Here is a 115,343-nt window from a genome sequence, read left to right as displayed (position 1 = left end):
TATTGCCCTTACTAGCCTTGCGCTCGCGGTATTGTTAAGTGGCTGTGTACAAGCGCCGGTGATGCCAAATGATCCCTATTATGCACCCGTTATGCAGCCACAAGAGTTACCTAAGCCGGCCAAAAATGGATCGTTATTTAGCCCCAATTCTTCTATGAGCCTATTCGGCGATCGCAAAGCCAGTCGTGTTGGCGACATCATTACGGTAACACTGCAAGAGCGCACAACGTCGAGTAAGTCTTCAAAAATTGACGTGTTAAAAGACAACGATATCGGAGTCTCCGCTGGTGCCGGTACCGATCAAATTTTTGGTATGAACCCAAGTTTGGGCGATTTGGGCTTGGCAACAAACTTGAGTGCTCAACGGCAGTTTACCGGCGAAGCCGATGCCGACCAGAGCAATCAGTTAACCGGAAATATCAGTGTTACGGTTGTAGATGTATATCCAAATGGAACCTTGGTGGTACGCGGCGAAAAGTGGATTCAATTAAATCGGGGAGACGAATATATTCGCATCAGCGGTTTGGTTCGGCCCGATGACGTCACACCCGATAACACCGTGGTGTCTACCAAAATTGCCAATGCCAGAATCGCCTATTCCGGAACGGGGGAATTTGCAGATTCCCAAAGAGCCGGATGGTTAACGCAGTTCTTTAACCATCCTTTATGGCCATTTTAAGAGTAACGCGCAAGATGAACTCAATAGTGAAGTATGTGCCTAATCGTATCGACTTTTTAGTGTCTTTTGCTGAAAAATATCTAGCTAAAGCCATTTTGTGCTGTTTGCTGTTTGCGGTTGTTATTGGCCCGCCTAATAGTGCACATGCCGATCGTATTAAAGATTTAGCTTCGGTAGCGGGTGTGCGTGCGAATCAGTTAATTGGTTATGGATTAGTGGTGGGCCTCGATGGCTCTGGAGATCAAACCAATCAAACACCTTTTACTACCCAGTCATTTAATTCCATGTTGCGGCAGTTTGGTATCACTATTCCGCCGGGCTCTAATTTTCAGTTAAAAAATGTCGCAGCCGTTGCTGTACATGCGGAGCTGCCCGCGTTCGCCAAGCCCGGTCAAACTATAGATATCACTGTGTCCTCAATTGCCAACGCGAAAAGTTTACGCGGCGGAGTATTGTTGATCACACCGTTGAAAGGTATTGACGGTGAAATTTACGCGGTAGCTCAGGGCAATTTAATAGTCGGCGGTTTCGGCGTAGAGGGGCGAGACGGCTCTCGGGTTACCGTTAATATTCCCAGTGTAGGACGGATTCCGAACGGCGCGTTTGTTGAGCGCGCTGTTGCGAGTAGTTTTGCCGGTGATAGCAAACTCATTTTTAATTTACACGCCCCTGATTTTACCACCTCGAAGCGATTAGCCGATGCCATCAATGAGCTGTTGGGCCCTGGAGTTGCAAAACCTATGGATTCCACTTCGATTGAAGTGCAAGCGCCGCAGGATCCGGCTCATCGAGTAGATTTCTTGGCGTTGTTAGAAAATATCGACGTCACTCCAGGTGAAGCCTCTGCGCGTATTATTATTAATTCTCGCACCGGCACTATTGTGGTGGGTGAACACGTACGAGTATCACCCGTTGCGGTGACTCACGGTTCGCTAACCGTCACCGTACGCGAAGATGTTAGCGTTAGTCAGCCGGGCGCGTTTGGCGGCGGCGATACCGTAGTCGTTCCCGATAGCCAAGTCGAAATTTCTGAAGAGAGCGGGGCGATGTTTAGCTTTAGCCCCGGCCCAACCCTAAACGACATTGTGAGAGCCGTGAATGAAGTCGGTGCCGCACCAGGGGATTTAATGGCTATTTTGGAAGCGCTGAAGCAAGCGGGAGCCTTAAAAGCCGAGATTATGGTGATTTAGATGAGCATTTCAGCACTCTCACCCAGCGCCACGCCATCACTAAGTGTGACCACATCTGGCGAAGATAACTTTAACGATTTAAATAGCCTTAATGCTATCCGAGCAATGGATGATAAGGATGCGGCGCTTAAAAAAGTCGCGCAACAATTTGAATCGATGTTTATTTCTATGATGTTAAAAAATATGCGTGCGGCTAATGCAGTGTTTGAAGAAGGCAATATTCAAAACAGTAATGAGACAAAGTTCTACCGCGATATGTACGATCAGCAGTTGTCATTAAAAATTGCCAACAGCGATGTCGGCGGGATCGGTATTGCCAAATCCATGTACCGACAAATGAAGCAGAACTATGGTGATAGAGATTTACTCGGCGAAGATTTCAACAAGTTACAATCTTTGGCAAACCAGTCCGCCACAACCGAAGCATTATACCAAGGCAACGTTAATCAAATGACCTTGCCTGCTAGTTCGCCACAAAAATCTGTAGCGCTAGCAGACATCCCCGTTTCAGCTGCGTCGGTCTCGTCTAAAGCTGATTTGTCTAAGCCTCGTTTCGCTACAACCGAATCGAGTATTAATAATGAGCCCGCTGAACGTGCGGCGTTAGCGAATAGTCCTGAAGAGTTTGTCGAAAGAGTTGGCCCCTATGTGGAAAAACTCGCAGAAAAAATGGGCTTAGATGCAGATATTATTCTTGCTCAGGCTGCACTCGAGACTGGTTGGGGACGCTCGGTAATTGCACAGCAGGGCGATAGCAGTTTTAATATTTTTAATATCAAGGCTGGATCGTCTTGGAAGGGGGACGTTGTTTCAATGTCCTCCTTGGAGTTTTCCAACAGTACGTTTAAACCTGTTGTTTCCGATTTTCGACGTTATGAAAGTCTTGAAGCCGCTGTTGCTGACTACGGCGCTTTTATTGGCGGTAGCGAACGTTACCAGCCAGCGTTGCAGGCGCAAGATGCAGATGAATATATACAAGCGTTGCATCAGGCAGGCTACGCAACCGACCCAAATTATGCCGATAAAGTATTGTCTGTTTATCAGCGGATTGGCAGCGTCGGCAAACGAGGGGAAGGTTAGATGCACAGGCTAATTGAGGAGGACGCATGAGTTCCGATCTACTCAGTGTAAGTGTATCTGGCCTTAGAGTCGCGCAATCGGCGTTGAGTACTACAGGGCATAATATTACCAATGCCGGTGTCGATGGCTACAGCCGCCAGCGGGTAATCGCGCAAACCAACCCGGCCACGCCAAGTGGTATCGGCTACATTGGTAATGGCGCTAATGTACAAACAATCGAGCGTATTGTTAACAGCTACGTTACCGAGCAGTTGCGCTCGGATACGTCACTGTCCGCAGATCTCGATATTTATCAATACAATGTCAGTCAGCTGGATAATTTGCTGGCCAACGCGTCCACCGGACTTTCATCTGGAATGGAATCGTTTTTTGCGTCGGTACAAAATGGTTTGGATGACCCAACGTCTATACCCGCACGCCAATTAATTTTAAGTGAGTCGCAAAATATAGCCGACAGGTTTAACGCACTCTACAGCCGATTCGAAACCATCGAAGGTGGAATTGATGAGTCATTGCGTTCCTCGGTTTCTCAAGTAAATGCGTTAACAGCGAACATTGCGCAATTAAACCGAAAAATATCCGACTCTCAAGGTTATGGTGAATCAGTTCAGCCAAATGACTTACTCGATCAGCGAGACGAATCACTACGTAAGTTGTCAGAACTGGTAAGCATACAGGTTTACGAACAGAGTTCTGGACAAGTTAATATTGTTATCGGTAGTGGCCAAAATATTGTTGTAGGTAATGAAGCCCGCGAACTTAGTTTACAAGCCAGTGTTACCGATCCAACGCGCGAGGATGTGGTCTTTCAAACGGGATCGAGTAGTCAGGCCATTACTAATCTTCTTACGGGTGGTGAAATTGGTGGGCTACTGCGTTTTCGCGATACCGTTATGAACGACGTTTATAACGAGTTTGGTCGAATCGCCGTGGTTATGGCCGATACCTTTAACGAAGTGCATCAACAGGGAATAAACCTTGATGATGAGTTTGGCGGCTTGTTTTTTAATGATGTTAACGATCCCGATATAGCGGCCGACCGCGTTATTAGCAACTCAACCAATGCCGAACCACAAAATGGTCGAATGCTGCTGAACATTGCCGACTCATCGCAATTGGTCGCCAGTGATTACGAAGTAGATATGGATAACGGCGGGCTGTTTCGTATTACCCGCGTAACCGATGGTGTGGAAGTGGCAACTGGACTATTGCCGGGCAAGCTACCTCATAGTGTTGAATTTGATGGCTTGGAATTAGTCTTTCAAAGTGGCAGTTTTGTACAGGGTGACGAATTTAAATTATTGCCGGTGCGTACCGGTGGTCGCGATTTTTCCTCGGCGCTTGTCGACCCTCAAAGTATTGCCTTTGGCAGCCCGTTGTTAACAGAGTCAAGCCTTGGTAACAGTGGTACGGGTGTTATTGCACCCGGTACCGTAACCAGCTTGATCGATGTCGATGGCAATCCGATTCCGTTGCTGGCGACCGCGGGAGAAATGAATCCGCCGCTTATTGTTCGGTTTAATTCTGCAACTAGCTACGATATTCTCGATAATTCAGACCCAGGCAATCCCCAACAACTTGATCCTCCCATCCGCGATCAACGCTATGTGCCAGGCATTTCCAATAATTTATTCAGCACCGACCCGAACGCTACTCAAGTAAGTTCTGGCGGGGCAATGTTAGGCTTGCCAGAAGGGCGTCAACCAGCGCTGCAAGCGGCCTTAATTCCAGGCTTGGCTACCGCTTCGCCACCATCGTTTGTCGCATCAGATTTTAGTGCCACAAGTAATCAATTCGCATTTGATGTTGTCATTAGTGGTACTCAAAATGCCAGTTCTGATGGAACCTTTCAAGTCACTATATCTGGCCCCGCAATTACCTCGAATGCCATATTGTTAGATGAAATTAATGCTCAGCTAGGCTCGGCCAATGTCGAGGCCTATATAGCCGAGAATAATAACCTTGCTTTTCGCTTAACCACTGCGGGCTACGGCGATATTACCCTGCAGAATTACAATGGCGACCCTGATGGCAACGGTGATGTTGCCCCCGCGGCTCAAGCGAATACCTTACTGGGGTTAAATATTTCCGGCGCTAGCTTTACCACTCAGGGAAATGCCAATGGCGTGAGTGGATCGGGATTTCTAAGTAACGGCTATCCTGCCGAAGCCATTACTATCACCGGCCCTGCTGCAACCGTGGGCGGTAAACCCACCACACAGAATATTTTTACGCGGTTAAATGCCAGCGCTAAAGAAATTGCCAGCGATTTAAATAATGTGCAGGGGGTAGAGGCGAATGCTTTTAACTACCTGGAATTAAGTAATCTTAATCTAACGCGTACCGAGCCGTTACAGCTGAATTTAAATGGGTTTGATTTATTGGAGTACACCACTGACCCCGTGACCGGAAACCCCGTGTTAGATTCGTTAGTACCCGACCCGCAGACCGAAGTAGACGCCTTTAATGATTATCTCGCAACACGCATTAACAATAATAGTCAGCTTAGCAAGATGGGTATCTACGCAGAGGCTGGCGCAAATGCGCTTACCGGCGCTGCAGAGTTTCGCATTCACTCTTCTGAGGGCGACGATTTTCAGATTGGCTTGACCGCGGCAAGCGGCCAGTCGATAGATGTTAGCGACGGTGAGAACCCAAATGTCAGCCTTAATGGTAATGGCGCAGGGGTTGCCGGTACGCTGGTTGTTGGCGGTCGACTGGATGTGGTGTTAGGCGATGATCTTGCGCTTAGCACCTACCCACCAAACAGTATGATTTTTGGTGATACTTCATCCGCAGATTTTGCAAAGCGAAATTATTTGGGTATTCAAGTAGAGATGACGGGTATTCCAGATACCGGCGACAGTTTTAGTTTAGGGTTTAACAGCAATGGCGCTTCGGATAATCGCAATGCTTTGGCGTTGGTGAATTTAGCTCGAGCGGGAACTCTAAATGGTGGTGTTGCTACCTACAGCGAAAGTTACGGTACATTGGTAGAGCGAGTAGGCATAGATACTGCATCTTCTAAAGTGAATGCCGATGCAACAAAATCGGTGCTAGAACAAACCCAGCAGTTGCGTAATTCGGTATCGGCGGTGAACCTCGATGAAGAAGCGGCAAATCTTATCCGCTTTGAACAACTTTATTCGGCCAATACACAAGTTATTTCAGTGGCTAGGGATTTGTTCGACCGCTTAATAAATTCTATCTAGATCATTATTTATAGTACTTTATTAAAGGCTACCCATTAGCCCCTAGCGAAAAATTTTCGCTTAGCCACATTAATACTTAAGTCAAATAGGTGCGACATGCGCATTTCAACATTGCAAATGTTCAATATTGCTAACAAAGGTATGGCCGATGCGAATGAAGCTATGGCCAAGACCCAAGAGCAGCTGTCGACTGGCGTGCGTGTACTTACGCCATCGGAAGATCCCGTCGCGTCCACCAAAATAATGCAGCTCAATACTGAGTTATCCAATATCACTCAGTACCAAAAAAATATTGATTTGGCGAAGAATAATTTAGTAGCACAAGAGACGGCGCTAACCAGTATTAATCATCTTATTCAAAGAATGCAGGAACTGGCGGTACAGGCCGGTAACACGGCAACCTTATCGCCAACCGAATATTCGGCACTGGCTTCCGAAGTCGATGCCCGAACGGATGAATTATTAAATATACTCAACACGCAAAACGCCAATGGCGATTATATTTTTGGCGGCTATAAAAGTAGCGAAGAGCCGTTCTCTGGAACACTATCTAGCGGGTTTCGTTATCAGGGTGATGAAGGCCAGCAGTTTATAAAAGTAGCCAATAACACCACTGTGGCATCAACTGATTCGGGTAAAAGCATCTTTGTAGATCTACAAAGTGCGCACAATACCGTGTCTACCTATGCGAGTAGCGGTAACACCTCTAGCCCACCATTACAGATTAATATTGGTCAGGTTGTCGATCAGGAAGCCTTCGATAAATTTTACCCCAAGGATATGGTGGTAAGTTTTAACGCCGATAGTGCGGTGTTACCTGCCGGTAAGAATTACACGGTAACGGAACGTTCGTCTGGTCGCGTTATTGTTGCAAACCAGCCTTACGTGTCGGGTTCTGACATTGAGCTGAACGGAGTTAAGTTTAAAATAATTGGCAACCCAGTGTCTGGCGAGGCGCCGACGGCGGCAACACGTAGTTTTGGCGCTGATGCGGCGCTAATATTACCCGCTGATTTTACGCCTCCTGCGAATGAAACTTTCACCATGCAAGTAGCTGGGCGCAGCGAAACATTTGTCTTGGATGGGCCTATTGCCAATACTGGTGATTTGTCTGCAGTGCTAAATTCTACGCTTAACGGTAATGCTACTAAGCTTGCGGCCTTAGGCTTAACGGCAACAAATACTGGTATTCAGATGCCTGCGGGCATTGATTTTAGTGTTGCTGGTGGTTCTGCGGCGGTCGATGCCGTATTGGGGCTGGATACAACATTAGGAAGTCGCAGCAGTGATGGTGTTCTGGCCAAGCCGGGCGATAGGGTTTTTATCGATTCGAGTGAAAAACAAGATATTTTAACCACGCTTGCGCGTTTCAGTGAGGGCATGAAGTCCTACGAGGCAACGGAGGAAGGGCGTGCGCTATTAAAAGAGCAGATTGGCAATACGCTTAATAATCTTAAAAATGCACAAACCGGTATTTTAAATACCACCTCTAAGTTAGGTGCGCGTTTTAATACGCTAGATAGCACCGAACAATTACACTTGGATTCTGAACTCGTTATGGCGGAAGTGTTAAGCAAGCTTCGGGATGTAGACTATGCCGAAGCTGCCACTCGACTGTCTGCAGAGTCTATGGTGTTGCAAGCCGCTCAATCGGCATTTGTACGGGTTAGCCAGTTAACATTATTTAGCCGTTTATAGCGGCATCAGTTTTATTTTTCGTATTTATTCTTGTCAGTAATCTCCTCTAGTGGCGACCAAGGTTTCCTCTCTTAGCGGTTGTTTTTTTATCGCGCGCTCGCCAACACTTTAGGTGGAATTACAGTGGTAAATCCCTGTTATTTCTCGATCTTTTTACGCTCTATATTAATTCTTAGGCCTCTCTTAAATCCGTTCATTACATTAATCCTGAGCTGTCGCTGCTTAATATGACAGTCGCTTTCTAGTTTTACTTACCATTGGTTTTGGCCGTCGGAATGCGTTCTCTTTAACGCTTAGAAAAGCGGCAATGTTTCTTCCTTTTGGCTGACAATAATTTGCCGCTTTCATTTAAATTATTTTCGAAGTGACTGAAATATAAGCGTTTTTTAAAGTTGGCATAGGCGTTGCAAATTCTTAGCTAAATTCATCTGCTTTCTTATCGAAGAATTTTTTAAAAGCAGATAGAGAATTATTTAGTGACTCATGTTACAGGAGAATTGTTATGCCCTTAGTCATTAATACCAATGTTGCCGCGTTAAATGCGCAACGGCAGTTAGTAAGCTCTGGCAATGATATGAGTCAGTCGATGGAGCGATTAGCATCCGGCAAGCGAATCAACACCGCAGCCGACGATGCTGCCGGTCTGGCTATTTCAAATCGAATGACGTCGCAAGTTCGCGGGCTGGACCAAGCTATTCGCAATGCCAATGATGGTGTCTCGCTTATTCAAACCGCCGAAGGCGCGCTTGATGAGGTGACCAATATTTTGCAGCGTATTCGTGAACTGGCAATTCAGTCGGCTAACGGAATCTACGCCGATAAAGATCGCGCTACGTTAGATGCCGAAGCGCAGCAACTAAAAGCTGAGATTGATCGAATTGCGGATTCAACATCATTTAACGGTCAGCCATTACTCGATGGCAGTCTTGGCAATGTTGCACTTCAAGTGGGTGCCGAGGCTTACCAGACAATTGATTTATCTATTCCAGGATTTAGCACGTCGTCCTTGGGCGGTGGTTCTGGCGATATTGTCGGTGAGGCTGCGACCGGTACAGGCTTAGCCGCGCTTACCGCTCTGGATGCCGGTAGTTTAATTATCAATGACGTTAGTATTGGTTCTACCACGGGTGGAACCTCATTAAACGACAAAATTTCGGCGATGAACGCAAGCCTCGACGGCAAAGGCGCCGAAGTGTCTACGCTAATTTCTTCCGAGGCTGGCAGTGCTGGTAGCGGTGTGCTTGTGGCGGGAAGCTCCAACCTAGTGTTGACTTTGGTGGACGGCGATGCGGCAACTCAGACCTTTACCATTACTGGCACGAGTAATATGGATGAACTCGTGGCTCGCATTAATAGCGACACTACGGTCGATGCTTCGCTTAACAATGCCGGTAAATTGATTTTGTCTGTTGAGGGGGGGCAAACCTTAACGGTTGCAGATGGCTCCGCTTCGCAGGGTGCTACCGGTATGGATTCGGCAAGTGTTGTGACTAATTTCTCGTTGGTGGTGAACGATACCAGCACAGGTAAGAACGGTGTAAAAGTTGAAGCAGGAACAATCTCTGCGGCGGAACTATTGGCAATCGGCATCGACGTTCAGGATGACGAAGGGAACTTGGTGAGTGCTACACCAACGGATTTCTCTACCATTAACTCCGGCGATTTAATCATCAATGGTGTTTCGGTTGGTACTGTATCGGCGGGCGCTGATGCCGCTACACAAGCCGCCAGTGTAATCTTGGCGATTAATAAAGTGTCTGCCGATACTGGCGTAGTGGCCTACGCCGGCGCGGGAACGGACAATATAGAACTGAGCTCGGTGTCTGGTGCGCAAATTTCGATTAAAGCGGGTAACGGTATTACCGCAGATGAGTTGCAGGCTCGCACGGGGTTCCAAGAGCGCAATGCCGCTGAGGGCGGCGGTTCGGTTTCTGGTATCTCAATCTCTACCGCCGAGGGTGCTCAAAAAGCTATCGCGGTAACAGATGCAGCATTGGAACAAATTAACGCGACGCGATCGGAGTTGGGTGCGGTCAATAACCGGCTCGATTTCACCATGTCTAATTTGTCTAACGTTGCCGAGAAAACCTCTGCTGCTCGTTCGCGAATTGTAGATGCGGATTTCGCCACAGAAACGTCACAGCTAAGTCGTGCGCAAGTACTGCAGCAGGCATCGCAAGCGATGTTGGCACAAGCAAACGCTCAGCCTCAGCAAGTGTTGCAATTGTTACAGGGCTAAACCCTCGGGCTTGACTAACTAGCAGGCCAGTAAGCACACAGCCTTTTGAGTTGCTTTAGCTCAGAAGGCTGTGTGCTTATATTTATTCAATTCTATACAGACGATCTACGCGCTTGCCGGATATTGTTATTTGCGTCAAATAAACACTCTAAAAAATTAATTTCCCTCACGAAAATCGAGTTCGTCAAAAATATAGCGTTTTGATTTGTTTTATAACAAATTCATTCGCTAATTCGCTTTGTGTTAATAAAAAATTCTAGAGATAAAAATAAACTTTTTTAGTTTTTTACTCATAAATACGCCAAGCCGAACCCGGATGTAGATTGTAAGTTATTGAAATAGATAGATAAAATATCCTATCGGTTGTTTCCTTTCCGATTAAATACCTGCCCTAAACTCATACTAAAGTTTATTCAAACTATGCCGAAACCATTGGTATGGAGCGCTAACAGACAATTTTGGCGATCTTAATACTAATGGCCGGGTACTCTTTATAACTGGCATTTTGAAAACATATCAATGGGAGGCTTATCATGCCTTTAGTAGTTAACAGTAATATTGCATCGTTAAACGCTCAGCGTCAGTTGCTACAAACCGGTGCCGATCTTGATAAGGCGAGTGAGCGTCTTGCGTCTGGTAAGCGAATTAACTCAGCAGCGGATGACGCTGCCGGTCTCGCTATCTCTAATCGTCAGACATCTACCATTCGTGGTTTGGACCAAGCGGTTCGAAATGCGAACGACGGTATTTCTTTGATTCAAACCGCTGAAGGCGCTTTGGACGAAACAACTAACATTTTGCAGCGTATGCGCGAACTGTCTATTCAGTCTTCGAACGGTATTTACTCGGATACTGACCGCGCGACCCTAAACGCAGAAGTACAGCAGTTAAAATCTGAAATCGATCGTATTGCAGAAACAACTTCATTCAACGGCCAAAAAATTCTAGATGGCTCGCTGGGTAATGTTGCTTTGCAGGTGGGCTCAGAAGCAAACCAAACAATCGATTTCGGTATTGGCGGGTTTAATTCATCATCACTTGGTGGAGCAGCTGGCGATATCGTTGGTGGTGCAGCTGAAGGTGCGAATGAAACTGCAGCTTTAGGTCAATTTACCACCGTATTCACTGCAGCCGGCGACGTGCAGATTAATGATGTATCTATGTCAGCAATCGACTCTACGGCCGCTACGACTAACACCGTAAATGAAATTCTTGGCGTATTAAACGCAGACTTGGACGGTAAGGGTGTAGAGATTTCTACCCTAGTTTCCATGGAAGCAACCTCGGTAGGTACCGGTGTATTGGTTGCAGGTACTGATACCTTCACAATTACCGTTGAAGACGGCGATTCGAATGATCAGTCATTTGTAATTTCTGATACCAATAGCATGGATGAGTTGATTGCTAAAATTAACTCAGACACCACCGTTACTGCAGGTTTAAGTGATGACGGTAAACTGGTTCTATCTCAGGCCGGCGCCAGCAGTATTACCGTAGCGGATAACACCACTACACCAGCCGATAAGGCGACAGGTTTTGCTGATACACGTACTAACTTCAGCGTAGTATTAACGGATACCTCATCTGAAAAAGCTGGTATTAAGCTTGAAATTACCAATACTACCGCTGGCGAACTTGCCGATTTAGGTTTGAACGCTACTGATGATAACGGCAACTTGCAAAGTGTTGCTCTCACTGGTACTGCTGGTTTAAATGAAGGCGACGTTATCATTAATGGCGTAGAAGTTGGCGCTATTACCGGTGGCTCTACATCCTTGCAAGCCGCTGCAGCAATTGTTGCGATCAACAAGGTATCGGATCAAACAGGTGTTGTTGCCTTTGCTGGTACAGCAACAGACTCGATCGCACTTAAGTCTGCCGATGGTACTCAGTTCTCTATCGAGCGCGGTAATGATCTGAGCGCAGCTAACTTTGAAGCCGGTATTGGCTTTGTAGAGCGCAATGCGGCTTCCGGTGCTGGCTCTATTGCCAGTGTTGATATCTCCACTGCAGCTGGCGCACAGAAGTCCATCGATATTATCGATTCGGCGCTAGAGCAGATCAACACCACCCGAGCCGACATGGGTGCGATTAATAACCGCTTAGACTTTACCGTTTCTAACTTGTCCAACATTTCGGAAAACACTTCGGCTGCACGTTCACGAGTTGTGGATGCAGACTTCGCTTCAGAAACGGCCCAGTTGAGTCGTGCACAGGTTCTCCAGCAGGCGTCTCAGGCGATGTTGGCTCAGGCTAATGCACGTCCACAGCAGGTTCTATCACTTCTACAATAGTTTTAGAGTTAACCTAACTTTAAATTAATTGTAGGGACATCCCGTCGCAGCTCAGCGCTAGGCGGGATGTAAAATGAGGAATAACCCATGATTGAAGTACGAACTACAGTAGCGGCAAGTCAGCCAGTAGCCGTACCTGCTTCATCAAAGGGGGCTGTAGAAGCTCAGCGGTCGAACGGCAACAATTTGCCGGAAGAGGTTAACAAGGTCGCGCCAAAAGAGGCTCCACAAGAGCCAGAAAAGGCAGAGGCTAAGTTAGATGACGCGGTTGCATCGATTAGTAAATATGTGCAGTCCGTGCAGCGTAACCTGCAGTTTTCGGTGGATGAAGAGCTAAATCAAACCGTAGTGAAGGTGGTGGACGGAGGGTCCGGCGAGCTGATTCGACAAATTCCAGAAGAGGCATTTTTAGAATTGGCACGCAAACTGAATGAAGGTGGAGAGCTGCGGTTGGTAAACGCTCAAGGCTAATGTAGCTAGACAGTTGAACTATACTAACCTTAATAAAGGCGCTCCGATTTTTCGGCGCGCCTGATGTCGTTTTGATACAGCCTATTCTTTGATGGAATAGAACGGTGAAATCCGAGCTCAGTAGGCTAGTAAACCTAGTAATCGAAAATCGGTAATTTTGGCGGGTAGTCTCAGTTGTTAATTTGGCTGAGGTATGAATGTTCTGGAACGCAGTATGTTCCAGTAACATCACTGGAGTAGCGTTATGATTGACAACAATATTATTCAGTCCCTCGGTGCGGGTTCCGGCATTGACACCAAAAATTTGGTGACCCAGCTGACCGCAATCGAGCGCTCTGGTCCACAGGGGCGAATTGACTCGACTCGAGAAAAAGCCGAAGCGCAAATTTCTGACTTTGGTTTGCTCAGCAATGCAATGGCAACCTTGCAAGATGCTGCCAAAGTTCTTACCGACCCAGAAGGCATGTTTAGTAAAACAGCCTCCTATACCGATAGTACCGCCTTAGTGCCGGTTGAACTCGATACCGATGTCCAGGCCGGTAGCTATAATTTCGAAGTGAATGCCATCGCGCAATCCCAGTCATTAACATCCGCTGTTTTTACCAATAAAGACGACGCCGTCGGCGAAGGTACTCTGACCTTTAGTTTTGGTAATGTCACGGCTGATGTCGATGGTGTGATTACCGCATTTGCTCAAGACCTAGAAGAAGACTCCGTAGAAATTACCATTGATAGCACCAATAACTCTCTTGAGGGTTTACGCGATGCAATTAATAAAGCCGACTTTGGCGTGCAAGCCGTAATCGTTAATGACGGCGGTGGCTTTCGCCTGCAATTGAACGCTGCGTCTGGCGCGAATAACGAACTTGAAGTGCGCGTCGCCGAAGCCGGTGGTTCGCCAACAAATGCAGACGCCAGTGGGTTATCACGTTTCGCCTTTAATCTAGATGAGCCCGGTGCTTCGCAATTGGTGCAAAACCAAGGTGGGCAAGATGCGGAACTTACCATCAATGGTTTAGCGGTAACACGCGAAAGTAACAACATTGACGATATTGTTCAGGGTTTGAAGTTTGATGTTTTAAAAGCGTCGCCAGGTGAAATTGTTACCATTACCGTGAGTGACGACAAAGCCTTTGCAGAAGACAATATTCGCGCATTTGTGGAGGCGTTTAACCTCTTTTTAGATGCGATTAAACCTGCAGTAGGGCGCTACGAACAAGAAGATGAGGACGGCAAGAAGACAACCGTCACAGGCTCACTCGCCAACGATGCATTAGCAAAGTCGGTGGTATCGCGTATTCGTTCACTGATTAGTGGTGCGGTTCCGGGCTTGGCCGATTCTAATTTTACCTCTCTAGCCGGCATCGGTATTCGCACTGAGCTAAGTGGTAAGTTGAGTATCGACGAAGATAGTTTTAGCGACGCTTTTGCCGACAACTTTTCCGATGTGCAAAAACTGTTTGCGCCACAAACCTCAGGTAGCAGCAGCGATATTAGTATTAACAGTTACAACGATGGCACCATTGCTGGTGAGTATGATGTGGTGATTACCACGCCACCCTCGCGCGGTGCGTATCAAGGCGGTGCTATTGACGCGGGTGTTGTCTTCCCCGATTTTGATAGCAGCGCCAAGGTCTACACGTTTACAGTTGAGGTCGATGGCAAAACTTCCGCTGAGCTTACCCTGCCAGGCGCGACTTATGCCAGTCAGTCTGATCTCGCTGCAGCACTTCAAACACTTATTAATGCCGACGAAACGTTAAGTGCGGCCAGTGCAGACGTCACCGTTAGCTACGACTCCGACAACAACCGTTTTGATCTTATCTCAAATAGCTACGGAACAAACTCTAATGTATCGATTAAGAGCCCAAGTAACGCAATCGCAGATGATTTGGGTCTAGCCGAAGCTACTGGCACGCCGGGTGTCAAAGTTGTGGGTACCGTGAATGGCGTGGCAGGGTTTGGTTCCGCAAATGTGCTATTACCAGCATTAGGTGAACCGGGTGCCGGTTTAGCGATGATTATTGGTGAAAATGCCACCTCTGGTACCGTCAACTTTTCCCGTGGGTTTGCCGGTGAGCTGGCATCGGTATTGGACGAATTTTTACTTAATAACGGCTTGATTGATATTCGCGAAGACAATCTCAATAAAACGATAGATAAAGCCGATGACGATGAGAAAAATTTAGATCGTCGTATGACCGCTTATCAAGACCGTTTGATGAACCAGTTTATTGCTATGGAACGCATAATTAGTGGTCTCAATAGCTCTGGTTCTTTTTTAGACAATTTGATTGAATCTTTACCTTTCACCTCATCAAACAAATAGTGATCTAACCCCATTAAACCGTCAGCCTAAGCGCCGCGCGAGTCGCGGTTAGGCTGACGCCCGCAAATCCCTTTTAGTCCGCCGTTCAACTAGACCATTTCTCGCCTATTGAGTGATCTAGCAATTGGCATATTATCTGCTATATTCCATCAGTGACAATAAATTGACTCCAATGGCTTGTTCTGTGGAAATGGCGGCAAAATGTTTGATAATAAAGTAATTCTTATTACCGGTGGCACAGGTTCATTTGGCAAAAAATATGTCAAAACATTGCTGGATCGTTACTCGCCGAAAAAAATTATTATTTTTTCTCGTGACGAACTAAAGCAATATGAAATGCAACAGGTGTATAACCAGCGATGTATGCGCTATTTTATCGGCGACGTACGTGACCGCGATCGCTTAATGCAGGCCTGTAAAGGTGTGGATTACATCATTCACGCCGCCGCTTTGAAACAGGTGCCCGCGGCCGAATACAATCCTATGGAATGTATTAAAACCAACGTCAACGGGGCCGAAAATGTTATCGCCGCCGCCGTTGCCAACAAGGTTCATCGTATTATTGCTTTGTCTACGGATAAAGCTGCAAACCCCATTAACCTATACGGCGCAACTAAATTGTGTTCCGACAAGTTATTTGTCGCGGCGAATAATACTGTAGGCGAACAAGACACGCGCTTTGCCGTGGTTCGCTACGGCAATGTGGTCTGTTCTCGCGGCTCGGTGATTCCGTTTTTTCAGAAGCTTGTGGCCGAGGGCGCTACGTCGTTACCTATTACCGACGAGCGCATGACGCGCTTTTGGATTACCCTGCAGCAAGGCGTCGATTTTGTACTCAAAAACTTTTCACGTATGTCTGGCGGCGAAATTTTTGTTCCCAAAATTCCGTCGGTGCGAATTGTTGATCTCGCTGCTGCTGTAGCGCCGAAACTTCCGGTACACACTATCGGAATTCGTCCCGGAGAAAAGGTCAAGGAGGTTATGTGCCCTGAAGATGATTCTCACCTCACCTTCGAATTTGATGACCATTTTGTAATTAGCCCCGCCATTCATTTCAACAAAGAAACCCGTGAAGACTATTCGCAAAACAAACTTGGCGAGCAGGGTAAACCTGTTGCAAGTGGGTTTAGCTATAACTCAAGTGAAAATCCAGTATTTCTGTCAATTGACGAAATTAAACGCATGAATAATTTGGAGTAGCCGGTGATTCCCTACGGGCGCCAATTTACGGCAGAAGAAGAGATGGCAGCGCTAACCGAGGTAATGTCCTCCGGTTGGTTAACTCAGGGCAAGCGGGTTCCTGAGTTCGAACAGCAATTAGCGAGTTACTGTGCTGCCAAACACGTTGTTGCTGTTAGCAGTGGTACTGCAGCCTTACATGTTGCATGTTTAGCCTTGGGGCTAGGAGAGGGGGATAGGCTTTGGACCACGCCGATCAGCTTTGTCGCCTCGGCAAATTGTGGTATTTATTGTGGTGCAGATGTCGACTTCGTTGATATCGACCCCCACACTCGTAACTTAAGTGTTAATGCATTAGAGCAAAAATTACGCAAAGCGAAGCGTGAAAAAAAATTGCCAAAAATTTTAGTGGTAGTGCATTTTGCGGGCGTTGTTTGCGATATGAAAGTACTTGCGGTATTGGCCGATGAGTATGGCTTTCATATTATAGAGGATGCCGCCCACGCAATTGGTAGCCGGTTTGACGAATCATCGGTTGGCGATTGCCGCTATAGCGATGCCACGGTATTTAGCTTTCACCCTGTTAAAACCCTGACCACAGGTGAGGGCGGCGCAGTGAGTTGTAACAGCGATACACTCATGAATAAGCTTCGCCTTTTACGTGAACATGGCGTTAGCAAAAACCCCGAAAATTATGTAAGTGATGCTCATGGCCCCTGGTACTACGAGCAAAATAGTCTTGGCTTTAATTATCGAATGACCGATTTGCACGCCGCTATTGGTTCAGAGCAGTTAAAACGTTTACCGAGCTTTATTAAAAAGCGTGAACAGCTTGTGGAGCGATACCGTTCTTTGTTGGCCGATACGAAGGTTAAGCTAGTGCCAGCTCAAGCTGATAACACCATAGCGTGGCATTTGTTTGTAATCGAATTGCCCAGCGATATAAACCGACGTGCGGTGTACGACCATATGATTGCACGGCAGGTTGGTGTCAATGTGCATTACATACCTATTCATTTGCAGCCGTTCTATCGCCAGCGAGGTTTTCGCCCTGGCGACTTCCCCGTCGCGGAAAACTATTATAAAAACGCGTTAACACTGCCACTTTTCACCGAGCTTACTTTTGAGCAGCAGGATTATATCGTCGCTAGTTTGCGCGAGGTGTTGCAATGAGAATTGCTGTCATTCCTGCGCGTGGCGGCAGCAAGCGCATTCCACGAAAAAATATAAAATTATTTTGTGGCAAGCCTATGTTGGCCTATTCCATTGCGGCGGCACGGGATTGTGGTTTGTTCGATAAAGTTATTGTTTCTACCGACGACGATGAAATAGCTGCGATAGCGAAAAATTGTGGCGCAGATGTGCCGTTTATTCGCCCCGCAGAACTTGCCGATGATTACTGTGTTATTGCCGATGTAATCAAACATGCGGTGGAGTGGTGTGATACTGCACTATTGCCGGTTGAAAGTGTGTGTTGTATTTATGCGACGGCTCCGCTTATCGCGGCGAACGACATTGTTCGTGGCTACAATGTATTTAACCAACCGGGCACCCGCTGGGTATTGGCGGTAACCAGCTTTCCATTTCCCATTCAGCGCGCGTTACGAGTGAATACGGACGATTGCTTTGAGATGATCTCGCCCGAAAATCAACTAGTTCGCTCCCAAGATTTGGAAGATTCCTATCATGACGCCGGTCAATTTTTTTGGCAGGGTCGAGCAATGGCGTTACAGCAGCATCGCGACGAAAATTCCGGTAAAAATCGGGTAGTGGTAATTCCACGGTTTCGTGTGCAAGACATTGATACCGAAGAGGATTGGCTTAATACTGAGCTAATGTACCAAGTATTAGAACAGCGGGCACTTGCTACAGCAGAAGCTCATTCATTCCTAATAAATCGCGAGGCCTCGCAAGGTGAATAAGACTTTTTCTATCGCCGGTAGAGAAATATCGGCGGCCGCGGCGCCGTTTGTAATTGCAGAATTATCCGGCAATCATGCGCAAAATTTGGATACGGCTAAAGCCATGATTATGGCTGCAGCCGCAGCCGGAGCCGACGCGATTAAATTGCAAACCTATACCGCCGATACCATAACACTTAACAGTACAAACCCAGAATTTCAAATAAATGAAGCGAGTAGTTTATGGCAGGGTGAAAACTTACATAGCTTGTACCAAAAAGCCCACACGCCCTGGCAATGGCATGCTGAACTTTTTCAGTTAGCGAAAGACCAAGGCTTAATTGCGTTTAGCTCGCCCTTCGATGAAACCAGTGTGGATTTCCTCGAATCGTTGCAGGTCCCATGTTACAAGATCGCCTCTTTCGAGATTAATCACTTTCCACTACTCAAAAAAGTTGCTGCAACCGGTAAGCCGGTGATTATGTCGACCGGCATGTCGAGCAGTGAAGAGATTGAGGAAGCAGTCGCACATTTGCGTGAGAACGGCTGCACAGATATCGCCCTATTAAAATGTACCAGTGCATACCCCGCGTCGGTTGCAGATGCAAACCTAGCAACAATTGCCGATATGAAAATTCGCTTTGGACTTCCGATTGGTTTGTCTGACCACAGTCTTGGTATTGGTGTGGCGATTGTAGCCGCAGCGATGGGGGCCGAAATAATCGAGCGACATTTTGTATTGGACCGAGACTCCAACGCTGTCGATGCGGCGTTTTCGTCAACACCCGCTGAACTTGCACAGCTCGTAAAAGAAGCGTCACAGATAAAATCGGCGATAGGTTCGGTTCACTATGGTCCGAGCCAAGGCGAACAGGACTCACTTAAATACCGACGTTCTATTTATGTTTGTCGGGATATGGAAAAAGGCCAGCTAATAACAAAAGAAGATATTAAAGTCGTAAGGCCCGCACTGGGGATGCACCCAAAATTTTACGATCACGTTTTGGGCAAGCCTCTGCAGCATGCCAAGAAAATAAACACACCCCTTTGTCACGACGATATAAGCGAATGTTAGACTTTGTCTTTAGGCTAGATGCAAATTCACAAATGGGTGCAGGTCATTTTACGCGCTGTTTGGCCGTTATAGAGGCGTTACTGCCTCGTGGCTTTAGTGTCTGTGTTGTTGGCGATATAGATCCTAGTTATCGTGAGCGACTAGCCGATACCTGTGTTGTATTACGCGGAACACAGATTCCCGACTGTAGATGTATTGTTATTGATTGGTACGGAGAATTACCAAGTATTTTCAATAACCTTGTGCCTAAAGTGAATGTAGTACTTTTCGAAGATCTTGACACTCGTAGCAGCACCTATGGTATTGATGCCGATATGCTGGTAATTAATGCCTTTGCTAATCAACAATTAGTGAGCAAAAACTTCCCCGGTAGTAAAGTTATTACCGGCCTCGAGTCGTTACTATTTCGCGAGGAAATTCGAGACTTAAAAGAAGCTGTTAGCGTTAAAGCGTTGCGGCCGCTACACGTCAATGCTGATCTCGCGAAGAATAAGTCTATTCTACTAACCTTGGGAGCCGCTCAAACCGCTGCGCAGGTTAAGTCGGTGCTCACCAAAATCGAGCAAGCCGTCGACGACACGACAAAAATAATTGTCACAGGTAACTACTCTAAGCTATCGACCCGCGCCGAAACCTATTTATTAAATAGCCTACAACAGGATTTTATTAGCTGCGTAGAGAGCGCATGGTTCGTGGTGTGCGGAGCAGGGCAAACACTTATCGAAATGACCTACTGTGGTATCCCTACTTTGGGGCTTGTGTTGGCCAATAATCAAATTAACTGTGCTAAGCAGCTAGAAACATTAGGTGTGCCGATAGTGTTCAATCTTGAAACGTTATCAGATGAGCTTCAGGTATTTATAAAAAAACGTCCTGATGAATATGGCTTTAGTAACGATCTTGGGGTTGTCGGCGCACAGGCTGTTGGCAGCCGCAGCCGTGAGCTTATAGAAAAAATAGCGCTAATGGGTAAAGCCGAGGCGCTAGGTTGATGAATATTCTGATTACTAGCGTCGCCAACAAAATCAATCTTATTAAGTATTTCCGCCGAGCGCTATTTAACGAGGGTGGCGGCAGTATTTTTGGGGTTGATAGCCAAGTCTTGGTTAAGTCGAGACTATTTCTTGACGGCTTTGAAGTTTCTCCATCAAGTGATAGTGCGGATTATTTAAGCTGGATTAAAGCGTTTGTAAAAACCCATAAAATTGCGCTCATTATCCCCAGTCGTGACGGAGAACTTTTAGCGCTGTCGACGATAAAACAATGCTTAAAAGACGACTATGCTTGCCATGTGATGGTGTCTAAATCGTCGGCACTGAATGTGTGTTTGGATAAAGAGCTGTTTTCAATCTGGTGTCAACACAATGGATTTAACACCGCCAAAACCTATCAACCAGATGATGTAACTAAAAAACATCTGCCAGTGTTTGTGAAGCCAAAGCAAGCATCAGGAAGTAAAAATACGCTTGCGATTAAAGATTGGGCCAGTTGGTGTTCGTTGCGTGAGAATCTTGATGGCAGCTATTTGATACAAGATTATATCGATGCGCCGGAATACAGTGTCGATATTTTTATAGATGAAAAGGGTTCTGTATGCAGTGTGGTGCCACGCTTGCGTGAACTTACTCAGCAGGGTGAAAGTGTTTGTGGTCGGGTATGTTTAGATCGAGACATTATCGAATACACCACCAGATTAGTTACTACGCTTGGGCTTTTAGGGCAAATTACCGTACAAGTCTTTAAGCCCGATGGCGTAGCTGATAACTCCCTGAATACGCCGATAATAGTGTCGGAAGTAAATGCCCGTTTCGGAGGTGGTTTTACATTGTCCGTAGAGGCGGGTGCCGATACGCCGCGCTACCTAGTACAGCAACAATTGGGTAAGCCAATTTCTCACCTCGATACAGTTCTACAAAATGGTTTACGCATGCTACGTATCCAGAAAGATATTATCTTTAATGATACAGCTATAAAAACCTATTGTATCGATTTGGATGGAACACTCTGTACCGAGTGCTGTACCTACCAAGAGGCTAAGCCTATGGCGCATATGGTGGCAAAAATTAATGCGCTATATGCCGCAGGTAATAACATTGTGATTGCTACTGCGCGCGGTGCCGCGAGTGGTAAATGTTGGCGTGAACTGACCGAGCAGCAACTTAAGTTGTGGGGGGTAAACTACCACAGCTTGATTATGGGTAAGCCTTACGCAGATTATTACATAGATAATAAAGCCGTCGATGTTTTGGAGTTTTTGTGAGCGATTTGTCTGGCGTTTCGGGTTCACTCAATATTCTCCACGTTTCTACTTTTCTCCAAGGTGGTGCGGGTCGTGTTATTACCGATCTTATGCTGCAACAGCAGCGGCTTGGACATCGAGTTGTCGCGGCGGTTAATGCCCGTTGCTACGAAGGTTATTGTAGCTACGAACACTATTTTTCCGAATTGGAGCAGCAGGGTATTAAGGTTGCGCAACTAGACTCGTTGTTCAAGCGAGATTTAAACCTTAACTTTTCTGCTGCCGTGCAACTCGCGAAAATAATCGACCAGGCTGAAGTCGACATTATCCACAGCCATGCCGCGATTCCTTCGCTCGTATGCCTTATGGCTATCGCAATTATTCAACGCAAAAAAGTTAAACGTAGAATACCCATAGTGCAAACTATGCATGGTTGGGGAGGTAACAAAACCGCAGAGCAAGCCAGGCTAGATTTACAAATAATGAATAGCCTAGATTCAGTTGTGTCGGTATCTGCGGCGGCGGCACAACCGCTAGTTGATTTAGGTTTCGATATTAATCGTATATCGGTAATTGAAAACGGTATTAGTGAACAACCAGTAACACCGGTTGAGCGCGATGTCCCAGTTCTAAAAGCAATAGCCGCGGCGCGACAACGGGGAGACTTTGTTGTTGCTACCATCGGCTCCTTGTGTGAGCGAAAAAATCAAAATTTGCTATTGCAAGCCTGTGCAAACCTAAATAGCCGCGATAAGGAGCAGGTGTATGGCAACAGCATGCCCTCGATATTTTATGTGGCAGTTGGTGAAGTTGACTCGGATTACGGTAGAGCATTTAGCAAAAAATTAGCGGCTTTAAAGTTAGAAACTAATGTTTATATTGCTGGTTGTATACCTCAAGCCGAAGCCTACCTAAGCCATATAGATCTACTGGTATCGCCATCACGTGCGGAGGGCATGCCGATAGCGCTATTGGAAGCGTTTAAAAATAAAACACTTTGCCTTTGTAGTGATATTCCTCAGCACCGTTCAATTGTTGGCGATAATCTACTTGGACTGCTGTTTAAGGATAACGAATGTGGTGATCTAGAAATGGCGCTCGCTCGCGCAACCGTGCTGACGTCTAATGAAAAAGAAAATATTCTTGCGAGCGCAGAGGATGAGTTTCGCCGACGCTTTACGCTTGGTCGCACTTGCGATGATTATTTGTCGCTTTATTCGAAGGTTATGGAAGGGTAGCTATTTATATGGCGGATGTCATACATCAAGCAAACACTAAGCAAACGCGGCCGCGAGGTGGTAAAGCAAAAGTCGTCATGTTTGGCGGTGGCTTAATTGGTCGACAGTTGTTGCCGCTGTATAAGAAAGTGTTCGATTTAGTTGCAATCGCGGATAATGATCCATCAAAAAATGGAAGTTTCCTTGAGGGTGTTCCGATTATATCCGCCGCAGAGATTCCCTCCCTAGAATACGATTACGTGATGATCAGTAGTACTTCACTCGCTGTAATTAGGCGCCAGTTGCTTGAGCTTAACATTCCTAACGAACGCATAAAGGACTATGACGATCAAACCATTAGAATACGCGAGCGCTTCCCTTGGGACGCATTGATATTGCTTGCTGCAACTGGGGTGACGATTGTGGCTGGGTTGATTTTTGCAACCTTTAAAATTATGGAGTTTGTGTAGATATGTGCGGTATCGCAGGGATTTTACAGCCAGGTGGAAGCGTATCTGGGCAGTATAGTACCGAAAGAATTGCCGCCGAGCTGACTAAAATGTCTTCAGAGATTCGGCATCGCGGGCCAGACGATTTTGGCCAGTGGGTTTCCCAAGATGCGCGCTTAGGGCTTGCTCATCGTCGCCTCAGTATTGTCGACCTAAGCCCGCAAGGCCATCAACCTATGCATTCGCGATGCGGGCGTTATAGTCTTAGCTTTAATGGCGAAATCTATAACTATGTGGAAATTCGATCCGAACTCAAGGCTCAGGGTGTTAGCTTTTCGTCCGAATCGGATAGTGAGGTATTGCTAGAGGCTTATAAGTTTTACGGCGATGCCTGCTTACTAAAGTTCGATGGTATGTTTGCCTTTGCGATCTACGATAATTACACCCATGAGCTGTTTATTGCGCGCGATGCCTTCGGCGAAAAGCCACTGTATTACACTTGGTTAAACGGCAATTTTTGCTTTTCCTCTGAATTAAAATCCTTGGCTGTATTAGACGGGTTTCGTCGCGAGTCTAGCGCTGGCATAGTGTCACGCTTCCTTATGTTCCAGTACTGTGTGGATGATGAAACCATCTATCGCGACGCAAAAAAATTACGCCCGGGCCATTGGCTAAAGATTAATGCAAACGGTGAAACAACAATTCATCGTTATTTTGAATTCTTACCGGGTCGCGGTGAACAACACCGCCCTGTTGAAGATGTGGTCGACGAGTTAGAAACCTTATTGGCGACGAATATCAAAAGACGATTACGAGCCGATGTAGACGTAGGCGCATTTCTATCTGGCGGGATCGATTCATCATTGGTTGTGGCCTTGGCAACTAAAAAACTTAATCACAAGCTTCAAGCTTTTACCCTTGGCTTTGAAAACTGGCAAGAATCTGAACATGAAGATGCGCGAGTCATTGCCAAGTATTTAGGCGTTACTCATCATTGCGATATGATTTCTGCCGATCTTTATAGCCGCTATAAAGATATTGGTAAGCTAGTAGACGAGCCAAATGCGGACACCTCACTGTTACCGACGTTATTGTTGAGCGAGCTGGCCCGTACCAAGGTAAAGGTGGTGTTGTCTGGCGATGGCGCAGACGAATTGTTTGGCGGCTATGGTCGCTACTTTACGGCCTTGGCTGCGGCTGAGTGTGACCTCGGTAGCTTGGGTAATCGCTACTACTCCAACCAGATATTGCCCTTTACAGAAACCGAGATAGCCAGAATTTTACCCGCCAGCGATGCTTCTACCCACGCCTATATCCGCGAGTTACGTGAGACCATGAATAGCAGTGGGCTTAGCGCGATTGATCGTATGCGCAAAACCGATATCGAAAATTATTTGCCGGGTGCGGTTTTGGCAAAAGTCGATCGGATGAGTATGCGACATGGCTTGGAAGTTCGAACGCCATTCTTAAGTATTGAGATGGCAAGGTTCGCCGAATCACTTCCCGCAGAAATGCTGGCGAATGGAGAGTCTGGAAAGTTTCTATTAAAGCGTTTAGCACTTCGCTATCTGCCCGAGCATATTGTTAACAAGCCTAAACGCGGGTTTGGTATACCGGGACGGCAGTGGGGCGAACAACAATTATTGGGGTTTTCGGCGCGAGAATTTGGTTGTGATTTGAGTGGGAATACTGCAGCAGAGCAACAAGGCAATGACGCCGCTGAAATTGTAAATGATAAATTCGGCGCGCCGGATCAGGCTTTAAAATACAGCGCCGATGCGCGGCAATGGTGGTTGGACCACGAAAAATTTAATAGCTGGCTTACGGCAGCTAAAGATAACAATAATCTTGAGCCCTATAAGCTATGGAGTTTGCTACACCTCAACAGTTATTTTTTAGAAAATAATGTAGCGCCGCCGCAGTTAGAATCAATAGTACTTTGGAAAAAGTTGGTAAATTGCCAGCATCCTGAGAACGCCCATGTGTTAGTGCTCACCCTTGCGGAAGTCGCGGCGGATGTTCGCCAGCAATATCCGACTATTACATTCGTTTGCCCCTGGCAAAGCGGTGTTTACTGCCGGGATCTAGATTGGCGTGTAGACTTGATTTCGGTTGTTAAGCATGAGCTAGCGAAAAGCACCTTTGTGTTACGCTCGCTAGCGCTGTTGGGGGCCAGTTTGAGTGGTTTACCTTATCAGCAATTGCGCGAACTAAAGCTGACTAAACTTTATGTTCATAAAGATAACCTGCTTTGGAAAGATATTTTCCCCAGTAGCGTTCAGCGAATTGGATCTAGTTCGGAGTATGCGCCGCTACTTTATGATTCCAGTAACGATATTGTCAAATCCTGCACCGGTAAAAATGCGCTGCGAGATCTCACGTTTACACTTAGTTCCGTGTTGCCGTTTAAATTGGCGCCGCCAGTTGAAGACCCATTTTTACTAGAGCGCGGCGGTCGGTTTTCGAAACAAACGCCAGCTCGAGCCTTGTCGCTTTTAACCGAGGCAAAACAGTGGCTGAACAATCGTGCACTCTACGGACGTTTTTATCGGAACCTAAAACATTTTATTAGCCAAGAATATATTCGAGAAAATACCACTGAAAGCGTGATGTTTATACTGCCATCGCTTTTTCACGGCGGCGCAGAACGACAGGCGTGCAACCTTATGGTCGCAATGAAACGCCAAGGTTATGATGTGAAGCTCGCGGTTATTTACCCCTTGGTTGGGGCCGCACGACATTATCTGCCTATGCTGGAAGCTGAGGGGATTGCGCTGCTGTCGGTCGGTGACTATCAAGGGGAAGCGGCACTTGACGAAAATAAACTGTTTTCAGATGCTGCGGCGTGTGCGCAAGTATTAAATTTACGCAGTCAAAATATAGCGCTGGTGCAGCGCGATATAGTGCCGGTCTACAATCTTATCGCACATCACAACCCAGGGTCAGTTGTCTGCTTTTTAGATATTTCGAATTGTCTTGGTGGTGTTGCAGCATTACTTGCCGGTGTACCTAAGGTGCTTACCTCGTTTCGTAACATCCAGCCAACCAGCTTCTCATTCTACGAACCTTGGTATTTCCCCATTTATCAATCTCTGCTTACCGCAGGCCGCCAACGTATGATAATGACTGGAAATTCCAATCGTGGAAATAAAAGTTATGCGAAATGGTTGGGCGTTAGCGACTCGCGTTTTCGATTGTTAAAAAATGGTGTGCAGTTCGAACGCTTTAAAGCGCCAAGCATTACTGAAATCATTTCACTGCGACAGCAGTGGAGTATTAGTGAGTCGACTAAGGTTATTGTTGGCGTGTTTCGCCTGTCTGAAGAAAAGCGACCATTTTTGTTTGTCGATGCGGTGGCAGAGGTTGTACGATCTATTCCTGATTTGCGTGTGCTGATAGTGAGTGACGGCCCATTGTTCGACGTAGTTGCCGATTATTGCGTACAGCTGGGGTTAGGTTCTGTGATTAGCTTAGTCGGCGCGGTAGAAAATGTTGCATCCTTTATTAGTTGCAGCGACGTTGTTTTGCAAACATCTCGTGCAGAGGGAACGTCAAATGTCGTGTTGGAAGCTCAGTACTTGGCAAAGCCTGTGGTCGTTACAGCGGCTGGCGGACAACAAGAAACCCTAATGGACGGCGAAACCGGCTATATCGTTGATGACGATTCCGCTACGGCAATCGCCAACAAAGTGGTCGATCTGTTACAGGATAAAAATCGTGCTCAGGCTATGGGGGATCGCGGAAGGGATTTTGTGAAAAATAATTTTGATTTAATGCAATCAGTGGAGACGCTAACGGGTTTTCTAAGCTAGCCAAGCCATTAAGTGGCGTTTGGCTAGCTTTTTGTTTTTATCGTTTGAAGTTCGTTCTCGTTATTTGTCTAACTTTTTCGGTACGCGTAAACTGTAGGTTTTGCCATTGATACGCGGGTCACTATTGTCGGAGCTGGAATATAATAGGCTATCTTTCCAGTGACAAAAACGTCCTTCGCCAAGGGTGTTGATCGATTCGAATCGTGCATGTGGGAAGCCCAAAAGAAGACCATTCTCATAGACTAATAGTGGCGATTTAAAGTGTTCGCCATCGGTGTCGGCAAATGCACTATATTCTGGCAGGTGAACTTTGTAACCAAAGCCGTCGATAGGCTGTGTAGCGACACTTATATTAATAATGTCGTATTCGTCGGTAATGTGTTGCCCAGCGCTAGGCGAGTCAACCGACCTAAGTAAAAACTCGGTGTTGCCTTCTCCCGTTACTATATCGACAACTATCATGTTGTGTTGTCTATAAAAGTGCTGAGCAATGTCACTGGCTTTAGCAAATTCCATCGGGTAACCGCCTAGCCAATCTCTTACGTCAGTCCAAAATTCCATACCACGACTTTTACTATAATCTTTGATGACGAGTAACGGGTTTTCACCTTTCGCCGCTACTGGCTTTAGCACCTGCTCCCAGGCGTAGTCGTACTCCATTTTTTCGCGCTGCTCTGGGCTTGCTTGATTGTAGGCGCGCTTCGTTTCTATCCAGTATTCCGGCGTAGGGTTTTGATACATCTCATAGGCGTAAAGTGCAATATAGAGTATGCCATCTGTTGCTAGCGGAATGGTTACCTTGTCTAGTGCTTCCCACATGCTGCCGGTGTGGTGCAGTACCCCCCAGGAATATACGATGTCGGCCTTGGGTAGGCTTTGCATGAATGCCTCGTCTAACACAGAACCTTCGGCTTGGCTCCAGTTGCGCGGTTTGCCAGCGTTACGCCAGAGGCTTTTGGTTGCGGCAACGGATTGCGGGTCTACATCGATACTAATGACTTTCTCGGCACCGGCCGCTAGGGCGGCAAGAGAGTGAATGCCACTTCCGCAACCAATATCTAGAAATATTTTACCCTTTAAATTTTCTAGCCTTAAGGTTTTCAAGAGATGCTGTTGTGCAATCGTTACACGCTTGTGGTCGAATGACTCGTCTAAAAATTGTTGCCAGTTCCGGCCAAATTTAAAATTGATATCCATGACGTTATTGTTCTCTCTAATACTGATTATTTAACCGGTGATTGTGCTCAACGTTCGTGTGTGGGTTTTTTTAACGCGGCTAATAACCTGTGAAGTATTCAGGTACACCACGCTTCTTATCGACAAATGATGCAATCAGACTAACCCCAGCGTTGTTGTTGGAAAGGCGTGGCGTCTCGATTTTACGTAAACGTGTATGCAGAAGATAGAACTCGCCTTTTTTGGGGTAGATGACACGGCGCTTAGCCTCATCAATTTCTTCAACTTTTATCTCTTGTGTGTCGGTGACTTCAATTTTATGGCTGCCCGGAATGATCTCTATCCCGCCGGTGTTACTGTCGTGGTCGGTAAGCGCAAACATAAGGTGATAGTAATCGTCTTTGATCCCGTATTCTATCGGGTTGTAAACCCTGTTTCTAAATAGATTATAGGGCGCGCAGCCGCTGGTTCGCGTCTCTATGTGCCAGCGCAAGCCTGAGCCCCACACCAGTGGTTCACAATCACAAGATGTTGCGATCGCATTTATCACATCCGAGGACGATAAAAATTGCTGCACTGGCGGCATATCGTTATGTCTATTTAGGGTTTTCGGATAGGTCGAAATCGTTAAATACGATTTATATATGTTATCGGCAATGATAGAGCTATCAACCTTAAACGGGCCTGTGTAACCGAGGGTATTAAATTCATCTGCGGTATAGGCCGGCTCTGCAAGCGCTACGGTTTGATTTTTCGTGAGGGTCTCCGGAGCAATAATATCGGTAATTCTATTGTCCGATATATCAAAATTATCGTGATCACTCTTAATTGAGTTGGTCGCCGCCTGTAAAAACTTTCTAAATACTTTTACGCCTGTTTTGTAGCGTTGCTGCCGTTGCTGAGTGTTTTTACAGTAGAGTGTGTAGCGGGCGATAATCGCTAAGTAGGCATTAAAGCTACCTTTTAGTAGTAAATAGGTGGTGGTTTGTTTGTCTTTTATTACGCGTAAGCTAGCGTAGATTTTATCTAGATCGTTGTGAATGTTCTCGCTAGAGGTTTTAGCTAAGGTTTTAGTTTTTTTAATGTGATCTAGGGTTTCATGCAACGGAATATTCAGTATCGCATTATCGCTTAGGCTATCTATTGCGTGACAGTGCTTACTTAAATCCGCGAGTATCTTGGTGTTTTTGATACCCGGTAGGGCGTCGATTGTTTTCGCGTGTTGTATAAAAGCACCATCATTTGGGTTGAATGCCTCTATCTCTGGATGCAATCCCATAAGTGATTCCATATTGGTTCGGCAGGTATCAAGAATTACCGTGGTTTCAACCCAATCGCATTTGTTTCCTTTTACGCGCATAGCAGGAGGCTGGGGTGCAGCCGCCTGAGTCGATTCTGGCGATGCGTTTGTATCGCTGGTATTGCTCAACTCGGTTGTTTTATCGGATAGGATGGGGCGATGCGTACCCACATCTACCCAGGGCGGAATAACCTTGTTTTGTTGCTTCTGTTGGTGAGCCCGTTCGATATCTTTATAAAGGCTAAGGTTGGAGTGATGCTGATGCGAGGCCTTCATGCCAAGGTCTGTACCTAGCAAATACACTTCGTGGTAACCCAGTGCTATTGCGTAGGCAAGGGCGCAGTTGCTTACGGTTGGCCCGCAGTAGCTTAGCGGCGGCTCGTCTAACTTTAATAAGTTGCCAATAAGTTCGCCACCAAGGTCATTGGGTTTACGCGCAATCATCACCTCGTCAAATAAGTCGATTACGCTCGGTGGGCAGGTGTTGAGTGTAAGCAACGTAATACCTTTGCGAAATTCGGGGGTTGAACCGAGGGTGATCCATTCTCTAATATTGAGCGTTCGCTCCATTTCGATGTGGTAGTCCGGCTTTATTCCGGCTTTATATAATGAGCCTAAGGCCGTGCCACAGGAAAATATCGCGGCGCCATTACGGTTGTTTTTGAGTTGTTCGATAACCAAGTCGAGTGAAGGGCCATTGCCCACGATATAGGCAGGGCATGCTTGCTTTATGGTTTTGCTTGTCGATAAAAGCTTAACCGATTTTTTTAGGTTAGCGTTGGTGTGCGCGAGACTGACTTGTTCGTCGTCAAAAAACCCAACCCCTGTGGCTAACTGATGAAATCCACTGATTAAGGCGTTTTTAAATTCGCGTATGGGAGCAGTGTTCAAGTGGCAATACAAAAAGGTATTGGTTAGGTTGTGCAAGCCAATTTCATCGGGAAGCAATTTAATCGCGGCAAATGCCGTTTCTGTTGAGGCGGCAATGCAAAAGCGTAGGCTTTTGTTGTTAAAGGATTGTTTGCTGATGATGGCTTCCCAGTCAATCGTGTGTAGCGACGCATAAAAGCTGTCTTTATTGGGTTCGACAATCATCAGGTTAACGATATTGTGTTGCTCGACCAGCTGCTCGGCGTGATACCCCAAGCCTAGCCCTGCAATAATCATAAAACCTATAGGTTGATCTAGGTTTGGCTTGTCCGATGTTTGCGGGTCTGAATTCGCGGGCGCTTGATTTTGGTAGCTGTCGAGTAGCTCGTTGACGAGCGGGGCGTGTATGTAGTTTGGGTTAGCGATGCCTGACTTATTGAAGTTGAGTTGCAAGCAAAAAGGCGAGGCCTTATATTCGGCTAACTGCTGCTCGCAAAATGCCTTGGGGTTAGCTGGATAGATCGCACTATTATTGGTTGCGTTTACTAAGGTTACATGCCCCTCGGGGCTAAAGCTCAGACGCAGTGATTGCGGTTGATAATTGACATATTCCGCAAATATAGCCGGAGCGGCTTTTTGAAATGCCAGCATGTTTTTATGAAATTGTGCATTCATAACTAGCTGGAGTCGTTTTAGCTCTGCTTGGCGCAAAATCTCTGCAATTGGATCGTTTGGCTGTGGTAAATCTGGGTTTGACATATAAGCTGCTCGCGTCGTTATTTTGACGATTTTCAGGTAAGTGTAGTCGTTGGCTCTAGGTTTAGCAGGTTTTATGCCGGACTTTATTTAGGCTCAGGCAGAAGAGTTTTTTTGTTACTAGCGCTAAAGGTTTAATTTTATTCGCCGATAGCGTTACTATGAAGCGATTGCTGTTAAGAACAACTACCGTTAACGATGCGGATATGACTCGGTTGGTTTGATTGTTCAGATTTTGCTGTGCAGCAATAGTGTTATCTTATTACCTAGACTTATTAAGTGAGGTCCCGTGAACGCACAATTCGCAGTAGATTCCTATGCCAAGGTCCACAATACCGCGAGCGCTAATGTTGCCTCTCCACATAAGCTTATCGATATGTTGTATCAAGGCGCTATTGAGCGAGTCGTACAAGCGAAAGGCGCGATTGAATACGGTAATATTGAGCTTCGCGGTAAAAAGATTAATTCCGCCATCTCCATTATTGGTGGTTTGCGGATGAGTTTGGATTCAGAAAAGGGCGGAGACATTGCCGAAAATCTGGATGCTTTGTACGTCTACATTCAGGGTGTTTTGGCGCGTGCACATATTAAAGCCGATTTATCTTTGCTCGACGAATCTTTAAAGCTACTAACTGATATGCGCGACACATGGAAGCAAATTGGCTAAGTTAGTTTGCCCTTTATTTCCCGCGCTTCGCGTTGAAGCGCTGCCAGCCATACACCTCTCTACCTAATTACGTCAAAACCTATAAATTACTTCATCAAACATCGGCCCATTTTGTAAGTGTCGACGCCACTCCGCTTTAATGTATAAATTGGCACCTTACGTGCATTAACCCTCTCGCTAGAACAAACCGGCAAATTTTTGCCATTTTTTATCTGTGTTAAACGAGGAGGTTGCCATGTCTGTGGCACAAACAAACGCTGCGAAAGTATTGCAGCAGCAGGGTAACGAAATATCCCCCCATCAAGTTATAGCGCTTTTGCTAAATGGCGCGATGGAACGAATTTCACAGGCCAAACATTGTGTTGAGTCGGGTAATGAACAAGACAAACTTATCTTGGTTGGTAAAATTATCGGCATTATTAATGGTTTGCGCGCTAGCTTGAACTTAGAGGCTGGCGGCGATATCGCGGTGAACCTTAATACGCTCTACTTATATATGAGCAATCGTTTGGAACAGTGCGATGACCACGACGAAATGATGGCTCTGCAAGAGGTCGGGTCACTGATCGATAATATCAAGCAGGGCTGGGATGGCATTGCCAACGAAGAAATTTTGCATTCAGCTTAATAGATCTCTAAAGGTTTGCTCTCCGTGGCCGTTAGCCTAACTAAGGGAGAGCAAGCTGAATTACTCTAACAAGTAGCTCAGTCGGCGCCCGTCGAGTTAACCTTGTGTCCTTGTTGGAGTTGTTATGTCGTCATTAGTGTCGGTCACTCATGTAGCACTGGTTCGCGCGCGGCGTGAGCTAGATAGGGCGTTCGAAGAAGGTGATTGGGAGAGGGTTAGATACTGGGATGCTCAGCTAGGTCAAAGACTCAATCGAGCCTTCGAGGACGAAGAGCGCGATACTAATGGATTAATTGAAGAGCTTGAGCGTGTGCTAAAACTTTATGCACAGATTGTATCGGCCTTGCCCGAACATGCGATTAGTCTCTCCAACCCTTTAGCTGGACGCGAGTTTTAAATTTACCGCTTTATACACCCGTGAGGAAAAGCTGTGGGTTGCCACATCTTTTTCTCGTTAGTACGTTATCTAACCGTCTTTTACTCCCGCCCCTGTTTTTTTGCGCTCGAATTCAATCGAAAAGCGTCGAACTTCTGTTATTCCTATTTACCGTTAATATTTTAATGTTTTCCGCGTCGGATATTTGACCATTGGCAGTTTGTTGACTATTAATTACTGACGGTTACAGCGTTTTAGTTATAGGTCAGAAATTAGGCGCAAGTTGGACTCGAGCTCCAACCGACTACTGATCAATCAACGCTGCTCGCCAAGGGCAAAGCGTCTTTATAGCGCTTTTATACGAAGTTGGTATCTGTGTGTAGTCGGCGATTGAGCCTAGGCTGCAACCTTTACGGGTAGATGTAATGCTTTACGATAAAAAAATTCTGATAGTTGATGATGATGAGTCGGCTCGCTATAACCTCAAGGTTATCCTCGAATTTTTGGGAGAACAAATCGATACCCTCGACTTCAATGATTGGCACGAGAACCACAATGAACCCAACCCAGATAGCGATTACAGTTTAGTTTTTTTGGGAGAGAGCCGTTCTAAGAAGAGTTTGCTCCCGTATTTACAGCGAATACGACAGTGTTACAGTGCTGTGCCCGTGGTATTACTGGGTGAGTACGAACCCGTAGCCGAAGATTGGGATCCGTTTTTACGCCATATGGTGATTGAGCGACTCGAAACCGCCGCGAGCTATACCCATCTGAATAACGTTATTCACCGCGCACAACGTTTTAACGAGGCACAACAGCGCGCGGTTAATGAAGGCAAGCAGCGCCCCAATCATTTATTCCGCAGCTTAGTTGGCACCAGCCGAGAAATTCAGTCCGTGCGCGCAATGATGTCCCAAGTTGCCGATAAGGACGTTACCGTTTTAATTGAAGGTGAATCGGGCACAGGCAAAGAGGTGGTTGCGCGCAACTTGCACTACCATTCTCCGCGTCGCGACAAGCCTTTCGTCCCGGTAAATTGTGGAGCGATACCAGCCGAGTTATTAGAAAGTGAGTTGTTTGGTCATGAGAAGGGTGCTTTCACCGGTGCTATTAGTGCTCGAGCTGGACGTTTTGAAATGGCAGAAGGCGGTACTTTATTTTTAGACGAAATAGGCGATATGCCACTGCATATGCAGGTTAAGATTTTGCGGGTCCTGCAGGAGAAAACCTTCGAGCGAGTTGGCGGTAACAAAACCTATGAAACCAGCGTTCGCATTATCGCAGCCACTCACCGCAATCTAGAAGAAATGATAACCGCGGGCAGCTTCCGCGAAGACTTGTATTATCGTTTGAATGTCTTTCCTATTGAGATGCCAGCACTACGTGAACGCGCCGAAGATATCCCGCTTTTAATTAACGAATTAATCTCACGTATGGAAAGTGAAAACCGCGGCTCCATACGATTTAACTCTGCGGCGATTATGTCGCTCTGCGATCAACCTTGGGCGGGGAATGTACGAGAGCTCGCCAACTTGGTTGAGCGCATGGCCATTATGCATCCATTTGGCGTGGTTGGCGTGCAAGACTTACCCGGAAAATATCGCAATGCATCGGCAGAAGTAGACGATGAGTTTGATGTGCTGGTGGACGAGTCTCGCAAGCCGACCATGGTTGCCGCTGGCGATATTGCATTGCTACCGGAACATGGCATCGATCTTAAAGAGTACATTGCTGGGCTAGAGCAAAGTCTTATTCAGCAGGCGCTCGATAATAACGGTGGAGTAGTTGCGCGAGCGGCAGAGCAGTTGGCTATTCGTCGTACAACCTTAGTTGAAAAAATGCGTAAGTATGGCCTACAGCGCGGTTGAGTAGTTCATCGCGCGCGCCCTATCTGCTATCATTCTCGGTTCTTTGAAGTCTTATCCCCTCATCCTGTGGGGGTATATTTATTTTAGACGTTTGTGTGGAACCGACTCATGAGCTTATCCCAAAAAGTTTTAGCCGTTAATAACGACCTTCCTATCCGTACGGATAAGCCCGTACACAGTGGTAAGGTGCGTTCCGTGTATTGGTTAACCGAGGCCGACAGCCGCCGTTTGATTGCGGAAAAAAATTACCCCGTTGCCGCTGATGCCCCTCTCGCTATTATGGTTATTAGCGATCGTATCTCTGCTTTTGACTGTATTTGGCACGGTGAGCGCGGTATGAATGGTGTGCCTGGGAAGGGTGCGGCACTGAATGCTATTTCTAACCATTGGTTTAAACTTTTTCGTGAACAAGGGTTGGCTGATAGTCATATTCTCGATATTCCACACCCATTTGTTTGGATTGTCCAGAAAGCTAAACCGGTAATGATTGAAGCTATTTGCCGTCAGTATATTACCGGCTCGATGTGGCGTTCTTACAGTAAGGGCGAACGTGAATTTTGCGGAATACAATTACCGGATGGTTTGCAAAAAGATCAAAAGCTGCCGGAACTGTTAATTACACCGTCGACTAAAGGTATTTTAAAAGGTATTCCCGGCGTGCCCGAGGCGGACGACGTTAATATTACTCGCAAAAATATCGATGATAACTTCGCCGCATTTAATTTCCGTAACCCTGCGGATATTGATTTGTACGAAAAGCTTTTAAAAGAAGGCTTTGACACGATTACTAACGAACTCGCCAAAGCCGATCAGGTGTTTGTTGATACTAAATTTGAATTTGGTTACGTAACCGGTAGTGACGGACAAGAAAAGCTTATCTATATGGACGAAGTCGGTACACCAGATTCTTCCAGAATATGGGATGGGCCGAATTATCGTGAAGGTCGAGTTATTGAAAAGTCGAAAGAGGAGTTTCGTCAGCAACTTCTAAACTATTTCCCTGACCCCGATATTTTGTTGAACAAAGACCGTATGGTGGAGCGTTTAGCGCTGGCAAAAGATAATGCACTGCCGGAGGAAGTTCTGATGCAAGTTTCGGCAACCTATACAGGTATAGCAGAAACAATTACCGGTCAAAAATTAGTACTTTCAGATAACCCGAAAGCGGAAATCTTGAGTATCTTGGCAGATCAATACGGCTTAATTGATTGATCAGCTTCGGTCTATTGTTCCCGTTTAATAAGACTGCTATTAGCGTAGAAGTGTAAAAAATCGGGGTCCTCGTCCATTCGGGAGGGGGCTCCGGAGCAGCCTAAATTAAGCCAAATCTGCGTTTTTTCAGGCTAATTGCTGGTTGGCGGTCGCCTAAAACCTCCTAAAAGTGCGTTTTGCACTATCTAGAGTCATTAAATATTCCTAATTCATATATTGATTTGTTCAATGTAAATGCTCTCGAGCCTAGTAATTGCGTTGCTGTTTGGCGTCAAAATCATTATTTTTGTCCCGATTACCTATTCCTCTTGTCACCGACCCTACGCCAGTGCTGCCGTTGAATTGACAATGAAACGGTGTCTGTACACAATCGAGGCTGTCAGAAGTAGAAGCCGCTTTTGAGTACTTACAGGAAATAATAATAAATACTTTGAGTAAGCCTGTTGTAAAACCCTACTGCTTATTTCTATTACCAGTAGTAATTCCAGTTTTTTGCAGAGCTTTACCCATGCTAAAAACAGTAGAGTCTTTGATGATCCATTAGAGCACTTCAAATCGTTATGAATTTTCCTTAAGAGCCGTTTGATGCTTTTAAGCGTGAACTCCTATCGGATGTTTTTTTGTATGTATTGGTTGTTGTCTGAAGTAGCCAACGGTTACCGCCTCTGATGTCTCCCATTACCCTGTACAAGGTAGGAAATATAATGAGTATGAAAACAATAAAAATGATTGGCGCCGGCGCCATGATGATGGCGGTTTCGGCCGTATCATTTGGTCACGGTTTCGTTGATAGTCCTGGAGCTCGTAACTACTTCTGTGGCGCTGTAACTAAGCCAGACGAAGCGGCTAACGGTACTGGACAATACGCCGTATGTGCCGACGCTTTCGCTGACGATTTTAACGGTGGCTATCAGTACATGAGTGTTTTGAACCACCACGGTGGCCGCAAAGATCTCGGCCCATCAACTACAAATGTTTGTGGTTTTGATAGTGAAACTTGGGACGGCGGTCGCACTCCTTGGGATAACTCTATCGATTGGCCAGTAAACAACATCAGCTCTGGTGACTTAACTTTCTCTTGGGATATCAGCAACGGTCCTCACTTTTCAGATACTTCTGATTTCCGTTACTGGATTACAAAGCCTGGCTTTACTTACCAGATCGGTGTTGATCTGAAGTGGAGCGACTTTGAGGACACAGCTTTCTGTGATCTCCCATACAGCTATTCAAACCCAGGTGCATCGCCCGCTATCTCTAAAGATGAAGGTGCTGCTCACTTCTACACCACCTGTAACGTTCCTGCTCGTTCAGGTCGTCACGTGATCTACGCTGAGTGGGGCCGTTCGGCTTCTACTTTCGAGCGTTTCCACGGTTGTATCGACGTTCAGTTCGGTGGCGGTAACGGTTCAAGCTCTTCAAGCAGCTCAAGCTCATCTAGCTCGTCTAGCAGCAGCTCAAGTTCATCTAGCAGCTCAAGCTCTTCAAGCAGTTCTAGTTCTTCCAGTTCTAGCTCTTCAAGCAGCTCAAGCTCTACTAGTGGCGGCGGTCAGTGTGCCGAGCAGTGTAAGTGGTACCAAGATGACCCACGTCCTGTATGTGCTAACCAAGACAGCGGTTGGGGATATGAGAATGGTCAAAGCTGTATTGGTCGTACTACTTGCGAAAGCCAAAGTGGTTCTGGCGGTATAATCAACAGCTGTGATTCTTCCAGTTCTTCAAGCAGCAGCTCAAGCTCATCTAGCAGCAGTTCTAGTTCTTCAAGCAGCTCAAGCTCATCTAGCAGCAGCTCTAGTTCTTCTTCAAGCAGCTCAAGCTCGTCTAGCAGCAGCTCAAGCTCAAGTTCTTCCGGTAGCACTGGCGGCACTTGTAGCTGGTATGGCTGGAATGTACCTGTATGTTCCAACACTTCTAGTGGTTGGGGTAACGAAAACGGTCAGACATGTGTATCTCAATCGGCTTGTGACGCTCAGTAATTTGAGTTGACGCAATTCGTTTGATCATATGATGATCAGGGCCACGGATGGCCCACTTCATTTTCACAACGGGATTCCCCGTATCTTAGAAAACGTGTTCAATCAGTTATAATTCCATTTCTTTCTCTACCTCCTCGATATTGGGTGTTGTGTTCATGGCCGTTAAAAACCCTAAGTTCATCCCGTTGCTTCTCACTGGTGTTGCAATTTGTATTGCTGCCGCCGTGGGTTACAAATCTCTGAGTGATAAGGCACCGTCTGCCGACGCAGAGGCAATTGAAGCAACTGAGCGTTTTTCCGATGGTCTTGAAGAGGTCTTATCCCAAGCAAAGCAGGCCTTAGCGGACGAAAAGGCTAATGAGCAAGCCGCTAATGTCAGTACCGCAATTTCTACGGCTTATACCGACACTGCTATGAGCGACCGTACAGAGCCACAAACGGAACAAGAGAAGCGGCCTGAAGATCGCACGCCTGAAGAAATTCGAGCCGCTGTTCAAGCTGTTGAGACCGAAGTGTTTGACAATGCCAACCGGCTTTTCGAAGAAGAAGAGGTCGACTTAGATTGGGGGCCCGACTACGAGCAGAGTCTCTCGGATATGTTTGTCGAGTTTGACGGCTTAGATCGCGTTAGTGTTAGCGAAATTCAGTGTCGTTCAACCATGTGCCAAATTATTGTGTTCACCCCGCAAGGTTATGATGCGGACTATTTCACCTCAGTATTTTACGAAGCATTAGGCGCGTATCAAGGTGGTGAACTAAAGACGACCGCAGCGATTGCGCGCAATATGGCGAATGGTATTACCGCTGTTTACGTAAGTCGAAAAAATCATACGCTCAAGTTCTATTAAGTCTGCAGTTCGTTTAGCGGGGATCCAGCTAAGTTCAAGTTACGCCAATTAATGTCAAAACACTTTGCTTGTCGAGCGAAATAGACAAGCGTCAAGAACCCGACTTAATAGCGGTTCGAATCTTTCTCTCATCTCCAAGTTTCTGAAATATAAGCATAAAACCAATTGGCATTGCGATTGCAATGACTCTCCTAAAGTCGCCAACTGCGACAGTTAACCGTCAGGAGATCAACCACGTTGGTTAGAAATGCCTATATGCCTTCTTCGATAGAAACTAAAACTCCAGTAGACGTACCGCCTGCAGCGCTTAATTCCGCGGTCACGTTTTTCAATGAAACCTCGGCGCAGTTAAGCCAGTCCTATCACTTGCTTGAAAATAGGCTCTCGGTGTTAACGAAGGAGCTTGATGAAGTCTCGGCGGAAAAAGAGCAAGAGCATAAAAGGAATGCAGAGCTGGCTACGAGGATGCAGGCATTGCTGGATTTTCTGCCCGGCGGTGTAATTGTTTTGGACTCTAAAGGCATTATCGTTGAGGCTAACCCTGCTGCCGATAGCCTTTTGGAAACCCCCTTGCAGGGGCGTCTTTGGCGCAAGGTTATTGGCGAGTGCTTCGCCCCGCGTAACGATGATGGTTTAGAAGTTTCTACGCGTTCTGGTCGTCGTATTAGTATTGCTACCAGCTCGCTGATGAGTACAGCTGATAGTGCTGCACAGAGTTCTGTCGACGGTCAAATTATTCTGCTTACCGATCAAACCGAGACACGTCGTTTACAGCAGTGCGTCAGTCGCTCAGAGCGATTATCGGCGATGGGCAAAATGGTTTCCGCGCTCGCACATCAAATCCGCACACCACTGTCGACCGCAATTTTATATGCGGGGCATTTGTGTGAATCAAAATTAGAGCCGGCCACGCGCTCACAATTTTCACAAAAGTTATTGAGCCGCTTACAGCACATGGAACGCCAGGTACGCGACATGATGTTATTTGTAAAAAGCGAGTTGCCATTAAATGAGTTGGTTAGTGTTCAAGAGCTCGAAGACAGTTTAAAAGAGGCGGCGGAAGTGCCGCTAAACAGCCAAGACGGCGAAGCCCATTGGCAAAACGACTGTGAAGAGCTAACACTTAGATGTCATCGCGATGCACTTGTAAGCGCTTTAATGAATCTGGTGAATAACGCCCTGCAAGCCAGTGGCGAACCCTACACCTTAATATTGCGGTTTAGGCGAGAAACCAACAGACGCGGCGAACAACTATTAACCATCGCGGTAATTGATCGAGGGCCTGGTATAGAAGCATCTCAGCTCGCCAAGGTTACCGATCTGTTTATGACCACCAAGGCTCAGGGAACCGGTTTGGGATTAGCCGTCGTTCAGTCTGTAGCCAGGGCGCACGGCGGCTATTTTGAAATTCTTTCTGAGCCAGGCCGCGGAACCCTTGCCCGTATTTGTATTCCCATCCATTCCGATAAAATCGAAATCGCTCAGCCGACGTCTGATCAAAGTGGAGAGCACTATGAGTAGTCACGCAACTAGCTTGCAGCAAGCCGCCAGAGTTTTGGTTGTTGAGGATGATACCGACTTGCGCCAAGCCCTTGTCGATACCTTGGCCCTTGAAGGGTTCTCCGTTGAGGACGCGGCCAGTGCTGAACTTGCGCTGGAGCTTTTGGCTGCCGGCGGACAGTTTGAGATGATTGTATCCGATGTCAATATGGGCGCACTGAGTGGCCATGACTTGTTACAGCAGGTAAAACAGAACTATCCACAAATCCCCGTGTTACTTATCACCGCCTATGCGAGCATTGGTGATTCCGTCGATGCAATGCGTAATGGAGCTGCCGATTACCTAGTCAAACCTTTCGAACCGAAGTTGTTAATCGAAACCGTCAATAGGTTTATCGGTCGCGGCGTATTGCGTAGTGATGAACCAATCGCCGAGGCCGCATCGAGCCGCGAGTTGTTGCACTTGGCACAGCGTGTAGCGCAATCGGATTCGACCGTCTTATTAGTCGGTGAGTCAGGCACAGGTAAAGAGGTGTTAGCAAAATATATTCATCAACATTCGCCACGCGCGGGGCAGCCGTTTATTGCAATTAACTGTGCAGCAATTCCAGAAAACATGTTGGAAGCTATGCTGTTTGGTCATGAGAAGGGCGCCTATACCGGAGCCTACCATTCGGCTCCAGGTAAATTCGAACAAGCCAATGGCGGCACTATATTGCTAGACGAAATTTCTGAAATGGATATGAGTTTGCAAGCCAAACTGTTACGCGTTTTACAGGAGCGTGAGGTAGAGCGATTGGGTGGTCGCAAGAGTATCCCGCTAGATGTACGCGTCATAGCCACCTCTAACCGCAATATGCGCGAGCAGGTGATGGCGGGTAAGTTTCGTGAGGATTTGTATTTTCGTTTGAGTGTGTTGCCATTACAGTGGGCACCGCTACGTGATCGTAAAGACGATATTTTACCCTTAGCGGAATCTCTGCTTGCCCGTCACGCCAGCAAACAGCATCGCGCCGGTGTTCGTCTTGGCCGAGACGCCGAGCAGTTAATGTTACATTACCCATGGCCTGGTAATGTCCGCGAGCTGGACAATGTGATGCAGCGCGCGCTTATCTTACAAACTGGGCATACCATTGGTGCCCGCGACTTAGGCTTGGATATTGGCAATCAATACAGTGAGAAGCCTTCACTGATGCAAGCGGTTGCCGACATTACCCAAGCCAGTATATTGGGACAGGTACAAGCTGCCAGTACCGACAGCGGCGCACACCTCCAAACCGACGCCTATTATTCTCAGAGAGGGTCTGACGGGCGTGACAATCTTGCCTATAGTCATACCGGTTCGTTGGCGCCTGCTGCGGGAGATTCAGCTCAAACCGGTGCCCCGCAGTTAGATAAAGATCTAAAAAAACGAGAGTTTGAAATCATTTTACAGACACTACGCCAGGAAAATGGCAGCAAGAAAAACACCGCTGAGCGTTTAGGTATAAGTCCGCGAACTCTGCGTTATAAACTTGCTCGCCTGCGCGATGAAGGCTATAGCCTATCGCCAGCAACGGTGTAGATAATTGCTTTTTGCTATAAGTTTTGCCCAGAACAATGCTCTTAATATCTTTTGGCTATCGATACCAGTTTTACAGATCAAAAAAAGTATTCCCTTTTTAAAAACTTTTGGTATTATCCGCTCAAACGGCGCCAAAAATAGTGAGCTTATATTACACTTTAAGTGAACTAGAAATTTTGCAGTATTTTGGTGAGTGTCATTCATTTGTCATAGAGTAGACGGAGGATATCCCAGTAGCCGGATTCGCTTTCGGCGTGTTGTTCCTAATTCCTTTTTTAATCGCACTGCCTGCGGAGTATTGATTATGGGTGTTGAGGTTATCGATCGTTCTTCTGAACTGAATAACGTTGTACTTGAAGGTGCCATTGAACACGAGCTCGATGGTGAACAGCAATTTAAATCGGACGGTTTATCCCTAGATGCGCGCCGCCGATTGGAAGACAAAATTGAAGAAATGAGACTTCTTCGCGAAACTCAGGAATTTGATTTTGATATCTAAGTAGCAATATTTTTAACGAACTCTATTTCCATACAGCTTTATAGATATTTATGTAAAGCAACTGCATGTAAAGAAAACTAAAAAGCCTAGAAGAGCTTCTTCTTGGCTTTTTAGCTTTCTATTTCTAAGCGATAGCTTGTTTCTGTTTTATTACGCTTTCTTATCTATGGGTTTTACTCCCGCTTCATCCCCTCACTGATTTTATTTTCTCTCAGATAAACAACAACATCCTTGGTCACCCGCGCCGCATCAGCCAACTGTTTGTCCTTGCGGTTTTTTCCTTAGGACTTTTCTAAGTAACTTTTTCTATAACTTACGCTTAATTATTGCCTCGTGATAGTTGCCTGATAATTGTGTTCATAAAAGCGCCTAACGTTTGGCGTGCACGGCTTTGGCGTTTGGCAACATCGCAGCAGTGTATCGGCAAGGTTTCACCTCTTTTAAAGTGCGCGGCAGTTTCTGGCCCACTTTGTGCAAATCTAGTTACCAACGGGTAATCCGGCATAATTTTGACAGGCAGAAGAATTCCAGGCGGACGAAAAAATGACAGATCGAATGGACATCAACCGTTTACTCCTAGAAATGCGTTCACTCAAACAGCAAACCAATGCATTTGGTGCGGGCGGCATGGCCGCAGCCGATCGTGTTAACGGCAACACTGGGCTGCAGCCGGGAGCAAAAGTCAACGGCCCAGCATTTGGCGACTTGCTACAGCAAGCCGTGGGTAAAGTGAACGAGGTTCAACAAACCTCCAGCTCTATGAGCGCCGCTTATATTCAGGGTGATCCAAATGTTGATGTGACTGACGTGATGATTGCATCGCAAAAAGCGGGTGTTGCCTTCGATGCAATGGTGCAGGTCAGAAACAAACTCGTCGAAGCCTATCGAGATGTTATGAACATGCCAATTTAACCATTGGTTAGACTAATCTTGAGCAGTCGCGAGGGCGCAGCTCATCTATACAAAGTTAGCGTACAAAACTACCGGCAACACCTTCCTAAGACTGAGATTATTCGAGAAAAAACATGGCAAATTCTTTAGCGGCAGATGGCGGTACAAGCGACCTGATTGAAGGGTTTAACAACCTGAATATTGTACGGCAAGCGGGCTTGATGATTGGCTTGGCCGCGAGTGTGGCAATTGGCTTTGCGGTAGTACTTTGGAGCCAAGGTGAAGACTACAAGCCGCTCTATGGCAGCTTAGACCGTTTGGACTCTGCCGAAGTGGGCCAGATTTTAGATTTTAATGAAATCCCCTACAAAATTGACGGCGCTTCTGGGGCTTTGCTCGTGCCGATCGATAAAGTACAGAAAGCGCGTATCGTGCTTGCCGAAAATGGCGTGCAGGGCGACAAGACGCTAGGTTATGAATTGCTAGACCAAGAACAGCCACTCGGCACCAGCCAATTTATGGAGGCAACTCGCTACCGCCGTGGTCTTGAAGGCGAATTGGCGCGTACCATATCCAGTATTAGCAGCGTGCGAGCCGCGCGCGTACACCTCGCCATTCCAAAGCGCACCGTGTTTATACGCGACGGCCGCGAGCCCAGTGCATCGGTATTCTTAGAATTATTCCCAGGTCGTCCGATCACGCCTAAGCAGATAACTGGTGTCGCCAACCTTATTGCTGCCAGTATTCCCGAGCTGGATGTGGAAAACGTTACTATCGTTGATCATCGTGGCAACCTCTTATCGGTTGGCGTAGAAGATGAGCGCCTAGTGGTAGCGGCTCAGCATCTGGATTATTCACGCAAAGTAGAAAACGATATTGTTCTCCGTATTCGTCGTTTGCTATCTCCGGTAGTTGGTCAAGCTAATTTCAAAACAGAAGTCTCGGCGGATATCGATTTTACCGAGATTGAAAAAGCAGAGGAAACGTTCAACCCTGATTTACCCGCCGTTCGCAGTGAGTACACCGTAGACGAACAGCGCGTAGGTGCCGGTGGCGCTGGCGGCGTTCCTGGGGCACTAACTAATCAGCCACCCGCCGGAGGGCAGGCGCCTGAAGTGGCCGCTCGCGGTAATGCTGACGCAGGTGGCGGCACACCATCCAATAGCCGATCTCAGGCAACCCGGAATTACGAGCTGGACCGTACCGTTAGTTACACTAAACATGAGAAGGGGCGGTTGCGTCGTTTAACGGTCGCGGTAGTGGTCGATGACAAAAAAGTTGTCGACCCTGCCACAGGTGAAATTAGTTTAAAGCCTTGGACAGAGCTAGAGATCGAACGACTGTCTATACTGGTGAGAGACGCGGTAGGTTTCTCTGCTGTGCGTGGTGATAGTGTCAATATTTTGAATGAACGCTTTATGCCGTTACCTGAGATGGCCGAGCAGAGTGAACCACAGATCTGGGAGCAGGAGATCTTTCGTCAGGCGGCGAAGTATCTTGCTGGGGCAATTATTATTGCCATTCTCGTGGTCGGCCTGTTACGCCCGGTTCTAAAGAGCTTGGCTGGCGCGGGTAACAAATCGAAAGAAAATGATGAGGCGAGAGAAATGGCGGCCTTACAGGCTGCTGGAATCGATTCTTTTGACTCGCTCTCTGATGAGACAGTGACCTTAACTGGCGGTGATGCGCTGGCGTTACCCAATCCGGAGGAGAGTTACGAGCAGCAACTAAACGCTGTTAAAGGCCTTGTCGCCGAAGATGCCGGCCGAGTAGCCCAAGTTATTAAACGTTGGATAAACGAAGAATGAGTGCAGCCCAGAAACCAGTAGGTAAAGATGGCAAGCCCGAGGTCAAATTAAGTCGCGTCGACCAAGCCGCGATTTTATTGATGACCTTAGGGGAAAACAGCGCAGCCGAAATTCTAAAGCACATGGGGCCTAAAGAAGTACAGCGGTTGGGTACGGCAATGGCACAGCTTAATAACGTCCAGCAATATGAAGTTGAAGTGGTGCTGGCAAACTTTATGGAAGAAGTGCGCACCCAAACAGGCTTGGGTATGGGCGCTGACAGCTATATTCGAAATATGCTGGTAACGGCCTTAGGTGAAGATAAAGCCAATGGCTTGATTGACAGAATTCTTTTGGGCGGAAATACCACCGGTTTAGATACCTTAAAGTGGATGGACGCACGCTCGGTCGCCGATATAATTCGCAATGAACACCCGCAAATTCAAGCCATTGTACTGGCTTATTTAGACCCAGATCAGTCCGCTGAAATTATTAACTATTTCCCTGAAAAGGTTCGCTTAGATGTGCTGATGCGGGTTGCGGCGTTGGATACGGTGCAGCCCTCAGCACTGCAGGAACTTAACAATATTCTTGAAAAGCAGTTTTCCGGTAGCGCGGGATCACAAACAAAAGATATGGGTGGTTATAAAACTGCCGCGGAAATCGTTAATAATTTGGATAGTTCCATAGGTAGCGAGTTGATGGATTCTATTCGTGAAGTCGACGAAGACATGGGTACACAAATCGCCGATTTAATGTTTGTTTTTGAAAATCTTCGCGACGTCGACGATCGTGGTATTCAGGCATTATTGCGCGAGGTTTCGTCAGACATATTGATTCTTGCCCTGAAGGGGGCCGAAGAGGTGTTGCAGGAGAAAATATTCGGCAATATGTCTAAACGTGCAGCCGAACTTCTACGCGATGACTTCGAAGCGAAAGGGCCTGTTAAGGTATCGGAAGTGGAGGGCGCACAGAAAGAAATTCTAACCATTGCGCGTCGTTTGGCTGACGCCGGTGAAATTGTATTAGGTGGCGGTGGTGAGGAGATGCTGTAAGTTCAGCTAAACATGATAGATACAAAGAAAGTAGGCGATGGTAAAAAATCGACCGATGCGTCAAAAAATCCAAATCGTATTCCTTCAAACAGCCTAGGCAGCGACGAAGTTGTCAGCGCTTGGCAGCTTCCCCGTATGGGTAATGGCGGAAAAATCGTAAAGAGTGCTGGGCGTGAAGCCGGCGATAAGAAAAAAAATCCTTCAGTAGAATCCATCGAAGATATTTCCAGTAAAGTAAAAGCCAAACCGGTAACCGCGGACGAGCTCCAAAAAATTGTCGAGCAAGCACAGCAAGAAGGCTATGGCGAGGGCTTCAAAGAGGGAATGGAAAAAGGCCTAGCGCAAGGGGAAGAAAAAGGTCGCAAGTTGGGCGAGCAAAAGGCCTATGAAGAAACTAAAGCAAAGTTAGAGAGCGATAGTGGTCGTCTAGCGGCCATCGCAGAGCAATTGTTCGAGCCGATGCAAGCTCAGCAAGAAAGCATAGAAAATATTGTGGTCGAGATGGCTTTGAGCCTCGCGAAGAAAATAATTGCCAGCGAACTAAAACAATCCCCCGACGCGCTTTATACCATTGTTAGCAGTGCGCTCAGCGCTTTACCGCAGGGTTCGGCCAATATTGTTGTGTATCTTAATAGTGAAGATGCGGCATTAGTTGCTGACTATATTCCGGCAGAGGATCGCGACTGGCAGGTAAAGGTTGATGCAACACTTAGTCACGGTAGTTGCAAAATTGAAACTCGAGATAGCTTGGTAGAGTATCGGGTTGAAGAGCGTTTAGAGGAATATATGCAGCGCGTTGCGGACAAAGGCGATGTGAGTGCTGACGCCTTGCCCGAGGTTGAATCTTGGCGCGAAGAAAAAAATTCCGACAGTACCGCTGCCGAAGACCATACCCTTGCCAGCGGCGAATCGGTTGAAGATGACGATGAGACTAGGCTAGCCAATGCCAGCGCAGCAGAAAAAACCAGCGAGGCAGATGATGTCAGCACTGCCGAGGAAACTGATTCACCTATCGACCCGATAGGCACATCGCAACACGATATTGAGCCAAGACAATGACGACTCCACACAACACTGGACCATCGTTACTCGATAGAATGCAAAAGTATCGACAGTATGATTTCGTTTCCTCCAGTGTGAATGCCAGTGGTCGCCTAACCCGAATGGTGGGGCTAACCCTTGAAGCTGTTGGCCTCAATGTGTCGGTTGGTCGCCAGTGTCGGGTAGTGGTGAGCGGCGACAAGGAAATAGAAGCTGAAGTAGTTGGCTTCCACAACGAAAAAACATTTTTAATGCCGGTGCAAAAAGTCGAAGGTTTGCGCCCCGGCGCGCGCGTTATTCCAGTAGAGTCTCACAAAAATTTGGCGATGGGTGACCATTTAAAAGGCCGTATTGTAAATGGCCTTGGTCAACCGTTAGATGGCAAGGGAACCGTAACCGATGATACTAAAGTTGATTTGGAACCCAGCGTCATAAACCCACTGCAGCGCCACCCCATTAGCGAGCCTTTGGATGTTGGTATTCGCGCAATTAACGGCTTATTAACCGTTGGCAAGGGTCAGCGTATTGGTTTGTTTGCTGGTAGTGGTGTTGGTAAAAGTGTACTAATGGGGATGATGACGAGGTTCACCACTGCCGATATTGTAGTGGTAGGTTTGATTGGTGAACGTGGCCGCGAAGTTAAAGAATTTGTCGACCATATTCTCGGCGAAGAAGGTTTAAAAAAAGCCATAGTGGTTGCCGCACCTGCCGATGAAGCGCCACTTATGCGGTTGCGCGCCGCACAATTGTCCACTCGTATCGCCGAACATTTTCGCGATCAAGGCAAAGACGTGCTGTTACTAATGGATTCGCTTACGCGATTCGCACAGGCGCAGCGGGAAATATCGTTGGCAATTGGCGAGCCGCCAGCAACTAAGGGTTATCCTCCGTCGGTGTTTTCGAAAATTCCCGATTTGGTGGAGCGCGCAGGCAATGGTGACGAAGGTGGTGGTTCAATTACCGCGTTCTACACGGTGTTAACTGAAGGCGACGATCTACAGGACCCAGTAGCGGATGCATCACGAGCTATTTTAGATGGTCACATTGTGTTGTCGCGGCAACTCGCGGAGGAGGGAATTTATCCCGCAATTGACGTGGAGGCATCGATAAGTCGCGTAATGCCTAACGTGTCGTCGCCGGCACAAATGCAGCAGGCGCAAAAATTTAAACAGCTGCTCGCGCGCTATAAGGCGAATAAAGATCTTATTGCAATTGGTGCCTACGCACGTGGTAATGATGCCGAAATCGATATGGCAATCGATAAAAAGCCAGAGCTTGTTAATTATGTTTGCCAAAACATTGGAGAAGCTGCGCCCTATTTAGAAAGTTTAGCATCGCTCGAAACGCTAATTTTGCCCACCTTAACGAATCAGTCGTCCACTGCGGGAATACAGCCAAAGCCCAATATGAACAATACCGCACAGCCGCAGGCGACGGCTAGCGGCCCATTAACCGGTAGACACTAGGCGTGGCGCAGTTACGCTCAGCGCGGATGAAGTTGGTGGTTGATCTGGCGCAGCGAGCCGAGGACGAAAGTGCCAATACACTGCAGGTTGTACGCGCTAAATTACAGCAGGAACAAACTAAGCTTGCCGAACTTGAAAATTATTACGGCGAGTATGAAAACCGATTTAGCGTTGAAATGAATACTTGTAGCGTTGCTCAGCTGGTACAAACACGCAGTTTTCTACAGCGGCTTGCAATAGCGTTAGAAGGGCAGAAGCAACAGATCATAGCCGTCGAGCGCACCCTGGAAGCTTGTCGCAACGAGTGGCATAAGCGGCACTTAAAACACAATTCATTAAAAGATTTGGTCGCGCGCTATCGCATCGAAGAAGCACGTGACCGGGATGTGCTCGAACAGAAGATGCTCGACGAATGGGTATCGAGTAGGCCCAGTCAAAATAGCTAAGCGGTTAATTGGTCATCGACAGGCAGCAACGGTAACGCACTGCTCGATCATCTTCCTTCATTAAAATCTCACCTTGTAAACTCAGATGACGGTAGTCACCCTCAGCACTCTTTAATCGCGCGTTGGTTACTAAGGCTTTGTGCTGCCCGAGACTAGAGGTAAGTTCGCGTCGTAAACGCGGCTCATCGTCCGGGTGTACGCGATCAAATATTTCCATCTTGCGGTAAATGTGCCGTTCTAACTCAGTGGTAAACCCCAGTAGTTCAAGTGAACTATCGCTCCAGTGTACATCGCCTTTTTCCAGATCCCATTCGAAACAGGGTAGTTCTTGGTCATTACCTCCACGACCAAAATGGGAGACGTCGGTGTCAGTCTTTTGTAGCTGTTCACGCAGTTGGGCAATTTCTAATTTGTGGCTATAGCCGTAGGTTAGGGTATCCATAAAGCTGGTAAAACTGGTGAAGCTAGCGCCGTGTTGTGTTCTATTTCGCTTGCCATAAATGGACAGCAGGCCCCAGAGTTTGAGCCCGTTAAAGACGGGAAAATGTACCGCCGTATCGGGTTCGTCTGTAAATTTAGAGGTTGCGGCAACGGGTGGGAATAGATCTGGGGAGCAACACATACTCACGTCATTGTTACTGGTAGTAGTTGTAACACCGTGCTCAAATATTTTTTTGATTTGAAGTTGCGCTTCACCGTCGGAGTTTGTCGACAGGCGCGATAGAAACCCGTATTCCATAAATTCGCTAAAGAGCGGAACGACACTCATCAATTCATCTAGCCCAGAATTGACAATTGCTTGGGCGATATCAATACCGCAGTTTAAGAGGGCACTGGTGTAGTCGGTATTTTTTAGAACCTTGAGATAAGGGGGCGGTTGTTCGTCATTGGCAAACAGTGGGCGATCAAAGCTGGTGTGTACTTCTTGCGCTAGCTCGCTTTGCTCTGCTTGATTTGGCAGGCATAGCGTAGGTGCGATGGTGCAATTGCTCGCCGACAGCGAGTTGGACTCGGCCATAGATTCTGCAAGGGTAACGCAGCGTTGCCCAAGAATATCTAAGTTTTGATCGATAAAGGGAGTGCTCGGTGTAAGCACTCGCATCAGTCGAATATTATCAAAAGCAACAATATCGAGTTTCTCCAATTGGTCTGGAGCCGACTCTTCCATGCGTTTGATAAAACCCATTGCGGTGGGCCCAGCACCAAAAATAATACCGCTGGCCGTGTAGTGCTTCGCTAGATATTCATTCGCAGCAGCGAGACCGCCGCTATAGACCGTGTTGTCAGTGCAGATTAGTTGGGCTGTTTTACTCGAAAGCCTTGCGCACTTACTTAACTCGACGAAACGCTCGTAGCGTTTACGTAAATCATATTGGGTGATGTCACCTATATACAGGAGGTCTTTGTGCCCCTGTGTTTGCAGGTAATCGTATGCCAGCTCCACCCCTTGTGCGTTATCACAGGTCACCACGGGTACGTCTAGCGGAAAGTAATCGTGTGCCACAGCGATTACCGCTATCCCCTTAGCTTGAGCGTATTCGATCAGCTTTGGGCTAGCGGCGTTGCGGATAAGAACAATGGCATCGTAACGGTCGAAGCCGACAGGTAACTGATAGTTGCCAAAACTATTGCTGCGTATAGCGGTGAACATATGCCCTTTGAGAGCACAAGCGCGGCGGATATGGTTAATGATTTCGCCCATATAATCACCCTGAAGAAACGGTGTGATTGCAGCAATATGAAGACGTTTGTTCGAGTGACCAAACATGTCAGATCCGATTCGTGGATTAGGTGTGTAAACAGAAGAGGAGTTTAGAAATGGAATTGTCGCAGGCATTGTGTGCTGTGGCTAGCACTATTTATGGCGCATAAAGAATCTGGCCATGAAGGTGCTAAACAGCCCGAGAAACCTCTGGTTGGCACATAAAATACTATTTCAATCCCTCTTTATTACTTTAAACGCACAACTTCTATTTTTAATGCACTTGAGTATTAAAGGAGATCCAGATCCACAGATCTAGAATTGTGTAATGATTTTTTATCGCCAACTTGCACATAACTTTTACTCGCAACTTTAAAAACTATGTCTAGACTTATGAATACGTAATCTTAAGAGTGTTGTTGCCAAAGGAGAAGGCCCATGACCTCCCGAATAGATTTTAGACTTCCAGAAAATATGACCATCGCCACGATTAACAGTCTGCACGAACAGTTTGAAGCACTGGTCGACAAGACGGATTGCGATGCAGTCGTGCTCCAAGGTGATGCGGTGGCTAGAGCCGATACCGCCGGTATTCAATTGTTGGTCGCTTTTATTCATGCCTCGCGGGAACGGAAAATTGCCATTACTTGGGACCACCCTTCAGAGAAACTCTGTTCGGCCGCAGCGTTGCTTGGGCTTGATAAAACGATCGGAATTCATTGATACCAAAACACCGTCTTACCCTATCTACCGGAGTAGATCTCTATGGCAAAAATACTCGCAGTTGATGATTCGTCATCCATGCGACAGATGGTTAGTTTCACTTTAAAAGGTGCAGGTCATAGCGTAATTGAAGCCGCCGATGGCGTCGAAGCCTTAGCTCTCGCCAAGTCTGAGAGCGACGTAGATCTTGTTCTTTCAGATATTAATATGCCGAATATGGATGGCATTACACTAATTAAAGAATTGCGCCAGCTACAGGCCTATAAGTTTACGCCGATATTAATGCTGACCACCGAGTCTGGTGTAGACAAAAAAACTGAAGGTAAAGCGGCGGGAGCAACGGGATGGATCGTTAAACCCTTTAATCCAGAACAGCTACTAGCCACGATTGGTAAGGTGCTTTAATCAGTGCTGTCGCGCTAATGAGTTTGTAATGGAACTGCTCGATAGTGCCGATTTTGCCGTTTTCCAGAAATTGAATTTATTAACTAGCGAAATACTATGAGTATTGATCTTTCCCAATTTCACCAGATTTTCTTTGAAGAAAGCTTCGAAGGTCTGGATGTAATGGAAACCGCGTTAATGGATCTCAATCCAGAGGACCTCGATAGTGAAACCATTAATACAATTTTTAGAGCTGCCCATTCAATAAAAGGTGGTAGTGCGACGTTTGGGTTTACTGCCGTCGCCGAATTTACCCATGATTTAGAAACCATATTGGATCAGGTTCGTGAGCGACAGCGAGCCATCGATAGCGAAGATGTAAATCGCTGTTTGCTGGCGGTCGATTGCATGCGTGAAATGCTCTCTCTTATTCAGGCCGAGCAGCCATCGGAAACGCCTCTGTCAAAATCGTTGAAGCTACAGTTCGCGGAAATGCTAAGTCATAAAAGCCAAGTCTCGAGCGGCAGTTTAGTCAGTGACGAACATCACCCAAGTGAAATGACTTCCAGTGAGCATCTACAACCTACCAAAGCGAATAGAAATAGCCTCCATAACTGGAATATAGAATTTATTCCAAATTTAGAAATGTTGAAAAGTGGCAATGATGCGGTACGTATAATTCGTGAGCTAGAAGGATTGGGGCGGTTGCTTAAAGTCGATTGTACGGCTGACCTTCCGAACCTCTCGTCGCTAGATGCTGAGCGTTGCTATTTGCGTTGGCATATTGAACTGGAGACATCCGCAGCAAGAGGTGCGATTGAAGAAATCTTCGAGTGGGTTGCTGATGACTGTGAACTCTATATTAAACAGGCGGATAGCCTAGACCATTGGCGAATAACATTTCAGCCTGAGAACGGTATTTTACGTACCGGCAATGACCCCGTAAAAATGTTTTCAGCGTTGCAAGATTTTGGCGAGCTAAAGGTGGTGTCGAATCTAGCTGACCTCCCGTCACTAGCGCTAATGGACCATGAATGTTGTTATCTGAAATGGCAGTTGGAGCTGTATTCCAACACCGTAACCGACGCTGATATTCGAGATATTTTTGAATGGGTGGAAGACGAGGCAAAGATTCTTGTTGAAAATCTAACGCTATCCGATCAGACGGATGCCGAAAATTTGAGCGCAGTTGCGTTAGCTAGTAGTTCTGCGCTAAACGACAGCAATGTTGCAAGTGTTGCTGCCCATGAAGGTCAGCTTTCCGCATTAAAAAGTGATACTCAATCCAGTAAGCAACCAAACAAAAAAAGTGCAACAGAATCGAGCTCGATACGAGTTGGTATCGATAAAATTGACAACCTAATCAATATGGTTGGGGAACTGGTTATTACTCAATCTATGCTCGGCCAGTTGGGTGGCGAATTCGATCTTGAGCGACTGCCGCAGCTGTTAGCGGGCTTGGGGCAGTTAGAGCAAAACACCCGTGAGCTGCAAGAAAGTGTTATGCGTATTCGCATGCTGCCAATCAGCTTTACCTTTAGCCGATTTCCTCGAATGGTGCGTGATTTAGGTCAAGCGCTTGGCAAGGAACTGCATTTGGAAATGCATGGTGAAAATACTGAACTTGATAAAACAGTAATGGAAAAAATTGGCGACCCCTTAGTGCATCTTGTTCGCAACGCAATTGATCACGGCATCGAGCTGCCCAGTGAGCGTTTGGCAAAGGGGAAATCTGCCGTTGGTACTATTACCCTTAATGCCTACCATCAAGGTGGCAATGTGGTGATTGAAATTTCAGACGATGGAAAAGGACTAGATAAAGACCTTATTGTGGCCAAGGCCATTGAGAAAAATATTATTACGGAAGTGGAGGCGACGACACTCTCCGATGAGCAGGCTTTTGATTTAATCTTCCAGCCGGGATTTTCGACAGCTCAGCAGGTGAGTGATCTCTCTGGTCGGGGCGTTGGTATGGACGTCGTAAAGCGTAATATACAAGCCTTAAATGGTGCCGTCGAAATAACCTCGCAGCCAGACAAAGGCTCGCAGATAACCATTCGGTTACCCTTAACTTTAGCCATACTTGACGGACAGCTAGTGCGTGTGGGTAACAATACCTATATTTTCCCACTGGTTTCTATTGTCGAGTCGTTGCAATGTAAGCGAGAACTGGTGAGTAAAGTTGGTAACGGTTGTGACGTATTTAAACTGCGAGAAGATTATGTGCCAATTGTTGCTTTATACAAAACGTTTAATTTAGAGCCGGATGCACAAGATCCGGAAAAATCACTGTTAGTTGTAGTCGAATACGATGGCGATAAAGTTGGCGTGGTGGTCGATGAGTTGTTGGCACAGCAACAGGTAGTTATAAAAAGTTTGGAGCAAAATTATAAACGTGTGGAAGGCGTATCTGGAGCCACCATTCTAGGTGATGGAACCGTAGCGCTAATACTAGATGTTAGCGGAATTGTTAAATTGTCCGGAGGCGAATTTGATAGCGCAAAAGCAGCTATTCAGCGACTGCCGGATGTCAATAATCTAACGCAAAAACTCGCAGGTTAGGTTGAGGTAAGGTTATGCAAATACCGTCTAAATCAGATATATCAAATTCGTCCGTACCGCAAAGTGCTCAGGTGATGAATACCACCGACATGAATGCGCACGAGAATGATCAGTATCTAACGTTTATGATGGCGGGCGAGGAGTACGGCGTGGATATTCTTTGCGTTCAAGAAATTCGTGGATGGGATTCGGCAACTCCGATTCCCAACGCTCCTCCGCACGTAAAAGGCGTAATCAATTTGCGCGGAACGATTGTGCCAATCATTGACTTGCGCCAGTGTTTTAATATGCCGGCAATATCCTACACACCTCTCACAGTCGTAATCGTTTTAAAAGTTCAAACTTCTTCTGGCAGCCGAATTATGGGTATTGTTGTCGATGCTGTTTCCGATGTCTATGCTTTGGCCGCTAGCGATATGCGAAGTGTGCCAGATTTGGGGAATGCGGCTAACGTGGAGTTTATACGTAGTCTAGTTAGTGTTAACGACAAAATGATTATTCTCTTGGATATCGATAAGTTGTTAGTGTTGGATCAAGTTCCCGCCTTGGTTGATGGGGCTTTCACCGACAGTTCAATTTCTGGCTAATATGTGGGTAACTATTTCAATAGCTGCTGTTGTTTTATTAGAAAACAATATTCCCACCTTTAGGTAATATTGTTTTACATTTAAATGGATATAGAATTATGGGTACTCTACTTTCACTATTTGGTTTTGGTAAAGGCGAATCTCGACGTGCATTGTCAGATAAATTGGATGCGGTTAATAAAACCCAAGCGGTTATAGAGTTCGATATGGCTGGCAATATTATTACGGCGAATGAAAATTTTCTCGCGGTTATGGGGTATAGGTTAGATGAAGTTGTTGGTCGTCATCATAGTATGTTTGTCGCCCCAGAAGAGAGTGCATCGAACGAGTACCGTAACTTTTGGGGCGATCTAAATCGTGGCCAACATCTGAGTGCTGAATTTAAGCGTGTAGGGAAGAATGCCAAAGAAATTTGGATTCAAGGCTCCTACAATCCACTTGCTGACGCTAATGGGAAATACTACAAGGTTATCAAGTTTGCAAACGACATCACCCAGCAAAAAATGCAAGCGATTGAAAATCAGAGAATAGCCAATTTAGCTAGTGCTCTAAAGCTGTGTCAGGCCAATGTTATGTTGGCTGACAATGAGCTTAATATCGTTTACATGAACGACACGGTAGTTGATATGCTTAAAGCCAACGAGGCGACAATTAAGACTCAGCTGCCATCGTTCAGTGTTGATAAGTTAATCGGCACTAATGTTGATTCCTTTCATGTGAAACCTTCGCATCAACGCGGTGTTCTTAAGGCTCTAAATAGCCCTTTCAAAACGAATATTAAAATTGCCGAGCTAACCTTTGGTTTGATCGCATCGCCTTGGTTGGGGCCAGATGGCGAGCGTCTTGGAACATTAGTCGAATGGGAAGATAAAACTGAGCGTTTAGCCAAAGAGAGCGAATTCAAGCGTGTAGCGGATGAAAACGCGAGAGTAAAATTGGCGCTCGATAGTGTTACGGCAAATGTAATGATTGCCGATACCGACAATAATATTATCTACTTGAATGAAGCCGTAAATAAAATGATGGCAGAAGCTCAAACGGATATTAGAAAAGAATTGACCAGTTTTGATGTAAGTAAAATCAAGGGTGCCAATATCGATATTTTCCACAAAAACCCCGCGCATCAACGTGATTTACTCAAGAACCTTACGGGTACTTACAATGGCAATGCGCGCGTTGGCGGTAGAACCTTCACCGTAATTGCAACACCGATCGTTGTTAGCGGCGAGCGTCTAGGAACCGTTGTTGAGTGGGCGGACCGCACTGCAGAATTGGCAATTGAAGATGAAATAGATCGTTTAGTCGCGGCTGCAGGAGAGGGGGATTTTAGTCAGCAAGTTGATATTCAAGGCAAAGACGGATTTTTTCTCAAGCTTGGTCGCGGCTTAAATGAGTTAGTTAGCACTACTGAGGTTGCCGTAAACGATGTGATACGTATGCTTGGTGCGATGGCACGTGGGGATTTGTCTGAGCGTATCACGCGTAATTATTCGGGCGCCTACGGACAGTTAAAAAATGATGCCAACGCAACGGCGGATAAACTAACCGATGTTATCACGCAAATTCGAACCTCGGCACATACTATTATGACGGCGGCTGACGAAATTGCCCAAGGCAATGCCGATTTAAGCCAGCGTACCGAAGAGCAAGCATCGTCGCTTGAGGAAACGGCATCGAGCATGGAAGAGATGACATCCACCGTACGCCAAAGTGCGGACAATGCAATTAAGGCGAATCAAATGGTATTGGATGCGCAAGTTAAGGCGCGAACAGGCGGCGAAGTTGTCGGTAGGGCCGTGCAGGCGATGGAAGAGATAAATCGTTCCAGTAAAAAAATTAGCGACATTATTGGTGTTATCGACGAGATAGCATTCCAAACCAATCTGTTAGCGCTCAATGCTGCGGTAGAGGCTGCGCGGGCGGGTGAACAGGGCCGAGGCTTTGCGGTGGTTGCCGGAGAGGTACGCAACCTCGCGCAGCGTTCGGCGGCGGCTGCGAAAGATATTAAAGATCTTATTCGAGACAGTGTTGCGGGTATTGAAGATGGCACTGGTTTGGTCAACGATTCCGGTGAAACACTTGCCGAAATTGTCGCCAGTGTTGAGCAGGTAACCGCGATGATCACGGGTATAGCGGAGGCTGCGCGAGAACAGAGCTCGGGTATAGAGCAGGTAAATACCGCCGTAACTCAGATGGATGAAATGACACAACAGAATGCTGCTTTAGTAGAAGAGGCGACAGCGGCGGGTGAGTCCATGGCTGATCAGGCGCGCAATATGAATCAAATAGTGTCCTTCTTTTCTGTACTAGGTGACACGGTTGGCGGTGCTGCGACTACCTATACTAGCGGCGCAGCGTCGAGAGCAACTCTAATCAATACCCCGAAGAAAAGTAGCTCCAAACTGAATTCCAATAAAGCGGCTGGCAGCGATGAGGAATGGGAAGACTTTTAACTACCATTAGATTCTATCTCGGTATTTTCAGCGACGGTATTGATGCTTTAGTGGGGAATGCCGAGGATTCGTTCCGCTTTGCAGCACTAAACGTATTCAGTTGTGTCGATTTTTGAATGGTGTTGTGGGGGTTCTTGAATAGTATTGAGGTGGTTATTGAATAATCCAGCGCAACGTGATTTTGTCGATCGCGAATTTCCAATGACGGATAAGGACTTTGCTAAGATAAAGTCACTTGCATATCAATTGACCGGTATTAGCCTTTCTGATCATAAAAAAAATATGGTTTATGGCCGGTTGTCGCGTAGGCTGCGCAAGTTAAATATTGCTACATTTTCCGATTATTGTGATCGAATTGAGTTTGATCAAGGCAATGAGAGTCTAGAGTTCGTAAATTCTATAACGACCAATCTCACCTCTTTTTTTCGGGAAAACCATCACTTCGAATTCCTTAAAAGTTTTGTATTAGCGGATTTGCAAAGGTGTAATGCGGTTAGTAAAAAAATTCGCATATGGTCTGCGGGTTGTTCTACCGGAGAAGAACCTTATTCTTTGGCAATGGTTTTAAAAAGCACCCTAAATTTACGCGATTGGCAAGCGAAAATTCTCGCGACCGATCTCGATAGTCACGTCTTGGAAAAGGCAACGGCGGGTGTATACGCAGTGGAACGCGCGGAGAATATACCCGAAGTCTATCGCCGCTACCTTTCACTTGATACATCTGACCAGTTTGTTCGAGTGAAGGATTCCATTCGAGCGCTAATTACCTTTAAGCAGTTGAACCTCTTGCATGGCTGGCCAATGAAAGGCCCTTTTGACGTGATATTTTGTCGTAATGTTGTGATCTATTTTGATGTTGAAACCCAGAGGCGTTTGTTCGATCGCTATGCGGAATTGCTAAAAGTGGGTGGCTACCTATTCATAGGCCACTCGGAGAATTTACACAATATTTCTACTCGATTTAAATCGCTCGGCCGTACAGTTTATCAGCGTGTCGAATAGCGCGCTATTGCATACCTCTTTAGTGCCGTTTGCTATGGTTATATAGATTGAGTTTTCTATTGGTTTTATTCATTATTTAAAAGCACGATAGGGGAATTATGATAGATATAAAATGTGAGCTAGTTCGTGGTTGAACTTAGTAAACCCTATATCCCCACTCGGCCGTTGAAAGGGTTTGAACATATAAATCGATATTGGGATCGCGCCTTAGATATTCCCGCTGCAAAAATATTACCTGGTGAATGTTATGTTAGCGATCGGGGGGAGATGGTCGTAACCGTCTTGGGCTCTTGTGTAGCTGCCTGTATTCGCGACAAGGTAATCGGTGTTGGTGGTATGAATCATTTTATGCTGCCAATTCAATCCTCGGAAAAAATGATTAGTCGAAATTCTGCGGTCAATCCTGAATTGTGTTATGGGAACTGGGCTATGGAATACCTTATTAATGCCATTTTAAAGTCCGGCGGACGTAGAGAAAACTTGGAAGTTAAGTTATTTGGTGGCGGTAAGGTTCTCTCTTGCATGACAAAAATTGATATAGGTGCACGTAACATCGAGTTTGTTTTGAACTTTTTAAAGCAGGAGAAATTGCCGGTAGCAGCAATAAATGTGGGTGATACCTGTGCCCGTAAGGTTTTGTATTTCCCTGATACGGGGGCAGTAAAATTGAAGCGATTGCGCTCGCTTGCTAATCAGACAATAGAAAAACGTGAGCAGGCGTATTTTGATTCTATGCGAAAAAATACTTACGCTGGTGATATCGAGATTTTCTAGATCATAAATACTTTTTAATTATCAACTTTGGTAGAGCTGACAAGCGTATGAATGGGTCTCCGGTAAAGGTTCTAATTGTAGATGACTCGGCTTTAGTTCGAGCTGTTCTACAAGAAGTACTTAATGCAGATCCACGTCTTCGCGTTGTCGGCAGTGCGGCAGACCCCTACGAAGCGCGAGAACTCATTAAGCGTTTGCACCCAGATGTGCTAACGCTCGATATTGAAATGCCGAGAATGAACGGCATCGCGTTCTTAAAAAACCTGATGCGTTTACGGCCGTTACCGGTGGTGATGATTTCTACGCTTACCCAGCAGGGTGCTCCACAAACACTCGAGGCGCTCGAGCTAGGCGCAGTTGACTTCGTGGCTAAGCCAATTAACGACGATGCCGGTTCTCTCGATCGTTATAGCGCCGAAATTGTCGAAAAGGTTTATGCCGCCGCTAGCGCAAATATTGCCAGCCAGCCTTACTCTTCGACCATAGATAAAGCTCGCCCGTTACGCTTGACTGTTGCCGAGTATAAAACGCTTAAACCAGACTTTGTCTGTGTGGTTGGCGCATCGACTGGGGGCACAGAGGCGATTAAGGAGCTCGTTGTTCGCTTGCCGGAGAATTCGCCCCCAATTCTAGTTGCTCAGCATATCCCCGCGGAGTTCAGTGCCTCGTTTGCGCGCCGCCTTGATGGGCTATCTGCGGTTAAGGTGGTTGAGGCCTCCGATGGCGAACCAGTGCAGCCTGGCAGCGTTTATATTGCGCCTGGACACTCGCATTTACGTTTGGATCGTTCCACGCACGGATTGGTTTGTCGGCTGGGCAGAGATGCTGAGATTAATCGTCACCGGCCTTCAGTTGAAGCTTTATTTGATTCGCTTGTGACCGTCACAGCACAGGCGAACAAACTAAATCTAGCTACGAATACAAGCGCTAATATCGGAGCGAATGCAATTGCGGTTTTGTTAACCGGTATGGGAAAAGATGGCGCCGAAGCGCTGCTACGCTTACATCGTGCTGGGGTGGTAACTGTGGTACAAGACGAATCTTCGAGTGTGGTCTGGGGGATGCCGGGTGCTGCGGTAAAGCTTGGCGCCGCGAGTAAAGTATTGGCGCTAGATAAAATTAGCCGCTATATCTTAGCGGAAGCTTTTTTCTAGCCCGCTATACAAAATTATCCTTATATTAAAAATGGTCTATCCTCTATATAGATACTTTTAGTTGAGTGTTTTTAAGTGACCATGCGGGCTTTTAAACAAAGTTTTAGCTAGCCTGGCGTTTAATTCATCTTTATGTGTGCTGGGGGAAGCGCGACTTAATTCCTATTTTAGTCGTGCCTAGACCATCTTATTATTTGTAATCTAGAGATATAACTATGAGCATAAATGCAAAGACAACAGGTGATGGAAAATCACTCACAATTGTTATTGATGGGCGCTTTGATGCGTCCTCACTAAATGATTTTCGTCGCTCGTACGAAGATGTTGATGCTGCGGGGCTGGAGTCTATTATTGTCGACTTGCAGAAAGCGATACATCTGGATAGCTCGGCACTGGGGATGTTGCTGGTGCTGCGCGATTTTGCCGGCGGCGAAAAGTCACATATCTCAATTGTAAACTGCAGTCCCGAGGTCAGAAAGATTTTTACCATCTCAAGCTTTGAACAGCTGTTCACAATTCAGTGATAGCTTTAACCCATAGAGTTTGGGAGTAATGGTGACAACGGTTAAAAATTCAGCACTTACAGTGCTTATCGCAGAAGACTCGGCTCCGGATCGCTTAATTCTTGAGTCGATCGTTAAAAAGTCCGGCCATATTCCTGTGGTTGCTGCTGATGGTGCGCAGGCCGTGCAAGCCTTTGAGAAGCACCTTCCCGACATTGTATTGCTGGATGTATTAATGCCCGTTATGGGAGGGGTTGAGGCTGCAAAGATTATTCGCGGTCAAACTCAAGATACGATAGTCCCCATTATTTTCCTTACTTCCCTCAGCGACGATGAATCGCTGGTTGAATGCATAGAAGCGGGTGGCGATGACTTTTTAACTAAGCCCTATAACCGGGTTGTTTTAGAGTCGAAGATTAAGGCGTTAACGCGTGTGCGTGAAATGCATAAAACCATGGTGCGACAGAAGCAGACGATAGAGCTTCACAACCAGCACCTTATCCGCGAGCAGACAGTCGCTAAGCAACTTTACGATAAGATTGCACACTCAGGTTGTCTCGATTTAAACATCATTAAGTATTACATGTCGCCCCAAGCCGTTTTTAACGGCGATGTGTTAGTCGCCGAGGTTGGCCCCGCCGGTAATATGATGATCCTGCTCGGTGACTTTACCGGTCACGGTTTACCAGCTGCGATTGGCTCTATGCCGCTTGCTTCAACCTTCTACGGAATGGTGAGAAAGGGCTTTTCGATGCTGGATATTCTCACTGAAATAAACTCTAAACTTCACGATATTCTACCGATCGGTTTTTTTTGTTGCGCGACCTGTATCGATGTGAATTTAGACAAGCGTCGTTTAAAAGTATGGAGCGGCGGTATGCCGGACTCTATGCTTTATAAGGTTAGTACCAACAGTTACGAAATTATTAAAGCAAAGAATTTACCCTTAGGGGTTCTTTCCGAAAAAGAATTCAAATGTCAGGAGATGCGTTTGCCACTGGAACCTTGTGACCGTTTTTTTATGTGGTCCGACGGTATAGTTGAAGCACGCAACGAAGACGGTGAAATGTTTGGCGACGAACGCCTGCGGCGCTTATTGGAACGAAGGCCCGGATCACCGGGTTTGTTCGACGAAATCATCGGCCAGGTACATAACCATATCGGCACATCGGATAAAGACGATGACATCTCCGTTATCGAACTAGATGTACAGCACATTCCTAAGCGACCAGCAGCTGACGAAACGAAGAAAATTCAAGAAGGGCATTTGCAAGATTGGGCTTTCTCTTTCTACTTGGCGACCACAAGTCTCGAAAAATACGACCCATTACCGCTAATTATTAATCTTATTAACGATGTGCCCGGTCTAAAGGAGCGCAGTTCCACCCTCTATACGGTGTTGGCAGAGTTGTATGCAAATGCGCTTGAGCATGGTGTTTTGGGGTTGTCGTCGGAACTCAAAGCGACTCCTTCAGGGTTCGCTGAATTTTACGATCTTAAGCACGCGCGATTGAGTGCCTTGGATGAAGGCAATATTGAGATAGATCTTCAGCACAAGCTTCACCCAGACGGCGGAGAACTAACGATACGAATCCTCGATTCCGGAGCCGGCTTTGACTTTACTGCTCGTGAGGCAGAGTCAAAGGTCGAGACGACGAGCCCAGGCCAATCGGGCGATTCGTTGAATTTTCACGGCCGCGGTTTTGATTTGCTAGAGAGTATCTGCGATCGTATTGTTGTGCACCCGCCGGGCAACTGTGTGGAAGTGGCGTTTGTGTGGAAGCGCGATGACGTTCTTTGATATCCAGAGGCGATTCCTGGGTACGCCGTCGCCTGTACCGGCATCATCTTACGCTTTATCCAACAAATTTTTGGTAGTCATTATGTTTCAAGGTAGTCGTTATGTCTGATATTTCTTACGATCTCGATCTTACGCTTATAGAAGGCTTACGTGAGCTGCTTGAAGACAAGTTTGCTGAGTTGATTGAGACCTTTAAAACCGACAGTGCGCGTCGCATTGCGCTTATTGCGCGTGCGGTACCAGCACAGGACCTGGATGTGGTTAGCCAAGAGGCGCACGGGTTAAAAGGTAGTTGTCGCAACCTTGGCGCTAACAGCCTAGCCGCTATTTGTGACCAGATGGAGCAGGATGCTAACGCTGGAGACGCTAGCCAAATGGAGCAATTACTTACCGCAATTGAGCAACAATTTGCCGCTATTGCCGCTGTTATGGATGATTTGCTCGAGTACCCAAACAGCGACTAAACGCTGTACCCCAGAACTATCAACGACTTCCCGCCACTATCTAGCTATAGATCTCTTGCTGGCATAGCACTTGCAAATCCCTCTACACATTTATTCAAATTAACGAATCGTGCCTGCCAGCAATGTGTTTTTGCGGCGGCATTGGGTAATGAGGTGCTAATGCGTGCTCCCCTGTTAGATATCGGCAACAGCAACGACGTGAAAGCGTCAAAAACTATCGAACGAACGAAAGCAGCCTCTCTGGATACAAAGCCAGTGGATAGCTCGGCATTTGCAAACTTGGTTGATCGCGAGCGAATGCGGATGACCTCGTCGTTGCAGCTATCAGGCACGGCCGAAAAAACATCTGGGTCTTCAGCTTCACAAGAACCCAGCGAAAAAATAAATCGGAATAGTTCTGCGCGGTCTGAGCAGGGTGGAAGAGCGCCCACGTCGGCCGCGGAAAAACGTCGTTCGGAGTCGTCAGAAAGCGACAGCAAGCCAGCCGAACCGAATGGTTCGGTTAACGCAACGGGTAATGACGCCGTAAAAGCGGCGGAGCAAGGATCACCCAATAGCACCGTTGGGGATGACTCCAGAACAGCGTCGGACCAAACTGATCCCGCTAATCAAGCGGGCGCACAGACAGATTCATCAGCCGATACCGCAACCGATGCAACAGACGAAATTGTTAGCGCAGGAATATCCGTTGAAACGGCAGTGGAAGATCTGCTGCCAGAGTCAATCTCCACAGTGGTAGCCGGTGTTGCTGGCTCCGAGCAGGCAACGGCGGAAACACTGTTGGTGGCGGTTGAGGAGGGGGACGCTGGAATTGTTGCATCTGAGCTGTCGGCCAGCGGCTTAATTACGCCTGTAGCTACAGGTACAATTAACGCCAATATCGCCGCTACTACGGCGGTTGCGGCAAATTCGGCGCAAGCTCCGGCGGCATCAATTTGGTCGGCTACGACCACTGCGCCTGCCACCTATAGCGCGGCCGACACCACTCTAATACCGTCTATTGATCAAGCGATGACGGAAGATAGTACTGCAACAACGCTCAGCTCGAAAAGCCTGCTATCGACAGGAGATTTACAGCTAGGCGCCAAAACTGCCGGTACAGCGCAGATGAATCTATTAGGCTCGTCTGCCGACAGTCTGGAAAGCCTTGAACATTTTAGTCTCGGTGATCTAGATACCGATAAGAGCGCCGTCAAGAAAATGACGGATCTTTCGGGTTTCGGTCTCGGGACGTCACCAACGGCGAATACTCAGGCCAATGCTCGGATGCAAATGCCGGTTACGATCCGCTTTGGGCAGCCCGAATGGGCGGGAATGGTCGCCGAGCGCTCGGCGATGATGGCGGCGCAAAAAATTACTTCTGCAGAATTACGCTTAGACCCTCCAGAGCTAGGGCCGCTGCAAGTTAGAGTAACGGTCAATGCTCATGATCAGGCCAGTGTCAATTTTGTTAGCGCTAACCCGAACGTGCGCGAAGCCTTGGATCAAACGGCGTCGCGACTGCGTGAGTTGCTTGAGCAACAAGGGGTAGACCTTACCGATGTGAATGTTTCCGATCAGTCTTCGCAGCAGCAACACTCCGATGAACATGGCGGCGATGGGCACTCGGACCGCGGTACTCAGCCCAGTCATGAGACTGCCGATGCCGCCAATACGGATGAAATAGTGCATACCGCAAGTTACGGAATTGATCACTACGCATAGACGCCGACTTTGCCGCGAGCACTTCGTTTTGGGTAATGGAAATATCGATTGGTTGAGCGTGCTAGTTGAGTTGGGGCCCCTATAAAAAACACCTACAGACATCGTCTGTAGGTGTTTTTTCATTTCTAATCCGCACATTATTTTTTAATCTACTTAAAAAACTCGGCCGAGGCTCTGGCAATCGACTACCTTTATCTCATGGGTGGTGACAAGAGCTTGGCATATCTCTTGCTCACTAGTGATTTAGGTGTGAATAGAGACGGAAGTTTGACATGGCCGACGACGACCAAAATACAGAGCAACCCGCGGCGGAATCTGGCGGCAAGAAAAAACTCATTTCTTTAATTATTCTCGCCATTGTTGTGGCAGCAATGTCCGTGGGCGGAACCTTAGCGGCACTGAAATTTTTGGCGCCGCCAGCGGCACAAGACAGTGAAGCGACCGCTGAAAGTGATCAGCTACCACCACCAGCTCCGGCGATTTACTACCCCCTTAAACCCAGCATACTTGCCAATTTTGAATATCGTGGTCGACAGCGTTACTTGCAGTTGGATATTACCCTGCTAATGCGTGAAGACGATGTGATTGCAGCAATCGAAACCCATATGCCGATGATTCGCAACGGCCTGAACATGTTAATCAGTGGGCAACTATACGAAGAGTTACAAACAGCCGAAGGCAAAGAAATCTTACGGCAGCAGTGTTTGCAGGAGATTCAGCGTCTACTGCAAAAAGAAATAAACAAACCTGGTATAGAGCAAGTGCTCTTTACCAGTTTTATATTGCAATAACTTGAGGTAGACCGTGCAAGATTTACTCTCCCAAGACGAGATTGACGCGCTCCTACACGGTGTCGATGACGGTGATATTGATACCGAAGGTGATAATGATCCCGGTGGTGTTAAATCCTATGATTTAACTAGCCAAGACAGAATTGTACGCGGGCGTATGCCCACACTGGAAATGATCAACGAGCGTTTTGCGCGCTACACCCGCATCAGTATGTTTAATCTTTTGCGTCGTACGGCAGATGTCTCGGTAGGTGGAATTCAAATCCAAAAGTTTGGTGAGTACGTGCACACCCTGTACGTGCCCACTAGCTTAAATATGGTGAAATTTAGACCCTTGCGCGGTACGGGTTTAGTTATTTTAGATGCAAAGCTCGTCTTTAAATTGGTCGACAATTTTTTTGGTGGCGACGGTCGTCATGCAAAAATTGAAGGTCGAGAATTTACCCCCACCGAATTGCGTGTGGTGCAAATGGTACTTGAGCAAGCATTTGTAGATCTACGTGAAGCTTGGCGAGCGATCAAAGATATTGAGTTTGAATATATTCATTCGGAAGTTAACCCGTCTATGGCGAATATTGTTAGCCCGAGTGAAGTTGTTGTCGTGAGCACCTTTCATGTCGAGCTCGACGGCGGCGGTGGCGAGTTACATATCACCATGCCGTACTCAATGGTTGAGCCAATTCGAGAAGTTCTAGATGCGGGTTTGCAATCCGACACTGATGAGCGCGACGACCGCTGGATTTATGCGTTGCGTGAAGACGTAATGGAAGCGCGGGTTGAGCTGGAGTGTGATGTTGTGCGGCGAGAAATTAGCCTGCGCGATATTGTCGACTTACAGGTAGGCGATATTATTCCAATAACCCTACCGGATTCCCACACAGTCACCGCCAATGGTGTACCCATGTTTCGCGCCCTTATGGGCCAGCGTAACGATAATCTTGCATTAAAAATATTAGGTCATGTTCCCCGCCCAGATATAAAAAGCGGGCAACCGGTAGGAGAGAGTAATGAGTGAAGATGATGTAGATCAGGACAATATGGCCGACGATTGGGCGGCCGCAATGGAAGAGCAAGAGGTCACGGATAATGCCCAGACGATGGAGCTCGACGAGTTTGATCAAATTTCTAAAGGCTCAGCTGGGAATCCTGATCTAGACGTTATTCTTGATATTCCTGTCAATATCTCAATGGAAGTTGGGCGTACGTCAATTACCATTCGCAACCTGCTGCAATTAAATCAAGGTTCGGTTATCGAGCTGGATAGGTTGGCAGGCGAACCGCTCGATGTTCTTGTAAATGGTACGCTAATTGCCCATGGCGAAGTTGTTGTTGTCAACGAGAAATTCGGTATTCGAATGACGGATGTTATCAGTCCGTCAGAACGTATTAAGAAACTTCGTTAAGGCCCATAGCTATGTTTTCGATTCGCGCTTTTCAGCGTATAAAACCTTTTCCGCTGTATTCAAGATTTTGTTTGGCATTCGTACTGTTTGTTAGTGCGAGTATAAGTGTTAGCGCGCATGCCGAAGCCAGTGCTTCGCCATCTATTGCTGTTTTTGGGCGTGTAATACTTGGGTTAATTGTCGTTACTGGTTTTATTCTGCTGTTGGCGTGGGCCGCAAAACGCATGGGCTATGCCGGCACGCTTAATAATCGCAATATGCGTGTGCTGGGAAATTTACCACTGGGGCCACGTGAGAAGGCCATTTTGGTTGAGGTAAATGGCCAGCAAATGTTGCTCGGTGTGGGTGGCGGTAGCGTGTCTAATCTTTTTGTTTTCGATATGAATAAAGTGGCTGCAGTAGAGGCTAAGCCGTTTACCTCGGCGAAACAGGCCTCAGCGCCAAACGACTTATCATCAGTCGACTCGTCAACCGAAGGTGCGAATGAATCATCGCCAGATACCCATAGCCACCCTAGTTTTGTAGGTACAGCGCCGAGTCCTAATAACGACAACTCGACGAATAAAAGTGTTGGTGATTTTTCTGCGCAACTGAAAAAAATATTGGGACAGGGTTTTAATAAAGCATGATCAAGCTAGAGCCCATTAAAGTAAATAATCTATTGCAATGTGGTCGATTGTTTGCGGTCGCAACACTTCGCTTACAGCTAATTAAAGTTGTCGTTATTTTACTTTTGTCTGGCTTTAGCCTGAGTAGCTTTGCTCAAGCGGTTGACCCGGCCGGCGGTGACGGTTTAGCGATTGCGGACATGATGTTGGGGCAGGGCGCAGAAGGCTTTAAACCCATTAAAGGGATGCCGGCGGTAACCGTTACCACCAATCCTGATGGCGGCCAAGAGTACACCGTAACCCTACAAATTTTGTTCATGATGACGGCGCTCACCTTTTTGCCGGCCATCCTGATGATGATGACGTCTTTTACTCGCATCATTATCGTGTTTTCAATATTGCGCCAAGCGATTGGTTTGCAGCAGTCTCCCTCGAACCAAATTTTGATTGGCCTATCGCTTTTTCTAACATTATTTATTATGTCGCCGGTGTTAAAAGAATTTAACGATACCGCACTACAACCTTATATCAACGAGCAGATTACTGCGCGTCAAGCGCTCGATATAGGCCAAAAGCCCTTTCGTAAATTCATGCTAGCGAATACCCGAGAATCTGATCTAGACTTGTTTTTCCGTGTCGGTAATGTGGCCCCGGTTGCAAGTAGTGAAGATATTCCCTTTATTATGTTGATGCCGGCATTTATCACATCAGAGCTAAAAACAGCCTTTCAAATTGGCTTTATGATCTTCATCCCTTTTTTAGTGTTAGATATTGTGGTAGCCAGCGTATTGATGGCTATGGGTATGATGATGTTATCGCCGTTAATTATCTCGTTGCCCTTTAAAATTATGCTGTTTGTAATGGTGGATGGCTGGGGGTTGATTATTGGAACGCTCGCTGCGAGCTTTGGGATGTAAGGTGACACTATGACTCCCGAAGTAGCTCTCGAACTATTTGGTCGCGCATTTTACATTACTGTTGTTATGGTTACCGTCATAGTTACGCCGAGTTTGTTGGTTGGTCTTGTTGTAAGTGTTTTTCAAGCCGCCACCCAAATTAACGAACAAACCCTCAGCTTTCTCCCTCGTTTTATTATCACCGTGGTTACCATTATGGTTACCGGCCCTTGGTTATTGCAGCAGGTAAGCGACCTATTTGTTGATTTAATGCTGCAAGTCCCCGAGCTGCTAGGCTAGCCAGCAAGTGGAATTCACCGACACTCAGATAGCCACCTTCATACAGCAGTACTTTCTGCCGTCGGTGAGAATTGGTGTGATGTTGATGGTGATGCCGGTAATCGGTGCACGCATCGTATCGCCTCGTGTACGTTTAGCGCTCACATTTTTAGTAACCTTGGTAGTTGTGCCCATGTTACCGCCGCTGCCGATTGTTCCCGCATTAAGTCTTACCGCGTTACTGTTTGTGGTTCAAGAAGTATTGCTTGGTGCGGCCATAGGCTTTAGCTTTCAAGTTTTTTTTCAGATGTTCGTTCTCTCGGGCCAGTTTATGGCAATGAAATTGGGGCTGGGTTTTGCATCCATGAACGACCCCGCCAACGGTGTGCAAACAACGGTTCTGTCACAATTTTTTCTAACTCTCGTAACGGTTATGTTTGTTTCTATCGATGGGCATTTGGTGCTGCTCGCATTAATGGTCGAAAGTTTTCAGTCCTTGCCGCCAGGGAGCTTTAACTTTACCCCAGACAAAATGATGACGATTGTTCAACTTAGCACTTGGTTGTTTAGCGCATCGTTATTGATGGCGTTACCGGTACTCACGGCTCTGTTACTGATTAACCTATCGTTTGGGGTTATGAGCCGAGCGGCGCCGCAGCTGAATATATTTTCCGTGGGTTTTCCGTTTACATTGGTTTGCGGTATGGCATTGATTTGGATTGGATTGTCGAACTTCGCTCCAGTATTTCAGGACACTATGGACTACGCATTCTCCTTCGTAAAAGATATTCTTGAGTTGCAGTAAGCGTTAGCGCATCGCCCGAGAGTTTTAGGTGTATAAATTGAGTTAGTAGCACTATGGCAGAAGAAGATAGCTCACAAGAAAAAACAGAAGAGGCCACACCCAGGCGCCAGGAAAAGGCGCGGGAAGAGGGCCAAGTTCCGCGTTCGCGTGATTTAACTACCACAGCGGTATTGTTGATGGGGTCGATTGCGCTGTTAATTTTTGGCGGTAATATTGCTGAGCGTATGCTGTTTGTCATGCGCTTTAATTTTTCGCTCGAGCCGGAAGTTATTTTTGATAAGAATATGATGTTTCGGCAGTTGGGCGAGTCGTTCTATGAAGCCCTGTTTTCTTTAGTGCCTTTTCTATCTATTGTTGTATTCGCCGCTTTGGTTGGCCCTGTTATGCTCGGCGGCTGGTTGTTTAGTACCAAAGCGCTTGCACCCAAAATGGATCGAATGAGTTTGATAAAAGGCGTTGGCCGAATGTTTTCCGCTAAATCTTTAGTGGAGCTGGTGAAGTCTGTGGGTAAAGTTGCGGTGGTGATTTTTTCCGCTTTTTTTCTGTTGCAGTCTATGCGGGGAGCCATCCTTGGGCTTACATCTGAGCCAATTGAGCGCGCTATAGCCCATTCACTTCACCTCAGTATATGGGCGGCAATTTTACTTTCAGCGGCCACCTTAATTATTGCCGCAATTGATATCCCTTTCCAAATTTACGATCACTCGAAAAAGTTAAAGATGTCGCGCCAAGATATTCGCGATGAAATGAAAGATACGGAGGGTAAGCCAGAAGTAAAAGGCAAGATGCGGCAGATGCAGCAAGAAATGGCGCGATCGCGAATGATGTCGGCGGTTCCGGAAGCTGATGTTGTTATCACCAACCCAACCCACTACTCGATTGCCTTAAAGTACAACCCAGAGTTTATGACCACGCCGATCGTACTTGCCAAGGGTGTCGATCAGGTCGCGATGAAAATTCGTGAATTAGCCAATAAACATAAAATAGAGTTTGTTGAAGCGCCGCTGTTAGCGCGCGCTATTTACAATACTACCGACTTGGACGAAGAAATTCCGGCAGGCCTCTATTTGGCGGTCGCGCAGGTTTTGGCTTATGTATTCCAGTTGCGTGAGTATCGTAAGGGCCGCGGTGAGCGCCCCTCTAAACCACGGAAATTAAATATTCCCGACGATATGCAGCACTATTAGCTATTTAGCTTTGCGGCCGTTGCTGCTGTTATAGTCCCGCGTGAATGTGTTTCAACATATCTAGCTTGCGCTGATACTGATTTTTCTCAGTGTTCAATTCAGCTGCGTCCACCGCGTTTTGCATTGATTCCTCACTCTTATCAAATTCGCCTTGCTTGTAGTAGGTAACGGCGAGCAGATGGTGAAACTGAGGGACGGTAGGGTTAATTTTTATCGCTTTCGTCAGCAGTTTTTCTGCATCTCGGAAGTTGCCGGCGTTGAGTTGCGACTGCGCCAGTTTAGTTAAAGCAAACGGATTTTTGCGATGGTGACGGGCTATTCGCTTAGCGAGTTTCTCTGCTTTTTGTTCGGCGCCGGCTTTGCGGTAAGCAATATAGAGGTTATTCGCTACCGATAGATTTTTTGCATCTAGCATAAAGGCTTTTTCATAGGCGCCTAGGGCTAGCTCAGGATGACCGGTGATTCGATAGATAACACCTATGTTTGACCACACAAAGCCCAGTTTTGGATAGGCCTCGAGTGACTTGTTGAGAAAGGCGAGCGCGGTTGGGTAATCATGTTCCTGTAATTTTTCCATGCCGCGATTGTTGTAGTATTCGGCAAATGCTTGGCGGTCACTAATCACTTTAGATTTAAACGTTTTTGTTTGTTCTGCCGAATAGGCGTCTGCAAATTCTACAATGGCGTCGTCGCCCGGCAGTCTAACTAACACATTCACATGCCCAGGTACTATATAAAAGTCGGGTCGCTGTAACCATTCTGGCGGTATTTTTACGACCTGAAATTCCGCCTTGAGCCCTAAGTGACGAGCCGCAGCAACGTAAAGGCTGGCGAGTGAAAGGCAGTTTCCAGAACCGCTTCGAAGCGTTTCCATCGCGGTTTTAGTCGCGCCGCCATCGTAGTCAATGCCTAAAAGTTCATCGTTAAACAACAGCTGGTGGAGTTTTAACGATAGCGTCCAACTGTTGGAAATATCGCCAAGGGTTCGATCCAGCATTGCTTTAACATCATCAGACAGCGTTACTAACTCTGCGTCTTCAATTGCTGGGAGTTGATTCAGGTCGATAACTGCAGTGTTGTTTTCGACTGCAAGTGTCGAACTGACGTCGCTTGGGGTGTCCGATGCCGAGTGACTTGTTGCCCAGCTGGCTAAAGGGGCGAGAATAAGGCTTACCGCTAGTAGGCTTGCGCTAGCATATTGTGAGCGAATACGTTTTGCGGTGGTTTGGCTTCCGGGAAATCGTGTTGAATAGTTCATTGCAGACTCTCTTTTTGCTGACTCTTTCCTGAGTTCCCCCAACAGAATTTGACACTAATGCCCTGTGTAGGTTTCATCGTCAATGGAGATGTTCACCGCTTACTACACACGATAAACGCGTTGTTATTATTATCGGTTGGCTTGCTAATTAATCGTTTTATCACAGTTTTTACAAACCGGTACTCTTCTTGCAATTCCCCCTAGCATAAACCTAAAACGTCAGAAAAACGTCAATTAGATTTCATTCTCACGATTAGCAGTAGACAACTAGCGTATGGCTGAACCGTTTTTTTCGCATCTTCGCAATCTCCCCAGCACCATCACTCGTGATTCTGCTGTACGGGGCATTCGCGGTATAGGCCACGGCAATTTGAGTGTGCCCATCCTGTTGTTGATGTTGCTGGGGATGATGACACTGCCGCTGCCGGCTTTTCTTCTAGATGTTTTTTTCTCATTCAATATTGCTCTCTCGATTGTTGTTCTGCTGGTTGCTGTATACAGCTTGCGGCCGCTGGATTTTGCAGTTTTCCCAACCATATTACTTATTGCTACCTTGCTGCGTTTGGCCTTGAACGTCGCCTCAACACGGGTGGTATTGCTGGAAGGTCACAAAGGTGGAGATGCTGCGGGAAAGGTAATTCAATCGTTTGGTGAAGTGGTTATCGGTGGTAACTACGCCGTAGGTTTGGTTGTTTTTATCATTCTCATTATTATTAACTTTGTGGTGGTTACCAAAGGTGCTGGGCGTATTTCTGAAGTGAGTGCGCGGTTTACTTTGGATGCTATGCCCGGCAAGCAAATGGCGATTGACGCCGATCTAAATGCCGGCTTAATCGATCAGGACGAAGCGCGTACACGTCGCTCCGATGTAGCCGCAGAGGCCGATTTCTACGGCGCAATGGACGGTGCCAGCAAGTTTGTTCGCGGCGATTCTGTGGCCGGTATTTTAATTCTAATAATCAATATTATTGGCGGTTTGATTGTTGGTATGGTTCAACACCAACTCGAATTTATGGACGCCCTAGAAAAGTATGTGCTGCTAACCATCGGTGACGGTTTGGTGGCGCAGATTCCATCGCTATTGTTGTCGGTAGCCGCCGCCATTATGGTGACGCGGGTTAACAGCTCCGAAAGCATGAACGGCCAAGTATTGACGCAAATGTTTACCTCGCCAAAAGCGATGGCCGTTGCCGCGATGATTCTCTTTATCATGGGCTCTATTCCCGGAATGCCGCATTTTTCGTTTATTAGTTTGGCGCTTATTTGCGGCTTTCTCGCGTATTTTATTCACTTTAAAGCACAGCAGGCCGAGGTGGTGGAAGAGGGCGGTTTCGTTCGTGGCGGCGGTTCCAGCAAAGCGACGCTAACCGGTGAAACAAGCCATCAATCACTGCCTGCGCCGAGCGGTTCTTCCAGCGCTAACATGTCGAGCGGTCATAGCGCTACAACCGAGCCCAGCGAGGTGAGTTGGGACGATGTTGCACCGGTGGATATTATTGGTCTTGAAGTGGGCTATCGGCTGATTCCATTGGTGGATAAAGGCCAAGGCGGCGAGTTGCTCGGCCGCATAAAAGGCGTGCGAAAAAAACTCTCCCAAGATTTAGGCTTTTTAATTCCCGCGGTTCACATTCGCGACAACTTAGATTTGGTGCCTAACGCTTATCGCATAACCCTAATGGGCGTTACGGTTGGAGAAGGCGAAGTGTTTGCCGAACGGTTTATGGCGATCAACCCCGGCCAGGTATTTGGCAAGCTCGACGGCACTAAAACCACCGACCCCGCATTTGGCCTAGAAGCCGTTTGGATTGATGAGCGGCAACGAGATCAAGCGCAGTCGCTCGGTTATACCGTGGTGGATGCCAGTACTGTGGCGGCAACCCATCTCAACCAAATTATTTCAAATCACACTCACGAATTAATTGGCCACGAAGATGTTCAGAAGTGGCTAGACATGCTCGCCGAAAAATCACCAAAGCTGGTCGAAGAGCTTATCCCCAATACCATCACTATCAATCAGTTGTTAAAAGTTTTACAGGCACTGTTGCGCGAGCAGGTACCTGTACGCGACATGCGAACCATCGCCGAATCGCTAGCGGCACACGGCAACAAAAATCACGACACCGTTACGCTTACCTCGTTTGCCCGCGCCGGGCTGGCACGACAAATAGTGCAGAGTATTGTTGGTCAGGAGCCTAACCTACCCGTTATTACCTTCGATCCAGCTCTGGAACAGTTGTTGCTACAGTCGGTACAGCAGGCACAAAAAGCTGGCGCGGAAGACGGCGCGTTTATTGAGCCTCAGCTTGCGGAACGCTTAAACAATGCGTTGGTAGCGGCGGGGCGAAAACAGGAGATGGGTGGTAAACCCCTAATCCTTCTGGTAGCCGCGCCAATACGGGAAATGATGGCGCAATTTGTACGCTTTAATGTGCCAGATATGCGGGTTCTAGCCTATACGGAAGTCCCCGATAACAAACAAATTACGATAGAAGCAACGGTTGGCCGCGAAGTGCTTAACCCGCAATAGTCCCGACAAGATTGCCGTTCTATCAACAGATTCATGACGTTGGCCAAGAGGCCGAAAGAAAAAACGTTAGATTTTTGACGGTGTGAAAGCGCCAGGAGTAAGCACTATGCAAACGACCCAAAACCAGCAGGTAAAACGATTTGTTGCGCCGACCATGCGCCGTGCTCTCGATCTGGTTCGCGCCGAGATGGGGCCGGAAGCGGTTATTCTCTCCAGTCAAAAAGTCCCCGGTGGTGTAGAAGTTATTACCAGCGTCGATTTAGATTTACCGACTCGCGGCATTGATGTGCGGCGGGAGTTTGGTCAGCATTTCGACGCTGAATTAGATCGCGCTCTAGCCAGCGACAGCGCTTGGCAGCAGCAGGCGAGTGTCGAGCAGGCGGCAGCCCATACCCGAGCTCGGGTTGAGTCCAACAGCCCGAGTGAAGTGAAGTCTACTCGCGGTGAAAAGCTGGCGATGGAAATTGAACGCGCTCGTGAACGAATGCTAGATGCAAAGCGCCGTGCCCGAGACGCCGAAGCGCCGATCGCGGCGTTTGCAGGTAACACCGAAACCCGTTCGCAACCGCAGCACAGGGAGAGCGAATCAGTACCGCCCACACAGGCTCACTATAGCCAGCCAGCTGCTCAGTCGGAGCGCAGCAGTCTCGAGCAGGTATTACAAAACCAACTGCGCCAGGCCGAAACGCAAGCTTCATCGGAGGTCGCCGAGCAGGGCAGGTTAGAACAGTTACAGGGTGAAATTGCCGACATGCGGATGTTGATGGAGCAACAATTGTGGCGCATGAACGACACGTCACAGTCGCATAGTATGCCTCATCAAATTCGCATGCCCGGTCGCTTCTCGGTACTTAACGATCACATGGCCCGCCTTGGGTTACCCGAAAATATTGCCCAGCGGTTGTTGCGCGACGTCGGCCATCACGAAAAAGTTAGCCACGTGTGGCGCGCTTGTATGAACAATCTAGCCGGTGAGCTGCCGGTGGTTGCCGAGGACATGGTCTCCAAGGGCGGAATCTTTGCGTTCGTCGGCCAGACCGGCGTAGGTAAAACCACTACCATCGCCAAACTTGCTGCGCGTTACGTGTTAGAACAGGGGCCAGGTAAGGTTGCCCTCGTTACCACCGATACCTATCGAGTGGGAGCCTTTGACCAACTGCGCTCGCTAGGTCGCATTTTAAATGTGCCGGTGCGAGCTGTTGATACCGAACACAGTTTGCTAACCGTGCTGGCAAGCTTGCGCCAGTTTCCGTTGATCCTGATCGATACCGCGGGCTTTCGGCATGGCGATCCGCTGTTAAAAGATCAGCTTACTAAGCTCGACACTTGTCCCAGCCTTAAACGCATTTTAGTTATGGCCTGTAACAGCCAGCTACAAACCATGAAAGCCTCTACTCATGCCTATAGCTCGCGCAAAGGTATCGACGCCTGTGTGCTCAGTAAAATGGACGAAGCCGCGAGTCTCGGCGAAGCGATTAGTGTGGTGCTAGAGCGCGGTATGCCTATCGCGTACACCACCGACGGCCAAGAGATACCCAAAGATATTGCCCTAGCATCCGGCCGCCAAATTGTTGCCGATGCCGTCGCAATGTTAAAAACGAGTGATTCAGCCTCTATCGGTGCGGTTGGCAATTAGTGAACTATACTTGGGAAAGTCGATAAATTTATGAACACTATTACTCGCTTGGCCGACCGCGCAATGGCGCAGAAACCTAAAACAGCAGGAGCCCGGGACATCAACTCTATGAGCTCGAACAGACCTATTAAAGTTATCGCCGTCACAGGCGGCAAAGGCGGCGTTGGTAAAACCAATATGTCGGTAAATTTGAGTATTGCACTGGCCGAAATGCAGCGCCGCGTGATTTTGATGGACGCCGATTTGGGGCTTGCCAATGTTGACGTTCTGCTTGGCTTACAGGCTAAGCATACGCTCGCGGATGTGCTGGACGGCAGCATGAGCTTGCGAGAAGTTATGCTGAATGGGCCTGGCGGGATTAAAATCGTGCCGGCCTCATCCGGCGTGCAACAAATGACCCAGCTTTCCCCCCAAGAACACGCGTCCTTAATCAACGCTTTCAGCGAAGTTAGTGATCAGCTCGATATCCTTATGATCGATACCGCGGCGGGAATTTCCGATACGGTTATTAGTTTCGTGCAAGCGGCGCAAGAGGCGATTATTGTTGTCTGTGATGAGCCGTCTTCTATTACCGATGCCTACGCGTTAATCAAATTGCTAAATGCGGAACACGGTGTATTTCGCTTTAGGGTAATCGCCAACATGACCCGCAGTACCCAAGAAGGTATAAACCTTTTTAATAAATTAAATTCGGTTTGCGACCGCTTCTTGGATGCGTCTCTACAGTACCTTGGGCACGTTCCATTTGATGAAAATGTGCGCAAAGCCGTACAGAAGCGACAGCCTCTAATGACCTTTGCGCCACGCTCGAAGGCGGCTCTATCGATACGCGCCATGGCGCAAAAAATTGATCAATGGCCGGTGCAAACCACGGCACGTGGTCATCTCGAATTTTTCCTAGAACGATTACTGCAGTCGGCGAGTGTTTCCGGCTACTAGTGTGTTCCCGGTAGTGACAAAAGTAGTACGACGGGGAACGACCGCCGTCGGTTATGTCTTTTCAGGACCAACACCCATATGGCAGCAAATCCGGCAGAAAGCTTAATGGTTTACGAACAAATGCAGGATGCGGGCGCAGATATTCGGGTAGAAGATTTCGCCCCCCTAGTAAAGCGTATCGCCCATCACATGATGGCGAGAATGCCGGCTTGCGTGCAGGTAGATGACTTAATTCAAGCCGGCATGATTGGTCTGCTTGAAGCTGCTCAGAAATACGATAATAGTCGTGGCGCCAGCTTCGAAACCTATGCCGGTATCCGCATTCGCGGTGCCATGGTCGATGAAATGCGTCGCGGAGATTGGGCCCCAAGATCGGTGCATCGCAATACCCGTATGGTCGCCGAGGCGGTAAAGGCGTTGGAGGCACGCTTGGGGCGCGATGCCAAAGATACAGAAGTCGCCGAAGCGCTGGACATCGATATTGATGAATACCACGCTATTTTGCGCGACGCCAATTCTGCCCGCTTGTTTAGTTTGGATGAAACCCTAGACGCAGATGAGGGGCATAGCTACACAACCCAGCCATCGCATTCCTCCCCAGGGCCAGCAGAAAGCGTGCAACATTCTGAGATGCGCGCGGCCATTGTCGAAGCGATTAAAACCTTACCCGAACGCGATCAGCTAGTACTGTCACTTTATTACGAGCAAGAGCTCAACCTAAAGGAAATTGGCTTAACCTTGGGGGTTTCTGAATCTCGAGTAAGTCAAATTCACAGTCAGGCCACCATGCGTCTTAGGGCACGCCTGACTGATTGGTAGCTGCCTGTTTGGTCATTAAACGCACAGCGGTGGCTGCAGCTTGCAACGATTTACGCATAAAACCACATTTTTCTATAAATACAGGGCTTAAAACTGGATGACCGGCTAAGTCCGTCTAGACTTGGTAAGGGAACCGCTTAAAACCTGAGAATCTGTGAAGCAGGTGCAGGGTGTAACGTGTTAAACCTAAATATTCGAGCAGCGAGATACAAGTTTTATGTCCAACCATTCACTGGCATATATGAATAGTTTTCCAAGATCTGTAGGGGATAGCGGAGGTTACATTGGATAAGAATATGAAAATCCTGATTGTTGATGATTTCTCGACGATGAGGCGCATTATTAAAAACCTACTACGCGATTTAGGCTTTACCAATACCCAAGAGGCGGACGATGGCTCTACGGCTTTGCCTATGCTTCGCAGCGGCGATTTTGACTTTCTTGTGACGGACTGGAACATGCCTGGCATGACTGGGATTGATCTGCTCAAAGAAGTTCGTGCCGATGCTAAGTTGGCGGGTTTGCCGGTACTTATGGTAACCGCCGAAGCGAAACGGGATCAAATCGTCGAGGCAGCTCAGGCTGGCGTGAATGGCTATGTAGTTAAACCATTTACCGCTCAGGTACTTAAAGAAAAAATCGACAAGATTTTTGAGCGCGTAGGCAGTTAAGCGATGTTGAAGGGCAGCTAATGGGAAATAATAATACGGAACAGCAAGACCATTTTTTGTCGCAGTTACAAGACTGTGCCAATCATTTGGTTGAGAAACTTCAGAGCGATAATCTCGATGAAGCATCCGAGATGATCCACGATTTAGTCGAAGCTCGGAACCAACATATTTTTAAAAGTGTAGGGCAACTAACGCGAGGCTTACATAACGCGATTGTTAACTTTCATGTTGATGCGGATATGGATTCGGAACCTCCGGAAGTCAATAATTCCGAGATAAAAGACGCGTCTAACCGGTTGCAATATGTCATTACCAAAACACAAGAAGCGGCGGATAAAACCATGGATAAGGTGGAGGCTGTTGCCCCCATTGCCATGAACCTAGGGCTGGAGGCAACTCGCTTACGTGAAGAGTGGCACCGCTTAAAACGACGTGAAATGACTAAAGAAGAGTTTCGCGACCTCTATAACCAGATGGGCGATTTTCTCGACCAAATGGATGAAGGTACGACAACCTTAAACAAGAGTTTGCAAGACATAATCCTAGAGCAAGGCTACCAAGATCTCACCGGTCAGGTATTACGCAAAGTTATTGGTTTAGTGACAGACGTTGAGTCTGAACTGGTAAAACTCATGCGTATAGCGGGGCAAGTGGAACAGGTTACAGGCTTGGCAAAGAATCCCGAAAGTGTGCGTGATCCGAATATAGTTAAACAGCGAGACACCGTTGCAGAGGGGCCACAAATTAATGCCGAATCGCGTACAGATGTCGTTTCCGGTCAAGATGAAGTTGACGATCTTTTGTCGAGCTTAGGTTTTTAAGGAGTATTGAATGGCGTTTGGCGATGATGAAGATATCCTTCAGGACTTTCTTGTCGAAGCCGGAGAAATAATCGAACAGCTGTCTGAACAGTTGGTCGATTTGGAGCAGCGTCCAGATGACAAAGATCTGCTCAATGCTATTTTCCGAGGTTTTCACACAGTTAAAGGCGGCGCTGGCTTTTTGCAGTTAAATGCAATGGTCGACTGCTGTCACGTTACCGAAAACCTGTTTGATATTTTGCGCAATGGCAAGCGTAGCGTTACCTCCGAACTTATGGATGTAGTGTTGCGTGCGCTCGACACAGTGAACGAACAATTTGCCGCAGTCTCGGCGCGTACCGAAATGCCGCCCGCACCGCCAGAATTGATTGCCGAGCTGGAACGTATGGTGTCCTGCGAGGACCTTGCTGAACCGCAAGCTGAGGTAACGCCAAATGCCGAAGTCATAGCGGAGCCCGCAAGCGACGATCGCGACGCTAAAGTCAGCATCGATATGACTGACGACGAATTTGAAGGCTTTCTCGATGCCTTGAACGAAACAGACGATTCAGCCACATCAGGCGCCTCTGCTAAAACTAGTGCTGGTACTAGCAGTACTCAAAATAGCAACGACATTAGCGATGACGAATTCGAAAATCTACTTGATCAATTACACGGCTCAGGCAAGGGCCCAACCGCCAACGCCGCAGCTGACCTCGGACCATCTTCATCGGCATCTAACAGCGATGAAATTACCTCGGATGAATTCGAAGCCCTGTTAGACCAGCTACACGGTAGAGGCAAAGCTCCTGCAGAGACGAGTAGCGTAAATGCCAAGCCAGCAACCGATCACATTAGCGATTCGGAATTTGAAGATTTACTCGACCAATTGCATGGTAAAGGCAAAGCGCCTGTTGTTACGGGCGCTGGATCGAAAGAAGCTAATACATCGTCAGCAGTTCCAAATAAGAAGGAATCGCCGCCTGCAAAATCGCCAGCAGCAAAACCAGCAAACGCCGCAGCATTGGTATCTCAGCCAGTATCCCCAGCGCCAAAAGCAGTCCCCGATGCGCCTAAAGCTCGCGACAGCGCCACAGCAGCTCCGGTGCAAGCCCAAGCGGCAGAGACAACAGTTCGTGTAGATACTCAGCGGCTCGATGACATTATGAATATGGTTGGCGAACTTGTACTGGTTCGCAATCGTTTGGTTCGCCTAGGCGTTGAATCAAATAATGAAGCCATGCAAAAAGCTGTCGCCAACCTTGACGTTGTCACTGCCGATTTGCAAACGTCCGTCATGAAAACGCGGATGCAGCCTATTAAGAAAGTGTTTGGTCGGTTTCCTCGTGTTGTTCGCGATCTCGCGCGAAATTTGAAGAAAGAAATCCACCTAGAACTCGTCGGCGAAGAAACGGATCTCGATAAGAATCTTGTAGAAGCTTTGGCCGATCCACTTGTTCACTTAGTGAGAAATTCCGTTGATCACGGTATTGAATTGCCCGCGATTCGGGAGGAGCACAATAAATCACGGGTTGGTAAAATTATTCTCGCTGCCGAGCAGGAGGGTGACCATATTTTGCTTTCGATCACCGATGACGGCGGTGGTATGGATCCACAAAAACTGCGTGATAGAGCAGTTGAAAAAGGCTTGTACGAAGCGGATGCAGCGGCACGCTTAACCGATACCGAGGCCTTTAATTTAATTTTTGCCCCAGGCTTTTCGACCAAGACAGAAATCTCAGATGTGTCCGGCCGCGGTGTAGGTATGGACGTGGTGAAGACCAAAATAACCCAGCTAAATGGTTCGATTGAAATACAATCGAAAGTGGGTGAAGGTACACGCATCAACATCAAAGTGCCTTTAACCTTGGCGATCATGCCGACCCTAATGATTATGTTGGGGCAGCAAACATTCGCCTTGCCGTTGGTTAGTGTGAATGAAATTTTCCACATGGATTTGACCAAAAGCCATATAGTGGATGGCCAAGAATGTATAACGATTCGCGAAAGAGCCGTGCCTATATTTCATTTGAAGCGCTGGTTGGTTAAGAAAAATTCAGCGTTCACAAAACCGCACGAAGGGCATGTCGTTATTGTTTCTGTCGGCACTCAACGGGTTGGTTTTGTAGTAGATCAACTGATAGGGCAGGAGGAGGTTGTTATCAAACCCCTTGGAAAAATGCTGCACGGTACGCCTGGAATGGCGGGCGCAACAATTACCGGTGACGGTACCATTGCCTTAATTTTAGATGTGCCGAGTATGCTGAAGCGATACGCCGGTCGATAGCATTGTTGTTTAGATGTTCACTACTTAAGTGACGGTCAATAAATTGGGAAGATATTAATAATCACGAATAATTATTTAGCTAGCTTAATTAGCAATTAAAGAGGATGTTAAGTGCCCTATAAGGTTTTAGTCGTTGATGATTCTAGTTTCTTTCAGCATCGCCTGAAAGAAATCATCAATGAACATCCAGATTTGGAGGTTGTTGGCATTGCCGCTAACGGCCAAGAAGCTATCGATTTAGCGGCGAGCCTGAATCCCGACGTGATCACTATGGATTATGAAATGCCGCGCATGGATGGTGTTTCGGCCGTGCGTGTGATTATGGCATCCAAACCAGTACCCATTGTGATGTTCTCTTCGATGACTTATGAAGGGGCGACAATTACCCTCGATGCTTTGGATGCTGGTGCAGTCGATTTTATCCCTAAAAACTTCGCTGAAGTTTCTCGCAATTCTCAAGCGTTGAAGTCTAAGTTGCACGATACGCTTATTGGTTTTGCGAGTTCGGCCAACCCCGAAGCGGCAAAGCGCAAGACTGATGAGCTGGCTGCTGTTGCCGCAACAAAATCTCAAAAAGCCAAAGAGGTTACCGCGGCACTGCGCCAGCGTCTCGCCGCAAAAACTCAGGCTTCGCAATCGACTCCTACATCTGGAGCGGTTTCAACGTCGCCAAAGAAGCTAAAAGGGTCGGTCAAAATTGTTGTTATCGGTGCTTCTACAGGCGGCCCTGTTGCTTTGTCAGAAATTATAGCCGCATTGCCCAGCGATTTTCATTTCCCCGTGATTGTCATTCAGCATATGCCTGAGAACTTTACCCGAGCATTTGCCGAACGTCTTAATCGTCAGTGCAAAATTTCGGTAAAAGAGGCAGAAACTGGCGATAAGCTAATTGCCGGTAGGGTATTAATCGCGCCCGGTGGAAAGCAGCTTATGTTTGACCGCGCCGGTTCCAGTGTAAAAATATTGGATGGTGATGATAGGGTTAACTATAAGCCTTGTGTGGACGTTACCTTTGCCTCAGCTGCAGCGTCTTTTGGCGGTAAGGTTCTTGGTATTGTTCTTACTGGTATGGGTGCCGATGGTTGCGAGGGTGCACGCTTACTAAAGCAAAAAGGTTCTTTTATATGGAGCCAAAACCAAGAAACCTGTGTGGTTTATGGTATGCCGGCTGCAGTAGCTCGCGCGGGTTTAAGCGATGAAGTTATGGCTGTAAAAGACGTTGCCCCGCGTCTCCTCAGCGACCTCTAGCGGAACGCGGCGATGGATATCTTAAGTGTTGTCGGCGTTATTCTTGGCTTTACAGCTTTGCTCGGTGGCAACTTACTTGAAGGCGGTAGTTGGGCGGCTTTGGCAAATGGCCCCGCTGCGCTAATTGTTTTTGGTGGCACCATTGGTGCCGCCATTTTGCAAACCCCTATGCGTGGATTACGACGCGCACTATCGTTATTTAAATGGATTTTTTTACCGCCGAGGCAACAATTTAAACAGGGGATTGGCCGTGTTGTGAGTTGGGCTCATTCTGCGCGCCGCGATGGTTTGTTGGGTTTGGAAAATATTGCGGATAAAGAGAAGGACAAGTTCTCGAAAAAAGGATTACAGCTTCTGGTTGACGGAAGTGAGCCGGAAGTCATTAGACATGTTATGGAAACAGATTTGATCGTCGCGGAACAGCGCGATCACGACGCTGTGCAGTTTTATGAAAGCATGGGTGGCTATGCGCCCACCATAGGTATTATTGGCGCGGTTATGGGGCTTATCCATGTGATGCGACATTTGGCTGACCCAGCAGAGCTCGGTCCCGGTATTGCGATTGCATTTGTTGCCACAATTTACGGTGTTGCCTTCGCCAATTTATTTTTGCTGCCGGTAGCGAATAAATTAAAGGCGTGTATTCGTGAGCAATCACAGTTTCGCGAGTTGCTTATCGAGGGAATAATTGCCATTGCGGACGGTGAAAACCCTAAAGCTATTGAGATGAAACTCAGTGGTTACCTCCATTAATAAGGAGGCATTGTTACGTGATTCGTCGAACTCCCATTGAAACCAAGATTAACCACGAACGCTGGTTAGTGTCTTACTCCGATTTTATCACCTTGCTGTTTGGCTTTTTCGTGGTGATGTACTCGGTATCTCAGGTCAACGAAAATAAATACCGAGTGCTTTCCGATACGCTTAGCAAAGCGTTTGATCACAATGCCACCTCGACAGCAGTCGCTCAGCCGCCAGATCAACTTGCAAAGTTAGATGATGTTGCCAGTCAGCTGATGTCGGCTTTGGACACGCTTGTTTCCGATCAAAGTGTTGCGGTGTTTGGCAATGAAAGCTGGGTAGAAATCGAGGTTGATTCTAACCTATTGTTTGCTTCGGGCAGCGCAGAACCAAACCCTCAGGCAAAAACCATTTTTGCGGAAGTGGCTGATATTCTTGGCCCTTATGAAAATGCCGTAGCGGTGAGCGGGCATACCGATGATGTCCCCTTACGGCAAAATGCACGCTTTCATAATAATTGGGAATTGTCGGCGGCTCGCGCAGCCGCCGTTGTTGATATTCTTGCGTTGAATGGTGTCGCCCCGAAACGTTTGTCTGCGGTTGGCTTTGGTGAATTTCAACCAGTTGCCGACAATACCAGCGACGAAGGGCGGGCTAAAAATCGTCGTGTCGTTTTGCGCGTTGCGCGCGAGCGAGCTGAAGTTCCACGGGCCGCTGCCGATAAGATAATTTCAGAGAGCGGTGTTGTGGCGAATAGCGGCGAAGATACCAATCTCGACAATATTGTTAGTAATGGTATTAATGACGCGCGTAATCAAGATGGTAACGATGGTGTGCCCGGAGACGCTGGCGATGAAGCGCCTTCGCGCGAGCTGCCGGATGGGCGGGTTAAGCCAGTAAAACTTCCCAGCGGTGGCTTGTTGTTTTCTAGCGACCCCGATCTACCTCGCAATAACAATTGATGACTAGTGCTTCCCGCAAGAAATAGGGTGTAACAGGTGCAGATTTGGACAGTAGCAAATCAAAAGGGTGGGGTTGGTAAAACCACCACTAGCGTTGCGCTCGGCGGCTTAGCTGCCGCTGCAGGCAAGCGTGTGCTATTACTCGACCTAGACCCCCACGGCTCGCTAACTGTCTATTTCCGACAAAATCCGGACACCCTCACCGAAAGTAGTTTTACCCTGTTTGATCAGCGCGAGCGTATTAATCACAATATGGTCGAAAAACTGATCTTACCAACGCCCTTTAGTAACATCTCTGTATTACCGGCGTCCACGCCATTGGCCACGCTCGAGCGCCGCGCGGTCGGCGATGGTATGGGGTTGGTTATCCGTCGCGCTTTAGCGGCGGTGTCTGACGACTATGATTTGGCAATTATCGACTGTCCGCCACAGTTGGGCGTGTTAATGATTAACGCCATTGCAGCCTGTACGCAATTGGTGATCCCTGTGCAGACAGAGTTCTTGGCCATTAAGGGGCTCGAGCGAATATTACACACCCTGCAGATGATGACTAAATCGCGTAAACAGCAGGTTTCGTATCACATAGTGGCGACGATTTACGATCGCCGTACACAGGCATCTGTGTCGAGTTTACGTACCATTCGTAATGACTTTGGAGTACCGGTGTGGGCGGGCAAAATCCCAATCGACACCCGCTTGCGTGATGCCAGTAAGGCCGGTGTGCCGCCCAATTTGTTTGACGCTAATTCACGTGCTGTCGCAGCTTACCATTCGCTCTATAACCACTTAATGGGAAGTGAAAGCGAGCTTAAGATGGCGGCGGGAGGTGCGAGTGGATAAGCCGTTTAATCCCGATCACGAGATTCTTGACTACTTTGATAGCCTTTTTGCTGAACAACCGGCTAAGCAAATTGATTCTGGTGAACAGCTAGCCGCTCAAACGTCGGCTGGTGGCGCGGTGGCGCCTGAAGAGCCAATTGCTGACCTTTCCGCCGCGCTGCCATCGAATACCATTGTGCCTGCAAGGCTAACAGTGCCTACCGTGCAGAGCGTAAGTCCATCCAACACCCTGTCGCACGCGATGATACAGGCTCGCTCAGCCTCTAGTTCGACGGCCCCTAGTTCGATTACTCGAGGCGAGTCTAGCGCTGTTGCGGCTCTGCGCCGCCAGTCCGTAACGCATATCCAACCCCACGATCGACAAGCTGCTCTCGCCGAGCTAGAGGCCGTTAAGCGCGAACAGCTACAAGCGCTACTTAGCCAGAATTTGCCCAAGGTTGTGGCTAAGCGGAGCGCGCCAAAGACGACCGAGCGGCCTAAGCCGATCACAGCTCCTCCCATCGAAGCGTCTCCGATAGTTACATCCCCAGAGCGGGATATTGCAAGCGTACCCGTGGTGATTAACCCAGTGGAGGATAGTGCTGCCGATACGGCTGTGGATGGTCACATCAACAATGACCTCAATAGCCCCACCGAAGATGAGACCGCGGTAAAGTCGGGGGTAAATGCCATTTTAGCCTGGGAGCCAAACGGGCGACCGGTATGGGCTCAGCAGCGATTTGATGTGTTGCTGTTTGATGTTTCCGGTTTAACCTTGGCGGTGCCTTTGGTTGCGCTGGGCCAGATTCAACAGATAAACGAATCTTTAACGCCAATCTTTGGTCAGTCTGAATGGTTTATGGGGCTGCTAAAGACAGCAAATGGGCCGATTAAAACACTCAACACAGCGTTGTTTGTTATGCCAGAAAAGTACGACCAGACATTTTTGGACACCGCCAAATACGTGGTAACCATCGATGGCTTACCTTGGGGGCTTGCTGTAAATAGCGTCAATCAACCCGTTACGCTCGAGCCCTCCGATGTAGTGTGGCGCTCTCAACGAACCAAGCGACCTTGGCTAGCGGGTACGGTTAAATCCGCGATGTGCGCCTTGGTTGATATCCCCCAGATGGCGGCAATACTCTCCTCATCGGAAAAGAAATCTCGGTGACGCGGACTATTTTGCCGTCGCGACTGGCATAGATGCTGCAATTAACTATATTAATAGGTAATTCCGGCAAAATGCGGCTGAATTTTGACACTGATAACCCTGCAATGCGCCAAAACACCACTCAGCAGCTGTGCTGGTGACGTATTACCGACTTGAGGATTTATATTCATGGCAGCAAACCTTGCGAACAACAAATCCGGGCAAGACCCCGTATTGCAATGGGTCACGTTTAAGCTGGCGGGTGAAACCTACGGTGTAAATGTGATGCAGGTGCAAGAGGTATTGCGTTATACCGAGATTGCGCCAGTGCCCGGCGCGCCGAGTTATGTCTTAGGCATAATAAATCTGCGCGGTAATGTGGTAACGGTAATCGATACTCGTGAACGTTTTGGCTTGCCGCCGGGAGAAGTTACCGACAATACCCGTGTGGTGATTATTGAAGCGGATAAACATGTCATCGGCATTTTGGTAGACAGTGTTGCCGAAGTTGTCTATTTGCGTCAGTCAGAGATTGAAACTGCGCCGAATGTCGGCAATGAAGAAAGCGCGAAATTTATTCAGGGCGTATGCCACAAAAACAATGAACTGCTTATTTTAATCGAGCTTGATAAATTACTTACCGACGACGAGTGGGCCGAAATCGAAGGCGCATAATGGCCTTTTGGCTTTTGTAAACAGCGCCGTAACGAATCGTGTCTAACGCATAGAGGTTTGCCTTAACAATTAAGGTAGTACCTTCATATAGAGGTTTTACTATGACGTTTTTTAACGAATTGTTATCTACCTACGCTGGGCCAATTGCAGCAACGGCATTTGTATTGGCGCTATTTGCAATAACTTATGTGCAGTTGGGCTTACGTCGATCGGCACAGTTGCAAACCGATATGCAGCAGCAATTACAGCAGCAAATTAGCGAACATATCAAGCAACTTCAGCTAGTCAGCTCTGGTTCCTTAGGTATGGGGCAGCGCATGATGGTTTTAGAAAATAAGATGCGCTGTTTAAAGACGCAGCAGGATGATATTCGTCAGAATGATCTGGAGTTTTCTTACGCTCAGGCTCAAAAATTATTGGAGCAGGGGGTAGACGAAGCAACAGTCGTTACCAATAGTGGTTTATCCGCATCTGAAATTGCTTTGATGAAATTACTGCAACAGCAACAAGCCCGATCCAATTCTGTACAGTCCGGCGTAAAGTCGGCCAGCACACAGTCCTATCTAGGGCAAGCTAACAGTAGCGTTAACACGATCACGTCCAAACCCGCAGCGCCAGTTAAAACCGGCTATTTTGCCGAAGCGTAATGTCACTACATCGCTTGATTAACCTAATGACATGCCGCTGTGTGTATCTCGCGTGTGGCTATCTAATTTTTATTATTACCTTTACTACTGGTTGCAGCGTTTCCTCTCAGGTTACCTACAACGACTTGGAGGGTGAAATTTCCGAGGCGTTTTTTCACGATATTAGACGCAATAAAACCCGCAAAGATTGGGTGGTGTCGCAGTTAGGTGAACCGCTCGATATGATCGTCGGCCCTAATGAACAGCAGCTATACACCTACGAGCTAGTAAAATCTGAAGCACAACATACAAGTCTATTGGCGGTGCTTAAGTACAAAGGTGAGCAGTTAGAGCGAGAATATTTTCATGTGTTGTTCGCGGAAGATCTCGTCAAAAAGCACTGGCGAGATAGGCATCAAGAAGTCGACGCCGAGCGTTACTTTAAAATGCCTAAACGTGGCAGGAAGGCGAATGTAAGTTATTTCGGAACGGCGACGAGTGAAAGTTCGACCCGCGCAGTCTCGCAAGACACCCTGGAAAAATCATCTGATACGCTGCCGGCAGAGATCAAAAGCTCGGTTAATGTCGAGCCCATCGCAACACCAATAAAATACTACCCAGTGCCGGTTGTTGATGCGGTAGCCTTGGACCCGTTAGAAAGTAGTCCTACAGCTACCGACACGACGCCTCTGAACTCCTCGTCAGCCGATGAAGAGCAAAGGGATCCAGAGTCGCTTGATGGCGAAACGCCTACAACTAATCTCAACTCTTCTGAGCATTAAATTGCTGGCCACTTATGCCAATGCTATCGGCATTCATCAAAAATAAATATTGATTCATTATCGACTCGGGCGTGGCAACCGTTGCGGGATCTTCCGCTGGGCAAACGCTAGCGCGCATACGTGTACGCACTGGACCTGGGTTAATCGAATTGGTTCGAACATTACTGGTGCCGTCGAGTTCGTCTGCGAGCACTTGCATTAAGTTTTCAAGTGCACCTTTCGAGGCTGAATAAGCTCCCCAATAGGCCTTGCCCTTAGTGCTCACCGAAGATCCCGTAAAAACGATACTGCCATTGTCGGATTCTTGCAGCATAGGCAGTAGTGTTTTCGTCAGGATAAAAGGCGCGGTAACGTTAACTTGCATTAGCTTATGCCAATAGCTAAGCGAATAGTTGACCAGTGGTGTACAGGGGCCTAATTCGGCGGCGTTGTGAAGCAAGCCGTCGAGTTGATTAAACTCTGTTGCCAAAACATTTTTAATTTCGATGTAGTCCTGCTCTGCAGCTCCCTCAAAATTAAACGGCACAATCGCTGGTTTGGCATAGCCGGCGGCTTCGATAGCATCGTAAACCTGTTCGAGTTTTGATTGAGTTCGCCCCATCAAAATAACGGTTGCTCCGGCTTCGGCGTAGGCGAGCGAAGCGGCACGGCCGACGCCGTCACCAGCGCCAGTAACTAATATAATTTTGCCTGCGAGCGAGTTGGCTGGTGCTTGATAATTATAAAAAGTGTCTGCGTCTATCATAAAAAAATCGTTGTTTAAAAGTAAGGGTTAGAAAATGAATAGATCTAACGGAATCGTCTATTCGGATATTACTTACAGCTACGGCTGGTTATTTACAAGTACTGTTGTAGCACTGGCCAAATTTCGTTGGCGTGATTAACGGTATGGGTTGCATTCCAACTTTTATGGGAATTATGTTCGGGAATGTAACCGTAGCCGACCGCGATGGTGGGGACGCCTGCGTTTATTCCGCAAAGAATATCGCGCTCGTGATCGCCGACATAAACTACCTCAGACACATCCACCTTTGCGTGACTGCAGGCAAGTAGTAACGCCTCCGCCGCCGGTTTACGCTCGACTACATGCTCTGGGCAAATCGTCGCTAGGGGCGGGCTGGCAAATTCGAAATAGGTCATCAGCGGCTCGGTGTAGGTTACTGGCTTATTGGTGACGATTCCCCAGCCGATATTATTGTTGGTCAATTCTTGAATGAGTTCGTAGATACCTTTAAAGGGCTCCGTTGCGCTGGCGATATCGTCTAAATAAAAATTGAGTAACTTCTCTCTCAGTCTGTTCCAGTCGTTATCATCAGGTGTTACATCAAAACCAAGTTTTAATAGGGCGTTCGCACCGTCGGATACAACACCGCGAATATCGCTAAGGGGGAGCGGTCGCTTGCCTTCCGCTACGAGTAGTTTGTTTAATGCATTGCCAAGATCGCCAGCGGTATCGAGCAGCGTGCCATCTAGGTCAAAAAAAACTGCGCGTAAACTCATCGTATACTAAGCCTGTTATAGAATTTTTTTGGCGTGAACCAAGTAGTTCACATCTACATCGTCGGGATTGAGACGATATTTTTTGGTCATTAGGTTGTAGGTTATACCGGTCATGTCTTGTAGTTCTAAATTGGCTTGGCGTAGCCATTTCGCTAATTCCGATGGGCGAATAAACTTGGCGTACTCGTGCGTACCCTTGGGTAGCAGGCGCAGGACGTATTCCGCGCCTAAAATCGCCATGCCGTAGGCTTTAGGGTTGCGGTTAATCGTAGAAAAAAAGATGTCGCCGCCGGGCTTTACTAATTGTGCACAGGCCGCGATGGTGCTGCTGGGGTCTGGCACGTGTTCGAGCATTTCTAGACAAGTGACTACGTCGTAGTGATTGGGGTGTTGGCTTGCGTGTTCTTCGGCGGTGGTTTGCTGGTAGTTTACCTGTACGCCAGATTCGAGCGCGTGAAGCTGGGCGACCTCCAAGGGGGCTGCGCCCATATCAATCCCGGTAACTATGGCGCCGCGCTGGTATAGCGCTTCGCACAGAATACCGCCGCCGCAACCGACATCGACAACAGTTTTTTCAGCGATGGTCGCGCGCGCATCAATATAGTTGGCACGCAGTGGGTTAATGTCGTGGAGTGGTTTGAACTCGCCTTCTAAGTCCCACCAGCGACTCGCCATACGTTCAAACTTGGCGATTTCGGAATCATCTACATTGGCGCGCAAACCTGCGCTACCGGTTCCGCTAGCTGTATCGAATGTTGCGCTCATGGTTTGCCTCTTGTCTCAAAAATGAACTAAATACTATGCGATTCGTGTTTAGTGCTCTTTGACCTCGGTAGCTGAGGCCTAAGCCTGCACTCATAAATAGGTGCAACAGCCGTAGTTGGAGCTAGTGCGTGCCGCGAATACGTCGCTGCCAGCTAGTCGCGGTGACGCGCAATTCGGAGCTGTCGATACGGGTGAGTTGGCGGTTCTTTACCAGCTGCTGACCCGCAACCCAAACATTTCGTACTCGATGTGCGCTCTGAGTGTACACCAGTTGGCTGACAATATTATGTAAGGGTTGGCTGCTGATATCTGTCAAGTCGACCGAAATAAGATCGGCGGCTTTGCCTGCTTCAAGCGATCCGATTACATCGCCCAGCCCCATCGCCTTGGCACCACTGATGGTGGCCATCTCGAGTGCCGTAAACGCGTTGATGGCGGCGGCGTCGTTGGCTGTTAGCTTCCCCAGAAGTGCGGCAGCTTGAAGCTCGGCAAACAGGTTCAGCTCGTTGTTGCTGGCGGCACCGTCGGTGCCGAGCGCTACGTTGATACCCGCATCGAGCAACTTCTGGGTAGGGCAAGCGCCGCTGGCAAGCTTCATATTCGATTGCGGGCAGTGAATCACCTGCGCGCCACTAGCGACGAGCAATTCAATATCGGTGTCGACGACTTGGGTCATGTGTACACATTGCGTAAGTGGGCTTAATAGGCCCAGCTCAGCGAGTGTGTCAATGGGGCGGCAACCGTGTTGCGCGATATGCCGTTCAACTTCCCTAGCGGTCTCCTGTAGGTGAATCTGTACCGAGGCCTGTAGCTCTTCCGCGTAGGTCGCAATACGCTGCAGCATAGGTTTGCTGACCGAGTAGGGGGCGTGGGGGCCAAAGCCAACATTAATCAGTGCGTCTGAGCGGTAGTCATCCCAAACTTGTAAGCCTTTGTGTAGGTAGCTGTCTTCATCCTGCGCCCACGGCGTTTCAAATTGCAGGATTGGGAAGTAGAGCTGCGCCCGCATTCCCGCTTTACGCGCTTCAGCAGCGACGCTGCCCGGATAAAAATACATATCGGCGAAACAGGTGGTGCCGCTCAATAACATTTCTGCCATTGCCAGGCGGCTGCCGTCACCGACAAACTCTTCACTCAGGTGGCGGGCCTCTAATGGCCAGATGGTCTTCTCAAGCCAGTGCTGCAGTGGCTGGTCGTCGCCAACCCCCCGCATAAGGGTCATGGCGGCATGTCCGTGACAGTTGATAAGGCCTGGCATTATGAGTTGGCCGTCTAGGGCGAGCCGTTCTTTTGGGCTGTAGCGCAAGGCGACTTCGGCCCTGGGCAGTATCGCTTCGATCAGGCCATCATTAATAATAAGGCTGCAGTCACTGAGGATACGCTCACGATTGCCGCTGGGTTGCTGGTTGAGCGGAATAATCCAACTCGGATCGAGGCAGAGATCGACAGGCTTGGGAGACGTACTAGAAACGGATTTGCTCATAAACTGTTCGTGTTGACGAAAAAGTGGGCGAAATCGGTGTTTTGCTGTCTTGCCGGTGACCCGCACGACACGCAAACCGACAATTGGGGTGACGATTATACCCGTAAATCACTATTAAATGGTGGCGTCCCAGTGTGCTTATCATCTTGATTTTGTGGTACTATTCGGCGCTTTTACAGAGCACTTTTCAGAATAATCGCTGGGTCGGTGTTATTGATGGCAGGCTTTAGCCTTGTCGCCGGTCTTTGTAACCAGAACAGTCAACAACAATAAGGTCATTCCCGCCTAGCGGGTGAAAATTTCATGGGCGAAATCGCAAAAGAAATCTATCCTGTCTCAATTGAAGACGAACTGAAACAATCCTACCTTGACTACGCCATGAGCGTAATCGTTGGCCGAGCACTTCCCGATGTTCGCGACGGTTTGAAACCGGTGCATCGACGCGTGCTGTTCGCCATGAGCGAACTCAACAACGATTGGAATAAGGCGTATAAAAAGTCGGCCCGTGTGGTCGGGGATGTTATTGGTAAATACCATCCCCACGGCGATTCAGCTGTATACGACACCATTGTTCGTATGGCTCAGCCGTTTTCATTACGCTATATGCTAGTCGATGGTCAGGGTAACTTCGGTTCGATCGATGGCGACAGCGCCGCTGCCATGCGATATACCGAAATCCGCATGAAAAAGATCGCTCACGATCTGCTTGCCGACCTCGATAAAGAAACCGTAGATTTTGTTCCTAACTACGATGGTCAGGAAATGATCCCGGCGGTGATGCCAACGCGAATCCCCAACTTATTGGTTAACGGTTCGTCGGGTATTGCCGTAGGCATGGCTACCAATATTCCTCCGCATAATTTGCGCGAAGTAGTTCAGGGTTGTATCGCGATGATCGATACCCCCGAGATCACGCTCGATGAACTTATCGAAATTATCCCTGGTCCAGACTTCCCCACCGGCGCCATTATTAATGGTCGTGCGGGCATACTTTCGGCTTATCGCACAGGCCGAGGCCGTATTTATGTACGCGCCAAAGCAGAAGTTATCGTCGATGAGAAAACCCGCCGCGAAACGATCATCGTTCACGAAATTCCGTATCAGGTAAACAAAGCGCGTTTAATCGAAAAAATCGCTGAGCTGGTAAAAGAAAAGAAAATTGAAGGCATTTCTGAAATTCGCGATGAGTCGGATAAAGACGGCCTGCGAGTTGTTATTGAAATTAAACGCGGTGAAATGGGCGAGGTCGTACTCAACAACCTTTACGCGCAAACCCAACTACAAAATGTATTTGGTATTAACATCGTCGCCTTGGTAGACGATCAACCACGCTTACTCAATCTCTATCAGCTGATCGAATACTTTATTAAGCACCGTCGCGAAGTTGTTACACGTCGTACCGTTTACTTGTTACGCAAAGCGCGCGAGCGCGGCCATGTATTGGAAGGTTTGGCGGTTGCCATTTCCAATATCGATGAAGTTATTTCCTTAATTAAGGCCTCATCTACGCCTGCGGATGCGCGCGATGCTCTGCTCGCCCGTGGTTGGGGAGTTAGTGTTATCGGTCAATTTTTGGAACGCGCCGGCGCAGACGCCTGCCGTCCAGATGAATTGGGTAAAGAGTTTGGCATTCGTGAAAACGGCGAGTACTACTTATCGCCAGCTCAGGTTCAGGCCATTTTAGAATTGCGCTTGCACCGTTTAACCGGCATGGAGCACGACAAGCTACTCGCGGAATATGAAGAGAAGCTAATTCTAATCGCCGAGTACCTAGAAATATTAGGTAACCCCGAGCGTTTGATGGCCGTTATTCGCGAAGAGCTCGAAGCCGTACTCGCCGAGTATGGCGATGATCGCCGCACTGAGATACAAGCGTCACAGCACGACCTTACAGTAGAAGATCTGATTACCGAAGAAGACCGTGTAGTTACCATCTCTCACGGCGGTTACGCCAAGAGCCAGCCGCTAGATGCCTATCAGGCACAGCGTCGTGGCGGTATGGGTAAAGCGGCCACCTCGGTTAAAGATGAAGATTTTGTTGAGCATATTATTATCGCCAACACCCACGCCTACCTGTTGTGTTTTACCAGCGCCGGTAAGGTCTACTGGTTGAAGGTTTATAGAATTCCTGTCGCGGGCCGTCAATCGCGCGGTCGCCCAATGGTTAACTTGTTACCTTTGGACGAAGGCGAACGCATTACGTCTATCCTGCCGGTTAAAGAATTCGATGACGATCATTATATCGTCATGGCAACAGCAAATGGCACGGTCAAGAAAACTCCCTTGTCTCAGTTTGCGCGCCCACGCTCTGTTGGTTTGCGTGCGGTAGATTTGGTTGAGGATGACCACTTGGTGGGAACGGCAATTACCGATGGCAGCAAAGATATTATGCTGTTCTGCTCAACCGGCAAGGCCGCTCGCTTTGCCGAGTCGTCAGTTCGCTCTATGGGCCGTAACTCTCGCGGTGTGCGTGGCATTAAAATGCCAGAAGGGCACGTCGTAATCGCGATGTTGATCCCCGCCGAAAACGGCAAGGTTTTGACTGTTAGCGAAAATGGTTATGGCAAACGTACAGAAGTTGTGGACTTCCCTAGCAAGGGCCGCGGTTCGCAAGGTGTAATTGCTATGGCTGTATCCGAGCGTAATGGTCGTTTGGTCGGTGCCGTGCAATTGTTTGACGGTGACGAAATTATGATGATTTCCGATCAGGGGACTCTAGTGCGTACACGCAGTGAAGAGATCTCTATTTTGAGTCGGAACACTCAAGGTGTGCGTCTGATTAAAGTTAAAGAGTCGGAGCACATTGTTGGTGTTGAACGAATCGTTGAGCAGGTTGACCCTGAGCTAGAAGCGACCGTTGCGGTTGGCGCATCTGATAGCAGCACTTCTGATACAGATGGGGCGGGGAATGTTGCGGCACCGAATGACGGCAGCGACGGCGACGATTCTTCTAGCGATGGCTCAGACGAACAGGGCAGTGACGACGCGTAAGCGTCGACCAATTTAATGTATTTACTCAGGTGAGAAAGTGAGTCAAGACACTCCGAAAAATACCAGCGAGTCTGGTGCTGGTGCAGACGAACAGCAACAGCTGTTGGTACTGCGCGATAAAATTGATTCTATCGACGAGCAAATCGGTGCATTGATCAGTGCCCGAGCGACCTGTGCGCAAGAAGTTGCCGAGATAAAAAAACATCACTCCGGTGATGTGGCGCCAATGTTTTATCGTCCCGAACGCGAAGCGCAAGTCTTGCGTAAAGCTATGGAGCGCAACCAAGGCCCCTTGCCAAACGAAGAGTACGCACGCCTATTTCGTGAAATTATGTCGGCGTGCCTCGCTCTCGAAAACCCCGTAAGAGTCGCGTATTTAGGCCCTGAAGGCACCTATACCCAGCAGGCGGCGCTGAAACATTTCGGTAAGTCGGCCAACGTTGTTTCCCTGGCCGCGATCGATGAGGTTTTTCGTGAGGTTGCCTCCGGAGCTTGTCACTATGGCGTTGTGCCAGTAGAAAACTCTACGGAAGGTGTGGTTACCCATACACTCGATAATTTCTTGGCGAGTAACGTTAATATTTGTGGTGAAGTGGTGTTGCGTATCCACCATCATTTTTTAGTGTCTGATATTACCAAAATTAAAAATATTACCCGTGTGTATTCTCATGCGCAGTCGTTAGCGCAGTGTCGCAAGTGGTTAGATCGCAACTTTCCAAATGCAGAACGGGTAGCCGTTAGCAGTAATTCCGAAGCGGCCAAGCGTGTAAAAGGCGAGTGGAATGCGGCGGCGATTGCCGGTGAAATGGCTTGCGATCTATACGAACTAAATAGCTACGCGCAAAATATTGAAGACCAGCCAGATAACTCTACTCGCTTTTTGATTATAGGTTCGCAAGCGGTAGGCGTGAGTGGTGATGATAAAACATCACTGGTTGCCGCAACACGTAACGAGCCCGGCGCTCTACATCAGCTGCTAGAGCCGTTTCATCAGCACGGTATTGATTTAACGCGAGTAGAAACTCGACCGTCACCAACCGGTGCATGGAACTACGTGTTTTTTATTGATTTTAATGGTCATCAACACGATCCCATTGTTAGTGACGCGCTTGCTGAAGTATCAAAACGTGTATCCGATTTGAAAATCTTGGGCTCTTATCCCAAGGGTGTTTTGTAGAGTCGGAAGCTGCAGATGTCTAAACAATCCAACCCGATAGAACAAACAAGTTCGCCGACACCGCTGCTAAACAAGGTGGTCATTGTTGGGCTTGGCTTAATTGGTGGCAGCTTGGCCGCAGCCTTAAAGCAGCGCGGCGCTTGCAATGAAGTCATTGGTATTGCTAGACGAAAAGAAACGACGCTAACTGCGCTTAAAATGGGGATTGTCGACCGTGCCTCGGCGGATATTGCCGATTTTGCAGGCGAACTCGGCGCCGGCGATGTAGTGTTTATTGCGGTACCAACCTTAACCGTTGCTAGCGTATTAAAAGATTTAAAAGCGGCTCTTGGTCGTGACGTTGTTATTACCGATGGCGCCAGTGTTAAAGGCAGTGTGCGCGACGACGTTATAAAGCTCTATGGCGAATTTCCCGAACAGGTCGTCTTAGGCCATCCTATTGCGGGCTCTGAGCAAAGTGGCGTAGAGGCGTCAAACCCAGATTTGTACGTAAATCATCGCGTAATTCTTACCCCAATGCCGGAGAACTCGGTGGCCGCAGTGGCTTTGGTGGGAGCTATGTGGGAGCAGGTGGGCGCTGAAGTTTTGGCTATGGATGTAGACGATCACGACCTTGTGTTGGGCGCTACTAGCCATTTACCCCACGTTATTGCCTTTTCCCTTGTCGATACCTTGGCTCATGACAGCCACAATCAGAATATTTTTCGCTACGCGGCAGGTGGGTTTAGAGATTTTACCCGTATAGCCTCCAGCGATGCGATTATGTGGCGAGATATTATGCTCGCCAATAAAAAATCGGTGTTGGAAGCAATTGATCTGTTCTCCACCAACTTAGCGCGGTTGCGTACGGCGATAGCCGAAGAAGATGCAACTACTATTACTGGCGTTTTCACGCGAGCAAAAGCCGCGCGTGATCGTTTTACCAAGATGTTAATGAATCAGGCCTACGTAAAGACTATGCAAGATAATCAAGAAAAACACATCGTATACACTGTTGCTCCCGGCGGAACTGTTAAGGGTAATATCCGCGTTCCTGGCGACAAGTCTATTTCTCATCGTTCGATTATGCTCGGTTCATTAGCTGAAGGTGTAACGAAAATTGAAGGGTTTCTTGAGGGGGAGGATGCTTTGGCAACACTGCAAGCCTTCCGCGATATGGGTGTTGTTATCGAAGGTCCAGAGCACGGCTCAGTAACTGTCAACGGTGTTGGCTTGCACGGTTTAGAAAAGCCATCTGGCGCTTTGTATATGGGTAACTCCGGTACATCGATGCGTTTGTTGTCGGGTATTTTGGCGGGCCAGAAATTTGCTACCGAACTTACCGGCGATGTGTCGCTTTCCAAGCGTCCAATGAATCGCGTTGCTAATCCCTTGCGAGAAATGGGCGCGGTTGTGGATACCGCGGAACAAGGCCGACCACCATTGTTGATTAATGGCGGTTCGAAGCTTAAAGGTATTCACTACGATATGCCTATGGCCAGCGCACAGGTTAAATCGTGTTTGTTATTGGCTGGTCTATATGCGGAAGGTGAAACCAGTGTTACCGAGCCTGCGCCAACGCGTGATCATACCGAACGTATGTTGCGCGGGTTTGGTTACGACGTTAACCGTGAGGGCAATACTATTCGCGTAAAGCCAGGTGGAAAGCTTACTGCGACCAACATCGATATTCCCGCCGATATTTCGTCGGCCACCTTCTTTTTGGTTGCGGCGGCGATAGCACCAGGTTCAGATATTACGCTTACTCACGTTGGCATTAACCCAACGCGTATTGGTGTGATTAATATTTTGCGTTTGATGGGGGCGAATATCACCCTTTCGAATGAGCGTGAAGTTGGCGGCGAACCAGTGGCCGATATTCGCCTGCAGTATGCCCCGCTAAAAGGTATACAAATTCCGGAAGACCAAGTGCCGCTGGCAATCGATGAATTTCCAGCACTATTGGTTGCCGCCGCTTGTGCAGAAGGCACAACAGTACTTACCGGCGCGGAAGAACTACGCGTAAAAGAAACCGATCGAATTCAAGCAATGGCAGATGGCTTGAAAAATTTGGGCATTCAATGCGAACCAACAGAAGACGGTATTGTTGTTCACGGCGGCCAGCTTACTGGTGGCTCGGTTGAGAGTTGTCACGACCATCGTATTGCGATGTCTTTCACCATTGCCGCGTTGCGCGCTACGGGGCCAGTTGTAGTTAACAACTGCGCTAATGTTTCAACTTCATTCCCTAACTTTGTCGATTTAGCCAAAGAAGTGGGAATTAATTTAGAAGTGAATATTGTTAATTAAGGTTAATCATTCATGTTAGACGACTTTAAACTGACTCACCTCAAACAGCTTGAGGCAGAGAGTATCCATATCATTCGCGAAGTAGCTGCAGAGTTCGATAACCCTGTAATGCTCTATTCTGTGGGCAAAGACTCGGCCGTGATGATGCACCTAGCCATGAAAGCATTCGCGCCAGGTAAGCCGCCATTTCCGTTAATGCACGTTGATACTACGTGGAAATTTAAGGAAATGATTTCATTCCGTGATCAGCGTATTAAAGATCTCGGTTGGGATTTAATTGTCCATATCAATCAAGATGGTGTGGATATGGGCGTTGGCCCGTTTACCCACGGTAGCGCAAAACATACCGATATCATGAAAACCCAAGGCTTAAAGCAGGCGTTGAACAAATACGGTTTTGATGCGGCTTTTGGTGGCGCGCGTCGTGACGAAGAAAAGTCGCGAGCGAAAGAGCGTGTATATTCCTTCCGTGATAAAAACCATCGTTGGGACCCCAAAAATCAGCGCCCAGAATTGTGGAACCTGTATAACAGCCGTGTAGACAAAGGCGAAAGTATTCGGGTATTCCCGCTTTCCAACTGGACAGAGCTCGATATTTGGCAGTATATCCATTTAGAAGGTATTCCAATCGTACCGCTTTATTTTGCTGCGCCGCGACCGGTAGTCGAAAAAGATGGTGTAATGATTATGGTCGATGACGATCGTATGCCGATTGGCCCAGACGATAAAATCGAAGAGAAAATGGTTCGCTTCCGTACCTTGGGTTGTTACCCATTAACAGGTGCTGTTGAATCCACTGCGACCACATTGCCAGAAATTATCCAAGAAATGCTGCTTACCAAAACATCTGAGCGGCAGGGGCGAGTGATCGATCACGACAGCTCTGGATCGATGGAAAAGAAAAAACAAGAAGGGTATTTCTAAGCTATTGTCGAGCGCCGAGTGCGTAATGTGTCACTTGCATCGGTTGATGTTTTTAGCCGCTGGGCGCAAACAAAAGTTTAGAGCTAATGTTTCGAAAGTGTTTCCCCGCAATACCAAACTACTATTGAGCTAAACGGCGAACTAAGTTCGAGTGTGCCGGTAGTTTGTAACAGAACAATTGAGGAAAAAATTTAATGTCGCACCAATCAGAGTTAATCGAAACCGATATCGATGCCTATCTAGCGCAACACGAACACAAAGAGCTGCTGCGCTTCTTAACCTGCGGTAGCGTGGATGATGGAAAATCTACCCTGATTGGCCGCCTTCTGCACGACACCAAAATGATTTACGAAGATCAGTTGGCCGCAGTGGCTTCAGATTCCGGTAAGCACGGTACTACTGGAGAAAAAATTGATTTGGCTCTGCTGGTTGATGGTCTGCAAGCTGAGCGCGAGCAGGGTATTACCATTGACGTTGCCTACCGTTATTTTTCTACTGCAAAGCGCAAATTTATTATTGCCGACACTCCTGGGCACGAGCAGTACACGCGCAATATGGCCACGGGTGCTTCCACCTGTGATCTAGCCGTTATCTTGATTGATGCGCGCTACGGTGTGCAAACACAAACGCGACGACATTCTTATATCGCGTCCTTGCTTGGTATTAAGCACGTTGTTATAGCCATTAACAAAATGGATTTGGTCGACTTTAGTGAGGCAAGGTACGAAGAAATAAAAGCCTCCTACAAAGAAATGGCGAAGCAGCTAAACCCCGCTAAACATTATTTTGTACCTATGTCCGCGTTGGATGGTGACAATGTAGTAAATCGCGGTGATCGTTGTGAGTGGTTTAAAGGTCAAACTCTCATGGAAATTTTAGAAACAGCTGAAATTGCTGCGGATAAAAATACCGTGGATTTTCGTTTCCCTGTGCAATATGTTAACCGCCCGCATCTCGATTTTCGCGGTTTCTGCGGCACCGTCGCATCTGGCCTGATACACAAGGGCGATAGTATTAAAGTTATTCCATCGCAAAAAACCAGTAAAGTTAAATCTATCGTCACCCATGATGGTGAGTTAGAGCGCGCTTTTGTTGGGCAGGCGGTAACCTTAACCCTAGAAGACGAAATTGATATTAGTCGCGGCGATATGATTGTGAAATCTGACGCTGAGCTAGAGCTTTCGGATTGTTTGAGTAGTCATCTGGTTTGGATGGCAGAAACACCCATGAGCCCAGGTAAACAGTATTTGTTTAAGTTTGCCAGCAAGGTGGTGCCGGGTATTGTCACTGCGGTTGACTATCGTATTGACGTAAACACCTTCGAGCACTCAAAAGTTGACGATATGCAGCTTAATGATATCGCCGTGGTAAATGTTCAGCTGGAGCAAAAAGTTGTTGTAGATGCCTACAATAATAATCGTGCTACCGGTGCTTTTATCATTATTGACCGGTTAACGAATATTACCGTCGGTGCCGGCATGGTGTCCCATGGCTTGGATACTTCTACCGATAGCGGTCAGCTTGGTGGCGGTAAGGTTCCTGCGGAATTTTCTGAATTCGAAAAAGATTTAAACGCGTTGGTGCGTAAGCACTTCCCTCATTGGGATGCGAAAGACATCAGCAAACTTTAATTCTGCCTGTATTTTAGCGGCGCTATTGTTTAAGCGCTGCTAAAATCTCGCACCAACAGTGGCAAAAAGCGCCGCCGTTGGTGCAAATTTCTTAACGTTTCCTTTCTCTTTTTCCTACATCTCCGTCAGATATTTCTTACAGATCTTCGTTAATAGGTTAAGTAAATTAGTCCTGTCGCAGCAAGTCTGAGGCATAACTTACTAATCTATCTATAACATCTAATCTACTATCGGAGAAATGCAATGACTAAAGGATCAGTCTCTAATTGTTTTGTTAAAACCCTGTTATCTGTTTTTGCTGTAACAGCAATCTTGTTGGCTGGCGTAGCTTCGCCATTAACATTTGCAGCAGACAAAAAGGGTGCCGACACTTCAGCAATGCAAAAATCTGTAACAGTCATCAATCTGAATAAGGCTGATGCCGAGTCTATCGCTGCCGCACTAACCGGCGTGGGGATTAAAAAGGCGCAGGCAATTGTTGAATACCGCAAGCAAAAAGGTCGCATCGCTTCAGCCGAGCAGTTATTAGAAGTCAAAGGTATCGGTAAGGCGACGTTGGCAAAAAATAAAGGGCGGTTTACACTTTAATCGCTTCTCGGTGATAGTTGTGAGCCTCGTCTAAGCGGCTCACAACTAACCGTTTTTACTCAACGCTTAGTTGTACTGGTTTCTAGCCTCATTTTTGATTCCGGTATTTTGTTTGTGTCGCCTCGTCGTACCGCCTCGTCGCATTACCTCCTTGCTCGGTTCAATATTCTGCGGGCTCTTCTAGTCTCTTATTTAGATTTCTTGGGAATACCGTTTCTAGGTTGACCACCGTTATATTAGTATTCTCGCGAATAAGTCTTGGTCAACTAGGTAATATTCCAGTCATATCATGTAAAATGGGTTCGCTTTATTAAACATAGCCTTAGGTTATGTCTTCGAAACTCGTTTTTAAGGAGTCAGCTCTTGAGTGATGATAATGGCCCGCGTTTACTTGTAGCGTTGGATTACGATAACGCCGAAAGTTGTAGGCAGTTTATACAGCAGCTTAACCCGGCTAACTGTCGCCTTAAAATTGGCAAAGAGCTCTTTACCAGCGCTGGACCGGCAATCGTTGAAATTGCTCAAAATGCTGGTTTCGATGTTTTTCTCGATCTGAAATTTCACGATATTCCCAATACTGTTGCTAAAGCTGTGAAGGCTGCGGCAAATCTTGGTGTGTGGATGGTGAATGTTCACGCGAGCGGCGGTCGACGAATGATGGAAGCCGCGGCCGACGCGGTAGCTCATGCGCAGCGACCCCCACATTTAATAGCCGTTACCGTATTGACCAGTATGGACACCGCCGATCTAGCCGAAACCGGTGTAAGTCGAGAGCCAGCGCAGCAAGTGCAGCACTTGGCAGCATTGGCGAAGCAGTCCGGCATTCAAGGCGTGGTGTGCTCGGCACATGAAGCTGCGGCTATGAAGCAGGCGTTAGGTAAAGGGTTTGTTACCGTTACGCCGGGCATTCGCCCCGCGACAGCGGCGGCAGATGATCAGCGTAGAATTATGACACCAGAGCAGGCGGCGCAAAGCGGCAGCGATTACCTGGTTGTGGGTCGTCCAATCACCCAAGCCAGCGACCCCACTGCGGTGTGCGAGGCTATCGCAACCGCGATACACCCTTATTACAGCTAAACCAGCCACCTAAAAGGTTTTGCATGAAGCTTGTTGCGCGTAAGCTTCCCACTATTCACAGATAGCATTGGATCAATATGTATAGCGTAGTAACCATTGATGGCCCGAGTGGCTCTGGTAAGGGAACAATTTGTCGTTTAGTCGCCGAGGCGACGGGCTTCGCGCTGCTAGATAGCGGCGCTCTATACCGATTAACCGCACTGGCCAGTCTGAACGCCAATATCGATCTCGATAGCGAAGCTGCGGTTGCCGCCTTAGCGGAACAGTTAGATATTGGTTTTGTCGCTCAAGATAACTATACCCAAGTCATACTTGCTGGCGATGATGTCACCAAGACGATTCGCGAGGAGCGGGTGGGTATGACGGCATCGAAAGTCGCCGCCTACCCAGATGTTCGCGCCGCCTTGCTTAATCGACAGCGAGCATTCCTTACGGCGCCAGGCCTAGTTGCCGATGGCCGTGATATGGGTACAGTGGTATTCCCGGATGCACCGCTAAAAGTCTTTTTAACCGCCAGTGCCGAAGAGCGCGCGCGCCGACGAGTACAGCAGCTTAAAGACGCTGGGGAAACAGATATTGATTACGCGAAAATATTGGCGGATATTGAGCAGCGAGACTATCAAGATCGGAATCGCGCGGTGGCGCCCTTAGTGCCAGCGGCTGATGCAATCGAGCTGGACAGTACCAGTCTTTCGATTGACGCCGTATTCCAGATCATAATGCGCAATTTAAGCGAGCTTGGTATCAAACCCTCATAAGGAAAGATTATGTTTGCAAAACTTGGTGTTTGGGTGCGTAACCTATTTGTATTGGCCTGGCTGCTGGTCGTGTTAACCCTTGGCGCTTGGCTGGCCTACGCTAATAGCGATACCATGACGCTTAACTTGTTAGGTATTCAGTGGCCCGAAGGTAGTGTTGGTTTTTACTTTTCGATTACCTTTATCGTCGGTGTGCTATTGGGGTGGTTTGGTACCTACCTGCTTGCCCAAGCGGCATTGTTTGGTAAAAAGCGAGAGCTTAGTAGGATGACCAAAGAGGTCAATAAATTGCGCTCTAATTTCGTCGCAGATTCTAGCGAAAGCCAAGTGGCGGTTCGATCAAAGTCGTAAACTTTAATCGCCTAAGTTTTCTTTCCACGTACAGTAACAAAAGGTAAAGCAACACCCTTATGCCCGACTTATTGGTTTTCGCGCTGCTGTTTGCCGCACTCGTAATCGGCTTTTCGCTTGGTTACTATCAGTGCCAGCGTGGGCAGCGAGAAAAGCGTAGTAAAGGCTCCGGGCTGCCGCGTAAGCGTTACTATCAAGGTTTGGCGTACCTGCTGAACGATCAGCCCGACGCGGCGATCGACACCTTTATCTCATCACTAGAAGTCAACAGCGACACCCTCGAAACCCATCTGGCACTAGGCAATCTTTTACGTAAGCGTGGCGAAGTTGCCCGCGCTATCCGCGTTCACCAAAATCTTATTGCACGCCCCAGCTTGAGTAAGCCGCAGCTGCATTTCGCTCAGCTGGAGTTAGGCGTGGACTATTTAAAGTCTGGCCTGCTGGACCGTGCAGAAGCGCTTTTTAAAGAGTTGGCCGACGGTCGCGATACAACCAAAGATGTGCGCGATCAAGCCTTGGCTTACTTGATAGAGGTTTTTCAAGACCTGCGTGAATGGTTAAAAGCGATCGACGCTGCCGACCGACTCACCACGCGAAAATTTGCTTCCAGCGCAGATCGTTGGCGGGAAATTCAGGCGCAGTTTTGTTGTGAGCTGGCGAATGAATCGATAGATAAAAATGACCTGCAGAACGCACGTCGTTTAATTCGCAACGCTCTTAAGTACGATAAAAACTGTGTGCGCGCAAACCTACTGCAAGCAAAAATAGAAATGGACGAAGGAGCGGCTGCCGTAGCTTTGGTGCTGTTGCGCAAGATACCCAAGCAAAACGAACGGTTTGTTTCCGAAAGTCTTTCGCTTGTTTATGAATGCTACGAACAGCTAGATAGCCCAGCACAACGGCTAGAGCATTTGCGCGGCCTATACCACAATAAGCCAAGCCTTGTTGTACTTGAATGCTTGGCGGAAGCAACCGAAGTAGAGGAGGGCGCGGCGGCAGCCTACTCCCTACTAAAGCAAGAATTACAGTCATTCTCCAGCTTGCAAGCTACCGCCGACCTGCTGGAATTGCTGGCGCCAACGGTTGATAGTTCGGCCCGTTTTCAAGATCTAAAACCGATTATTCAGCGCATCGCCAACGCCAATCACCATTACCAATGTAGCAACTGTGGCTTCGTTGGTGAGCATATTCACTGGCTTTGCCCCAGCTGCAAAACATGGGCAAGTATTAGTCGCGGTTAGAGCGCTAATTCACTTGAGAATCAGCGCTAGAACTGCTACCCTCGCGACCCCTAAAACCGTCAGAAGATGCTTTTTGCCAGAAATGGAGCATGTTTGGCGTACTAATCATTGACCCGTAAACTGGCGTGCGGCTTCTTAAACTATAGGTATCGCAATGAGCGAAAGCTTTGCAGAACTCTTTGAAGAGAGTTTAAAAACAGTAGATATGGTGCCTGGCACCATCGTAACCGGCGTAGTAATTGATATTGATCAGGACTGGGTAACCGTCCACGCTGGTCTTAAATCTGAAGGCGTAATACCCGCCGAGCAATTCCTGAATGAAAAAGGCGAACTGAACCTAAGCATTGGTGATGAAGTTCAAGTGGCCTTGGAAACCGTAGAAGACGGTTTCGGTGAAACCCGCCTTTCTCGTGAAAAAGCCAAGCGCGCAGAGTCATGGAAAGTGCTGGAAGCTGCACACGAAGCAGAAGAAGTTATTACAGGTGTAATTAACGGTAAGGTTAAAGGTGGTTTCACCGTTGACGTTGCTGGCATCCGTGCGTTCTTGCCAGGTTCATTGGTTGATGTTCGCCCAGTTCGCGAAACCACTCACCTCGAAGGCAAAGAGCTAGAGTTTAAAGTTATCAAGTTGGATCAGAAGCGTAACAACGTTGTTGTTTCTCGTCGTGCCGTTATGGAGCTGGCTAACAGCGAAGAGCGTGATGAATTGCTTGCTAACCTACAAGAAGGTCAAGCGGTTAAAGGTATCGTTAAAAACCTTACCGATTACGGTGCCTTCGTTGATTTGGGCGGCGTAGACGGCCTGTTGCACATCACCGACATGGCTTGGAAGCGCATCAAGCACCCAGGCGAAATTGTTAAAGTTGGCGACGAAATCGACGTTAAAGTTCTTAAGTTCGATCGTGAGCGTAACCGTGTTTCTCTTGGCCTTAAGCAATTGGGTGAAGACCCATGGGCAGCTATTACCCAGCGTTACCCAGAGGGTGCCAAGGTTAAAGCGACCATCACCAACCTTACCGACTACGGCTGTTTTGCTGAAATCGAAGAAGGCGTTGAAGGTTTGGTTCACGTATCCGAAATGGATTGGACCAACAAGAACATCCACCCATCTAAGGTTGTTAACCTAGGTGATGAAGTGGAAGTTATGATTTTGGACATCGACGTAGAGCGTCGTCGTATCTCCTTGGGTATCAAGCAGTGTCAGGCTAACCCTTGGGATTCCTTCAGTAACCAATTTGCTAAAGGCGACAAAATCTCCGGCAAGATCAAGTCGATCACCGATTTCGGTATCTTCATTGGTTTGGACGGCGGCATCGACGGTCTTGTTCACTTGTCAGACATTAGCTGGAACGAAGCTGGTGAAGAAGCCGTACGCAAGTACAAGAAAGGCGACGAGTTAGAGACCGTTGTTTTGGCTATCGATCCAGAGCGTGAGCGTATTTCTTTAGGTATCAAGCAGTTAGATGAAGACCCGTTCACCATCTACGTTGGTACTAACGACAAAGGCACCATCGTAAAGGGTGTTGTTAAGTCGGTAGACGCTAAAGAAGCTATCATTACCTTGGCCGACGACATCGAAGGTACTTTGAAAGCGTCTGAAATTAGCCGCGACAAGGTAGAAGATGCTCGTAACGCGCTTAAAGAAGGCGAAGAAGTCGAAGCTAAAATCACCAACGTTGACCGTAAAAACCGTTCAATTGTTCTTAGCATCAAAGCGAAAGACAATGACGACGAAAAAACGGCCATCAAAGAGCACAGCAGCAAAGCTACCGAGCAAATGCAGCCTGCGACTATTGGTGATCTAATCAAGGCTCAAATCAAGAGCCAAGACAAACAGTAAGCTCCTGGTTTAATTGGCTTGTTAAAAAGCGACCTTCGGGTCGCTTTTTTTATGCCCATCAAAAACCGCCAAAACTGGCGCTTTCCTGTTTTTTGTTGTATAAACAACAACTTGCGCACAAAACATAGTATAACTATTCACTTGTTACCCTAACGCAATGATATAAGCCAACTTTTGGTCTAGTATCACTGTTATAAACCAACCGATATGAATCTATAGCTTATGACAAAATCAGAGCTGATCGAGCGAATAGCAGAGCGACAGGACCAACTCTCCGCCAAGGATATCGAGTTGGCTGTGAAGCTTATGATTGAATATATGTCCCAGTGCTTGGCCTCTGGCGACCGTATCGAAATAAGAGGCTTTGGTAGCTTCTCACTTCACTATCGTGCTCCTCGCACCGGGCGTAACCCTAAAACTGGTGAATCTGTAGAGTTGGCGGGAAAGTACGTACCTCACTTCAAGCCCGGTAAAGAAATGCGCGACAGGGTTAATGATAGCCTTAACGGTCAATGATCTAGTCAGTTGCAATCACTTTCTTGGCAATACCTTTGCGTGAATAGCAATGACGCTTGTGCAATAAAACAGGTTGTCGTTCGGATTGCCTTTTCTGTCATGAATACGTAAAGTTACCGCTTGCCAGATAATTAGTATTCTGTGCAATTTATTACAAGAAGCCGTAATCCAAATACTATATAATCCGCCGCGAAATAGAGTTTCATGCCTGTAGTTGCTGGTGCGCCACAATTACGGAATATGTTATCTAACTAAAGTAAAAAAGGTTCAGAAATACTAAAGGGATCCTAGTGTCAAAAGCTAAAGCTCAAATCGTACCGGTAATACTTTCCGGGGGCAGTGGCTCTCGTCTTTGGCCAAAATCTCGCCATACCTACCCCAAACAATTGCATCGCCTATTCGGTAATGCCACCATGCTGCAACACACCGTAAACCGTGTGCAACACCTAGAAACGCCAATAGTTGTCTGCAATAACGACCAGCGTTTTATGGTTGCCGAACAGCTATCCCACGTCTGTAAAACTGCACCCGATATCATCTTAGAGCCCTTGGCTCGCAATACCGCGCCAGCTATAGCCGTGGCTGCGATGCATGCTCTGCAAAAATACCCAAACCCCATACTTGTGGTGCTGGCAGCAGACCACCTCATTAAAGATATGGGTGCATTCCACACCGCGCTAAACCATGCAGTAGCCGCAGCGGAACAGAATAAGTTAGTTACCTTTGGTGTAGTGCCAACCAAGCCCGAAACCGGTTACGGCTACGTGCAGGCTGCTCAAGGTGGTGCCGAAGCTGGTAGCTCGGTAGAACGTTTTGTCGAAAAGCCAAACCTAGAAACCGCGCAGCAATACCTAGCGGCCGGTAACTTTACTTGGAACAGCGGCATGTTCGTATTTAAGGCGCAAGAATTCCTTAACGAGCTAAGTAAGCAGGGGGCTGGCTGGTTAAATAGTTGCGAATTGGCGCTGCAATCTGCAGAGAATGATCTAGACTTTATACGTTTAAGTTATAAAGATTTTGAGCAGTGCGAAAACATCTCGGTAGACTTTGCCGTAATGGAAAAAACCGCAAATGCGTGGATGGTTCCACTCAACGCTGGTTGGAGCGATTTGGGTAGTTGGGAAGCGCTTTGGGAATCTAGTGACAAGGATGAGAACGGCAACGCAGTTTATGGTGATGCCTTTGTAAAGAATTGTGAAAATAGCTTAGTTCACTCAGCAACCAGGCTAGTAGCAGCGGTAGGATTAAAAGACATCGCGATAATAGACAGCGACGATGCTCTACTGGTGGTTGATAGAAACAGTACCCAAGATGTAAAAGCGATTGTGGATTGGCTAAAAGCCGAAAAACGCAACGAATACCTCCACCATCGAGAAGTACACCGCCCTTGGGGCAGCATAGATTCAATAGATACCGGCGATCGCTATCAAGTTAAACGTATCGAAGTTAAACCTGGCGCGAGCCTGTCACTGCAAATGCATCATCACCGCGCGGAGCACTGGGTAGTTGTAAAAGGTACGGCCATGGTGCAAAGGGGGGAAGAGGAGTTTTTAGTTTCTGAAAACGAATCTATGTACATCCCGCTGGGCGAGAAGCACCGCCTTTCCAACCCTGGCAAAGTGCCACTGCATTTAATAGAAATTAGAAGCGGCGGCTACTTAGAAGAAGACGACATTACCCGCTTTCAGGATAACTACGGTCGAGTAGCCCAGTAATAGTCGTAAAAAGATAGATCGAAGGTGTAACTAGGTCAGCGATGTATCGCTGCAACCTAACGGCATTAAATATTATTTGGTAAATGGTGAGTAACCCATGGAACTCGGATACGTCATTTTAGCAGTATCGTTTTTGCTTTCATTTGGGGCTGTAAAAATATTACAGCCCATAGCCCGCGTACTAGAGCTGGTAGACCGGCCAGGTGGGCGAAAGCAGCATCTGGGTGTAATCCCGTTAATCGGTGGCTTGGCTATATACGCAAGCGTAATCGTTACGGTTTTCGTTTTTATTGAGCAGCCTCTATTTATACGTTTATTTTTGCTCGCTGGCGGCTTAATTGTGTTTATGGGGATGGTAGACGACCGCTATGAACTAAGTGCTCGCTTTCGCTTGGTTGGTCAGTTTCTTATCAGCTGTATTTTTGTATATGCATTAGACGTTCACTTCGAGTCGTTTGGTGACTTGCTAGGTATTGGTGAACTCAACCCCGGTATTATCGGCTACCCCCTCGCAGTACTTTCTTTTGTTGGGGCTATTAACGCAATGAATATGCTAGATGGTATGGACGGCCTAGTGGGCTCTATTGTGATGGTGAGTTTTATTGGTTTGGTCGCCCTGTTTGGCGCCAACGGCAATACTACGTTTCAGTACCTCTGCTTAACCTTTATAGGTGCTACTGGTGCTTTTCTAATTTTTAACTTGTGGGGCGGCCCCAAACGACCCGTTAAAAAAATATTTATGGGCGATGCCGGTAGTATGTTTTTGGGCCTTTCGTTAGGTGTGTTGTTGGTTCATGGCTCACAGCCTGGGGTGGCAGCGTTTACACCTGCAACAGCGCTTTGGTTCGTGCTTTTGCCCATTACTGATATGTTTACCATTATGTATCGCAGGTTGAAACGTGGCCGTTCCCCTATGGCTGCCGACAGGACGCATATTCATCATATTTTGATGCGGGCTGGGTTTTCAGCAAAGCAAACCTTGTATGTGATGTTGGTGGTTCAAAGCCTATTTGTTGTAATCGGAATTGTACTTATGGTAACGGGTTGCTTAGAGGCTTTATCCTTTGCCTTTGCCGTGGTTTTTGTTATTGCGTATCAACTGCTGTTAAAGCGCTCATGGAAGTTTATACGCTGGAGCAGGCGAAGTCTGTTTGCAGCAAGCTAGGCATAAGTTCCTAGTTAATTAATTAAGGCAGCCAAGGCTGCTTTAATTTTACCGCAACTGTTCACGACATGAACGCAATTGGTATAAATTCACTTTTCCCGGTGGTGTTTAAAGCCGGAGTAAGCAATGTTGGGTTGTGCAAAAAGCTTAATCAACAACAAAAGTTCCAAAAACACGGAAAGCTCAAAATATTAAAGTGGCCATACAAAAAACGCTAATACCAGACGAGCTGCGTTATCAGCTACTAAAAAAGCTGCACGCAAACCCAGATATAAGCCAAAGGGAGCTATCTCGCCAGGTAGGGCTTAGCTTGGGCAAAACCAACTACTGCCTAAAGGCCTTAATAGAAGCAGGGTGGGTAAAAGCGGGTAACTTTGCGCGTTCTAGCAATAAACTGAACTACGCCTATGTACTAACTCCCAAAGGCGTAAGCGAAAAAGCAGCAGTAACCGTGCGCTTTTTACAAAACAAACAAGAACAATACCGACAACTGGAAAACGAAATAACCTTACTTAAAAAAGAGGCTGCAGTACAAAAATAACAAACAAGCCTGCGAAAACAATAAGCGAAGCGTTTAAGCTGCGAGCCAAAAGGCACAAATAAAAATTAAAAAGAGAAAGTAAATTTTATGGAAGCGAAAACACCAGGGCAAACTGAGAGTGGGCCCGAATTAGATAAAAGGTTAACGCACATAGAGCAGCAGCTCGATACTGTTGTGGGTATGACGGCACAGCAAAGTCGCGGGTTTAATTTTCAGTCTCATGGGGGGGCAGAGGAAATAGATCTACTCGAACTGTGGAATGTTATATGGCAGGGTAAGTGGTTAATTATCGCTACAACATTTCTCTTTGCTGTAGCTGCTGTGTTTTACGCTATAAGCTTACCCAATATGTACAAAAGCGAAGGCGTATACGCACCCGCACAAGAAGAGGGCGGTTTAGGAGGCTTGGCAGCAAAGTACGGTGGTTTGGCTGCGATGGCCGGTATTAATATTGGTGGCGGAGAAAGCGGCGATATAGAACAGGCCATGGCCCTAGTAAAAAGCTGGCCGTTTATCGAAAACTTTGTGAATAAATACCAACTTAAACCCTACATAATGGGCGTAAAAAAATGGAACCAAAGCGATAACGCCCTGGTGTGGGATAAGGATATTTATAATCCTACTAGCAGGCAGTGGCTACGAGATCCCCCCAAAGGTAAGCAAGCGGAGCCCAGTAGTTTTGAAGTGTTCGAAGAATTTTCCGCAATGCTAAACGCAAACCACGATGTAAAAACAGGCCTAATAACAATAGGTGTTGAACACTATTCGCCAATACTGGCTGCAGCATGGACTAACAATTTAGTAAAAGAGCTTAACAATCATTTTCAGCAGCGAGACATGGTTGACGCGAAGAAAAATATTGAGTATTTAAACCAAAAAATTAATGAAACCGGTATTGCCGAAATGCAAACGGTGTTTTACAGCATGATAGAAGAGCAAACTAAAAGCTTAATGCTGGCAGAAGTGAGCGATGAATATTTAGCAAAAACAGTAATAGAGCCGCAGGTGGCGGAGTTGAAGAGTAAGCCAAAGAGAAGCCTTATCGTTATGCTGGCTACCATCTTAGGCGGAATGTTCGGCGTGTTAACGGTTTTAATTAAGCATTTTTCAAAATCTGAATTTAAGTGAGTTAAAAAGAGTAAGTTATGACAAAGAAAAAAGTAGCACTTATTACCGGTATTACAGGGCAAGACGGCTCGTACTTGGCAGAATTGCTGTTAGAAAAAGGCTATGAGGTACATGGTATAAAACGCCGCTCTTCATCCTTAAATACAGAGCGTGTAGATCATATCTACCAAGATAACCACGAAAAAGACCAAAAGTTCTTTTTACACTATGGCGATTTAACCGACTCATCAAATCTTACCCGTATATTAAAAGATGTGCAGCCAACAGAAGTGTACAACTTAGGCGCCCAGTCTCATGTTGCGGTTTCCTTTGAATCACCCGAATATACCGCGGATGTGGATGCACTAGGTACGCTACGCCTATTAGAAGCGATTCGCTTTTTGGGTATGGAAAAAGCCACACGTTTTTACCAAGCCTCAACCTCCGAACTGTACGGCGAAGTACAAGAAATACCCCAAAAAGAAACAACTCCGTTTCACCCGCGTTCACCCTACGCGGTAGCCAAAATGTACGCCTACTGGATTGTGGTTAATTATCGTGAATCTTACGGTATGTATGCCTGTAACGGTATTTTGTTTAATCACGAATCGCCGCGCCGTGGCGAAACCTTTGTAACGCGAAAAATTACACGCGGCATAGCCAATATTGCCCAAGGTTTAGAAAAGTGCTTATACCTGGGTAATATGGATGCCTTGCGTGATTGGGGTCACGCAAAAGATTATGTTCGCATGCAGTGGATGATGTTGCAGCAAGATGTGGCGGAAGATTTTGTAATTGCCACAGGCAAACAAATAAGTGTGCGTGAATTTGTAATGCTTTCTGCAAAAGAGGCGGGTATAGAATTAGAATTTACTGGCGAAGGCTTGGAAGAAGTTGCAACAGTAAAATCCATAAAGGGCAATAATGCCCCAGCCCTTAAGGTGGGTGATGTAATCGTAAGGGTAGACCCGCGTTACTTCCGCCCAGCCGAAGTAGAAACCTTATTAGGCGACCCAACAAAAGCCAAGCAAAAACTAGGTTGGGTACCACAAATAACGGTAGAAGAAATGTGTGCAGAAATGGTTGAACACGATCTAAGCAAAGCTAAACAACACGCCATATTAAAAAAGCATGGTTTTGATATAGCTGTAACGTTAGAGAGTTAAGGTTTATGAACGATATTCGTTGGCACCAACGTACAGCTAATTTTAATTTAGCCCTAAATGAGCTAAAAGAAGCGGTTGAACTGTCGCAACAGCGTGAACTAAGCAAGCTAGAAGAGCAAGGGCTTATACAGGCGTTCGAATATAATTACGAGCTGGCGTGGAATTGTTTAAAAGATTTTTACGAATATCAAAATGAAGAAGGCATCCAAGGAAGCCGAGACGCCATTCGCTTAGCGTTTAAACGTGGCTTAATTGCAGAGGGCGAGTTATGGATGGATATGATCCGTAGCCGTGCATTAACCTCTCATACATACAACCGCGAAACATCTCGTAAAATTGCGGAAAAAGTTTTAACGCAATACTACGGTGCGTTTACTGAACTAAATGCCAGCTTAAATACAATAATGCAAAAACAGTTAAATGATTAATGCCCAGAAAATAGGTTTGCCTGTAATTTTGGTAGAGAACCTAATCAGTATCTTTAACCGTTACTCATCAGTTGAGCAGGTAAAACTGTATGGTTCAAGGGCTAAAGGAACCTTTCGTAATGGTTCAGATGTTGATTTAACCATTATTGGAAATGTAAACCATAACGAACTGTTGGAAATTGAAGGTTTAATTGACGATCTTTTAACGCCCTATACCTATGATTTATCGCTGTTTTCTGAAATAGAGAATAATGATCTATTGCAGCATATTGAAAGAGTGGGTTTGCCCATTTACCCCGCTTAAAATATTAATAGAGAGTAAACAATAAAGTGAATAAAAACAGAGTTTTTATAGCAGGCCATAATGGCATGGTAGGCTCAGCCATAGTACGCCAACTATCAACACAAAATAACGTTGAATTAATAACCCGTACTCGCCAACAGCTTGACTTAACCAACCAACAAGCCGTGCTTGAATTTTTTCAAACCGAAAAAATAGACCAAGTATATCTGGCCGCTGCAAAGGTAGGGGGTATAGTAGCAAATAACACCTACCCTGCCGATTTCATTTATCAAAACTTAATGATCCAATGCAATATAATTAGCAGCGCCCACCAAGCAGGTATTCAGCAATTATTATTTTTAGGCTCTTCCTGTATTTATCCAAAATTAGCTCAGCAGCCCATGAGCGAAAGCGCATTATTAACAGGTACGCTAGAAGAAACTAACGAACCTTACGCCATAGCGAAAATAGCCGGTATAAAATTATGCGAAAGTTATAACCGCCAATACGGTAGAGATTATCGCAGTGTAATGCCTACTAATTTATACGGCCCTAACGACAATTTTCACCCAGAAAATAGTCATGTGATTCCCGCATTAATTCGCCGCTTTCACGAAGCGAAAATAAACGGCGATAAAGAAGTGGTCGCCTGGGGTAGCGGTAAACCTATGCGTGAGTTTTTGTATGTGGATGATATGGCTGCTGCATCAATATATGTAATGAATTTAAATAAAACAACCTACGAAGAAAATACAGACCCTATGCTTAGCCATATTAATGTGGGTTCAGGTGTGGATTGTAGTATTTGTGAATTGGTTGAAGCAGTTGCTAAAGTTGTTGGTTTTACAGGGGATATAAAGCTTGATGTAACAAAGCCTGATGGAGCTCCAAGAAAACTAATGAATGTTGATAGGCTTAAATCACTGGGTTGGCAGTATGATGTTGAGTTAGAGCAAGGCTTAAGCTTGGCTTATGGGTGGTTTTTGGATAATGAGTCCATGATTTGTAATTGACTTAAGTAAAGTTAGGTTCTCGAAGTATCAAATATAAATATCTTTAGTTATTTGAAACCCTCCGTATATTTAGTCATAGATACTG

At 47.2% G+C, this 115,343-nt stretch carries 98 protein-coding genes (1 of these 98 only partly in view); 90 read left to right on the top strand and 8 right to left on the bottom strand.

The features are described 5' to 3' along the window. The 18 genes from flgH to asnB form a co-directional block, all read left to right on the top strand. Positions 1-679 carry the 3' portion of a flagellar basal body L-ring protein FlgH gene (gene flgH / locus IDZ20_RS12190; protein ID WP_245792293.1) on the top strand. It extends 32 nt beyond the left edge of the window, so only the last 679 of its 711 coding nucleotides appear in the window; its start codon lies off the left edge, out of view; the stop codon is at positions 677-679. 14 nt (positions 680-693) lie between these two features. Continuing rightward, entirely contained in the window at positions 694-1,869 is a 1,176-nt protein-coding gene (locus tag IDZ20_RS12185) for a flagellar basal body P-ring protein FlgI (protein ID WP_188151700.1), read from the top strand. Continuing rightward, positions 1,870-2,949 (top strand): flagellar assembly peptidoglycan hydrolase FlgJ, encoded by a 1,080-nt coding sequence (gene flgJ, locus IDZ20_RS12180; protein ID WP_188151699.1) that lies wholly within the window; start codon positions 1,870-1,872, stop codon positions 2,947-2,949. 26 nt (positions 2,950-2,975) lie between these two features. Beyond that, complete coding sequence (flgK, locus tag IDZ20_RS12175; protein WP_188151698.1) at positions 2,976-6,161, top strand: flagellar hook-associated protein FlgK; 3,186 nt, start codon at positions 2,976-2,978, stop codon at positions 6,159-6,161. Between the two features lie 96 nt (positions 6,162-6,257). Next, entirely contained in the window at positions 6,258-7,859 is a 1,602-nt protein-coding gene (gene flgL / locus IDZ20_RS12170; protein WP_188151697.1) for a flagellar hook-associated protein FlgL, read from the top strand. 502 nt (positions 7,860-8,361) lie between these two features. Continuing rightward, entirely contained in the window at positions 8,362-10,098 is a 1,737-nt protein-coding gene (locus IDZ20_RS12165) for a flagellin N-terminal helical domain-containing protein (RefSeq protein ID WP_188151696.1), read from the top strand. 533 nt (positions 10,099-10,631) lie between these two features. Further along, the gene (locus tag IDZ20_RS12160) at positions 10,632-12,392 is read left to right on the top strand and encodes a flagellin N-terminal helical domain-containing protein (protein WP_188151695.1); all 1,761 of its coding nucleotides are present in this window, start codon (positions 10,632-10,634) and stop codon (positions 12,390-12,392) included. A gap of 87 nt (positions 12,393-12,479) precedes the next feature. Then, positions 12,480-12,863: a flagellar protein FlaG gene (locus tag IDZ20_RS12155; RefSeq protein WP_188151694.1), complete on the top strand. Its 384-nt coding sequence runs from the start codon at positions 12,480-12,482 to the stop codon at positions 12,861-12,863. A gap of 244 nt (positions 12,864-13,107) precedes the next feature. Further along, positions 13,108-15,192 carry a flagellar filament capping protein FliD gene (gene fliD / locus IDZ20_RS12150; protein WP_188151693.1) on the top strand — a complete coding sequence of 695 codons (2,085 nt, stop codon included), beginning with the start codon at positions 13,108-13,110 and terminating at the stop codon, positions 15,190-15,192. Positions 15,193-15,393: 201 nt separating this feature from the next. Then, positions 15,394-16,392 carry a UDP-N-acetylglucosamine 4,6-dehydratase (inverting) gene (gene pseB / locus IDZ20_RS12145; protein ID WP_188151692.1) on the top strand — a complete coding sequence of 333 codons (999 nt, stop codon included), beginning with the start codon at positions 15,394-15,396 and terminating at the stop codon, positions 16,390-16,392. A gap of 3 nt (positions 16,393-16,395) precedes the next feature. Beyond that, on the top strand, positions 16,396-17,544 hold the full coding sequence (pseC, locus tag IDZ20_RS12140; protein ID WP_188151691.1) for a UDP-4-amino-4,6-dideoxy-N-acetyl-beta-L-altrosamine transaminase: 1,149 nt from the start codon (positions 16,396-16,398) through the stop codon (positions 17,542-17,544). Beyond that, the gene (gene pseF, locus IDZ20_RS12135; protein ID WP_188151690.1) at positions 17,541-18,293 is read left to right on the top strand and encodes a pseudaminic acid cytidylyltransferase; all 753 of its coding nucleotides are present in this window, start codon (positions 17,541-17,543) and stop codon (positions 18,291-18,293) included. Before pseC ends, pseF begins: the two co-directional genes overlap by 4 nt. Further along, positions 18,286-19,347 carry a pseudaminic acid synthase gene (pseI, locus tag IDZ20_RS12130; protein WP_188151689.1) on the top strand — a complete coding sequence of 354 codons (1,062 nt, stop codon included), beginning with the start codon at positions 18,286-18,288 and terminating at the stop codon, positions 19,345-19,347. The genes pseF and pseI overlap by 8 nt, the downstream gene beginning before the upstream one ends. Beyond that, entirely contained in the window at positions 19,341-20,339 is a 999-nt protein-coding gene (locus IDZ20_RS12125) for a hypothetical protein (protein WP_188151688.1), read from the top strand. Before pseI ends, IDZ20_RS12125 begins: the two co-directional genes overlap by 7 nt. Beyond that, positions 20,339-21,607: an ATP-grasp domain-containing protein gene (locus tag IDZ20_RS12120; protein ID WP_188151687.1), complete on the top strand. Its 1,269-nt coding sequence runs from the start codon at positions 20,339-20,341 to the stop codon at positions 21,605-21,607. The genes IDZ20_RS12125 and IDZ20_RS12120 overlap by 1 nt, the downstream gene beginning before the upstream one ends. After that, positions 21,604-22,824, top strand: coding sequence for a glycosyltransferase family 4 protein (locus tag IDZ20_RS12115; RefSeq protein ID WP_188151686.1), 1,221 nt, complete (start codon positions 21,604-21,606; stop codon positions 22,822-22,824). The genes IDZ20_RS12120 and IDZ20_RS12115 overlap by 4 nt, the downstream gene beginning before the upstream one ends. Before the next feature lie 8 nt (positions 22,825-22,832). Further along, complete coding sequence (locus IDZ20_RS12110) at positions 22,833-23,273, top strand: hypothetical protein (RefSeq protein WP_188151685.1); 441 nt, start codon at positions 22,833-22,835, stop codon at positions 23,271-23,273. A gap of 2 nt (positions 23,274-23,275) precedes the next feature. Next, positions 23,276-27,064 carry an asparagine synthase (glutamine-hydrolyzing) gene (gene asnB, locus IDZ20_RS12105; RefSeq protein WP_188151684.1) on the top strand — a complete coding sequence of 1,263 codons (3,789 nt, stop codon included), beginning with the start codon at positions 23,276-23,278 and terminating at the stop codon, positions 27,062-27,064. Positions 27,065-27,124: 60 nt separating this feature from the next. On the opposite strand, the gene IDZ20_RS12100 is transcribed toward asnB, so the two are convergent. Both IDZ20_RS12100 and IDZ20_RS12095 read right to left on the bottom strand, forming a co-directional pair. Then, a complete protein-coding gene (locus IDZ20_RS12100; protein ID WP_188151683.1) occupies positions 27,125-28,261 on the bottom strand; it encodes a class I SAM-dependent methyltransferase in 1,137 nt (378 codons plus the stop codon). A gap of 79 nt (positions 28,262-28,340) precedes the next feature. Next, on the bottom strand, positions 28,341-31,169 hold the full coding sequence (locus IDZ20_RS12095) for a 6-hydroxymethylpterin diphosphokinase MptE-like protein (RefSeq protein WP_188151682.1): 2,829 nt from the start codon (positions 31,167-31,169) through the stop codon (positions 28,341-28,343). Positions 31,170-31,455: 286 nt separating this feature from the next. Between IDZ20_RS12095 and fliS (IDZ20_RS12090) the strand changes: the two genes are divergently transcribed. From fliS (IDZ20_RS12090) to fliJ, 16 genes are all read left to right on the top strand, one after another. Next, complete coding sequence (gene fliS / locus IDZ20_RS12090; protein ID WP_188151681.1) at positions 31,456-31,833, top strand: flagellar export chaperone FliS; 378 nt, start codon at positions 31,456-31,458, stop codon at positions 31,831-31,833. Between the two features lie 235 nt (positions 31,834-32,068). Then, positions 32,069-32,461 (top strand): flagellar export chaperone FliS, encoded by a 393-nt coding sequence (fliS, locus tag IDZ20_RS12085; RefSeq protein ID WP_188151680.1) that lies wholly within the window; start codon positions 32,069-32,071, stop codon positions 32,459-32,461. A 124-nt stretch (positions 32,462-32,585) separates the two neighbouring features. Further along, entirely contained in the window at positions 32,586-32,858 is a 273-nt protein-coding gene (locus IDZ20_RS12080; protein ID WP_188151679.1) for a hypothetical protein, read from the top strand. Positions 32,859-33,262: 404 nt separating this feature from the next. Beyond that, positions 33,263-34,705 carry a sigma-54-dependent transcriptional regulator gene (locus tag IDZ20_RS12075; protein ID WP_188151678.1) on the top strand — a complete coding sequence of 481 codons (1,443 nt, stop codon included), beginning with the start codon at positions 33,263-33,265 and terminating at the stop codon, positions 34,703-34,705. Positions 34,706-34,813: 108 nt separating this feature from the next. Beyond that, complete coding sequence (locus IDZ20_RS12070) at positions 34,814-35,917, top strand: phosphoribosylaminoimidazolesuccinocarboxamide synthase (protein WP_188151677.1); 1,104 nt, start codon at positions 34,814-34,816, stop codon at positions 35,915-35,917. A 668-nt stretch (positions 35,918-36,585) separates the two neighbouring features. Beyond that, positions 36,586-37,890, top strand: a complete 1,305-nt coding sequence (locus IDZ20_RS16520) for a lytic polysaccharide monooxygenase (RefSeq protein WP_425443429.1) — start codon at positions 36,586-36,588, stop codon at positions 37,888-37,890. 155 nt (positions 37,891-38,045) lie between these two features. After that, positions 38,046-38,738: a hypothetical protein gene (locus IDZ20_RS12060; RefSeq protein WP_188151675.1), complete on the top strand. Its 693-nt coding sequence runs from the start codon at positions 38,046-38,048 to the stop codon at positions 38,736-38,738. A 255-nt stretch (positions 38,739-38,993) separates the two neighbouring features. Next, on the top strand, positions 38,994-40,259 hold the full coding sequence (locus tag IDZ20_RS12055; RefSeq protein ID WP_188151674.1) for a sensor histidine kinase: 1,266 nt from the start codon (positions 38,994-38,996) through the stop codon (positions 40,257-40,259). Beyond that, positions 40,252-41,802 (top strand): sigma-54-dependent transcriptional regulator, encoded by a 1,551-nt coding sequence (locus IDZ20_RS12050; protein ID WP_188151673.1) that lies wholly within the window; start codon positions 40,252-40,254, stop codon positions 41,800-41,802. The genes IDZ20_RS12055 and IDZ20_RS12050 overlap by 8 nt, the downstream gene beginning before the upstream one ends. A gap of 304 nt (positions 41,803-42,106) precedes the next feature. Further along, positions 42,107-42,301 carry a PA3496 family putative envelope integrity protein gene (locus IDZ20_RS12045; RefSeq protein ID WP_188151672.1) on the top strand — a complete coding sequence of 65 codons (195 nt, stop codon included), beginning with the start codon at positions 42,107-42,109 and terminating at the stop codon, positions 42,299-42,301. Between the two features lie 543 nt (positions 42,302-42,844). Continuing rightward, a complete protein-coding gene (fliE, locus tag IDZ20_RS12040; RefSeq protein WP_188151671.1) occupies positions 42,845-43,213 on the top strand; it encodes a flagellar hook-basal body complex protein FliE in 369 nt (122 codons plus the stop codon). Positions 43,214-43,326: 113 nt separating this feature from the next. Next, positions 43,327-45,000: a flagellar basal-body MS-ring/collar protein FliF gene (gene fliF, locus IDZ20_RS12035; protein WP_188151670.1), complete on the top strand. Its 1,674-nt coding sequence runs from the start codon at positions 43,327-43,329 to the stop codon at positions 44,998-45,000. Then, positions 44,997-46,034 carry a flagellar motor switch protein FliG gene (gene fliG, locus IDZ20_RS12030; protein ID WP_188151669.1) on the top strand — a complete coding sequence of 346 codons (1,038 nt, stop codon included), beginning with the start codon at positions 44,997-44,999 and terminating at the stop codon, positions 46,032-46,034. The genes fliF and fliG overlap by 4 nt, the downstream gene beginning before the upstream one ends. A 12-nt stretch (positions 46,035-46,046) precedes the next feature. Then, the gene (locus tag IDZ20_RS12025; protein ID WP_188151668.1) at positions 46,047-47,093 is read left to right on the top strand and encodes a flagellar assembly protein FliH; all 1,047 of its coding nucleotides are present in this window, start codon (positions 46,047-46,049) and stop codon (positions 47,091-47,093) included. A 38-nt stretch (positions 47,094-47,131) separates the two neighbouring features. After that, positions 47,132-48,541: a flagellar protein export ATPase FliI gene (fliI, locus tag IDZ20_RS12020; protein ID WP_188151742.1), complete on the top strand. Its 1,410-nt coding sequence runs from the start codon at positions 47,132-47,134 to the stop codon at positions 48,539-48,541. A gap of 2 nt (positions 48,542-48,543) precedes the next feature. Further along, the gene (gene fliJ, locus IDZ20_RS12015) at positions 48,544-48,987 is read left to right on the top strand and encodes a flagellar export protein FliJ (protein ID WP_188151667.1); all 444 of its coding nucleotides are present in this window, start codon (positions 48,544-48,546) and stop codon (positions 48,985-48,987) included. 4 nt (positions 48,988-48,991) lie between these two features. On the opposite strand, the gene IDZ20_RS12010 is transcribed toward fliJ, so the two are convergent. Continuing rightward, positions 48,992-50,755, bottom strand: coding sequence for a PAS domain-containing protein (locus IDZ20_RS12010; RefSeq protein WP_188151666.1), 1,764 nt, complete (start codon positions 50,753-50,755; stop codon positions 48,992-48,994). A 372-nt stretch (positions 50,756-51,127) separates the two neighbouring features. Between IDZ20_RS12010 and IDZ20_RS12005 the strand changes: the two genes are divergently transcribed. From IDZ20_RS12005 to flhB, 21 genes are all read left to right on the top strand, one after another. After that, entirely contained in the window at positions 51,128-51,412 is a 285-nt protein-coding gene (locus IDZ20_RS12005) for an STAS domain-containing protein (protein ID WP_188151665.1), read from the top strand. 42 nt (positions 51,413-51,454) lie between these two features. After that, positions 51,455-51,817 carry a response regulator gene (locus IDZ20_RS12000; RefSeq protein ID WP_188151664.1) on the top strand — a complete coding sequence of 121 codons (363 nt, stop codon included), beginning with the start codon at positions 51,455-51,457 and terminating at the stop codon, positions 51,815-51,817. 96 nt (positions 51,818-51,913) lie between these two features. Next, entirely contained in the window at positions 51,914-54,358 is a 2,445-nt protein-coding gene (locus tag IDZ20_RS11995; RefSeq protein ID WP_188151663.1) for a chemotaxis protein CheA, read from the top strand. 14 nt (positions 54,359-54,372) lie between these two features. Beyond that, a complete protein-coding gene (locus IDZ20_RS11990; RefSeq protein ID WP_188151662.1) occupies positions 54,373-54,945 on the top strand; it encodes a chemotaxis protein CheW in 573 nt (190 codons plus the stop codon). 98 nt (positions 54,946-55,043) lie between these two features. Next, the gene (locus IDZ20_RS16430) at positions 55,044-57,398 is read left to right on the top strand and encodes a methyl-accepting chemotaxis protein (protein WP_188151661.1); all 2,355 of its coding nucleotides are present in this window, start codon (positions 55,044-55,046) and stop codon (positions 57,396-57,398) included. Next, on the top strand, positions 57,383-57,514 hold the full coding sequence (locus tag IDZ20_RS16425) for a hypothetical protein (protein ID WP_281250570.1): 132 nt from the start codon (positions 57,383-57,385) through the stop codon (positions 57,512-57,514). The genes IDZ20_RS16430 and IDZ20_RS16425 overlap by 16 nt, the downstream gene beginning before the upstream one ends. 40 nt (positions 57,515-57,554) lie before the next feature. Then, positions 57,555-58,400 carry a CheR family methyltransferase gene (locus IDZ20_RS11980; protein WP_188151660.1) on the top strand — a complete coding sequence of 282 codons (846 nt, stop codon included), beginning with the start codon at positions 57,555-57,557 and terminating at the stop codon, positions 58,398-58,400. A 126-nt stretch (positions 58,401-58,526) separates the two neighbouring features. Further along, on the top strand, positions 58,527-59,174 hold the full coding sequence (gene cheD / locus IDZ20_RS11975; RefSeq protein ID WP_245792292.1) for a chemoreceptor glutamine deamidase CheD: 648 nt from the start codon (positions 58,527-58,529) through the stop codon (positions 59,172-59,174). 47 nt (positions 59,175-59,221) lie between these two features. Beyond that, the gene (locus IDZ20_RS11970) at positions 59,222-60,328 is read left to right on the top strand and encodes a protein-glutamate methylesterase/protein-glutamine glutaminase (protein WP_188151659.1); all 1,107 of its coding nucleotides are present in this window, start codon (positions 59,222-59,224) and stop codon (positions 60,326-60,328) included. A gap of 215 nt (positions 60,329-60,543) precedes the next feature. Further along, positions 60,544-60,852 carry an STAS domain-containing protein gene (locus tag IDZ20_RS11965; protein ID WP_188151658.1) on the top strand — a complete coding sequence of 103 codons (309 nt, stop codon included), beginning with the start codon at positions 60,544-60,546 and terminating at the stop codon, positions 60,850-60,852. A 31-nt stretch (positions 60,853-60,883) separates the two neighbouring features. Continuing rightward, positions 60,884-62,632, top strand: coding sequence for an ATP-binding SpoIIE family protein phosphatase (locus IDZ20_RS11960; protein ID WP_245792291.1), 1,749 nt, complete (start codon positions 60,884-60,886; stop codon positions 62,630-62,632). 101 nt (positions 62,633-62,733) lie between these two features. Continuing rightward, positions 62,734-63,096: an Hpt domain-containing protein gene (locus tag IDZ20_RS11955; RefSeq protein ID WP_188151656.1), complete on the top strand. Its 363-nt coding sequence runs from the start codon at positions 62,734-62,736 to the stop codon at positions 63,094-63,096. Between the two features lie 159 nt (positions 63,097-63,255). Next, the gene (locus tag IDZ20_RS16375) at positions 63,256-64,800 is read left to right on the top strand and encodes a flagellar hook-length control protein FliK (protein ID WP_245792289.1); all 1,545 of its coding nucleotides are present in this window, start codon (positions 63,256-63,258) and stop codon (positions 64,798-64,800) included. Positions 64,801-65,072: 272 nt separating this feature from the next. Then, positions 65,073-65,591, top strand: coding sequence for a flagellar basal body-associated FliL family protein (locus IDZ20_RS11945; RefSeq protein ID WP_188151655.1), 519 nt, complete (start codon positions 65,073-65,075; stop codon positions 65,589-65,591). A 13-nt stretch (positions 65,592-65,604) separates the two neighbouring features. Continuing rightward, positions 65,605-66,606 (top strand): flagellar motor switch protein FliM, encoded by a 1,002-nt coding sequence (gene fliM / locus IDZ20_RS11940; RefSeq protein ID WP_188151654.1) that lies wholly within the window; start codon positions 65,605-65,607, stop codon positions 66,604-66,606. Continuing rightward, positions 66,599-66,994: a flagellar motor switch protein FliN gene (gene fliN / locus IDZ20_RS11935; RefSeq protein ID WP_188151653.1), complete on the top strand. Its 396-nt coding sequence runs from the start codon at positions 66,599-66,601 to the stop codon at positions 66,992-66,994. The genes fliM and fliN overlap by 8 nt, the downstream gene beginning before the upstream one ends. A gap of 11 nt (positions 66,995-67,005) precedes the next feature. After that, positions 67,006-67,623, top strand: a complete 618-nt coding sequence (gene fliO / locus IDZ20_RS11930) for a flagellar biosynthetic protein FliO (protein ID WP_188151652.1) — start codon at positions 67,006-67,008, stop codon at positions 67,621-67,623. Between the two features lie 179 nt (positions 67,624-67,802). After that, positions 67,803-68,519 (top strand): flagellar type III secretion system pore protein FliP, encoded by a 717-nt coding sequence (fliP, locus tag IDZ20_RS11925; RefSeq protein ID WP_425443431.1) that lies wholly within the window; start codon positions 67,803-67,805, stop codon positions 68,517-68,519. 9 nt (positions 68,520-68,528) lie between these two features. Beyond that, positions 68,529-68,798: a flagellar biosynthetic protein FliQ gene (locus tag IDZ20_RS11920; protein WP_188151650.1), complete on the top strand. Its 270-nt coding sequence runs from the start codon at positions 68,529-68,531 to the stop codon at positions 68,796-68,798. A 7-nt stretch (positions 68,799-68,805) separates the two neighbouring features. Further along, positions 68,806-69,582, top strand: coding sequence for a flagellar biosynthetic protein FliR (gene fliR / locus IDZ20_RS11915; RefSeq protein ID WP_188151649.1), 777 nt, complete (start codon positions 68,806-68,808; stop codon positions 69,580-69,582). A gap of 53 nt (positions 69,583-69,635) precedes the next feature. After that, positions 69,636-70,769, top strand: coding sequence for a flagellar biosynthesis protein FlhB (gene flhB / locus IDZ20_RS11910; RefSeq protein ID WP_188151648.1), 1,134 nt, complete (start codon positions 69,636-69,638; stop codon positions 70,767-70,769). A gap of 28 nt (positions 70,770-70,797) precedes the next feature. Here the strand turns inward: flhB and IDZ20_RS11905 are convergent, their stop codons facing one another. Then, positions 70,798-72,027: a tetratricopeptide repeat protein gene (locus IDZ20_RS11905; protein ID WP_188151647.1), complete on the bottom strand. Its 1,230-nt coding sequence runs from the start codon at positions 72,025-72,027 to the stop codon at positions 70,798-70,800. Positions 72,028-72,301: 274 nt separating this feature from the next. On the opposite strand from IDZ20_RS11905, the gene flhA reads away from it, so the two are divergent. The 15 genes from flhA (at position 72,302) to IDZ20_RS11830 (ending at position 88,709) form a co-directional block, all read left to right on the top strand. Further along, positions 72,302-74,554 (top strand): flagellar biosynthesis protein FlhA, encoded by a 2,253-nt coding sequence (flhA, locus tag IDZ20_RS11900; RefSeq protein ID WP_188151646.1) that lies wholly within the window; start codon positions 72,302-72,304, stop codon positions 74,552-74,554. A gap of 106 nt (positions 74,555-74,660) precedes the next feature. Further along, on the top strand, positions 74,661-76,190 hold the full coding sequence (gene flhF, locus IDZ20_RS11895; protein WP_188151645.1) for a flagellar biosynthesis GTPase FlhF: 1,530 nt from the start codon (positions 74,661-74,663) through the stop codon (positions 76,188-76,190). A 108-nt stretch (positions 76,191-76,298) separates the two neighbouring features. Then, the gene (locus IDZ20_RS11890) at positions 76,299-77,129 is read left to right on the top strand and encodes a MinD/ParA family protein (RefSeq protein ID WP_188151644.1); all 831 of its coding nucleotides are present in this window, start codon (positions 76,299-76,301) and stop codon (positions 77,127-77,129) included. A gap of 78 nt (positions 77,130-77,207) precedes the next feature. Next, a complete protein-coding gene (locus IDZ20_RS11885; RefSeq protein ID WP_281250569.1) occupies positions 77,208-77,948 on the top strand; it encodes an RNA polymerase sigma factor FliA in 741 nt (246 codons plus the stop codon). A 284-nt stretch (positions 77,949-78,232) separates the two neighbouring features. Then, positions 78,233-78,619, top strand: a complete 387-nt coding sequence (gene cheY, locus IDZ20_RS11880) for a chemotaxis response regulator CheY (RefSeq protein ID WP_188151643.1) — start codon at positions 78,233-78,235, stop codon at positions 78,617-78,619. Positions 78,620-78,639: 20 nt separating this feature from the next. Beyond that, positions 78,640-79,440 carry a protein phosphatase CheZ gene (locus IDZ20_RS11875; RefSeq protein WP_188151642.1) on the top strand — a complete coding sequence of 267 codons (801 nt, stop codon included), beginning with the start codon at positions 78,640-78,642 and terminating at the stop codon, positions 79,438-79,440. 10 nt (positions 79,441-79,450) lie between these two features. Next, positions 79,451-81,706: a chemotaxis protein CheA gene (locus tag IDZ20_RS11870; protein ID WP_188151641.1), complete on the top strand. Its 2,256-nt coding sequence runs from the start codon at positions 79,451-79,453 to the stop codon at positions 81,704-81,706. Positions 81,707-81,817: 111 nt separating this feature from the next. Further along, positions 81,818-82,954, top strand: coding sequence for a protein-glutamate methylesterase/protein-glutamine glutaminase (locus IDZ20_RS11865; protein WP_188151640.1), 1,137 nt, complete (start codon positions 81,818-81,820; stop codon positions 82,952-82,954). A 12-nt stretch (positions 82,955-82,966) separates the two neighbouring features. Then, a complete protein-coding gene (locus tag IDZ20_RS11860) occupies positions 82,967-83,707 on the top strand; it encodes a flagellar motor protein (protein ID WP_188151639.1) in 741 nt (246 codons plus the stop codon). 17 nt (positions 83,708-83,724) lie between these two features. Next, entirely contained in the window at positions 83,725-84,657 is a 933-nt protein-coding gene (locus tag IDZ20_RS11855) for an OmpA family protein (protein WP_188151638.1), read from the top strand. A gap of 36 nt (positions 84,658-84,693) precedes the next feature. Further along, on the top strand, positions 84,694-85,497 hold the full coding sequence (locus tag IDZ20_RS11850; RefSeq protein ID WP_188151637.1) for a ParA family protein: 804 nt from the start codon (positions 84,694-84,696) through the stop codon (positions 85,495-85,497). Continuing rightward, positions 85,490-86,647 (top strand): chemotaxis protein CheW, encoded by a 1,158-nt coding sequence (locus IDZ20_RS11845; RefSeq protein ID WP_245792288.1) that lies wholly within the window; start codon positions 85,490-85,492, stop codon positions 86,645-86,647. Before IDZ20_RS11850 ends, IDZ20_RS11845 begins: the two co-directional genes overlap by 8 nt. Before the next feature lie 168 nt (positions 86,648-86,815). Continuing rightward, positions 86,816-87,301, top strand: coding sequence for a chemotaxis protein CheW (locus IDZ20_RS11840; protein WP_188151636.1), 486 nt, complete (start codon positions 86,816-86,818; stop codon positions 87,299-87,301). A 101-nt stretch (positions 87,302-87,402) separates the two neighbouring features. After that, entirely contained in the window at positions 87,403-87,948 is a 546-nt protein-coding gene (locus IDZ20_RS11835) for a DUF2802 domain-containing protein (protein ID WP_188151635.1), read from the top strand. After that, entirely contained in the window at positions 87,948-88,709 is a 762-nt protein-coding gene (locus tag IDZ20_RS11830; RefSeq protein ID WP_188151634.1) for a hypothetical protein, read from the top strand. The genes IDZ20_RS11835 and IDZ20_RS11830 overlap by 1 nt, the downstream gene beginning before the upstream one ends. On the opposite strand, the gene IDZ20_RS11825 is transcribed toward IDZ20_RS11830, so the two are convergent. The 4 genes from IDZ20_RS11825 to IDZ20_RS11810 form a co-directional block, all read right to left on the bottom strand. After that, entirely contained in the window at positions 88,690-89,454 is a 765-nt protein-coding gene (locus IDZ20_RS11825) for a YciK family oxidoreductase (protein ID WP_188151633.1), read from the bottom strand. The two genes, IDZ20_RS11830 and IDZ20_RS11825, sit on opposite strands and share 20 nt — an antisense overlap. 92 nt (positions 89,455-89,546) lie before the next feature. Beyond that, complete coding sequence (locus IDZ20_RS11820; RefSeq protein ID WP_188151632.1) at positions 89,547-90,209, bottom strand: HAD family hydrolase; 663 nt, start codon at positions 90,207-90,209, stop codon at positions 89,547-89,549. 15 nt (positions 90,210-90,224) lie between these two features. After that, the gene (gene ubiG, locus IDZ20_RS11815; RefSeq protein ID WP_188151631.1) at positions 90,225-90,974 is read right to left on the bottom strand and encodes a bifunctional 2-polyprenyl-6-hydroxyphenol methylase/3-demethylubiquinol 3-O-methyltransferase UbiG; all 750 of its coding nucleotides are present in this window, start codon (positions 90,972-90,974) and stop codon (positions 90,225-90,227) included. Positions 90,975-91,095: 121 nt separating this feature from the next. Next, entirely contained in the window at positions 91,096-92,457 is a 1,362-nt protein-coding gene (locus tag IDZ20_RS11810; protein ID WP_188151630.1) for a TRZ/ATZ family hydrolase, read from the bottom strand. Between the two features lie 303 nt (positions 92,458-92,760). Between IDZ20_RS11810 and gyrA the strand changes: the two genes are divergently transcribed. From gyrA to fcl, 20 genes are all read left to right on the top strand, one after another. Then, positions 92,761-95,448 (top strand): DNA gyrase subunit A, encoded by a 2,688-nt coding sequence (gene gyrA / locus IDZ20_RS11805; RefSeq protein WP_188151629.1) that lies wholly within the window; start codon positions 92,761-92,763, stop codon positions 95,446-95,448. Positions 95,449-95,485: 37 nt separating this feature from the next. Continuing rightward, positions 95,486-96,625 (top strand): prephenate dehydratase, encoded by a 1,140-nt coding sequence (gene pheA, locus IDZ20_RS11800; protein WP_188151628.1) that lies wholly within the window; start codon positions 95,486-95,488, stop codon positions 96,623-96,625. A gap of 15 nt (positions 96,626-96,640) precedes the next feature. Then, a complete protein-coding gene (locus IDZ20_RS11795; RefSeq protein WP_188151627.1) occupies positions 96,641-98,914 on the top strand; it encodes a bifunctional prephenate dehydrogenase/3-phosphoshikimate 1-carboxyvinyltransferase in 2,274 nt (757 codons plus the stop codon). A 12-nt stretch (positions 98,915-98,926) separates the two neighbouring features. Continuing rightward, positions 98,927-99,838 carry a sulfate adenylyltransferase subunit CysD gene (cysD, locus tag IDZ20_RS11790; RefSeq protein WP_188151626.1) on the top strand — a complete coding sequence of 304 codons (912 nt, stop codon included), beginning with the start codon at positions 98,927-98,929 and terminating at the stop codon, positions 99,836-99,838. 194 nt (positions 99,839-100,032) lie between these two features. After that, complete coding sequence (gene cysN, locus IDZ20_RS11785; protein WP_188151625.1) at positions 100,033-101,469, top strand: sulfate adenylyltransferase subunit CysN; 1,437 nt, start codon at positions 100,033-100,035, stop codon at positions 101,467-101,469. Between the two features lie 243 nt (positions 101,470-101,712). After that, a complete protein-coding gene (locus IDZ20_RS16370; RefSeq protein ID WP_188151624.1) occupies positions 101,713-102,057 on the top strand; it encodes a ComEA family DNA-binding protein in 345 nt (114 codons plus the stop codon). 363 nt (positions 102,058-102,420) lie between these two features. Next, a complete protein-coding gene (gene pyrF, locus IDZ20_RS11775) occupies positions 102,421-103,134 on the top strand; it encodes an orotidine-5'-phosphate decarboxylase (protein WP_188151623.1) in 714 nt (237 codons plus the stop codon). Between the two features lie 77 nt (positions 103,135-103,211). Beyond that, positions 103,212-103,892 carry a (d)CMP kinase gene (gene cmk / locus IDZ20_RS11770; protein ID WP_188151622.1) on the top strand — a complete coding sequence of 227 codons (681 nt, stop codon included), beginning with the start codon at positions 103,212-103,214 and terminating at the stop codon, positions 103,890-103,892. Positions 103,893-103,901: 9 nt separating this feature from the next. Further along, a complete protein-coding gene (locus IDZ20_RS11765; RefSeq protein WP_188151621.1) occupies positions 103,902-104,243 on the top strand; it encodes a LapA family protein in 342 nt (113 codons plus the stop codon). A 59-nt stretch (positions 104,244-104,302) separates the two neighbouring features. Beyond that, positions 104,303-105,484, top strand: coding sequence for a lipopolysaccharide assembly protein LapB (gene lapB, locus IDZ20_RS11760; protein WP_188151620.1), 1,182 nt, complete (start codon positions 104,303-104,305; stop codon positions 105,482-105,484). Between the two features lie 154 nt (positions 105,485-105,638). Next, positions 105,639-107,324 carry a 30S ribosomal protein S1 gene (gene rpsA / locus IDZ20_RS11755; protein ID WP_188151619.1) on the top strand — a complete coding sequence of 562 codons (1,686 nt, stop codon included), beginning with the start codon at positions 105,639-105,641 and terminating at the stop codon, positions 107,322-107,324. Positions 107,325-107,546: 222 nt separating this feature from the next. Further along, on the top strand, positions 107,547-107,840 hold the full coding sequence (ihfB, locus tag IDZ20_RS11750) for an integration host factor subunit beta (protein WP_188151618.1): 294 nt from the start codon (positions 107,547-107,549) through the stop codon (positions 107,838-107,840). Between the two features lie 290 nt (positions 107,841-108,130). Beyond that, the gene (locus IDZ20_RS11745; protein ID WP_188151617.1) at positions 108,131-109,555 is read left to right on the top strand and encodes a mannose-1-phosphate guanylyltransferase/mannose-6-phosphate isomerase; all 1,425 of its coding nucleotides are present in this window, start codon (positions 108,131-108,133) and stop codon (positions 109,553-109,555) included. Between the two features lie 97 nt (positions 109,556-109,652). Continuing rightward, a complete protein-coding gene (locus IDZ20_RS11740; RefSeq protein WP_188151616.1) occupies positions 109,653-110,720 on the top strand; it encodes an undecaprenyl/decaprenyl-phosphate alpha-N-acetylglucosaminyl 1-phosphate transferase in 1,068 nt (355 codons plus the stop codon). Between the two features lie 196 nt (positions 110,721-110,916). After that, the gene (locus IDZ20_RS11735; protein WP_245792286.1) at positions 110,917-111,261 is read left to right on the top strand and encodes a MarR family EPS-associated transcriptional regulator; all 345 of its coding nucleotides are present in this window, start codon (positions 110,917-110,919) and stop codon (positions 111,259-111,261) included. A gap of 87 nt (positions 111,262-111,348) precedes the next feature. Next, on the top strand, positions 111,349-112,389 hold the full coding sequence (locus IDZ20_RS11730) for a Wzz/FepE/Etk N-terminal domain-containing protein (RefSeq protein WP_188151615.1): 1,041 nt from the start codon (positions 111,349-111,351) through the stop codon (positions 112,387-112,389). A 17-nt stretch (positions 112,390-112,406) separates the two neighbouring features. Further along, complete coding sequence (gene gmd, locus IDZ20_RS11725) at positions 112,407-113,534, top strand: GDP-mannose 4,6-dehydratase (protein ID WP_188151614.1); 1,128 nt, start codon at positions 112,407-112,409, stop codon at positions 113,532-113,534. A 5-nt stretch (positions 113,535-113,539) separates the two neighbouring features. Next, entirely contained in the window at positions 113,540-113,962 is a 423-nt protein-coding gene (locus IDZ20_RS11720) for a nucleotidyltransferase substrate binding protein (protein ID WP_188151613.1), read from the top strand. Beyond that, a complete protein-coding gene (locus IDZ20_RS11715; RefSeq protein WP_188151612.1) occupies positions 113,955-114,266 on the top strand; it encodes a nucleotidyltransferase domain-containing protein in 312 nt (103 codons plus the stop codon). Before IDZ20_RS11720 ends, IDZ20_RS11715 begins: the two co-directional genes overlap by 8 nt. Before the next feature lie 26 nt (positions 114,267-114,292). Continuing rightward, positions 114,293-115,258: a GDP-L-fucose synthase gene (fcl, locus tag IDZ20_RS11710; RefSeq protein WP_188151611.1), complete on the top strand. Its 966-nt coding sequence runs from the start codon at positions 114,293-114,295 to the stop codon at positions 115,256-115,258. The last annotated feature ends 85 nt before the right edge of the window (positions 115,259-115,343 follow it).

This window comes from Teredinibacter waterburyi, from assembly GCF_001922985.1.
GTDB classification, from domain to species: Bacteria; Pseudomonadota; Gammaproteobacteria; order Pseudomonadales; family Cellvibrionaceae; genus Teredinibacter; species Teredinibacter waterburyi.
This window is presented reverse-complemented; position numbering and strand designations above follow the sequence as displayed.

Coding starts and splice junctions, on each gene's coding strand:
- IDZ20_RS12185 (WP_188151700.1), top strand. CDS start 694: ATGAACTCAATAGTGAAGTATGTGCCTAATCGTATCGACTTTTTAGTG.
- flgJ (WP_188151699.1), top strand. CDS start 1,870: ATGAGCATTTCAGCACTCTCACCCAGCGCCACGCCATCACTAAGTGTG.
- flgK (WP_188151698.1), top strand. CDS start 2,976: ATGAGTTCCGATCTACTCAGTGTAAGTGTATCTGGCCTTAGAGTCGCG.
- flgL (WP_188151697.1), top strand. CDS start 6,258: ATGCGCATTTCAACATTGCAAATGTTCAATATTGCTAACAAAGGTATG.
- IDZ20_RS12165 (WP_188151696.1), top strand. CDS start 8,362: ATGCCCTTAGTCATTAATACCAATGTTGCCGCGTTAAATGCGCAACGG.
- IDZ20_RS12160 (WP_188151695.1), top strand. CDS start 10,632: ATGCCTTTAGTAGTTAACAGTAATATTGCATCGTTAAACGCTCAGCGT.
- IDZ20_RS12155 (WP_188151694.1), top strand. CDS start 12,480: ATGATTGAAGTACGAACTACAGTAGCGGCAAGTCAGCCAGTAGCCGTA.
- fliD (WP_188151693.1), top strand. CDS start 13,108: ATGATTGACAACAATATTATTCAGTCCCTCGGTGCGGGTTCCGGCATT.
- pseB (WP_188151692.1), top strand. CDS start 15,394: ATGTTTGATAATAAAGTAATTCTTATTACCGGTGGCACAGGTTCATTT.
- pseF (WP_188151690.1), top strand. CDS start 17,541: ATGAGAATTGCTGTCATTCCTGCGCGTGGCGGCAGCAAGCGCATTCCA.
- IDZ20_RS12125 (WP_188151688.1), top strand. CDS start 19,341: ATGTTAGACTTTGTCTTTAGGCTAGATGCAAATTCACAAATGGGTGCA.
- IDZ20_RS12120 (WP_188151687.1), top strand. CDS start 20,339: ATGAATATTCTGATTACTAGCGTCGCCAACAAAATCAATCTTATTAAG.
- IDZ20_RS12110 (WP_188151685.1), top strand. CDS start 22,833: ATGGCGGATGTCATACATCAAGCAAACACTAAGCAAACGCGGCCGCGA.
- asnB (WP_188151684.1), top strand. CDS start 23,276: ATGTGCGGTATCGCAGGGATTTTACAGCCAGGTGGAAGCGTATCTGGG.
- IDZ20_RS12100 (WP_188151683.1), bottom strand. CDS start 28,261: ATGGATATCAATTTTAAATTTGGCCGGAACTGGCAACAATTTTTAGAC.
- IDZ20_RS12095 (WP_188151682.1), bottom strand. CDS start 31,169: ATGTCAAACCCAGATTTACCACAGCCAAACGATCCAATTGCAGAGATT.
- fliS (WP_188151680.1), top strand. CDS start 32,069: ATGTCTGTGGCACAAACAAACGCTGCGAAAGTATTGCAGCAGCAGGGT.
- IDZ20_RS12080 (WP_188151679.1), top strand. CDS start 32,586: ATGTCGTCATTAGTGTCGGTCACTCATGTAGCACTGGTTCGCGCGCGG.
- IDZ20_RS12075 (WP_188151678.1), top strand. CDS start 33,263: ATGCTTTACGATAAAAAAATTCTGATAGTTGATGATGATGAGTCGGCT.
- IDZ20_RS12070 (WP_188151677.1), top strand. CDS start 34,814: ATGAGCTTATCCCAAAAAGTTTTAGCCGTTAATAACGACCTTCCTATC.
- IDZ20_RS16520 (WP_425443429.1), top strand. CDS start 36,586: ATGTCTCCCATTACCCTGTACAAGGTAGGAAATATAATGAGTATGAAA.
- IDZ20_RS12060 (WP_188151675.1), top strand. CDS start 38,046: ATGGCCGTTAAAAACCCTAAGTTCATCCCGTTGCTTCTCACTGGTGTT.
- IDZ20_RS12055 (WP_188151674.1), top strand. CDS start 38,994: ATGCCTTCTTCGATAGAAACTAAAACTCCAGTAGACGTACCGCCTGCA.
- IDZ20_RS12050 (WP_188151673.1), top strand. CDS start 40,252: ATGAGTAGTCACGCAACTAGCTTGCAGCAAGCCGCCAGAGTTTTGGTT.
- IDZ20_RS12045 (WP_188151672.1), top strand. CDS start 42,107: ATGGGTGTTGAGGTTATCGATCGTTCTTCTGAACTGAATAACGTTGTA.
- fliE (WP_188151671.1), top strand. CDS start 42,845: ATGACAGATCGAATGGACATCAACCGTTTACTCCTAGAAATGCGTTCA.
- fliF (WP_188151670.1), top strand. CDS start 43,327: ATGGCAAATTCTTTAGCGGCAGATGGCGGTACAAGCGACCTGATTGAA.
- fliG (WP_188151669.1), top strand. CDS start 44,997: ATGAGTGCAGCCCAGAAACCAGTAGGTAAAGATGGCAAGCCCGAGGTC.
- IDZ20_RS12025 (WP_188151668.1), top strand. CDS start 46,047: ATGATAGATACAAAGAAAGTAGGCGATGGTAAAAAATCGACCGATGCG.
- fliI (WP_188151742.1), top strand. CDS start 47,132: ATGCAAAAGTATCGACAGTATGATTTCGTTTCCTCCAGTGTGAATGCC.
- IDZ20_RS12010 (WP_188151666.1), bottom strand. CDS start 50,755: ATGTTTGGTCACTCGAACAAACGTCTTCATATTGCTGCAATCACACCG.
- IDZ20_RS12005 (WP_188151665.1), top strand. CDS start 51,128: ATGACCTCCCGAATAGATTTTAGACTTCCAGAAAATATGACCATCGCC.
- IDZ20_RS12000 (WP_188151664.1), top strand. CDS start 51,455: ATGGCAAAAATACTCGCAGTTGATGATTCGTCATCCATGCGACAGATG.
- IDZ20_RS11995 (WP_188151663.1), top strand. CDS start 51,914: ATGAGTATTGATCTTTCCCAATTTCACCAGATTTTCTTTGAAGAAAGC.
- IDZ20_RS11990 (WP_188151662.1), top strand. CDS start 54,373: ATGCAAATACCGTCTAAATCAGATATATCAAATTCGTCCGTACCGCAA.
- IDZ20_RS16430 (WP_188151661.1), top strand. CDS start 55,044: ATGGGTACTCTACTTTCACTATTTGGTTTTGGTAAAGGCGAATCTCGA.
- IDZ20_RS16425 (WP_281250570.1), top strand. CDS start 57,383: ATGGGAAGACTTTTAACTACCATTAGATTCTATCTCGGTATTTTCAGC.
- IDZ20_RS11970 (WP_188151659.1), top strand. CDS start 59,222: ATGAATGGGTCTCCGGTAAAGGTTCTAATTGTAGATGACTCGGCTTTA.
- IDZ20_RS11965 (WP_188151658.1), top strand. CDS start 60,544: ATGAGCATAAATGCAAAGACAACAGGTGATGGAAAATCACTCACAATT.
- IDZ20_RS11955 (WP_188151656.1), top strand. CDS start 62,734: ATGTCTGATATTTCTTACGATCTCGATCTTACGCTTATAGAAGGCTTA.
- IDZ20_RS16375 (WP_245792289.1), top strand. CDS start 63,256: ATGCGTGCTCCCCTGTTAGATATCGGCAACAGCAACGACGTGAAAGCG.
- IDZ20_RS11945 (WP_188151655.1), top strand. CDS start 65,073: ATGGCCGACGACGACCAAAATACAGAGCAACCCGCGGCGGAATCTGGC.
- fliN (WP_188151653.1), top strand. CDS start 66,599: ATGAGTGAAGATGATGTAGATCAGGACAATATGGCCGACGATTGGGCG.
- fliO (WP_188151652.1), top strand. CDS start 67,006: ATGTTTTCGATTCGCGCTTTTCAGCGTATAAAACCTTTTCCGCTGTAT.
- fliP (WP_425443431.1), top strand. CDS start 67,803: ATGATGTTGGGGCAGGGCGCAGAAGGCTTTAAACCCATTAAAGGGATG.
- IDZ20_RS11920 (WP_188151650.1), top strand. CDS start 68,529: ATGACTCCCGAAGTAGCTCTCGAACTATTTGGTCGCGCATTTTACATT.
- flhB (WP_188151648.1), top strand. CDS start 69,636: ATGGCAGAAGAAGATAGCTCACAAGAAAAAACAGAAGAGGCCACACCC.
- IDZ20_RS11905 (WP_188151647.1), bottom strand. CDS start 72,027: ATGAACTATTCAACACGATTTCCCGGAAGCCAAACCACCGCAAAACGT.
- flhA (WP_188151646.1), top strand. CDS start 72,302: ATGGCTGAACCGTTTTTTTCGCATCTTCGCAATCTCCCCAGCACCATC.
- flhF (WP_188151645.1), top strand. CDS start 74,661: ATGCAAACGACCCAAAACCAGCAGGTAAAACGATTTGTTGCGCCGACC.
- IDZ20_RS11890 (WP_188151644.1), top strand. CDS start 76,299: ATGAGCTCGAACAGACCTATTAAAGTTATCGCCGTCACAGGCGGCAAA.
- IDZ20_RS11885 (WP_281250569.1), top strand. CDS start 77,208: ATGGCAGCAAATCCGGCAGAAAGCTTAATGGTTTACGAACAAATGCAG.
- IDZ20_RS11875 (WP_188151642.1), top strand. CDS start 78,640: ATGGGAAATAATAATACGGAACAGCAAGACCATTTTTTGTCGCAGTTA.
- IDZ20_RS11870 (WP_188151641.1), top strand. CDS start 79,451: ATGGCGTTTGGCGATGATGAAGATATCCTTCAGGACTTTCTTGTCGAA.
- IDZ20_RS11860 (WP_188151639.1), top strand. CDS start 82,967: ATGGATATCTTAAGTGTTGTCGGCGTTATTCTTGGCTTTACAGCTTTG.
- IDZ20_RS11840 (WP_188151636.1), top strand. CDS start 86,816: ATGGCAGCAAACCTTGCGAACAACAAATCCGGGCAAGACCCCGTATTG.
- IDZ20_RS11835 (WP_188151635.1), top strand. CDS start 87,403: ATGACGTTTTTTAACGAATTGTTATCTACCTACGCTGGGCCAATTGCA.
- IDZ20_RS11830 (WP_188151634.1), top strand. CDS start 87,948: ATGTCACTACATCGCTTGATTAACCTAATGACATGCCGCTGTGTGTAT.
- IDZ20_RS11825 (WP_188151633.1), bottom strand. CDS start 89,454: ATGATAGACGCAGACACTTTTTATAATTATCAAGCACCAGCCAACTCG.
- IDZ20_RS11820 (WP_188151632.1), bottom strand. CDS start 90,209: ATGAGTTTACGCGCAGTTTTTTTTGACCTAGATGGCACGCTGCTCGAT.
- ubiG (WP_188151631.1), bottom strand. CDS start 90,974: ATGAGCGCAACATTCGATACAGCTAGCGGAACCGGTAGCGCAGGTTTG.
- IDZ20_RS11810 (WP_188151630.1), bottom strand. CDS start 92,457: ATGAGCAAATCCGTTTCTAGTACGTCTCCCAAGCCTGTCGATCTCTGC.
- gyrA (WP_188151629.1), top strand. CDS start 92,761: ATGGGCGAAATCGCAAAAGAAATCTATCCTGTCTCAATTGAAGACGAA.
- IDZ20_RS11795 (WP_188151627.1), top strand. CDS start 96,641: ATGTCTAAACAATCCAACCCGATAGAACAAACAAGTTCGCCGACACCG.
- cysD (WP_188151626.1), top strand. CDS start 98,927: ATGTTAGACGACTTTAAACTGACTCACCTCAAACAGCTTGAGGCAGAG.
- cysN (WP_188151625.1), top strand. CDS start 100,033: ATGTCGCACCAATCAGAGTTAATCGAAACCGATATCGATGCCTATCTA.
- IDZ20_RS16370 (WP_188151624.1), top strand. CDS start 101,713: ATGACTAAAGGATCAGTCTCTAATTGTTTTGTTAAAACCCTGTTATCT.
- cmk (WP_188151622.1), top strand. CDS start 103,212: ATGTATAGCGTAGTAACCATTGATGGCCCGAGTGGCTCTGGTAAGGGA.
- IDZ20_RS11765 (WP_188151621.1), top strand. CDS start 103,902: ATGTTTGCAAAACTTGGTGTTTGGGTGCGTAACCTATTTGTATTGGCC.
- lapB (WP_188151620.1), top strand. CDS start 104,303: ATGCCCGACTTATTGGTTTTCGCGCTGCTGTTTGCCGCACTCGTAATC.
- rpsA (WP_188151619.1), top strand. CDS start 105,639: ATGAGCGAAAGCTTTGCAGAACTCTTTGAAGAGAGTTTAAAAACAGTA.
- ihfB (WP_188151618.1), top strand. CDS start 107,547: ATGACAAAATCAGAGCTGATCGAGCGAATAGCAGAGCGACAGGACCAA.
- IDZ20_RS11740 (WP_188151616.1), top strand. CDS start 109,653: ATGGAACTCGGATACGTCATTTTAGCAGTATCGTTTTTGCTTTCATTT.
- IDZ20_RS11730 (WP_188151615.1), top strand. CDS start 111,349: ATGGAAGCGAAAACACCAGGGCAAACTGAGAGTGGGCCCGAATTAGAT.
- gmd (WP_188151614.1), top strand. CDS start 112,407: ATGACAAAGAAAAAAGTAGCACTTATTACCGGTATTACAGGGCAAGAC.
- IDZ20_RS11720 (WP_188151613.1), top strand. CDS start 113,540: ATGAACGATATTCGTTGGCACCAACGTACAGCTAATTTTAATTTAGCC.
- IDZ20_RS11715 (WP_188151612.1), top strand. CDS start 113,955: ATGATTAATGCCCAGAAAATAGGTTTGCCTGTAATTTTGGTAGAGAAC.